Raw genomic sequence first — 103086 nt, forward strand, 5'->3', positions numbered from 1 at the left:
ATCGGCTGAAAGACAGCCGATAAAATTGTCGTGGCGGAAAATAGTATGATTACGCATAGCGGAGTAAATTTTAGCTTCGCTGATTTTGGGGTTATTTTGGCGTACGAATAATGTTCAGATGATATTTCGGTAGCCCCAGCTTCTTGTAAGTTGGGGTTATTTTTTTCTGTTTCCTTTCGGCACACAGCTCGCTATTGCTCCTCAAAAAGCAGAAAAAAATCCTCAAAACCAACTCTCAAAAATTTTCGGACAGGTCGGAAATGCAACAAAAAAACCCACTAAAACTTGCGATTTTAGTGGGTTTTTGACTTAAATAAGCCGTTGGATGGTTGGGCTACCTGGATTCGAACCAGGAATGACAGGACCAGAATCTGTAGTGTTACCATTACACCATAGCCCAATAACAGGTCGTTCCCGTTTTGCGGTTGCAAAGATACAAAGAATTTGATAATCCAAAACAATTTCACGTATTTTTTTCTCTAAATTCTGCTAAGATGCCGTACGCCAAAGAAATATATACCTAAAAAAAATCAAAAATTAAAAGACTTTTCCTCTTTTAGGTGTTTCATACAAGAATTCAGCGTATATTTGTCAACTGTTTAATTTTAATAATAAGTAATGAACGAAACAAAGAAACTCATTCAACAAATAACCGAAGGTATACAAGATAAAAAAGGAAAAAATATAGTTATAGCAGATCTTTCTAAAATTGGCGATACTATCTGCAATTATCTCGTCATTTGCCAGGGAAACTCCCCAAGCCAGGTGACCGCCATTGTAGAATCCGTAAGAGAATTTACACGCAAAGGTGCCAACAGTAAACCATTTGCAATAGACGGGTTGCGCAATGCCGAATGGGTAGCAATGGACTACTCTGACATACTGGTCCACGTTTTCCTGCCTGAAACGAGAGACTTCTACAACCTGGAACATCTCTGGGCCGACGCCAAATTAACCCGAATACCTGATATTGATTAATAAGCCCTATGGACAATAATAATAACGCTAACAAAAAGCCCAATAAGGTCAATATGCCCAAGTTCAACCTGAACTGGCTGTATATGATCATAGCCATGATGCTTCTGGGCTTGTACCTGACCAACGAGAATAGTACAGGTACGAAAAACATATCTTATGACGAATTCCAGCAATATGTACGCAATGGTTACATGAGCAAAATCATCGGTTACGATGATAACTCGGTAGAAGCGTATATTAAGCCTCAATATGTGAAGAATGTATTCCAGGCAGACTCCAGCCGGGTAGGTAGGAATCCTATGATTACTACCGAAGCCCCCTCTCGCGAGAGTCTGGGAGACTTTCTGCAAAAGGAAAGAGACGAACAGCATTTCGACGGTTCCATCAATTACGAAAAGAAGCGGAACTACTTCGGTGTAGTGCTGTGGCAGATTCTGCCTATCGCTTTCCTTATTGGTTTCTGGATTTTCATGTCACGCCGCCTGAGTGGTGGTGGCAGTGGCGGCGGTGGCGGCATATTCAATGTCGGTAAGTCACGCGCCCAACTGTTTGAAAAAGGAACTCCTATAAAAATCACTTTCAAGGATGTAGCAGGACTTGCCGAAGCCAAACAGGAGGTGGAAGAAATTGTAGAATTCCTGAAAGAACCGCAGAAATACACAGACCTGGGTGGTAAGATTCCCAAAGGCGCTCTGCTTGTAGGCCCTCCGGGAACAGGTAAGACCCTGCTTGCCAAAGCTGTGGCAGGTGAAGCCAATGTACCGTTCTTCTCACTGGCCGGTTCCGACTTCGTAGAAATGTTTGTCGGTGTAGGTGCATCCCGTGTGCGCGACCTGTTCCGTCAGGCAAAGGAAAAAGCGCCCTGTATCGTGTTTATCGATGAAATTGATGCCGTAGGACGTGCCCGTGCCAAAGCTGCCGCAATGGGTGGTAACGACGAACGCGAAAACACTTTGAACCAGTTATTAACTGAAATGGACGGTTTCGGTTCCAACAGTGGTGTAATCATCCTGGCTGCTACCAACCGTGTAGACGTACTGGACAAGGCTTTGCTGCGTGCCGGACGTTTTGACCGTCAGATACATGTAGACCTCCCCGACCTCAACGAACGTAAAGAAGTATTCGGTGTACACTTGCGTCCTATCAAAATAGATAATACGGTAGACGTAGACTTGTTGGCACGCCAGACTCCGGGCTTCTCCGGTGCTGATATCGCCAATGTCTGCAACGAAGCAGCACTTATCGCTGCCCGTCATGGCAAGAAATTCGTAGGTAAGCAAGATTTCCTCGATGCCGTAGACCGTATCGTAGGTGGTTTGGAAAAGAAAACGAAAATTACTACTGAGGCAGAACGCCGTTCCATTGCTATCCATGAGGCGGGACACGCTTCCATCTCCTGGTTACTGGAATATGCCAATCCACTGATCAAGGTGACCATCGTTCCGCGTGGCCGTGCACTGGGTGCCGCCTGGTATCTGCCCGAAGAGCGCCAGATCACTACCAAAGAGCAAATGCTTGACGAAATGTGTGCCACACTGGGTGGACGTGCTGCTGAGGACTTATTCCTGGGACGTATCTCAACCGGTGCCATGAACGACTTGGAACGTGTAACGAAGCAGGCTTTCGGTATGATCGCTTACCTCGGTATGAGCGAGAAACTGCCTAACCTCTGTTATTACAATAACGAAGAATATTCTTTCAATCGCCCGTACAGTGAAAAGACTGCCGAACTGATTGACGAGGAAGTTAAGAACATGGTAAACGAACAATACGAACGTGCCAAGAAGATACTCTCCGATCATAAGGACGGACACCAAAGACTGTCACAGTTACTGATAGACAGAGAAGTGATCTTTGCAGAAGATGTAGAAGAAATCTTTGGAAAACGCCCCTGGGCTTCCCGTTCGGAGGAGATCAGTGCCAATAAGATTTCAGAGGATCTGAAGAAAGCGGAAGAAGCAGCTGCAAAAGAAGCTGCGAAGAGCGAAAAAGAAGTAAAAGCGGAAGAGGAAAACAATGTTGAAAGCGGAAATGAAACCGGTAATACAAAGGTTTCCGCAGAAGGAACTAAAGTTTCTGTAGAACGCCCCGAACCCGCAAAAGAATAAAGAACTAAAAAACGGAATTACCGTGAAAAGCAATTTCTTACAACGCGCCATCACAGGTGTGTTATTCGTAGTAGTATTGGTGGGCTGTATCCTATACAGCCCCCTTTCATTCGGTATCCTGTTCACCATTATCGGTGCACTGAGCGTACACGAATTTGGGCACCTGATCAACCAAAGCAGTGAAGTACAAATCAATAAAACGATCACCGCCCTTGGAGGCGCTTATCTCTTCCTGGCCGTAATGGGGTTCTGCCAGTCAACCATCGGAGCACAGGTATTCCTGCCTTATCTGGCTTTACTGCTTTACCTGATGATTACGGAACTTTACCTGAAAAAGAAGAATCCCATCGGCAACTGGGCTTTTTCCATGCTGAGCCAGCTATACGTGGCATTGCCGTTTGCGCTGCTCAATGTATTGGCTTTCCAATATAACCCTACAGAAAGCAGTGTGACCTATAACCCTATCCTGCCGCTTTCCATCTTCGTATTTATATGGTTGAGCGATACAGGTGCTTACTGTGTAGGTTCCCTGATTGGCAAGCATCGCCTATTCGAACGCATTTCCCCTAAGAAATCTTGGGAAGGAAGCATCGGTGGTGGTGTATTCTCTATAGCCTCTTCATTTGTATTTGCACACTACTTCCCATTCATGCCTGTTTGGCAATGGGCAGGACTGGCATTGATCGTTGTTATATTCGGCACATGGGGAGACCTGACGGAATCACTGATGAAACGCCAGTTAGGTATTAAAGACTCGGGACATATCCTGCCCGGGCACGGAGGAATGCTCGACCGCTTCGACAGCGCTTTACTGGCAATCCCCGCGGCAGTGGTCTACCTCTATGTATTGACCTTGTTATAAAATAAAAAAGCCGGAGGAATTCACATTCACCCGGCTTCACACAAAACACTTTACTCTACTTCAATTGCATCTTTGAGAAATCTAAGTTCGAAGCTTCTTCAGCATTACTTGATTGTTTTTCAAATACTATTTCTACTTCTTTATTCACTTCCGAATTAAGTTTCAGCTTGATACCCTTCATCTCAGGAGTCAATACCTCTTTCAGATTGAAAGAAACTAATCCGGCGGCACGGCGTCCACTTACATCACCGTAGTTATTATAACGAAGTTCAAGATGGAGATATCCGTCATCTTCACTCACTGCATCTGCTGTAGCTTCAGCAGGTTGCACCAGACTGATACGATGTTTCGTATCAGGATCCTTCGGCAAGTTCTGCATAAAGACAATATTCATATAACCACCACTGACCGTCAGGTCTCCCTTATAAATCAGTACCGGATCATTACCATATTCTTCCTCATTCTCAGCAGTCAACGGTTCCACTACTTTCGTCAGGGCATGCTCCAGACGTAATATCTTCACAGCATGGTCATATCCTTCATAATTATCGTAAATAGGATTGAACACCGTAACCACACGTTGCCCGTCTACCGGCTGATACCAGCCCATATCCGTATTGATAGGCCAAAGTGTTCCCCAAGTATCACTCTCCATATAGAAAGCATTCCCCTTGACACGTATAGTAGCCCAGTTCGGATAAGAAAAGTCCCCGATTGAGTATCCGCTGTCGAGATCATCGCATGACTGCAAGGCAGGTAGCACCGCCAGGCACATCATCATAAATAACCAATGTAATTTCTTCATAATTAAAGTCCTCTTGTTTGTTACCGTAATAATTGTTAGTTCATAAAATATCGCATGTTCTGACTATAAAATACGAAAGCCGGGCTATTACTGCACCGGCTTTATCACTTTTAACAATTTTATGGTCTTTTGAAACCAAAGAGGTTTCATTATGTAAGAAGAATTACTTTCGTAGTAAGCGTACCATCTTTTTTGCCGCCCGCTTCGGAGCACCTGCATCACCCAAGCGTGCCGCCATGTATTCATAGCCATGAAGCATTCGCTGCCGATAATCTTTATCATATAAAATACGTTCCAGTTCGGCACGTGCTTGTTCAACTGTCATTGTATCAGCTACCAGCTCCTTCACTACTTCACGGTTCGCAATCAGATTTACCAGCGAAATGTACTTCACCGTCAGTATATGGCGGCGCAGGAAAGAGATGACTTTTCCTATCGGCGTATGATAACAAACAGCTTGCGGCACCCGGAATAAAGCAGCCTCCAATGTAGCAGTCCCCGAAGTCACTAACGCCGCCTCAGCTTGTTGTAGCAGGCGGTAGGTCTGACCGAAAAGGATCTTCACCTTCGCATCACCTACATATTCGTGATAATAATCGGGAGAAATACCGGGTGCACCAGCCAGAACCAACTGGTATTCCGGAAAAGCGGAAGCTGCCCGAAGCATATCGGGCAGATTATCCTTTATTTCCTGCTTCCGGCTACCTGCCAGCAAAGCGATGATCGGCTTAGAGTCCAAGTTGTTTTCACGAACAAAGCCGTCAAAGGTTTCAGGGTGCTCTGCACGGAAGAGGGTCACCTCATCTACCGTAGGATTACCTACATAATGTATCGGGTAGTGATGTTTGTCTTCAAAGAATTCCACCTCGAACGGTAGAATAGAAAATAATTCATCCACATCCCGTTTGATATTCTTGATGCGGTATTCTTTCCAAGCCCATATCTTCGGAGAGATATAGTAATAGACAGGGATATGCGTCTTCGCCCGCAAGAACTTGGCTATACTCAGGTTGAAACCGGGGTAATCCACCAATATCACCACATCGGGCTGCCAGGCAACGATATCTTCCTTGCATCGCTTCATATTGGCAAAGATGGTACGCAGGTGCAGCAACACAGGGATAAATCCCATATATGCCAACTCCTTATAATGCTTCACCATCGTTCCGCCAACTGCCGCCATCAAGTCTCCCCCGAAAAAGCGGAATTCCGCCTGTGGGTCTTCTACTTTCAAAGCAGCCATCAGATGAGACGCGTGCAGGTCACCAGAAGCTTCACCGACAATCAAATAATACTTCATATCAATTGTCAATTGTCAATTGAATTAAAACCAAGATTGTAACTCATCAATAAGATTGTAAGCCGTAACATCCACCGTAGTTGGAGTGATGGCTACATAGCCGTTATCGAGTGCCCAATGGTCGTTCTTCTCATTATCAGGGTCCGTATTCTGGAATTCACCAGTCAGCCAATAATAATGAGTATCGCCACGATGTGCAAAGTTTTCCCATTCATTCGTCCATTGTCCTTTGGATTGCTCACACACTTTAACACCTTTCAGCTCTTTTACATTGGGGAAGTTCACATTGAGACAAGTCAACGGTGGCAGTCCTTTTTCCAGAACCTGACGGGCAATCTCGCGGATATAAGGTCCCGAAGGTTCAAAATCAGGGTTCGGATCATGACAGCAAAGAGAGTAACCAATAGAGGGAACTCCTTTGAGGCAACCTTCAATTACCACTCCCATCGTACCGGAATAGTGTACATTCACAGCAGAATTATCTCCATGATTGATACCGCCGACTACCAAATCCGGTTTGCGGTCGAGTACTGTATGGAAGGCAAGCTTCACACAGTCTACCGGAGAACCGGAACATTTGTAAATCGTAAGTCCTACATCTTTACGTACCAACTGATAATGAATAGGTTCGGTCACTGTCAGCGCGCTCGCATTGCCCGAACGCGGTGCATCCGGCGCCATTACTACGATTTCTCCCAACGGACGGAGAAACTTTATCAACTCACTAATACCTTTCGCAATGACTCCATCGTCATTGGATATTAATATCAAAGGTCTCTGATTTTCCATATTTATCCTAATTTTCAGTGCAAAAATAACAAAAGAGAACCGGATATCAAGCTTCGAAGACTTAATATATTAAATCCATACACTTAATCTATTAATTCCTCTTGGATACTTCCTTCATTCATCATGCTACTATGCAGCACTGAAGGCTTAGCAAAAAGGTCCTGTGAGTTATGAAGTAATTAACCCCTAATCATTCTCTTCTTAATGATGTCTGTCATCCCCTCCCGTTGTACTTAACACTATGTTGCGTGCAACATGAGCTTCATTCCCGGCAGCATCCGTACAATAAACCATCAGGTGATAATCTCCCGGAGTAGCATTAGCGGGTATCACGATATCATGGTGATGAATATGCGCCGTTCTTTGTTCCGACACATCATACGACCTGTTAAAAGTGAAATCCACAGTAGTCTCCGTAGCCCGGGTATCGTGCGAATGATGATCGAAATTATTATGAATCTCTATCTTATACGATTTTAGCATAACATCATCCGATAGCTCCATCTCAAAATGCACACCGTGCTCACTACCTATTGCCAGCACCTGACCTTCGGTGGGTGAATTAAGATCAATTACCGGCTTTGTGGTATCACTAAGCGGATTATCACTATCACTACAAGCCGTAAACAACGACATAACCATCACTAAAAGGGAAAAAATCATCGGGAAATAAAATTTTGTTTTCATTTGAATCGTTTTTTAAAAGGTACTTTAATTAATAATTGAAAGTTTCGTCCCGGTTCAGGGATCTCCACTTTGCGGTAAAAACTGAGATGATTGTAATAACGCGTATTGAGTATGTTCCGAACGGTCAGAGTAATCTCCACCTTATTTCCGGCAACAGGTAAATCAAGAGAGCCACCTATATGGAAAAGGTTCGTACCCGGAGTACGATCTTCGTTACGGTCCACCCTATTTTGACGGGCTATGTTTTGCCATTCGGCATACAGCATATAACGTTTCTTCTGCCAAGTCAGCGTATTATGCAAAGTGGCAGGCGGAGAAAAGCTCAAAGGAATATGTTCATCACAATTATAGGTATAGACATACTCACCGGATATGCGATAACTGAAAGCAGAAGAAATACGAACCTCTGCACCTGCCTCCGTTCCTGCAAACAATGCCTCCGTCTGCGTATATCGATAAATTTGTCCTGTATGGGGTAATACGGACCATTCCCCCGTAGGGCGCAGAAAGATATAATTGCTGAACCAGTTGACGAACGGAGAAACATACAGAGACAATCGTCCGTACTTCAACTGATAAGAAGCATCCATTTGCCAGCCTTGCTCGGAAGAAAGTGTGGCATCCCCTTGTTCGTGGCGGAATGTACCATGATGTACCCCATTCGAAGCCAATTCATTCGCACCCGGCAAACGGAAGCTCCGCCCAATGTTTACCTTCAGCTGATGCAGTACAGAAGGTGTCCATACCACTCCCAGCGACAGAGAATAGTCTCCGAAGCTTCTGTTTACACGACGACTGTTCCAACGGTAGGATTCCACCTGTTCATCACTATAGCCCTGCTCTTGCAGATAAGTTGCCAGATATGGATCATCGTGGGCAAAAACATATATACGCCCATAATCATACCGTATACCTCCACTAACAGCAAGTACATTGTCCGGACGATACGTTGTAAGCCAGGATACCCCGGTAGTGAAACGCTCATATTCCGGCAGCAGAAAAGAATAGCCTGAAATTGTGTTTCTCTGAAACTGAGAATCCCATCCCATCCGATGTTCCCAGGAAGAAGAACCGATAAGCCGCCCTTTCGCAGAAAAGCTGAAAGTATTCAGATTAAACCCCAGTTCCTTATCCGGGTTTGTTTGCGGCAAAGGCTGACTGCCGTAATGGGTATGGAATGCACTCCATTCTTCACGATGATTATTCTGATAACCCATATCACCCGACAGGATAAACTTCTCCCAAACATATTGCTGATGAGTAGTCACTTTCAGATGGTTCACTTTACTATAGGGAAGCTCTATGTTCCGGCTATCACCGTCATCTTCCAGACGCGACACATCGGGAATTCCATGTGCACCGGGAAAGAAACCTGTCTTCTGAAATACATTAGACACGGCATAATTCGACTTATACCCTTTCTTTTGGTATTGGGTAAAAAAATTGATATTACGCTCCCACCCTGCCGTATTCTTCAGCCGACGACCACGGACTGGTATCTTCTGAGTCAGATAGATTATCGTATCCGCCGGGATACGGTAATCCCCGAATCGCTGTTCGGAATAACGCAACTTCGTATACCAGGCATTCTTTTTGATGCCCAACATCAGCGAAGCGCCGAAAGTCTCGTTAACAGACTTTCCTAGAAGCGTTACATCACCAAACAACATATTCTCTGCCGGAACCTGTACGGGAGAAATGTCAATCACTCCGCCCATGGCATCGCTGCCATAAAGCAACGAAGCAGGTCCTTTCATCACACTCACGGCATCTACATTGAAAGCATCGAGTTCCAGACCATGATCTGCTCCCCACTGCTGCCCTTCTTGTTTGATACCATTCTCCAATACGGCAACCCGGTTAAAGCCCATTCCCCGGATCATCGGTTTAGAAAAACCCGAGCCGATATCCATAGCTTGCACGCCCGGAATATTCTCCATCGCCTGCATAAAGTTACCTGTAAAATGTTTCCGCAAGAAATCCCGGTCAGCCACTTCAAGGGTAAGTGCAATCTTCTTATTCTGAAGTTGTTGGTAGGTTTCCGCCACCACTACTTCAGGCAAAGCTACATTACGGACTGAATCGGATTCTTGCGCATGGGCGGAAAGAGCTGTACATAACACCCCTAACACGCCCGGAATAAATCCTATACGCATTGATTACAATCTTTTTAGAATAGAACAATGAGGAGGACAAGCTCTCAAAACCTGCCTCCGCATAAATAAAGAACTATGTAATCAAGCAGTGGGAGGACCGCGCAAATAATGTGAATAAGACAGTGCATAGACAATCTTATCCTGATAGACTACTTGCTCAAAAAGGATGGGCGTTAAGATACAATGGAAGTCAACCGACTGTGCTTCCGTGAAAAGAGAAAGAGAGAAGTGACAAATGCCACAATCGTCCGGCGAGTGGCGCGGATGATCGGCATGGGAGCAGGAAGTGGAATGACCTTCCTCATGGTGATGAAAAGCTTTCACCACGAAGAATGGCATGAGCGACAAAATCAGCACCCATGCCACAACGGCTCTCTTCTTCCTACTACTATTCACTTCTCTTACAGATATTTTCTGAATATGCCGCGAAGATATGCATCGCAAACCGAACACGCAAACTACGACACTTAATATGTGTTACCGTTTGTAGTTTTACCAATATGTAGGTATAGCCAGCATTACTTCTTTGCTTGTTTTCTATACGCAACACAAACAGCTGCACACTATGGATGCCTAAAACTCGTCTTCTGCAAAATAAAACACAATGTTCCCGTCATAATCAATGAACCCATCGTATTTCTTCAGTTTCACATGGATGACTTTCTCCGTGCGATGCTTCACATCTATGCTTTCTCCCCAATCAGAGCTAAAGCGAAGCATTTTCCCTATAGGACTCAGCAGGAAAGGCAAAGAGGCTCCCGGGCTACCTGCCCAAGTGGAATAGCCATTGATGAACTCAATAGGTTCACCATTCCGCCTGGTCGGATCCAACATTTTATTTTCCAACTGTGCCCTGACTACATTAAAGTTCTCGTCGACAATATCCATATATCGTCTGTCCTTGAACTGTGCATAGGCATATCCCAAATAGAAGTTGCGAATATCCTCAAATTCCGGGCTTATCACCGTTCCGGTCTTGTCAATCATCACCACTCCGCCCTCTCTCTTTGCAACAGAGGCTTTTCCTTCACGGAACGGATAGGGCTCTTTGCTGAATTTTGCAGGAATCACCATCTTGCCCGATACGTCAATAAATCCCCACCGCCCGCCATTCTCGGTCACTTTCACAGCAGCCAGGCCTTCGCTGAAGTCCTGTACTTTCAGGTAGATGGCCGGACAAATGATTTTGCCAGCCTTATCGAAAAATCCATAACGCCTTTTCTCCATATCATAGAAGGCCGCCAAGCCATTAGAGAAAGGACGCACCTCTTCCGGGCTTTGCGCGCCCACGGTCAACATCATCTGGACAAGCGCCGGGAATACCTCACGGCCTTGCCTGTCAATGTAAGTACACTTGGAGTATCTGTCATTCACCGTCTTTACAATCAAGGCATAACCATCTTTGTTGAAAGGAGCAGAATCTATAATCCTCGCATTGAGTTTTATAGCCCGCCCTTGCTTATTAATGACGTACCAAGTCTCAGTGCGGCCCCACATGTCACGACCGGACTTGCATACCAGGCAAGCTCCACCTCCAAATTGAGGATAACCGAAACTTTTATAATCCCATTGGTAATCAATCACTTTATTCCCCTGCTCGTCTATAAATCCCCACAAACCGGTCTCGTCGTTCTTCACGGCAAGCAAACCATCATGAAAGGCATAGTTGGTGTCATACCTGTTTATTATCACTTTTTTGGCATTCTCCCCTATCTTGATAGGAGTAAACTGGGCAGCAGCAGGCAAAGCTATGCCTACTGCCAAACATATTGTTATCAAATATCTTTTCATCTTCTTATGGCAATCTAAATTTAACAGAAACCGCATATTTCACTCTGACGTTTTTACCCTTCTGCTTTCCCGGTGTCCATCGAGGCATTGACTTAATAACCCGAAGGGCTTCTGTATCCAAATCAGGATCAACGCTTGTCAGCACATATGCATTGATGATACTTCCGTCCGTGTCCACCACAAACTGCACAACAACTTTTCCCTGCGTACCGTTTTCCTGCGCACTCTTAGGATATTTCACATTCTGTGCGATATAGCGCATCAGTGCCACCTGTCCGCCGGGATACTCAGGCATCACCTCTGCATTGTCATATATCTTATTGGGATCTTCAGCCTCCGCTTCCTTTTGCAGTTCAGCCGCCAATTCGGCTTGCAGCCTGGCTCTCTCCGCTTCCTCGCGCTCATTTGCTACTTCAACAGGAATAAACGTCACATCAACAATCTCATTCTCTACTATATCTAACTGTTCGGACGCCTCCGGAGTACTTTCAGCTTCGGATAAGGACTCCGACGCTTCCGAAAGAGATTGCTGCAGAGCTTTCCTATCCGCCAGCCGTTTTTCCAAATCCCTAAAATCCATATACAGATTGTAAGTGCCCCATTTCTCCGTCTCTATCCGCAGGCTTTTGTCGGAAGGCAAGTAATGCAACGTAAGATTTTGCTCATAAGTATGTACGAACGCATCGCAACCCTCTGACTTCATGATGGAGTCCACATACAATGTATAGAGGCAATCATTGGCCATTATCTTAATGATTCCATAAGCTCCTTTAATATCCCGATTATACAAGCCCAACTGCGCATGGGCAAATGCTTTAGCATCTTCCCCCGTCTGCCACTCTCCGACCAATGGGTGCTCCACATCAGTAGAGGGTAAGATGCGGCTTTCCATTTCGTCCAAATAAACATTGACCTGTTTTTTCCCATTAGTCCACTTTCCTGTAAAGAAGTGTTCACCATCATACTCTCCATAATCCATCTTGAATGTTCCGGTATTCTTCCCGTTGACAAACTCATTGACAACGTAATGCAATCCATCCTCTATCTTCCCACTCAACTGAATTTCCTGTTTGTTCCGTTTATAGAAATAGGTGCCATACAAAGAATCGCCTTCCTGCTTTAAACACATTTGCACTTCTGATTTTCCAACCCTTCCCTCATAAAGGGCTTCTTTAATGGCGGGCACATTTACCACTTCCACAGTCTCTCCGCCCTTCAAACAAAAGAACAAAACAGACAGAACCACCAACACTGACACGCCCCCTATTATATAGTATTTCTTGCGTGAGCCAGGCGAAGCAGGGACTTCCACCGTTTTCTGAACCGGTGGGGCTACAGGCTGAGGTTTATCATTAAAAGCATTTGCAGCAGAAGGAGAAACATCCTGTGGAGAGTATTGCTGTTCCTCTATAGACACCAACGATACAGATGAATCCGTTTCCGCATTTTCTGGATTATGATCCACTCTTGCACGTAGTTTGCGGTTCCATTCTTTACGATAAGTAACCAACAACCAAATTTCAACAAATAACACTCCCCAACTTATAATGACGCCGACAGTCTTTAATACCGTATCACCGGCAGAATCAGGAATAAGCTTGGCAGCGACAAGCGACAGAAGCGAAGTGACAAGAATATTAAGTACCGGATGCAGCCCCCAACAAAGAGTTTGCAACGGGTACCATTTATAGAATGAACAAAGATGACCTAAAGCCGCAGCAAAATAGGCCAATGAACAAAAAGTCAATAGATACGGTCCTATTCCTATCATCTGCTTTATTTCATGCCCCCAATAAGACGTCCCAGTGTCTTGGGAGCTAAGAACAACAGTCATAAGAATAAAACCAACACAGAGACCAAGACTATAATAAAAGTCCACGACACTTACAACAAAATGTTGAAAGATTTTAGACAACGTTATCTTCAAGATTCCGATAACCAATATGGCAGCAGCCATCAGAAAAATAAGGAATAAATAAAAGCCACCGGAACCTTTATCTATATTTTCCGCAACAGTGAAAGATTCAACAACTTTCCCATCTATTACGGTTTGAACCAATGGGACATAAAGAAAGACTAAAAAAACAGAAACAGCTATCAGAATATTATAGATACCGGAATTGGTGCCCGATATTTTTACATCAGAATGCATCATATTATATTGGATTATGATACAAAAAAAGGCGGAACCATTCAACCTATCCGGTCCTGAGGTATCGCCAAACACCGCGCCCAAAGAATAAGTGTAAACAGTTCACGCCCATAGAGCGCGAACTTCAACATCTTATATCTCTTGGGCTTTCCAATTGGCGATTTTCAGGACCAAGCAATAAGAGCTAAAGCTCTAATATGTATAGAAAGAACGGAAACGCTTTTCCTTTGTTTGTTATTAATAAATAGAAATCATTAAAAATTACGTAGTCCGGCATTCTGTCGGGCTACTTCCCAAAAAGGATATTTCCTTTTTACATCATAGTTTTGTCATCTTCCATAGGCAATCCGTTTTACTGATCAAACAAGTATTTTTATCGCTTCAAAGTTAGATAATACATATAACATTACAAAATTTCACCCGACATTTATCATCAAAAAGTTTTATTCCTTCTAAAAATCCTATTTTGCTCCTGCTTTCAGTGCCTATTCCTCCCGATAGACAGACATGGAAGTGCGGACAGCCAACAACGGCTGCTATTCCCTGACATATAGCCGGAGACTCTCGGTCTGCAGGTTCTCTTCGGCTTTCACCTCTATTAGGAATAGCACTTCCCTGATATTGCAACAGGAGCTTTTACTAAGATGATGAAAGGTGCAAAATTACTGCCCTATTGGAAAAATATATTTTCCTAACTGGGAAAAAAAAGCATGCAAACTTGCAAGTTTCTTATCGAGGTACATATTTGCCGGTTGAGCCGGATGGGCAACTGTCAGCTACGGCAACGACCCATTATTTCTTTCTCTCCGGATACGAATAGAACACAAATTACGCGAATTACACAAATAAAGGTCTGCACTACAATCAGCTATTACTAAGTTATTTTTCTCCCAGTTGGGAAAATAAAACACCCATTTACGCCAATGTTATTTTTAAAGCGTTACTCAGTACTAAAGTTCTATCCATAATTTACTCTTATATGAGAAAAAAAATAGTTACACATAATACATCCGTCCCACCCTTTACTAAAAGGGCTTCGGATTTTTACTAAATTTACGACTGAAAATTAGTAAAAATCTACCGGAAAATTAGTAAAAATCCGATAAGGTTTTAGTAAACAACAGTCACCCCGTCCAGAAAGGCTTCTGACGGCACTTTTAGTTATACTTAAAAAATAACTTGGTACATAATCTTTCTCAGGAGTTATAGGAGTTAAAGCCAACAGTTCGCATTGTGCTTCCCGCTGTTATAAATAAGAGTATCGGCTTTAACTCCTATAACTCCCCAGAAAAATAAATTATCATTTTTGTACCAACTTATTTTTTAAGCGTTACTATCTTTTAAGTAATCATGCGAATCAGGATTTAAATTATATTCATTTTTGAGCGGTAATGAATGAAGTGATTTGCGGACTATCCGTCATTCTGAGCGTAGTCGAAGAATCTACTCTCTTGGCATAAGGCTGCGCTATACAGTAAGGGAAGAGATCCTTCGACTACGCTCAGGATGACAGATAGTACTGCTTTAGCATTTGCTTCATTACTTTCTTGTTTTTATTCAAACAAAGCCTCTCTATCTTATCCATTACAGACTCTTTCCTCCATTTCTAACCCAAAGAACATTGGTTTACAAATCTTAATCTTCTGCAAGCGAGACAAAAAAGATGTTTCATTTCAAGATAATTACGTATATTTGCGAGCTAAACAAGAGAACGAAAAGCGCCGGAACGAGTCGGAATGAAATAAAACGACCCGGAGTTATTAACAAAATAGGCGACTTATCAACAGATTTTGCAATCTTTCTCTTTTTTAGTAGGCGCAATACGGAATTATCACTTATTTCGCTGCCAATAAACACTAAGATTATGGGAAAAATAATTGCTTTGGCAAATCAAAAAGGTGGTGTAGGAAAGACTACGACTACGATTAATCTCGCAGCTTCACTCGCTACCCTGGAAAAGAAAGTGCTCGTTGTGGACGCAGACCCGCAGGCAAACGCCTCTTCCGGTTTGGGTGTCGACATCAAGCAGGCGGAATGCACTATTTACGAATGCATTATCGACCGGGCCGATGTCCGCGAAGCTATCCACGACACGGAGATTGATACACTGAAAGTGATATCCTCCCACATAAACTTGGTAGGCGCCGAAATAGAGATGCTCAACCTGAAAAACAGGGAAAAGATTTTGAAAGAAGTGCTTGCCCCACTGAAGGAAGAGTTTGATTATATCTTGATAGACTGTTCACCTTCACTGGGACTGATTACCATCAACGCGCTCACCGCAGCCGACTCCGTGATTATCCCCGTACAAGCGGAATACTTTGCACTGGAAGGTATCAGCAAACTGTTGAACACCATCAAGATTATCAAGTCGAAACTGAACCCGGCACTCGAAATCGAAGGTTTCCTGCTGACGATGTACGACTCGCGCCTGCGTCAGGCCAACCAGATTTATGACGAAGTGAAACGCCACTTCCAGGAATTGGTGTTCGACACCGTCATACAGCGCAACGTCAAATTGAGCGAAGCCCCAAGCTACGGTCTGCCCACCATCCTATATGACGCAGACTCCACCGGAGCCAAGAATCACATGGCACTTGCCAAAGAACTGATAAGCCATAACAATTAACCAAAAACGAAGAACCATGGCACAAAAAAGAAATGCATTAGGACGCGGGCTGGACGCTCTGCTCTCAATGGACGAAGTGCAGACCGAAGGCTCTTCTTCCATCAACGAAATAGAGTTGTCGAAGATTGTCGTCAACCCGAACCAGCCGCGTCATGAATTTGACGAGACTGCCCTTCAGGAACTTGCCGATTCAATCTCTGAGATAGGCATCATTCAGCCCATCACCCTACGCAAGCTGTCGGACGATGAATATCAGATCATCGCAGGCGAACGCCGTTTCCGTGCTTCACAACTCGCCGGACTGAAAAGTATTCCCGCCTATATCCGTACTGCCGATGACGAGAACGTCATGGAAATGGCGCTTATCGAGAATATACAACGTGAAGACTTGAACTCTGTGGAAATAGCCCTTGCCTACCAACATCTGTTGGAACAATACGGGCTCACACAAGAACGCCTTAGCGAACGTGTCGGTAAAAAACGTACAACAATTGCCAACTACCTGCGTTTATTGAAACTGCCCGCCCCCATTCAGATGGCGTTGCAGAACAAGCAGATAGACATGGGACATGCCCGTGCGCTTGTAACATTGGGTGATCCGAAGTTGCAAGTGAAGATATTCGAAGAAATCATCGAGCACGGATATTCCGTACGTAAGGTGGAAGAAATAGTAAAATCCCTGAGTGAAGGCGAAGCCGTGAAAAGCGGTGGACGCAAAATCGCTCCCAAACGTGCCAAACTGCCGGAAGAATTCAACATGCTGAAACAACAGCTTTCGGGCTTCTTCAGCACCAAAGTGCAGCTGACCTGTTCGGAAAAAGGAAAAGGTAAAATCAGTATCCCGTTCAATAACGAAGAAGATTTAGAACGTATTATCGGCATACTCGATACTCTTAAAAAATAAATGACGAAAGGAACAAAAACATATCAATGGTGTATCGCCCTGCTGCTTTGCTTCGTGCAGACGGCAGGGATTGCTATGTATGGGCAGAATCGTCCGCGTGCCGCTGCCAAACGGCAGCAATTGGAGCATGCAGACTCACTAAAAAGACTGCCACAAGTAGCTCTGGACAGCCTGAATGCACAAACAGAATCTGCCCTGCAACGGGTTTCGGCTGCTGACAGCATTGCCTTAGCCGACAGCATTGCTGCCGAAAATAAAAAGCGTCTGCTGGAAATGACTTCCAGTACTACCCCACAAGTGTCTCCTACACCAACAGACAGTATAAACGGGGCACTTAACAAGAAAGTATTTATCCCCAACCCGACCAAGGCAACATGGCTCGCCTTGGTTATCCCCGGTGGCGGACAAATCTATAACCGTAAATACTGGAAGTTACCTATTATATATGGTGGATTTGCTGGATGTGCTTATGCGCTAACCTGGAACAACAAGATGTATAAAGACTACATGCAAGCCTATAAAGATGCCGCTCTTGGCAACTGGGAAGCCAACAGTATTCATGATCTTTTGCCACCCGGATATTTGGACAGAACCCCCAAAACGCAGATAACAGAAACCCTCCGAAAGCGAAAGGATACGTACAGGCGCTATCGTGACCTGAGTATTTTTGCTTTCATCGGCGTTTACCTGATATCAGTTATTGATGCCTATGTAGATGCGGAACTGTCTAATTTCGATATAACCCCCGACCTAAGTATGCGGGTAGAACCTGCCGTAATCAACAGCCAATACAGTATAGGCAGCTCCAACAAATCTGTCGGAGTGCAATGTAGTTTCCGTTTTTAATGAATTAAGCTATACCAAAGAATAATCACACATGAAGAATAAATCTGTAAATATGAAGAAGTTTATCGCTACTCCGTTTCTGTTTTGTCTATCACTTTTCGCCTTCCAGGCGCAAGCTCAGGAAAGTGTAGAAGTAGTGATCCGTGACAACGGAACAGAACGTCAGGAAAGCATTGAACTCCCCCAAAGTATGACTTATCCGCTGGACAGCCTGCTCAATGACTGGAAAGCCAAAAATTACATTGATTTAGGTAAAGATTGCAGTACCTCCACAGAGAACCCACTCTTTAGTGACTCTGTTTATATCGACCGCCTCAGCCGCATTCCTGCTGTAATGGAAATGCCTTATAATGAGATTGTACGTAAATTCATCGACATGTACACAGGACGTTTACGTAATAACGTATCATTCATGTTGAGCGCCTGCAACTTTTATATGCCCATCTTCGAAGAAGCACTCGATGCCTATGGATTACCGCTCGAACTCAGATACTTGCCTATCATTGAATCTGCGCTGAACCCTTCTGCCAGATCCCGTGTAGGCGCTTCCGGTTTGTGGCAGTTCATGCTGGCTACCGGAAAGATGTACGGATTGGAAAGCAACAGTCTTATTGACGAACGTTGTGATCCTATCAAGGCCACATGGGCAGCTGCCCGCTACCTGAAAGACCTGTACGCCATTTATCAAGACTGGAATCTGGTGATCGCCGCTTACAATTGCGGACCAGGTACTATAAACAAAGCAATCCGCCGCGCCGGAGGTAAAACCGATTACTGGGAAATCTATAATTTCCTGCCCAAAGAGACCCGCGGGTATGTGCCTGCGTTCATTGCCGCCAATTATGTGATGACTTACTATTGCAAGCACAACATCTGTCCCATGGAAACTAATATCCCCGATGCTACAGATACTATACAAGTAACAAAAAACTTACATTTCGAACAGCTTGCTGATATCTGTGGCGTTAGCATGGAAGAAATCAAAAGCCTTAATCCTCAGTATAAGAAGAATATAATTCCCGGTGAAAGCAAGACACAAACCCTTCGTCTGCCTATGAATTACATCAGTACATTTATCGACAGCCAGGATACTATCTATGCCCACCGTGCGAATGAATTATTCAAAAACCGTAGGACCGTAGCCATCTCCGAGCCCCGTTCTACAGCAAGACGCGCTACAACCGGCAGTGGAAATCTGACTTATCATAAAATACGAAATGGCGAAACATTGGGTACTATTGCACGCCGCTATGGAGTCACCGTAAAACAACTTCAAAGTTGGAATGGATTGCATAACACCAAAATTTCCGCCGGAAAGCAATTGAAGATATATAAATAAGAGCACAAACGCTTGCACGGTGTTGAAATTTGCTTATTTTTGCAGCAATAGAAGAAAGGAGACAGGGATATGGAAGAGAATGTGAACCAGAAAGATAAAGAAAAAGTCGAAGAGGAAATGATTGAACAGGCTTTCCAGCAACTGTTAAACGACTATTTGGCAACCAAGCACCGTAAACGCATTGAAATTATAACAAAGGCATTCAATTTTGCCAACCAGGCACATAAGGGCATCAAACGCCGCTCAGGCGAGCCCTACATTATGCATCCCTTGGCTGTGGCACAGATTGTTTGCACCGAAATAGGTCTGGGGTCTACATCCATTTGTGCTGCATTACTACACGATGTGGTAGAAGATACAGACTATACTGTAGAGGACATAGAGAATATATTCGGTCCGAAAATCGCCCAGATTGTAGACGGACTGACCAAAATATCCGGTGGTATCTTCGGTGACCGGGCTTCGGCACAGGCAGAGAACTTCAAAAAGTTGCTGTTGACGATGTCCGATGATATACGTGTGATCCTTATTAAAATAGCGGACCGCCTGCATAATATGCGTACGCTGGGTTCCATGCTTCCAAATAAGCAATTCAAAATTGCAGGTGAAACTTTATATATATATGCTCCCCTCGCCAACCGTTTAGGACTTTATAAGATAAAGACCGAACTGGAAAACCTGAGTTTCAGGTACGAACACCCTGAGGAATATCAAGAAATAGAAAACAAGCTGGCAGCTACGGCTACCGAGCGTGACAAAGTATTCAAAGAATTCACAGCTCCGATACGCGCACAGATGGACAAGATGGGACTGAAATATCGCATCCTGGCACGCGTCAAATCCATTTATTCCATATGGAACAAAATGCAGACCAAGCATGTACCATTCGAAGAAATCTATGACTTGCTTGCCGTACGCATTATTTTTGAACCGCGTAACGCGGACGAAGAGTTGAATGACTGTTTCGATATCTACGTCTCTATTTCTAAAATATACAAGCCCCACCCCGACCGTCTGCGCGACTGGGTAAGTCACCCCAAAGCAAACGGCTATCAAGCTTTACACGTTACCCTCATGGGTAATAATGGACAGTGGATAGAAGTACAAATCCGTAGCGAGCGCATGAATGACGTAGCCGAACAGGGTTTTGCCGCACATTGGAAATACAAAGAAGGTGGTGGTAGCGAGGATGAGGGCGAGCTGGATAAATGGCTACGTACCATCAAGGAAATTCTTGATGATCCGCAGCCGGATGCCATTGATTTCCTCGACACTATCAAATTGAACCTGTTTGCATCGGAAATCTTTGTATTCACCCCGAAAGGTGAGATTAAGACTATGCCACAGAATTCTACAGCATTGGACTTTGCATTTTCCTTACATACAGATATAGGCAGTCATTGTATCGGCGCGAAAGTAAACCATAAACTTGTCCCACTCAGCCATAAATTGCAAAGTGGCGATCAAGTGGAAGTGCTGACATCCAAATCACAACGGGTACAGCCAGAATGGGAAGTATTTGCCACTACAGCCCGTGCCCGCGCAAAGATAGCTGCCATCCTGCGCAAAGAGCAAAGGAGCTGCCAAAAAGAAGGTGAAACCCTTCTGAATGAATTCTTCAAAAAAGAAGAGCTACGACTGGACGACCTGTTGATAGACAAGTTGGTGAAAGTCCATAATATGAAGAACCGGGACGAATTTCTTATAGCCATCGGCAACAAAAAGATCGTATTGGGCGACCTGGATAAAAATGCCCTGAAAGAGAAACAGGGAACCAACTGGAAAAAGTTCCTCACCTTCTCGTTCGGCGGTAACAAGGACAACAAAGAGCCGATTGAAGAAAAACCACTGCAAGAAAAGGAGAAAATCAATACAAAGCAAATCCTGAAACTGACGGAAGAGAATATCCAGAAGAATTATATCATGGCAGAATGTTGCCACCCCATTCCGGGTGACGATGTACTGGGATATATGGACGAAAACGACCGTATCATTATCCACAAACGCCAGTGCCCCGTCGCCGCACGTTTGAAGAGTAGTTACGGAAACCGTATTCTGGCCACAGAGTGGGATACCCATAAGGAACTCTCTTTCCTGGTGAATATATATATAAAAGGTATAGACGCCATGGGATTACTGAACGAAGTAACACAGGTTATCTCGCGTCAGCTGAATGTAAATATCCGCAAGTTGTCCATTGAAACAACAGACGGCATTTTTGAAGGAAACATCCAATTGTACGTACATGATGTGGATGATGTGAAAACCATCTGCAATAATCTGAAACAGATACAGAACATCAAGCAAGTAACCCGTGTAGAAGGATAAAAACTATAAAAGCACACTAGTATGTTTAACTCAAAAAAAGGAATAGAAGACAAGGTAAGCAATAAATTAACCACGCTTTCCAGTCAAAGTTTAATTAAAGGTGATTGTTCCATTGATGGAGATATGCGTATCGACGGAACTGTAGAAGGAAATATCCGGTGTACCGGGAAAATAGTTATTGGTCCGGAAGGAAAAATACACGGCAACCTGTCTTGTACACACGCTTGCCTTCACGGAACTATCATCGGTGATGCATACGTGAAGGAAGAACTCACCCTGAAAGCCAACTGTGTGATGCAAGGCAATATCTATACCACAAAATTGGAAATAGAATCACAAGCTAAATTCAATGGAACCTGTAACACGAATGATGCCAATCATGAGATAAAATTGTTGGAAGCTGTAACTGAATAGTTTTACTCATCTCCTTCCCTTGAAGCTCTTTTAAGTTCGTCTACTTGCTCATAAGTAAATCCGTCAAGAGCTTTCTTCATGCTAAGAAGCTCTTCACGGATCGTCTTCAAGCGGTCTACAATTTCAAAGTTACGAAGAGTGGTTTCTTTATTGTCCTTCATTCGCTGGCGGGCACCGGGTAATGTCATTCCCCGTTCCTTCACCAGATGATAGATCAGCTTCACAGTTTCAATATCCTCTTTGCGATATTGCCGCACTCCACGGCTTCCCTTCTTCGGAGAGAGTTGTGGAAACTCTTTCTCCCAGAAACGAAGCAAGGACTCGTTCACATCGAACATCTGGGCTACCTCACTGATGGAATAATATAATTTCAGGTCTTTATCCATAGCAGCTTAATCGAGGACTTTACCATGGTTGGCAGCAATCTGTATCATCCGGTCGTAATCCTCAGCACTCAAGTCCATAAAGTAATAGTTGACAGGGTTAACTACCTGCCCTTTTACATGAACTTCATAATGCAAGTGAGGCCCTGTACTCTTTCCCGTACTGCCTACCCCACCAATGACTTCACCGCGTACCACCTTCTTTCCGACCTTAGTACGGAAATCACGCAAATGCGCGTATACAGTCTGATAACCAAATCCATGGTCTACCACAATCCGGTTACCATACCCGGTTTGCCATCCCATCTGTATCACCGTACCATCTCCTGTGGCATAAACATCCGTACCCAAAGGTGCCGAGAAATCCATACCTGCATGGAATTTTGTAGTCCCGTAGATAGGATCGATACGCGTTCCGTAGCCGGAAGCTGTTTTGCGAAGATCTTTATTGGAAACAGGCTGGATGGCGGGGATACAACGCAACATTTCGTCATGGCTCTTACACATATCCACCACATCATCGAAGGAACGCGACTGGATATAAAGTTGCTTGCTGAGCATATCCATCTTCTGAGTTGTATTCACTACCAGATCGGAGTTTGCCATATCCATCAAGTGTTCATAACGGTTAGTGCCGCCATACCCAGCCTGGCGGATAGCCGAAGGTATGGGGTCAGCTGCAAATATAACCCGATACAGGTTATCATCACGCTGCTGCACATCCTGTAACACTCCCATTGCCTCATCCAGACGACGGGAAAGCACATTATACTGCGCTAAAAGTTGGCTATTTTCCTTCCTCAACTCTTTCTCCGAAGGTGAACCGAAAATAATCAGCAGAATTATAAAACTACCTGCCCCAAAGCCCATGCCGATAAACAAACGGCGCAGGAGACTCACCATCCGTTGCCGGACAGTAGGGTAAATACGGTCATAAGTCTGCGTCTGTGGATTATAAATGTAGTAAACTTTGCGCATCTTTTGGAAATATTTCGCTCATTAATACGGCAAAAGTAATAAAAACAAGCTATCTTTGCACAGTTTTTTCAAGAATATTAATACTAAGTAGCAAGTAGTTAGTAGATAATAGCGAACAGAAGATAGTAACAGATTAAGATAAATAAAAGAATATGTTGACTGCAAATGAAATCCGTAACTCATTCAAGAGTTTCTTCGAGAGCAAAGGCCACCAGATAGTGCCCTCGGCTCCGATGGTAATTAAAGATGACCCGACACTGATGTTTACCAATGCGGGGATGAACCAGTTTAAAGATATTATTTTGGGCAACCACCCTGCGAAATATAAAAGAGTCGCGGACTCGCAGAAATGTCTGCGCGTTAGCGGAAAACATAATGACCTGGAGGAAGTGGGACACGACACGTACCACCACACCATGTTCGAGATGCTGGGTAACTGGTCGTTCGGCGACTACTTTAAGAAAGAGGCTATCGACTGGGCATGGGAATATCTGGTAGATGTTCTGAAGATAGATCCGAAGAACCTTTATGCCACCGTATTCGAAGGCAGCCCTGAAGAAGGATTGGAACGGGACAATGAAGCTGCCGCCTTTTGGGAACAACACCTTCCGAAAGATCATATCCTCAACGGTAACAAGCATGATAACTTCTGGGAGATGGGCGATACAGGTCCGTGTGGTCCGTGTTCCGAGATACATATAGACTCACGTCCGGAAGAAGAGAAAGCCAAAGTTCCGGGTAGCCAATTGGTGAACAAGGATCATCCGCAGGTTATTGAAATCTGGAACCTCGTGTTCATGCAATTCAACCGTAAAGCCGATGGAAGTCTGGAAGGACTTCCCGCTAAAGTTATCGACACGGGTATGGGCTTTGAACGCTTGGTACGCACGTTACAAGGCAAGACTTCAAACTATGATACGGACGTATTCCAGCCGATATTGAAAGCCATCGCTGATATGGCAGGCACTGCCTATGGCAAAGACAACCAACAAGACATCGCCATGCGTGTGATTGCCGACCATATCCGTACAATCGCTTTCTCTATTACAGACGGGCAGTTGCCCTCGAATGCAAAGGCAGGTTATGTAATCCGCCGTATCCTGCGCCGCGCAGTTCGTTACGGTTATACATTCCTGGGACAGAGACAGGCATTCATGTATAAACTGCTCCCGGTTCTGATTGAAAACATGGGTGAGGCTTATCCGGAACTGGAAGCACAGAGAGAACTGATCAGCAAAGTTATTAAAGAAGAAGAAGACTCCTTCCTCCGCACATTGGAAACCGGTATCCGCTTGCTGGACAAGACGATGGCTGACGCCAAAGCTGCCGGAAAGACAGAAATCAGCGGTAAGGATGCCTTTACCTTATATGATACTTTCGGTTTCCCGCTCGACCTGACGGAACTGATTCTTCGTGAAAACGGTATGACTGCCGACATCAAGGAGTTCGACACCGAGATGCAACAGCAGAAGCAACGTGCCCGCAATGCCGCTGCCATAGAAACCGGTGACTGGATTACACTGAAAGAAGGAACTACTGAATTTGTAGGTTACGACTATACGGAATATGAAACAAGTATCCTTCGTTACCGTCAAGTAAAACAGAAAAACCAGACACTGTATCAGATTGTACTGGACTATACCCCGTTCTATGCCGAAAGCGGTGGCCAGGTAGGTGATACTGGTGTATTAGTCAGCGAATTCGAAACGATTGAAGTAATTGATACAAAGAAGGAAAATAACCTTCCGATACATATCACTAAGAAATTGCCCGCACATCCGGAAGCTCCGATGATGGCTTGCGTAGATACCGACAAACGTGCTGCCTGTGCAGCCAATCACTCGGCTACCCACTTGCTGGACTCTGCACTCCGCGAAGTACTGGGCGAGCATGTAGAGCAAAAGGGTTCTTTAGTAAGCCCCGACTCACTGCGTTTCGACTTCTCTCACTTCCAGAAAGTGACAGACGAAGAAATCCGCCAGGTAGAGCATCTGGTGAATGCAAAAATCCGTGCCAACATACCTTTGAAGGAATACCGCAATATTCCTATTGAAGATGCCAAGGAACTGGGTGCTATTGCCTTGTTCGGTGAAAAGTACGGCGACCATGTACGTGTTATTCAGTTTGGTTCATCCGTTGAGTTCTGTGGAGGTACACACGTTGCCGCTACCGGAAACATCGGCATGATAAAGATTGTATCTGAAAGCTCTGTTGCCGCCGGCGTACGCCGTATCGAAGCTTACACAGGTGCACGCGTAGAGGAATTGATGGACACCATCGAAGATACAATACGCGACTTGAAAGCCCTCTTCAACAATGCACCCGACTTGGCCGGAACCATCCGCAAGTACATTGAAGAGAATGCCGGATTAAAAAAACAGATGGAAGACTTCATGAGGGAGAAAGAGGCACAGATAAAGGAAAGACTGCTGAAAAACATGCAAGAAATCCACGGCATAAAAGTAATTAAGATTTGTGCTCCGATACCTGCAGAAAGTATTAAGAATATTGCATTCCAACTACGTGGCGAGATTACAGAAAACCTGTGTTTCGTTGCCGGAACGATCAATGAAGGAAAACCTATGCTGACAGTAATGTTGAGTGACAACCTCGTAGCTGGCGGATTGAAAGCCGGAAACTTGGTGAAAGAAGCTGCCAAGCTGATACAAGGCGGCGGCGGTGGCCAACCTCACTTTGCAACAGCAGGTGGAAAGAATGTTGACGGACTGAATGCAGCAATAGAAAAGGTGCTGGAACTTGCCGGAATTTAATAATTGACTTATGAAGGCAGGCGAATTATTATTTGCCTGTGCAAGTAAATAACTGGCAAAAGACTTGACTTTAACATCTTGATGTCGTATCTTTGTCAATGCAATCCTGATTTAGTTTCGGGAAGATATATAGTAAAGAGGAGAAGCGAATGTTTCTCCTCTTTTTTGTATCTATAGAAGTGAAATGACTTAAGATAGTATGTTTTACATGATAACATACTATATAATGAACTAAAACAAACGATGTAATCCCCCCAAATAAACCATCTGTTTGGAGAAAACACATCATCCGTTTAAGGGTAACACACCATCTGGTTGCAGAAAATAGAAACGGGAAAGCCGAAGCCCTCCCGTCCCGTTAAACAAACATAAATTCTCTCTTGACAAAAAAGGTTAGATTAGTATATCTTTTTCAATTATTTATACTCTGATTGTATGGGCTCAAACGTTCCACATGGTAAACTTTACATCCTACCGGAACTTCTACCGGACAGACTTCAGTAACGTCTTCCCAAAAGTCCATATATTCCATTACAGACATTCTGGTCAAATCAGGACCATTGAAAGTATAAAAATGCTCTTCATCATTGTACTTAAATAACAGGCCTAAACGTTCCACTTCACCGTCAACAACCGGCCCTCTTTCGTATCGCCCTATCATAGGAGCAATAGCAGAATCATCCGGACGAACACGTAAAGTTCCTTTTTCCCACATTTCAGATTCATTATCCGGTATCATCTCATAACGTCCTCCCACCTTTACGGTAAAGAAGTCAGTGAATGCATCCGCAATATTCTTCTTTTGTTCTTCTGTAGCTTCTCCGGTAACCACGATACCGTCTTTCTTTTTAGACCAAATCAATTTCAGACATTCATCTACTTTCACTCTCAGTAAAGTTGAAGAACCACTACCATCTCTTACCGTAATTCCCGTCTCACCTTCGGCTTTAGGAATAATCTGTATACGCTGGTACCCACTTTCACTTTTTACAAAAGCAGCAGTTACTATGGCATCGTCACCGTTCACTATGGAATAGTTAGCGTCTCCACCATCCACACCAACAATAATGCCTTCCGGCTTACTCAAATAGAGATTTACGGAACCGATCAGGTTATCACAAGTCCCAATCTGGTAAATAGGCGCATCTCCCGTAAAAAATACCATATCACGATAATCATCCTCGCATGCAGTACCCACAAACAAGAGTGAAATCAACATTAGAATAGAATAGATGTGTTTCATTGTTTTAGTCTTTTTATATCGGATTCGTATAATGAAAATGCAGTAAATAGTTAATTACTGCATGCGAACAGATATTTTTTTAATCCCAGCTATTTATACGATTTGTTCTTTCGGGTAATTCACTAGATACAAAGTACCTGTAGCACGGGTAAAAGCTGTATATAACCAGCGGAAATAATCCGGTGTCAGATACTCATCCGTCATATATCCCTGATCGAGAAATACATTCTTCCATTGCCCACCCTGCGCTTTGTGGCAAGTAACGGCATAGGCATACTTCACTTGCAAGGCATTATAATGCGGGTCCGCCTTCATCTTTTTCATCCTATCGCGCTTCATGGAAATATCAGCGTAATCTTCAAGTACGGCATAGAAAAGCCGATCATTGTCTGCCTTTGGCAAGGCTGGCGCATCAGTATGCAAGGTATCCAGCAGCAGATTAACTTCCAGTTCAAAGTCCCCGTAATCAGGAAAAGAGAGTAGGACTTCCGCAAAACGGAAACCATATAATTCACGTGTACGGCGTAGGCGGCGAAGAACAGCTATTTCACCATTGGCTATGAAATCCATTTCTTTACTTTTCTCCGTCCAGTAGTAATTATTCTTTGCCACCATCAGCAAGTCACCTGTATTCAATTCATCCTCCCGCCAAAGGATTTGCGCACGTATACCATTATTGTAGATATTCGCCCGCTTATTGGAACGGCATACGACAATGGTCTCATCCATCCCGTCACGGTCGTAACAAGTACTCAGCGTATCTATCAGTTCGTCGCCCGGAACTACTTTTATATCAGCAAACCCCGACACCTTTATCTTTGGCAAACTTTCACAGGCATCTTCGGCTATAAGTTGGCGCAACCGGGTAGCATTCCACAAAATACCGGAGTCCTGCACCTGACGCACTACTTGCGTCAAATCGACCTCTATCACTTCCAGTCCATATCCTTTCAGTGCCTCGGCAAATAAGGCAGGGCTCTGCTCCTCACCCACCGGAGGAAGCTGCGCTGTATCGCCCATCAACACCAGACGGCATCCTGTACCGGAGTAAACAAACTGTATCAGATCGTCCAGCAAACGCCCTGTACCGAACACAGCACCGGATAAGCCCTCGTTCGAAATCATCGAAGCCTCATCCACTATATATAAGGTATGTGTAGTCAAATTATCATTCACCGAGAAGTTACTCACCTCGTTGGAGAAAGATTGCTGACGGTAAATCTTTTTGTGAATAGTAAACGCCGGATGCCCCGCATAAGCAGAAAAGACTTTCGCCGCCCGCCCTGTAGGAGCCAGCAGAATTGACTTCTGTTGCAACTTATCCAATGTCCGTACCAATGCTCCAACCAGTGAAGTTTTTCCCGTACCAGCGTATCCACGCAGTACAAAAACCGCATCGTTACGGGGAGATAGCAAGAAGGTAGCCAATGATTTTAGTACTATTTCTTGCTCAAAAGTTGGTTCATAAGGAAAATTTTCCTTAATTTGCGTTTCTAAATAGTTATTTATCATTTTTGTAATAGAAAAAAGTTACAGGAACTATCGCCATTAGAATTATTTATTTTATTTTTGCGGTACGAATATAACAACTAAAAAACATATTTATCATGAAAACAGTATTTAATGTCATTTTAGGCTTGTGTGCAGTGGTACTGATCTACATCTGCTATACCAGCATTATGGGTCCTATTAATTTCGAAAAGGCAAAAAAGCACAGAGAGAAGGCAGTTATTGCCCGTTTAATGGACATCCGTAAAGCACAGCAGGAGTACCGTAACTTGAACCACCAACAGTACACGGCAAGTTTCGACACTTTGATCAACTTTGTTAAAAACCAGAAGTTGCCTTTCATCTACAAAGAAGGTGAATTGAATGATAAGCAGTTGGAAGACGGTATGACAGAAAAGAAAGCTATTGCTATCATCAACAAAGCAAAGAAAACAGGAAAATATGATGAAGTAAAGAAGGCAGGTCTGGAAAACTTCAAACGTGATACTTTGTGGGTTGCTGTACTTGATACTATATTCCCAAAAGGTTTCAATGCTGACTCTATGAGATATGTTCCTTACGGTGGTGGTGCACAGTTCGAAATGGCTATCAGAAATGATACTGCTAAATCCGGTGCTCCTTTCTGTCTGCTCGAAGTTAAGACTCCGTATGAAACTTACTTGGGTGGTCTGGACAAGCAAGAAATTGCTAACATGAAGGACGTACAAACCAAGTTGGGTAAATATTGCGGTCTGATGATCGGTAGCTTGGAAACTGCTAACAATAACGCAGGTAACTGGGAATAATTCCTATCCTCAACTCTGTATGATAGAAACGATTGACTTTAGTAAATCGGAACAATATACGTTATCCATCCGCCTCAGTGCGGATGGATTTTCTTTTTCTGTATTCAACCCTCTCAATGAAAATGAGCTCTTTTTCTTTGACCGTAAAGTAGAAGAATCACTCTCCCTCACAGCCAACCTGAAACAGACTTTCCGCGAAGTGGAATGGTTAAAACATCCTTACCGCCGGGTAAATATACTCATGGCAGGTAAACGCTTTACCCTTGTACCGTTGGAGTTTTTCGAGGATGAACAAACAGAAATGCTCTTTTATCATAACCATCCTAAACGGGAGAACGAAGTTATACAATACAACATTCTACGGAAAAATAATACCGTAGTACTGTTCAGCATGGACAAAAGTGCCCGTTCGTTTCTTTGCGAACAATATCCTAATGTGAGGTTTTATTCACAAGCAAGTTCATTCATTGAACACTTCTCCAGTAAAAGCCGCTTGGGAAACAATCGGAAAATGTATGTGCACCTGCGGAAAGATGCTGCCGAACTATATTGCTACGACCGCAATCACCTGCTCCTTGCCAACTCTTTTGAGTGCAAACAGACAGCAGACCGTATCTATTACCTATTATATATATGGAAACAGCTCGGTTTCGAACAAGAACGCGACGAACTACATCTTACCGGTGAGTTGTTCGACAAAGAAACTTTGCTCAGTGAACTACGAAAATTCATCCGGCAGGTATTCGTCATGAACCCTGCCACTAACCTCGACCTACAAGCCATAACCCTATGCGAGTAATCAGCGGAATATATAAAAGAAGAAGATTTGACGTACCTCGTACCTTCAAGGCACGTCCCACAACAGACTTTGCCAAAGAGAATCTATTTAATGTACTTGCCAACTATCTGGATTTTGAAGATGGTGTATCTGCCCTCGACCTCTTTGCAGGCACAGGCAGCATCAGTATAGAACTGGTATCACGCGGTTGCAATCGTGTAATCAGCGTTGAAAAAGACCGGGATCACCACGCTTTCATTTGCAAAATCATGCAGGAAGTGAAGGATGATACTTGTATCCCCATCCGTGGCGATGTATTCAAGTTCATCAAAGGGGGACGCGAGCAGTTCGATTTCATCTTTGCCGATCCTCCGTATGAATTGCAAGGACTGGAAACCCTTCCCAATCTTATTTTTGAAAATAATCTGCTGAAAGAAGGAGGTCTGTTTGTATTGGAACACGGCAAGAAAAACAACTTTGAGAATCATCCGAACTTTGTGGAACGGCGGGTATACGGAAGTGTAAACTTCTCGATATTTAAATGAAGAACGAAAAATGAAGAATTAGCTGCGCAATGATGCCGCATGGTAATTCTTCATTTTTCGTTCTTCATTCTTCATTATAAAAGCGGTGCCATCAAGCGCACCACACTCTCGGCAGCTTTCCGCCACCAAGGACGCTTCACCCAGTTTTTAAGGAAGACTTGTACACAGTCGCGCTGATCCTGAAGAAAGATCTCCCGCATTTGCAATGCCGTTTCCGTATCATAAATGAAAGCATTCACTTCAAAATTATGCTCAAAGCTACGAAAGTCCACATTGGTAGAACCAACAGTGGAAAGCTCATCATCTGATACCATCAGCTTGGAATGCAAGAAGCCTTTTTTATAGAAATAGATTTTTACACCCGCTTGCAATATATCTGCCAGATACGAACAGGAACCCAAATGCGTCAGACGATTATCCGCACGCATTGGCAACATCAGACGTACATCCACTCCTGCCAATGCCGCAGTTTGCATAGCGGCCAAAATCTGTTCCGTAGGCAGAAAATAAGGAGTCTGTATATAGAAGTATTTCTTTGCACCGGAAATTGCCATACTCAATCCTTGCATAATCTCTTTCCAGGGACCAATGGGGTCACTCGTCACAATCTGCACCAAAGAAGTGCCGGTCGCTTCCATCTTCGGAAAGTAACGGGAAGCACTGATCAAAGTACGGTCAACAAAATACCAGTCGAGCAGGAAAGCAGTCTGCAGACCATGCACGGCTTTACCTTCCAGTAAAAGATGGGTATCACGCCAGATACCCCATGAGAAACCACGCATATAGCGTTCTGCCAGATTCATTCCGCCTATAAATCCCACACGCCCGTCAATCACCACAATCTTACGGTGATTACGGTAGTTCACCTTACTAGTGAACAGCGGGAAACGTACTTTCAGGAAACTACGCACTTCAATGCCTGCCGAAAGCATCTCATCATAGAACCGGTTGGGCACATGCCAGCATCCTACATCGTCATAGATAAGACGCACTTCAACGCCTGCCCGCGCTTTCTCCACCAATACATCGCGTACCATACGTCCGATAGCATCATCTTCAAAGATATAAAATTCAATATGGATATGTTGCCGGGCATTCTGCAGTTCCCTCAACAAGGATTGCAGCATAGAGCCGCCATTGGTATAGATTTCGATACGGTTACCGTCGAAAGGGAATGCCTGGGTCGTGTTGCGGAACAGGGAAATAAGCCGACTGTAAGCCATTGGCAAAGTAGTGGCATCCTGCGCCAGATACTCCACCATCGGTTTATTCAGCAGACGGTTATAAATCTTCTGCCCTATGATGCGCTCCCGCCTGCGGCTTCGTCCGAAAAAGAAATAGAAGACTAACCCCACAACAGGCAGGAACATCAATACCAGTATCCATGCAAGCGTCTTCACCGGATTACGATTGTCGAGGATAATGACAACAATTGTTCCGATGATAGCGCCAAAGTAAATAATATCAAAGGCGACGGTAGCTACTTGGTTGAGTATATAGTTCCAGTCAATCACAAAAGCAAATATAGAGAAAATAAAAGAATTCCTGTTTTTTTATAAGAAAAAAGAGATTGAATTTAAAGTATTTACATATATTTGCATAATTACACACTAATACTATGAAATATGAAAAAGCAGCTTTTAATCGCCCTCTTATTGGGTTTGTCAACTACTATCTGTCATTCGCAAGTAAAAATCAACATACAAGGCGGCACTGGGTTGACCGGCATCACCAAGAATGAAAATTACAATGCTAACTTTGGATATCGTTTCGGAGTAGGTGTTGAGCTACCTATTGACAAGACTTGGTCCATGCAAACAGGGCTACAGTTCCTGAACAGAAGCTACTCTGTTGACGAAGGAATAACAGCCCTTGGCACTAATGAGGAAGGCAAACAAACCTACATGGTATTGGGGATTGATTCTAAAATAAACGGAATCTATTTACAAGTTCCCATCAAAGTTGCCGCATATCTGCCTTTGAATAACAACTGCGGATTTCAATTCAGCGGAGGTCCATACATCGCTTATGGAATTGGCGGAAAAAGCAAAGTGAACTGGATACTTGCCAGCCAGGAAAAAATCGACTCCGACGACCTCACATCTGGTGGAGATAACAGATTGATGGAAGGTAAAACAACGCATAAGACATTCGATAAAAACGATGGACTGAAACGCCTGGACATCGGTTTAAGTCTTGGAGCAGATTTCAAATACAAACAACTTTTTGCCGGTATCGGTGCCGAATACGGTTTTCTTCCCATTGATAAAGAATTTCCTAAAGACATTTTCAAATATTCCATCCAGGAAAACCAGACACTTGTCTCCCCTCGCAACATAGGAATCGAATTTCATGTAGGCTTTTGTTTCAGTGTAGGGAAACGCTAAAAAACAGAATCCCCTTCCATCTCTTTCAGCGAAAGCGAATGGAAGGGGAAACTTATCCCAAAAACTGGTTAGGAAACTTTAGAAACGACGTCCGCCACCAAAACCACCGGGACGACCACCAGGTCCGCCGGGACCTCCATGACCACCGAATCCACCTCTACCCTGCATCTTTTCACGGGCAGCCTTGCTACCGAAGATATTCAGACGATAGATGAAGTGTACCATGCAATAACTATTGATACCATTATATTCGGAAACCGAACGGCCATCTGCTGTCAATGAACGGCTAATGTTACTTTGCTGTTTCAAAATGTCATAGAGTTCAAGGCTGATAGTAGCCGCGCCTTTCAGGAAGGTTTGCGAAAGCTGTGCATTCCAGATCAATTCATTACGGTTCATACTGGCATCTGTATAACCACGACGGCTCTGATTAGCAATATTAGTAGTGAAAGTCATGTTCCAGGGAGCCATCAACTGAGTATTGGCACCATAAGAGAACGTGTAAGGTTCCTGATTATTCTCTGGACGCAGTTTACTACGCTCAGCAGTATAAGAGATAGAACCATTCAGGCCGAATTCGAACCAATCGTTACGGTAAGCACCATTCAAGCGCTCACTCAACGTCAACCCTGTTGTCTTATTCTTATCATCCACTTTGGTATCCTGATTATATAAAAATGCCACATTATTCTGGTAATTGACATTGGTGAATGAGTTGATAGTGTACTTCTTATTCTTCAATGCGGTATTGAAACCAAACATACCGAAAGCACTCCAGTTACCATTGATATTCTTCGGTGTAGTAGTACGCGCACCGGTTTGATCATCGTATTCGGTACTGTTACTGATGCTGTTCTGCGTAGCCGAGAAGCTGGCATGAGTCATGATACCCCGCTGGAGTTCTGCATTATACGTATTGTAGAACAAACGCATAGAGTGCGTGAACGAAGGTTTCAAACCCGGATTACCGACACGGATATTCAGCGGATTAGAGTTGTCTACAATCGGCAACAAGTTCTCCATGCTGGGCTGGCCGGTACGTCCACGATAGTTGAAGCGCAACTGGCTTACTTTCGAGAAACGGTAACGGAAATCGATATTCGGAGCAAAGTTGAATACCGAACGCGTCGTATCAATCATATAGTCTCCTTTCTTATAAGACAGTTTTGAGTTCTGCGGTTGGAAAGAAACACCGGTACTCAACTGGTACTTCTCACGGATGAAACGCAAGGATACAGAAGCATCATGGTTGTAGTATCTGTACTCGGCATACTTACCTAAACTATCTACCGCATGATTCTGATAGCCCACTGGCAACGGGTCGCCAATTCCCCACTCCGGATTGATCTTGTATAAGTCGAAAGTCGTCTTGTCACTCTCACTGTACTTATACTGGAACTGATAACTGAATTGCAGGAAAGTAGCCCGTGCAATCGGTTCACTATACGTAACCTGTGCACTATAACTATAATTATTCGTCGGCGTAGTGATGTACTGGTTACGGATCAACGTAGAGTCCGGGTTCGTAGGAATCTGATAATAACGTGTCATCGACTCCGTATACTGGTTATTGTCATTATCTCCATAACCGAAGCGTCCGCGGAATGTAACATTACGTCCCTTATCATTCAGTTTGCGATTGATCTGCAACGTAGCATCCGTTGAAACGGTCTTGCTATCGGAAAGTGAACCCGTGTTTGTAGCATTCACACGAATATCCTTCAACGGGTCTTCATTATTTATCACATCAAAATCAAGATAGTCATTCGGGTTAGTAACCAGACTGTAAGGATCCACATTGAAGGTTCCCGACAAGGAACTGGAAGAATTATCCGTCTTCCCATAAGAGAAGTTCGGACGGAAGATGATATTCGTCATTGAATCCGGCTTCCACTCCAAACGGAAATCAGCATTAAATGTCGAATTCTTGTTCCTGTTGAGAGAGTTTGAATTGGAATATGAATTGCCATTCTGTAAAAAACGCTCGGATGAGTTGACATTGGCAATGTCAGCATCATTGTAGTTGTAACGGGCACTACCGCCTAACTCCAATTTGGCAGTTTCGGTAGCAAAGTTAAGTCCCAGTTCCTTAGGAGCATTCAAACCATTATTACGACGCCAACGCGGGCCACCGCCACCACCGGAAAATCCTTGATTATTCACATTGTTGGCAGAGGCAATAAGAGAAACTTGTGTATTATCCACAAAGCGGTTCAACATCAAACGTCCTGCATAACGATCTTCAGTACCTACGGCGGCATCGGCATTACCGAACCAACCCTGATTCATACCTTTCTTAACAGTCAGGTCGAGCACGGTTTCTTCTTCACCGTCATCAATACCTGTGATACGTGCCAGGTCCGATTTCTTATCATAAGTCTTCAACCGGTCAATCATGTCCACCGGCAAGTTCTTCAAACCCGTCTTCACGTCTCCGCCGAAGAATTCCTTTCCGTCTACCATGATCTTCTTCAGGTCCTTACCATTGATTTTCACGTTACCATCGTCATCAATCTCGGCACCGGGAAGTTTCTTCACCAATTCTTCCAGCATGGCTCCTTCGGGGGTACGATAAGCTGACGAATTATACATTAATGTATCTTCACTGACAGTGACTTGTGGAGCTTCTGCGGTAACCACCGCTTCTGCCAGCATCACGGCATCTGTCTTCAGAGCCAGCGTACCTACATTCTTATTGGGGTTTTGAGCCGACAGTTGCAAAGGAAGCATTGTCGGTTGGAAGCCGATATAGGAAACTTTCAATACATACTTCCCAGCCTTTACTTTGGGCAGGGTAAAATATCCCTGTGCTGTAGTGGCGATACCCGCCGCAAATGCACTGTCAGGTAACGAAAGTAACTGTACTGTGGCTTGTACTGCGGGCTCTTTCGTGTCATCCTCGATGACACGCCCCGCTACGGTAATGTTCTTAGTCTGTGAGAAAACGGAAAGTGTGGTTGTCAGCAATAACACTGTTCCGATGATTACTTTTTTCATGCGCCTGTTTTTTATGAAACAAAATGTCTGTTTTTACACTGTTTCATTTGACAAGCTTTCAATGGAAAAGTTTAATGAGGATTAAATAAAATATCCTAATTATCGACGATCTCGCTTAAATAACCGATCAACCGTCGCTTTTTTTATACCAAATTCCAAGCAAAGAATATTCAGTATAAGGAAGATCAAAAAGGAGGAAGTATCCACACTCATGATGTCACCTTTCCATACCCGGTAGAGCATACCGCCAAAGATAAATAACACCGTCAGGAATATGGCATTACGGGTAGCCTTATTGCGTATCTGTTCGGTTTCCTTGCTTTCATTCTTTGTAAAAGCAAACAGAATCATCATCGCGCCCAGCATCATCAGTAGCTTGGAGCACTCTTTATAAAACAAAAGGTTACCATCCGTCATTTTCCCTATCATCAACATCAGGAAAGGGAGAAACAATGCCAATGCTATCACAAAATATCCTAACGGACGGCAATATACCGGTAATAATGCTTTCATTTTTTTATAAATTATAAGTTATGAAGTCTGAAATATTTATCCAAGTGATGTAAGTTTTATGATTTGCAAAGATACTTCTTTCGCAGAGAAATCCTATCTTTAAAGAAGATAAGCTGCATCTCAGCATAACTTTTTCATGTCGGTATGGAAGTTCTGCACTTGATTTGCATTATCTTTGCAGAGCAAAAAAAGACAAATACATCATGAGTAAACAAGAAGTAATCCTCTGCGAAGAACTGGAAAGCAGCTTAACAACTGCCATTGGGAACTGCCCCCATGACAAGCTCTTTATCCTGACTGACGAGCATACACATCGCCTTTGCTTGCCACAACTCAGCAACATTCCGACATTGAAAGAAGCAACGGAAATCATTATCGGTGCCGAAGATATACACAAGAACCTCGAAACCCTGGCTTCCGTCTGGCAAGCCCTGAGTGAAAAAGGAGCAACGCGCCATTCATTGCTTATCAATCTGGGAGGTGGCATGGTGACCGACCTGGGTGGTTTCGCCGCCTCTACATTTAAGCGGGGCATTGCTTATATCAATATCCCTACTACCCTGCTGGCTATGGTAGATGCTTCCGTAGGAGGCAAGACAGGTATCAACTTCAACGGGCTGAAGAATGAAATCGGCGTCTTCGCTCCTGCCGCCAGCGTACTCCTTGAAACAGAATTTCTGCGCAGCCTCGATGCCCATAACTTCTTCTCCGGTTATGCCGAAATGTTGAAGCACGGACTGATCAGCACTCCGGAACATCTGGCGGAATTATTGGCTTTTGATACGGACAAGATAGATTACGCAGCCCTGAAGTCAATGGTAGGTCGCTCCGTACAAGTAAAAGAAAACATCGTGGAACAAGATCCGCTGGAACACGGCATCCGCAAGGCCCTGAACCTGGGACATACCGTAGGGCATGCTTTCGAAAGCCTTGCCCTTGCCGAAGGACGCCCTGTGCTGCATGGCTATGCCGTTGCCTGGGGAATTGTTTGCGAACTGTACCTTTCTTATATAAAAGTAGGCTTTCCAAAAGACAAAATGCGCCAAACCATTCAGTTCGTAAAAGAGAACTACGGTGGTTTTGCCTTTAACTGTAAGCAGTACGACCAACTTTATGAACTGATGAAGCACGATAAGAAGAATACCTCCGGTGTCATTAACTTTACGCTATTGAAAGAAGTCGGAGACATTTGTCTGAACCAGACGGCTGATAAAGATACGATATTCGAAATGTTCGATTTCTATAGAGAGTGCATGTAACGACTTTTACCTCAGCATATAAAAAAAATGTCTTGAAGGATAAAAGGTGTTGTCTTGAAGGATAAGGGAGTCGTCTTGAAGGATAAAAGGTGTTGTCTTAAGGAGCAATATCTTTTCAAAGAATGTCTTTCAGCATCCCCCTCAAGCATAATACACCGAAGGAATATCAGTGATTAAGATTCCGTATTGCATTGAAAAATTTTGCAGACATTCTTAAACACGTCTATTAGGGACAAACCCATTATAACAAATAAGGTAGGACAACTATTGCCCTAGCCATGTTTTAAGTGCCCTGTTAAAAACCTTATTCTTGTTTTTATAATATCATACCAAGAACTATTTTCAAAACACAGCAGCTAATTTCTTTATATTGTTTAGCTTTTCACCCAAAGAGTCATTCTTTCGTGCTACCTGTATATTGTAATCCGTCTGCATTCTTACAAGCAAATCAGCATTGATACTCAAAGCTGCCTCTAAAAGCAAGGCAAATTCTGTTGTTATGTAAATTATTTGCTGCTATACCCATAGTTCCTCCTATTTATAATGATTTGTAATATCCACCAAAGAGCATATCTCTATGACTGCTTGATTACCCGCATTAGCTATTTCCCGAAATTCAAGCTTATATTGGCCGTTGATACGTAAAAAAGAAAGTCCTTTTTTATCACCTTTCATCGGTTTTTCCTTTTTCATAAAGTTCTGCCAAATACTCCTTTTCAAATTCTACATCCATATAACTACTCTTCGGTGATGCAAATTTAGATATAAATGCGAATCAGTAGTTGAATTATAAATCAAGATTTATATGCCAGTGTTATAAGAAAACAGCTAACGAAGCTGTTTTATCCTATTTAGAGTTTAATCTAAGCAGCACTTCACAACACGATTATATAACACTGATAACAAATAAGATACAGTACAAACAGAGATATTTATATATATTTTATCAACGATTTATTTGCAGATTAAAAATAAAGCACTACTTTTGCATCCGCAATTCGGGATGTAGCTCAGCCCGGTAGAGTACGCGTCTGGGGGGCGTGTGGTCGCAAGTTCGAATCTTGTCATCCCGACTACCGATAAAGCATTGATAATCGAAAGATTATCGATGCTTTTTCTTTTATGGGGTTATACTTAGCGGGACGGTTGAATTATTTTCCAGAAAATGCCCTCCGTATAAACAGATGTTTTTATTTCCTCGGTAGGAGAAATGTTTTTTCCCAATAGGAGAAAAACAGTTCAGTAATAGCCGGCAATAAAATGGGGAATAAATTATCATTGATATCCCAAGCTTTTTCTTTTTTACAGACTAATACCTATCTTTGCATAAAAACACATTTAATATACTTATGAAGAAACTTATTGCTTACATTGCCCTTAGTTTCGCGGCAATAACCAGCTATGCAACCACTCCCCTCTGGATGCGTGACGTACAAATCTCACCTGATGGGACAGAAATCGTATTTTGTTATAAGGGAGACCTCTACAAAGTGCCTGCCAAAGGCGGAACTGCTACACAACTCACTACGCAAGACTCTTACGAATGTACTCCGATATGGTCGCCGGATGGCAAACAGATAGCCTTTGCCAGTGATAGAAACGGGAATTTCGATATCTTCATCATGTCGGCAAATGGCGGAACAGCCCAGCGACTGACTACTCATTCAGCCACTGAGCTACCCTCCACTTTTACCCCGGACGGCAAATATATTTTATTCTCAGCATCTATTCAGGATCCGGCAAGCAGTGCCCTCTTTCCTTCAGCCGCCATGACTGAACTCTACAAAGTTCCTTCAGTCGGCGGACGCACCGAACAAGTACTGGCCACCCCTGCCGAAGCGGTATGTTTCGATAAGTCTGGCAATCGCTTTTTCTATCAGGACCGCAAGGGAGGTGAAAACGAATGGAGAAAGCACCATACTTCTTCCATCACCCGTGACGTATGGATGTACGATGCCAAAACAGGTTCACATACCAACCTTACCCAGCACGCAGGCGAAGACCGCAATCCGATTGTATCACCGGATGGACAAACCGTCTACTTCCTGAGCGAACGTAATGGCGGCTCATTCAACGTATATTCTTTCCCGGTTTCGCAACCCCAATCGATAAAAACAATTACCAGCTTTAAAACCCATCCCGTGCGTTTCCTTTCAATGAGTAACAACGGCACCTTGTGCTATGGATACGATGGTGAGATCTATACCCAGCAGGAAAGCTCGAATCCCCGGAAGATAAATGTAGAAATCATTCGCGACGACCAGCCACAAATAGCTTATCTGAAATATCCGGATAGAGCAACCTCTGCTACAGTTTCACCGGACGGCAAGCAAATTGCTTTCACTGTACGCGGTGAAGTATTCGTTACATCGACAGACTATACCACCACCAAACAGATTACACATACGGCAGCAGAGGAAGATGGTCTCTCGTTTGCCCCGGACAACCGGACGCTGGCCTATGCCAGTGAACGCAGTGGTAACTGGCAGATTTATCTAGCCAAGATAGTTCGGGAGGAAGATCCGAATTTTCCGAATGCAACTTTAATAAAAGAAGAAGTATTATTGCCTTCTACTACCGTAGAACGTTCGCATCCGCAATTCTCACCCGATGGTAAGGAGTTAGCCTTCATTGAAGACCGCAATCGTCTGATGGTACTCAATCTGGAAACCAAGAAAGTACGCCGGATCACCGATGGTTCTACCTGGTACAGCACAAGCGGAGGGTTCGACTATGCTTGGTCTCCGGACAGCAAGTGGTTCACATTGGAATTTATCGGAAACAAGCACGACCCATATTCGGATATAGGTCTGGTCAGCGCACAAGGCAATGGCGAGATTATCAACCTGACCAATAGTGGATACAGCAGCGGTTCACCCAGTTTTGCGCTCGATGGCAATGCCATTCTTTTCACTACCGAACGCTACGGTATGCGCGCACATGCTTCATGGGGTTCGCTAGACGATGCTATGTTGGTATTCCTGAATCAGGATGCATACGACAAATTCAGCCTGAGCAAAGAAGACTACGAACTATACAAAGAAGCAAACTCTGACCGGAAAAAGGTTGCCGCAAAAGACAGTAGTAAGGTAAAGGATGTCGTAGTGGAATTGAAAAACATAGAAGACCGCATCGTACGCTTGACACCAAACTCGTCTAATATGGGAAGTACCCTCATCTCCAAAGACGGAAAAGCCCTCTATTATCTGGCCAGTACCGAAAGCGGCCGTAACTTATGGAAAATGGACCTGAACAAGAAAGAGACCAAGTTGCTCCATAAAGTAGATGCCGGCTGGACCTCCCTGGAAATGGATAAAGAAGGGAAGACTCTCTTCATCCTGAACGGTAAGAATATGCAAAAGATGAACTTGGCTTCCGATGACTTGAAGCCCATTAAATATCTTGCCCAAGTGAAACTGGATCTGAGCGCCGAACGCGAATACATGTTCGACCATGTATACAAACAACAACAGAAGCGTTTCTATAACACCAACATGCATGGGGTCAACTGGGACGCCATGACAGCTGCTTATCGGAAGTTCCTGCCACACATCGATAATAACTATGACTTCGCCGAACTATTGAGTGAATGGCTGGGCGAGTTGAATGTCTCCCATACCGGAGGCCGTTTCTATCCGGACGGACAAAGCGAACCGACAGCCAGCCTGGGACTACTTTTTGACTGGAATTATCAGGATAAAGGAATGCTCATTGCTGAAGTGATAGAAAAGGGTCCGTTCGACAAAGCCACTACAAAGGTGAAAGCCGGTGTCGTTATTGAAAAGATCGACGGTAAAGAGATCACTCCCGAAACCGATTATTATGTGCTTCTCAATGACAAGGTAAAAAAGAAAACACTTGTTTCATTGTATGATCCCAAGACGAAAGAACGCTGGGAAGAGGTAGTAATTCCTATCAGAGACAGCGAACTCAGTGCATTACTTTACGAACGTTGGGTTAAGCAACGTGCAGCAGACGTTGAGAAATGGTCGAACGGTAAACTGGGATATGTGCACATCAAATCAATGGGTGATGACAGCTTCCGTTCCATCTACTCGGACATTTTAGGAAAATACAACAATTGTGAAGGTATTGTCATCGACACCCGTTTCAACGGAGGCGGTCGTCTACATGAAGATATAGAAATACTGTTCAGTGGCAAGAAATACTTCACACAGGTAGTTCGCGGCCGTGAAGCCTGCGATATGCCGAGCCGCCGCTGGAACAAGCCTTCCATCATGCTGACGTGCGAAGCCAATTATTCCAATGCACACGGTACACCGTGGGTATACAGTCATCAGAAACTGGGTAAACTGGTAGGTATGCCTGTGCCGGGCACTATGACCAGTGTATCATGGGAGCGCCTGCAAGATCCTACACTGGTATTCGGTATTCCTGTGATTGGTTACCGTTTGCCCGATGGCAGTTATCTGGAAAATACGCAGTTGGAACCGGATGTAAAAGTAGCCAATTCGCCCGAAACAATCGTGAGAGGCGAAGATACACAATTGAAAGTAGCAGTAGAAGAATTATTGAAAACTAACAAATAATCTAAATTCATGTTTGCTGACTTACTCAATTCCTCCTATTTCGCCCTCTTCCTCATTGTTGCATTGGGCTTCATGTTGGGGAGAATCAAAATTAAAGGATTATCTCTGGACGTTTCCGCAGTCATTTTCATTGCTCTTCTCTTTGGACACTTCGGTGTAGTCATTCCTAAAGAATTAGGAAACTTCGGATTGGTACTTTTCATCTTTACTATCGGCATTCAGGCCGGTCCCGGTTTCTTCGACTCGTTCCGAAGTAAAGGTAAGACCCTGATCATAATCACCATGCTGATTATTTGCTCGGCTTCTCTGACGGCTATCGGGCTCAAATATCTTTTCGACATCGATACCCCCAGTGTAGTAGGCTTAATAGCCGGAGCACTGACCAGTACACCAGGACTTGCCGTAGCCATCGACAGTACAAATTCTCCGTTGGCATCCATCTCCTACGGCATCGCTTATCCGTTTGGAGTTATCGGTGTAATACTGTTTGTAAAGCTGCTTCCCCGCATTATGCGCATTGATCTGGATAAGGAAGCCCGCCGACTGGAAAAAGAACGTCGCGGACAGTTTCCGGAATTGACTACCTGTATTTATCGCGTCACAAATCCTGCCGTATTCAACCGCAGCTTAATGCAAATCAATGCACGGGCTATGACAGGGGCTGTTATTTCACGCCATAAACACGATGAAGTTATTTCCATCCCTACAGCTCACACGGTGTTACATGAAGACGATTACATACAGGCAGTAGGCAGTGAAGAAGCTCTGAACCAACTTTCGGTCTTAGTCGGAGAACGCGAAGAAGGTGAACTACCTTTGGTAGACACACAGGAAATCGAATCCTTATTACTGACCAAAAAGGATATGATCAATAAACAATTGGGGGATTTGAACCTGATGAAAAACTTCGGATGTACGATAACACGTGTCCGCCGAAGCGGTATTGATCTGTCTCCGTCACCGGATTTAACTCTGAAATTCGGCGATAAACTGATGGTGGTAGGAGAAAAAGAAGGACTTAAAGGATTGGCCCGCTTACTGGGAAACAATGCTAAAAAGCTATCTGATACAGACTTTTTCCCTATTGCAATGGGTATTGTTTTGGGAGTACTGTTCGGCAAACTGAATATTACTTTCCCCGGTGGTTTATCTTTCTCTCCGGGATTGACGGGCGGTATTTTGATTGTGGCTCTGTTCTTAAGTGCAATTGGTAAGACAGGACCTATTCTGTGGTCTATGTCCGGACCTGCTAACCAATTATTGCGTCAGTTGGGATTGTTGCTTTTCCTTGCCGAAGTCGGAACCTCGGCTGGTACCAATCTGGTGGCAACTTTCCAGGAAAGTGGCTGGCTGCTATTCGGAGTAGGTGCTGCTATTACGCTGGTACCTATGTTAGTAGCTGTGTTCGTCGGGCTGTTTGTCTTCAAAATCAGTATACTCGACTTACTGGGAACCATCACCGGTGGTATGACCAGTACTCCGGGACTTGCAGCAGCGGATTCTATGACTGACAGTAACATTCCGAGTGTAGCTTATGCTACGGTTTATCCTATTGCAATGGTATTCCTTATACTGTTTATCCAGATTATTGCAACTATGGTTTAAGCCAAACAAATATATGCTTGATTAAATGATTTCATTTCAGTATAAAAAATGGAATTATTTTTTATTTTTATGCCAATTACTTGTCTTGATTTATCAACGTCAAAAGAGTTTTTTGCAACTAATTGGTTATCAATAAAGTTATAATAGCCTTATCTCAATATAGGACTGAGGTACCCTAAGTATACGACTGAGATGCCCTAACTATACGACTGAAGTACCCTCAATATATGACTATGCCCCGAATATTAAATTATTGTAAGGAATTAGTATTATATCAAGCATTTATATACTAAAACTATAACCCGAGTTGAATACACAAAAAAATAGGTTTCTGTCATTCATCAAGTCCGGACAGAAACCTATTTACTTCAACTAAAGGAACTTCTTTAAAAGTCTTTTATTCCATATAGACCATATCGTCCTTTCTCTCACCTTTATACCAATCAGTATATGACTTACATCCACTATCAACCCACTTCGTATACATAGGATAAGCCTCATCAATCCGGATATTTTCCAAGCACCATTTGAAATCAACTGATGGAATCTCAAGTACATTCGGGAAATCAGCACTATGTACATTATAAGAATTAAGATCAAAGGTAGCCTTTCCGTTATTCAGCATCGGAATGTATTCACTAGCTTTTGGCAAGGTTATCTGAATGACCTCAGTTTCCACCCTTGAAGTACCTTTACGTACATTCATATAACCGGTCAGATTCTCAACATAGATCTTAGCATTGATTCCAAAACTATTATTGAAATTTGCTCCTGTTGCCATAACCTGAATATAGGCCAACACCTCATTCTTAATATTGGCGGACTCCTCAATACGGAACCTCACTACAACATCGTTAAAGTCATAGTCTCCCTGGCTGGGATAGTTGTCCTCAAACAACCACATTCCTTGCCATACAATCTTAGACGGATCCAGTTCCGGAACCGGAATTTCAATTTCAGGTTTCAAAGTCGGAGTCGATTCGATCAGACACAGCAGGTCGTTGTAATCCTGATCAAACCATCCACTTGGAATTTGATCTTCCATACCCAATGTCTGATACTCCTTACCGCCAAACACCAGTGTTCTGATAACTCCTGACGTCAACAATATGTCGTTATGCCCCAGATTAAATCTCGGAGTTGAATACCGATAAAGACCTGACGAATACGAGCATGCAAAGCCTATCTTACAATCGGTAAATTTACCAAGCGCTATCTTTGAACCAATCGTCTGGGTTCCATCGAATACAAGTTTCATATCCAAATCTCGATAGTCATTGACATCATCCGTATAGGTATAATAGTACAAACTGTTATTGAGATGAGCACCACCATTACCCACATAAGTAATCCAGACTTCAGTCTCCTCGCTTCCAACTATCAAATCGGAACACTCAGTATAACAATCACTTGGCGTATTCCTAATCCCTTCCGGATAAAAATTATTGATAGCTGTAATCAACGCATCACTCAGTTCGCTCTCTGCTCTCGTAACACCTTTATTTACAACAATATCCCCCTTCGAATAGGTATACATCTGACCATTCATCAACAGATATAACTTATCTGTAGCTTTAGGAATTCTGACAGTTTCCGTAAACGGAGCATAGCCAATCAAAATTGGTTCACCTACCAGATGACCATCCACATAAGGGTCACCGACATAGAGCAGGCAACGAGTATTTTCTGTAGTATTAACACTCACGCTAATTTCATCAACCAAAGAGAAGTCTTTGCCAGTCTCCGGTTCCTGATAAGAATTTTTCACCTCGCATGAAAGCAATGCAGAAATACACACAAATAACAATAATAACTTCTTCATACTTTATTTATAAAAAGAACATATTTAGCACATTATCTCTACGCAAACATACAGCATTTACAACTAATAAGCAAATTAAAGACCAATAAAATCAAATAAATAAAATCATTCTAAAAACACCTCATATAATTCAAAGCTTACACAAAACAGAAATATATCAACATTAACTATCTATTACTTTTATGATAAATAAAGCAAAACCACCCACTACTTTTAGCAAGTACTTGCTATTTTCAATAAAATTCCCCTAAATTTGCATACGATATAAATACCAACTAAATATGAAAACATTGAGAGTCCAAAACATCATAAGCCTGACAACTTGCTTTTTCCTGATTCTGGCAGTAACTATTTGTAAGGGAAACAAGTTCGGAAGCATTCTCTCCGATAAGGAAAATGCAACAGAAAACCCTATAGGAACTTCCGATATATTACGGCATACGGATGAAGGAGTACAGATAATATCAACCCGGCAAATAACGAAAGATATCAACGGATATGGAGGAAATGTCCCTCTTGAAATCTATATGCAGGATAACCGCATTACAAAAGTAGTGGCATTGGAAAACTCTGAAACACCCAGCTACTTTGCCAAGGTACGAAGCAGTGACCTGCTGCAACAATGGAATAATCTATCACCGGAAGAAGCAATCAATAAAGAAGTAGACGGAATATCCGGAGCTACAGAGTCTTCGGTAGCTATTATCCAGTCCATCCACAGGGCAATGGAATATGCAAAGAAACATCCGGCCGACAAGCCTGCAACTGCTTTCAGTTTTGACTGGATACTTTTCCTGGGTTTACTGGCAGGCATTGCACTGTGCACCTTGATTATTGTATATTTCTCCAGAAAACCTAAAGGGCAAATGACACAATATGTACTGAACACTTTCAGTCTTGCCTTGGTTATAGTAGTAACTGCATTATCTATTCAACCGAGACCAAATCAACCTAATAAGATGGAGGAACCTATTATGAAACAAGATGATAAACTTTCCGTTCTTGAAGCCATACATGCAAGAACCAGTATCCGCTCTTATCAGCCACAAGAAGTAGAGGATGAAAAAATAGAGCAGCTGTTAAGAGCTGCTATGGCTGCTCCCACAGCAACCAATAAACAACCTTGGGCTTTCATTGTCATTAGGGATAAAGAGATTCTAAACGAATTGAGTTCTACCCTTCCTTATACCAAAATGGCAAAGGATGCTCCACTGGCCATCGTAGTATGTGGAGATTTAAATAAAGCTATCAGTGGTGCAGGTATGGAGTACTGGGTACAAGATGCTTCGGCTGCAACAGAAAACCTACTGCTGGCTGCACAAGGTTTAGGATTAGGGGCCGTATGGTCAGGAGTTTATCCTATGGAAGAACGGATAAAAGAAGTACAGAAAATACTCCAACTGCCCAAAGACATTATTCCCCTGAACGTAATTCCAATCGGTTATCCGGCTGAGAATCCACTTCCGAAAGATAAATGGAAACCGGAAAATATTCATTTTAACCGCTGGACAAAGGACAAATAAGAAGTGGCTTTCCTATTCATCCATATCATCCAGATGTATTTCCAATGCCTTCACCGAAATATAAATCTCGTATACAGAAATAGCCAGAGAAATAATCAATAACACCATTGCCAATCCAAAAATATAGATGGATACAAGATAGAGCTGTATATAAATAAAGAACATACTTACAACACACAGCAACAGACTGCCTGTTCCTGTCACCTGCATGGCACGCGTCAGATACAAGCGTTTTCGAAGATTGGCAATCTGCGCTGCAGTCACTGATGAATGGTTCGCACGATACTGTTCCTTCAATGCACGTACCAATTGGGCATACGACATGAACCGATTGGTATATGCCAGCATAATCAATGAAATCGCTGAAAACAGTAGAGCCGGAGTAGTTAGATCTATTTCCATATATCTTATGCATTAGAAAGTTATCACATTATTTCAAAGGATTACTTTTCACCCCTTCAAAAGTTATCTTAACCGGATTGATATATCCATGCTTATCAAAAGTCATTTCATCGATGCAGGTTGCACGATGGTTCCCGTCTGTCTCAGTTAACGGACGACGATGATAAATGATATAATACTTATCAGATTTTGGTTCATGAATCACAGAGTGATGTCCAGCTCCGGTAGCAATCTCCGGATCTTGCTGTAGTATTTTGCCAATACGCTTAAACGGACCAAAGGGATTATCTGCAATGGCATAAGCCACTGAGTAGTCAGGACCACCCCAACCTCCTTCCGACCACATAAAATAGTATTTCCCATCGCGAATGAACATGAAAGGACCTTCCGTATAATTTTCCGGTGTAACCTCCCTGTAGTAAGTTCCGTCTTCAAAAGGTAAAAGTCCCGTAAAGTCATCGTTCAGCTTAACAACGTTACATCTTCCCCAACCTCCATAATACATATAATATGAACCATCTTTATCCTGAAATACAAACTGGTCAATCGGTTGAGCACGATTATATATCTTATCTATGAGTGGCCGACCTAAATAATCCTGATATGGTCCCTCCGGTCTGTCTGCCACACCGACACCGATACCACCGTACTCATTATCATTCTGAATATCATTACCTCCAAAGAACAGGAAATACTTATTATCCTTCTTAACAATAGCGGGAGCCCACATAGCACGCCATACCCATTTCACAGCCTTATTGTCAATGATACGTTCATGCTTAGTCCAATTTACCAAGTCTGTTGAAGAAAAAGCATCCATGAATATTTGTTTCTCATATTTATCAGAATAAGTGGGAAATATCCAATATTCATCGTTCAGGATAATACCTTCGGGATCGGCATACCATCCTTCAAAAAGAGGATTACCTGACATTTGGACTGGTTGCTTTACACCACAGGACTGAAGTGTTAACATCACAAAAATGAGTAATAAATAATAAGTCTTCATATATCTGATGTTTTAAAAGGATAAAATATACATTCTATTGTCTCACATATTTTCCACAAAATAAAAGAAAAAAAACGGAAGAATATAATTTCCCTTTATAAAAAGCACAATGCCTAAAGCTGAACTTCACTTGTAACCACAAATTGAAGTTTTACTTTAGGCATAAAAGGACTCTCCAAAATGAGAAATCAGGAATTACGTCCTAATCTACTTCTTATCATAAATTCCATTAGAGAATTTTCCATAAGCCATCACCTGGTTCGTATCAGGAAAGTGTACAATCTCCGGGAGATTATTCGTGTCGAAATCAATATAAACCAGCTTTTCCGTATCCGATCCGTTGCGAATAACATGCGCACCTTCCGGCCCCGCAGGAAAAGTAATTGCATCACCGGCTTTCACTGTAACATCCCCATTGATGGTACGAACGATACCTGTACCGCTGATAATATAGAATACCTCTTCATCCGTTTCATGATAATGGTATCCATAGGCAAAACTACCCGGTTCCACTTCTACAAAGTTCACACGGCACTGGTTCACATCCGCCTGCGCAACAATCGGTTTCACTGTAAATTCATTACCATCCTGGCTAATTTTCTGACCTTCTGCGGTCCTGTAATTCTTTACTGCAAGTTCTTTCATTGTCTTTTTGTTTTTAAATTGTTTATAAGATAGTTGCATTCATCAGTTTTTTCACTAACTTCGCAAATGTAGTCAGTGACTTTCCGACAGTGCAAAGCTATTCACTATTTTACTTATAAACAAGAAGTTACAAATAAGTAAGATAGTTACCTAAAGGTTACTTTTGCTGAAAAGCAAGAGTTTAAAAATGAAGAAAAAGAGAAAATAATTAATTATAACCTAATCACATGAGTATGAAAACAAGAATTACCTCTAATCGTATCACAGAACTACGCCCGGACGAGATATTTGTTTTCGGTAGTAACCTGGAAGGCGCACATGGTGGCGGAGCCGCTTATCTGGCATGGAAAAAATGGGGAGCCATCTGGGGACAAGGAACCGGATTGCAAGGACAAACCTATGGTATTCCGACTATGCACGGAGGGCCGGGAGCCATCAAACCTTATGTAGATGAATTTATCCGCTTTGCTAAAGAACACTCACAATACACTTTCCTTGTTACAGAAATAGGATGCGGCATTGCCGGTTTTGCCCCGAAAGAAATTGCTCCTCTATTTAAAGAAGCTGCAAACGTGCCCAATATCCACCTGCCTCAGCGTTTCTGGGATGTACTGAATGCAAAATAAAGTCTTGCCCGCCTTCTGCCCAAAGCCAGTAAAATACTGGAAAGGGAACAAAGAGAGCAGATGACAAATATTACCCCCTTGGAAACCAGAATGTTTCCAATACCTACTAAAGGAGAGACAATGCCACCAAACGAAAAGCAGACAGCCCCAAACAATGCCGAGGCTGTCCCGGCATTGTCGCGCTCACACTCCATAGCCAACGCAGTAGATGTAGTGAACGTCATTCCCATCATAAAGAGAACTGTCAGCAACAGGAGTTCATAAATCCAGAAACTGTAACCTAAAGCCAATGCGGCACATTTGAGCAAAGAGACCTACCTATTTTATTCAAAGCTATCCAATATAAGAACAAAAAAATCTCAACTTAGCCTGTGGCTTCCAATTTCTTGTCCATACGCAACTCATGCTTCACAAAACGGCGAATAGAGCGATAAGTAGGATGCAGTACTTTATACGGCCGAATGTCACTCTCGTAAACCAAGAACACCAACAGACAAAACAAAGCTAACAGAATAAGCCAGCCGTACAGCTCTTTCATTGAAACCATCAGGGCCTGTTGTTGTACAACACCATATAGTTCTCCTGCAGATATCCGGCTGACAAAAGGGTTCACATGATCTAACCCAGCACCCAGCAGCATTGCATTCTTCTTCATAGCCCCATTCAGAGCATGTCCTAAAATGGCCGTGCCCAGAGCTCCACCAAATCCGGCACTGACAAACGACTGCACAGACACCGCCTGGAAGAAATGCTGGAAGGGAACACGAGACAGCACTGTAAGGAAGCAAATAGCTATCATCACATACCCGAAGCTACGTAGAAACAGCGGTATAAACAATGTTTCCTTCGGCAAAGCATACTCAATGCCGAAATAGAAATACATCAGATATCCGGTAATGGAAGAAAATGCAATCACCGTCATTGTCTTATAACGCCATTTGCGACGGGAGAAAGTGAAGAAGGTAAAGCCTGCTCCCACAACAATCCCCAGCAGTACCACCCAGTTGAGTGAAATTACATTCAAGGCATCATACCCCAATATCCCTTCCATATAAACATGTTCAAACGGATGTGATGGTGCCAGCAGAATATCTATTACTATATATAGTATAAAGGGAAGCCAAACAGAGCGATACGTCCACGTCTTCAAAGCAATAAACGGATGGCGGATGAAAGATGCACGCCACAGGTTCAATACAAGAATCAGCGTACCGATGATAGTTGCCACCCGTATCTGGAAAGATTGATACCAGTCATAATGTTCCCCATACACACAGACAAAAAGGATACACAACAGCACAAGCCCCCACATCAAAGCCCCCAACCAATCGATACCGAACAACGGTAATTTCGGCAAGGAGCGATAACTACGGAATAACCACAATGTAACCAGCATCACCAATAGCAATAAACCAATAATCAACCAGTGCATATACTCCCACTTCGCCCAGAAGGCCGTATAGATTGTTACCAATCCCGATAGCTGAATACAACTCTGCACCAGCAAGTAGATAAAACAGAAGAATACCGATAAATCCCGTTTGGGAGTAAGCCATAATTGAATGGTAGAATTACATTCGAACGTGGCCCACATGCGGAAGATACCTGCAAAGAAACAGGTGATTACCAGCACGGGAATACTATGTGTATGCATATATATCAGATTAGAAATAATCAGGGCAATGCTGCACGTCATCAACGAAGCCTTCGAAGTAAAACGGAACTTCAGGCGGAACATGATGGCAAATGTCAACCCCATGCCCACCATAGAAGCATAACCTGCCATCATAATGTCCTCCTGCATTAATGCCGTAGAGCCAACCATCTCATTGACTGCCGCCAAATAGAGACCACCGGAGAACTGGAAGACTATGACAAAGGCAATGATAATCCAGGGGCGCAGTTTAGAAGGTACAAAATCACGGATAGCCGGAATGGAAAAAGGTCCTGTTTCGTGCATAATATCAATAGTTTACTACACACTCCACATTCATACCGGCACGCAGGCGCTCCATATCTTCCGGACGGTTCCCGGTAGAGAACTCAATGCGGATAGGAACACGTTGTTCCACCTTTACGAAGTTCCCTGCGGAATTGTCCTGCGGTAGAAGAGAAAAACTGGCACCCGTAGCACGGGAAATAGATTTCACAATACCCTTAAAAATAATTCCGGGCACGGCATCCACTTCTATTTCTACCGGCTGACCTTCCCGGATATAGGTAGTCTGAGTTTCTTTGTAATTGGCTACTACCCATCTTTCATTTTCGTCAACAATGTCAACTAAAGTCTGCCCGGGTTGTATCAACTGCCCTTCCTGAATATCTTTCCGTCCGGTAGTTCCGTCGCAGGGAGCAAGGATAACGGTATAAGAAAGATTCAGACGCGCCAATTCCAAAGCAGCCTGTGCCAGTTTGATACCTGCATCTGTTTGTTCCAGACGATGGGTCTGTTCCTGCTTTACTAAAGTTGTAGATTGGCGCTGACGAAGCAGAAGTTCATAACGTGCCTTGGATGCTTCGTAATCTGTCTGCACAGCATCGTACTGTTGTTTGGTGACAGCATCCTGTGCCAGAAGGTTTTTATATCGGTGGTATTCACGCTCGGCATTGTCCAGGCGAACTTTAGCTTCCTGTAAACCTGCATCGGATACGGCAATATTATTCTGAGTGGTATGTACCGTGGTGGCCACTGCATTCTTTCCCGAAATAGCATTCTGAAAATCAGCCTCAGCCTGTGCCAGACGGAAACGGAACTCGGAATCTTCAATCAATGCTAAGGTGTCACCTTTACGCACTTCCTGGTATTCATCGAAATAGATCTTCTTGATAAAGCCTTGCACGCGGCTGTTGACGGGGACAATCAGCTGTTTTACCTGTGCATTGTCAGTATAAGCTACACTGCCGAGGTGGACGAAATGAGAGCATACCCACACCAGCCCGGCAATAAGTAAGAGACTAACCACTACGTTATAAATCAGTTTTTTCTTTTTGCGTTCCATATCTTATTTAATTCATTAGTTTTCATTCATATATAATTGCCGACAATTTACAGACATCCCGCTGTCTTCTTCAGCTTATAGAGGTTGAAAAGTATATTAATCTGTGCATTCACCAATTGCAACTCCGCATTCAACTTAGAATTACTGGCATCCAGCATATCAGTAATCAATGCCAGATCATTCAAGTAGCGGTTATTCACCACACTGTAATTTTGTGCCGCCAGTTCCAGACTCTTCTTTTGCGTATCACAAATGGTAAAAGCCTCATAAAAACGGATGTATGCCGCCTTCACTTCTGTCCGTACATTCTCCTGTAACAACAAATCATTCTCCTGTGCACGCCGGGTGGACAGGCGTGCCAGACGGATTTTCTTCCCGGACTTAAAGGTGGAAGCTATATCGAACTTCAACCCTATGCCGACATACCAGTAATTCAGATTCTTGTTAATAGGCGGTACTTCAATCGTAATAGGCCCGTCCAGTTTATCACCGGCAAAGAGAGCTACGGATGGTAAGCGTTCCGCCTTCGCAATCCGTTCATTATATTCTGACTGCTTGATATTCAGTTTCATCTGTTGCAGCACAGGAGAGCTCAATACTGCCGTCTCCTGCCAATGTGCCTCTTCCGAAGGTTTGGGAAGTCTCCCCAGCAAAGTAGTATCCACACCAATCACCGTTTCTTCGGGTAAGCCGAGTACGGTGGTCAACTGATTATTTAAAATGAGGATACTATTCTCAATCTGCGTCAATGCCAGTTCCAGGGATTTCAATTGTAATTCATAACGAGTGATATCATTTTTCAAAGCCAATCCCTGCGACTGCTTGGCATTGATATCTTCCACCAGTTTCCGGGTTTGCTCTATATTCTTCCGATATACTTCTGCCTGGTTCTGTAGTTTGTACATCTCCAGATAATTTCCTACCAGTAGGAAGCGGATATCCTGCCTGTTCTTCTCTTTATCCAATTCTGCCAGTTGCTGCTGCAATTTAGCAATGGCAATCCGGCTTGTGATGGCTCCACCTGCATAGATGACCTGCGAAGCCTCTATTGCAAAGTTATTGCCGAAGTGCGGCATAGCAGCATTCTCACCGTTTGTAAAATCACGGTCTGCCAACCAGACATCGCCCAGATAGCTTGCCGAAACGGATATATCAATCGAAGGAAGTTGCGCATTTTTAGCCACCTTCACCGCCTGCCCGGCTTCCTCTTCTGCTAAACGGAATGTACGGATACTGCGGCTATTGGCATCCGCCATCTCAAACATCTCTTCAATTGTCATCTTCTGAAAGGTTTGTGCAGATACAACAGAGATGTTCAGCGCCCAAACAAAGACAAATAATTCTTTTAATCTTTTCATAATGCCTATTAAATTGTTACCTCAAAAACGGCTGCAAAGGTCGGATTAATTCTTTGCTAAGAGAAATCCGAAATTTGGCAAAGTTGGTTTAATTTGGAGATTTCAAAGGTTTCCGCTACCTTTGTGCTGCAATAAAATCACCTCCAATGACCTCTTCCATACGTATAAAAAACATCTGTGAACTCCCTATCATCAGTGGTAGCAGGAATGATACACGAAAGAAAATCAGTTGTATCACCATTGACCAACGGGAAGCAGAAGAACAATTTTCATCAGACATTCACTTGGATGCCTTTATTATCTTATTGGTTTTATCCGGAAAAGGACGTACGGTAATCAACTACAAGACGTATGATATTCAAGCGGATACCCTCCTACTGCTGTCTTCTGCCCATTTGTTCCATTTTGGAGAATGCAGTGATGATTTCCAGTGCCAGTGCCTCTTTATCAGCAAAGCTTTTACAGATGAGATGGATTCCACCGATATGATTTACCGACGGACTAAATATGGCGTACGATTATACAACGAACCGGTAGTTCCTCTGGAGCACTCACATGCCGGCTTATTAGCCGAAAGGCTGATCAGCATCAATAAAAACATAGACCGGACAGAGCATTTCTATCACAAAGAAGTTATCCTGAACCGCCTGTTCGCCTTTTATCTCGATTTAAGCGATATCCTTGAACGAACTAATCTGCCACATACGGATGGTTGCTTGACCCGTTATGAAAGTATCATCAAATCATTCATCGAGTTACTGGCAACTCATTATCGCAAAGAACATAAAGTGAATTTTTACGCCGCCCAACTGAACTTATCCGCCCATCACCTGACACAGATTGTGAAACTCGTAACAGGGCAAAGTGTAAGTGACTTTATTTTTGAAATGTTATTCAGCGAAGCCCGTAACTTGTTGACTCACTCCAAACTTTCCGTACAGGAAATCGCTACCACCCTCAACTTCTCCGACCAGTCTTCTTTTGGGAAGTTCTTTAAACGGAAAGCAGGTATATCGCCAGTTGATTTCAGGAAAGATGTACTGTCTGTTGAAGAGGGATGAATTGGCAAAGCGAGAAGAAAGGAATGAAGTTACGAGCTACAAGTAGCTGCACTATATATCACAGGTTGTTATCCTGCTATCACTTGATCACTCTACCACCTTATCACATTTTGTTCATAACCGTTCAGAAAGAAGAGAATTTCAGTGCAGTTATCCTGAAAATTTAGTGCGGTTACCCTGAAGTCATATTCTTTATTCAGATATTTATCGTACTTTTGTAACCTGTAAACCAGCTATTACGTTTAAGAAGGAATACAACTATGCGCTATAAACTTTCGGCACCTGCCACCTTGCATACCACTGTCCAGCTCCCAGCTTCCAAAAGTATCAGCAACCGGGCTTTGATATTACACGCTTTAGCACAAGGGCATATCACGCCTACCAATCTGAGTGATTGCGACGATACCTGCGTCATGATAAAAGCCTTGGACGGAAATCCCGAACATATCGATATACTTGCTGCCGGAACCGCCATGCGTTTTCTCACGGCTTATCTGAGTGTAACACCCGGCACACGCATCATCACAGGTACCGAACGGATGCAACAACGCCCCATACGTATCCTGGTGGACGCCTTGCGCGAGTTGGGAGCACAAATAGAATATGCCGGAAACGAAGGTTTCCCTCCCTTACGTATCACAGGTACAATATTGACAGGCGAAGAAATCAGCCTTGCCGGAAATGTAAGTTCACAATACATATCCGCTTTACTGATGATCGGCCCTATCCTGAAAAACGGATTAAGGCTGAACCTGACAGGAGAAATCATTTCACGTCCTTATATCAATCTGACTCTGCAATTGATGAAAGAATTCGGTGCAGACGCTGCATGGAGTTCCGAAAGCAGCATTAGCGTCCATCCGGGCCAGTACGAAGACATACCTTTCACGGTAGAAAGTGACTGGAGCGGTGCTTCCTACTGGTATCAAATGGTTGCCTTGAGCCAGGACAGCAAAGAAGAACCTGCAAAAACAGAAGTAGAACTGCTGGGACTTTTCCCACGCAGTTATCAGGGTGACAGCCGGGGAACAGAGATATTCGCCAAACTTGGCGTACGGACTACATATACTGACCGGGGAGTGGTATTAACCAAGACAGGAACTCCCGTTGCCTGTTTAGAGGAAGATTTAGTGGACATACCCGATCTGGCACAAACTTTCGTTGTGACTTGTTGTTTAATGAACATACCTTTCCGCTTCAGCGGATTACAAAGTTTGAAGATAAAGGAGACTGACCGTATCCAGGCACTTATCACAGAATTACATAAGTTGGGATATGTGGTGAAGTCGGAACAGGACAGTATATTAATATGGAACGGCGAGCGTTGCGAACCGGAAGCCAGTCCCGTGATTGCAACTTACGAAGACCACCGGATGGCGATGGCTTTTGCCCCTGCCGCCCTATTGGTACCATCGGTACAGATTGCTGAGCCACAAGTGGTTTCCAAGTCTTATCCGGGATATTGGAAAGATTTGAAACAAGCAGGGTTCGGAATTGAGATAATTAAATGAAGAACAATTTAAATGAGGAATGAAGAATTTGGCTGCGCTACGCAAGCATACCACTAAGTAATTCTTCATTCTTAATTAAAAAACTATGTTAATACTAATTATAAGCCTTATTGTACTGGTCTGTATCGCCCTTATGGCAGGATACATCCGTAACCAGCGTCTGCAAAAAAAGATAGAACGCGGAGAACTGGATGCCATGCCCGAAGTGAAAGAGGTTGATGCGGAATGTTGTGGACAGCATGAAGTATGCGAACGGGACAGTCTGTTGGCTGCCGTCAGCAAAAAGATAGAGTACTATGATGATGAAGAATTAGACAAGTACATTGGCATTGCTCCCGAAGACTACACTCTCGAACAGGAAGATGAGTTCAGGGACGTATTCTATACAATGCAGGATACCGACGTTGCCGGGTGGGTGCGCAGCCTGCAATTACGGGGAATAGCACTGCCGGACAATATCAAGGATGAAATATTTCTGATTATAGGAGAAAGGAGATCTTAAAGTGGAGCTACTGCAATACACCTTCTTTCAACATGCCCTCATTGGCAGTCTGCTGGCAAGCATCGTCTGCGGGCTTATCGGTACGTATATCGTGACGAGACGGCTGGTATTCATCAGTGGCGGACTGACGCATGCTTCTTTCGGAGGCATCGGTCTGGGATTATATACAGGCGTCTCTCCCATACTGGCTGCCGGTGTGTTTGCTGTGCTGTCGGCTTTTGGAGTGGAATGGCTTAGCAAACGTAATGACATGCGCGAAGATTCGGCTATCGCTGTATTCTGGACGCTGGGTATGGCACTGGGTATCATGTTTACTTTCCTTTCACCCGGGTTTGCACCCGATCTTTCGGCTTATTTATTTGGCAATATACTGACGATTACATTAGGAGACATCGCCCTGCTGGCAGGACTTGCAGTAATATTAGCCATCTTCTTTGTCCTATATTTGCGCCCGATCATCTATGTTGCCTTCGACCGGGAGTTTGCCCGTTCACAAGGTATTCCCGTACAGATATTCGAATATGTACTGATGATGTTCATTGCATTGACCATTGTTGCATGCCTGCGCATGGTAGGCATCGTGCTGGTTATTTCCCTGCTCACCATCCCGCAAATGACGGCGAATCTGTTTACGCATCGTTTCCACCGTATTATCTGGTTGTCTATTGGCATCGGTTATCTCAGTTGCCTGGGCGGATTAATGATATCTTATTATCTGAACGTTCCTTCCGGGGCGGCTATCATCTTCTTTTCCATCATTATATATGTAGTATGTAAGCTGGGAAAGAGTTTTTATTTATCTTTACGGCAGAAAATGCAAAACCCGTAAAACCTACTGGTATAGTTGAAACACAAAGCAATCCTCCTCGTTGGCATCTTAGTTACTTTGATGCTTGTTACCGGATGTTCCACCCGAAAGAACACAGCCGGTACACGCTTCTACCATGCCCTGACCACCCGTTATAACGTATACTTCAACGGAAACGAAGCTTATAAAGCCGGATTGCAGGCACAGCAACAAGGGAACAAAGATAACTACATGGAGATGCTCCCCCTCTATCCCATAGGCAATAAAGAAACTACAGGCATCGGCACTTCTGACTATGAGCGTGCCATTGAAAAAGCACAAAAAGCCATTCGCCAGCATTCCATCAAACGGCGCCCTATCCGTAAACCGGGACGGGCTTATACGGATGAATACAAGAAGTGGCTGGCACGCCGGGAGTTCAATCCTTTCATTAATCGTGCCTGGATGCTATTGGGCAAAGCTCAATATCAGAAGGGAGACTTCCCGGAAGCGGCCGCAACCTTCTCTTATATTGCACGACTCTATGACGGACAGACGAATATCACTTCCGAAGCTTTAATCTGGTTGTCCCGTTGCTACTCTGCGCTGGGGTGGCAATATGATGCGGAAGATGCTTTAAGCAGGGTGAATAATGACAGTTTGCCACCGGCGCTGGCTGTTCCATATGCTTCGGCCACAGGCAATTTCCTATTAGGTAGCCAACGATACAGAGAAGCAATCCCCCATCTCGAAAAGACAGCCAGGAAAGAAAAGAACAAGCAACAGAAAGCACGATGTTACTATCTTCTGGGGCAGACTTATCAAACGCTGCAACAACCGGAACAGGCCTATCAGGCGTACAGCAAGGTAATCCGCCTCAATCCACCATACGAACTGGCGTTAAGTGCCCGCATCCGTCAGACGGAAGTGATGCCCACCGCCAATAGTCGTAAGATTACCGGAAAGTTATTACGCCTCAGCAAGGATGAGAAAAACAAAGAATACCTCGATCAGATTTATTATGCATTGGGCAATGTATACCTTGCCGAAAAAGATACGGTACAAGCTCTTGCCGCCTATCACAAAGGAATAGAGAAGAGTACTCGGAACGGTGTGGAGAAAGGAGTTCTTCAACTTACACTGGGCAATTTGTACTGGCAGCAAGCGCGTTATGCCGAAGTACAAAAAGCCTATGCCGAAGCGATAGGATTGATAGACAAAGCCCATCGGGAATATGCCACTATCACCAATCGTTCAGAGATTCTGGACGAACTGGTACCACATACCAATGCCATACAGCTACAGGATAGCTTGCAACATCTTGCCAGACTGCCGGAAGCAGAGCGAATGGCAGCCATAGAGAAAATCATAGCACAAGTGATAGCCCGGGAAGAAGCAGAACGCAAAGCTGCAGAAGAAGCAGAACGGGAAGCAAACCGACAGAAGATGAGGGAAGAAGCGGAAAGTCAATTACCCGCCACTTCAATTATCAGCAGACCGGGACAGGAAAATGCAGTCACTACCCCACAGACCCTCCAACCTACAATAGGAGGAAAGCAAGACTGGTATTTCTATAACCCTCAATTGGTAGAGCAAGGAAAAGCTGAATTCCAACGCTTGTGGGGACGCAGAAAGCTGGAAGATAACTGGCGAAGGAAAAATAAAACAGTAGTTGCACTGGATGATTTTGAAGCGATAGATTACAGTGAACCGGAGGAAGGTGTTGCTAAAGGAGACACAATCCATGGCAATCGGGAAAATGAAACTATGGATTCTTCCATTCCCCGGAAAGAAGAAAACGAAAAGAACACTGCCGACAGCATTGCCGGTGATACTCACCGCCCGGAATACTACCTGGCACAAATTCCGTTGACAGAAGAAGCTATGCAAGCCTCAAACACACTGTTATCAGAAGCCTTATATGGTGCCGGAATGATTTTCAAGGATCGTATGCAGGATTTCAAACGGGCAGAAGCTGCGTTTGAACGACTGGTACGCCAGTTCCCTGACTTTACACAAGCGGATGAAGCATATTATCAGTTATTCCTGACCGAACTGGCTCTAAATTATTATGGAGAACTTCCTGCCCTGCAACGTGCAGAGAAATATAAGGCCGAACTTATCGCCCGGTTCCCCAAAAGCCGCTATGCCAAGACACTGGCCGACCCGGATTTTGCAGAAAATGCCGTATATGGCAAACAACGTGAGGACTCTCTCTATGCCCGTGCTTACAAACATTTCCAACTAGGCGATACAACCACCGTTCGCGCAGCCGAACATCTTTCTGCCGAGATATACCCTCTGGGGCAGCATCGTCCCAAATTCATGTTCCTCAACGCCGTCACCCGACTACAGGGAGGGGAAACTGATCAATTCCTTGCTATCCTGAAGGAACTTGTACAGCAATATCCACAAAATGAAATCACTGATCTGGCTGCCCATATTCTGAAAGGGGTACAGGAAGGACGTCTGCTGGCTCGCGACAGTCATACATTTGGCTCCATCTGGCAACGGCGGAATGCTGAGCTTGCCGAGGCTGGCAAGTTAATAAGCGACAGTCTGAGTGGTAGCGCTATTCTTCCTCCGGACAGCGCATTCAGTACAGAGCGCAACACACCGTTCCTTTTTATTCTGGCTTACGAAGAAGGAAAGGTAAATGAGAACATGCTACTGTTTGAAGTGGCACGCTATAACTTCTCCACCTTCCTGGTAAAAAACTTCGACCTTGCGTTTGCTCACGAACGGGGCATCGGCATGCTGCAAATCCGACCATTCAGTAACTACGATGAGGCGCAGCAATACTTCCGCCGTCTTTATGCCAATCCCGAAATGGCTACACGACTCAGTGGTATGCGTGCCATACTCATATCGGAAGCCAACTACGAACAACTGATTAAACAGTATAGTTTCGACGATTACGATACCTTCTACCGTGCACACTTCTCTTCCATACCGGAACCTGAGTTAAAAGGTTACACGCTGGATGAGCCACTACTGAACCTGCCAACAGAGGAAGAAGAACGACAGAAAGAAGAAAATCTGCCTACGGAAGAGGATGACCCGGAAAATGGTGTTATCTTTGAGGACTGAAAAGTGAGTAGTGTTATGAAGAAAGATAAACTCCTTTGGGTAGACGATGAGATCAGCTTGCTGCGACCGCACATCCTGTTTCTGGAAGGCAAAGGTTACGAAGTAGACACCGTAACCAACGGACAGGATGCACTGGACCGTTGCCGTGCTACAACCTATGACCTGATCTTTCTGGATGAAAATATGCCTGGACTGAGCGGCCTGCAAACCCTGGCTTTGATAAAAGATATCTGCCCCACCGTCCCCGTGGTCATGATCACCAAGAGTGAAGAGGAAAATATCATGGACATGGCTATCGGCCAAAAAATTGCAGATTACCTGATCAAGCCCGTCAATCCCAATCAAATATTATTATCGCTAAAGAAGAACCTGCATCGCCGGGATATTGTCAGCGAAGCCGCACAAACCGGTTATCAGCAGAGCTTTGGTAAGATAGGCATGCAGATTAATGACTCACTAACGGCAACCGACTGGATGGAATTATATCGCCGCCTTGTTTATTGGGAACTGGAACTGGAAGCTACAGACAGCCCCATGAGCGAAATGCTTGCCATGCAGAAAACAGAGGCCAACAGTGCTTTTGCGAAATTCATTAAAAGGAACTATGCAGATTGGGTATCAGCTAAAGATGCACCTGCCGATCGTCCTCTGATGAGTCCAGATCTCTTCAAGCGTATTCTTTTCCCGGCATTGGACAAAGGCGAGAAGGTTTTCTTCATCGTGCTCGATAATTTCCGTTACGACCAGTGGCGCGTACTTGCCGACGAATTATCCGGTCTGTTCAATATAGACGAGCAACTCTATTTCAGCATTCTGCCCACTGCCACACAATATGCCCGTAACGCTATTTTTTCCGGTTTGATGCCTGACCAAATAGCTAAATTGTTTCCGGAACTGTGGGTAGATGAAGACGAAGAAGAAAACAAAAACCTGAACGAGGCTCCACTGATACGTACAATCATTGAGCGTTATCGCCGCAACGATACATTCTCTTATCATAAAATCAATGATGCAGCCGGTGCAGAACGCTTACTGGCACAACTCCCTGCCCTGGCACAGAATGACTTAAACGTTGCCGTATTCAATTTCATCGATATGTTGAGCCATAGTCGTACAGAGAGTAAAATGATACGTGAACTCGCTTCTACTGAAGCTGCCTATCGCAGCATTACCCTTTCATGGTTCCGCCATTCACCCTTGAGCGATCTGCTGAAAGCACTTGCATCCCGTCAATATCGTGTCATTATCACGACCGACCACGGCAGTATCCGCGTAGATAACCCTGTAAAAGTACAGAGCAACAGTAAGGAAATCAATGCCAACCTGCGCTATAAGCTATCACGCAATATGGCATACAACCCCAAACAGGTATTTGAAATCACCCGCCCGACCGAGATACACCTTCCCTCACCCAATGTGAGTACGCGCTATATCTTTGCCACAGGGCGCGATTTCTTTGCCTACCCCAATAATTACAACCATTATGTCAGTTACTACACCGATACCTTCCAGCACGGAGGTATTTCGATGGAGGAAATGATAATCCCGCTCATCACACTGAGCGGACGAAGCTGAAAGTAAATTGTAAATTCAATCTAATATGGAAATTAAAATTCAATCTCTGGACCATATCCATGAAGCCGCCCGCGAGTTTATCGCTGCTATGGGCGACAACACTGTTTTTGCTCTCTATGGAAAGATGGGAGCCGGTAAAACTACTTTTGTCAAAGCACTTTGTCAGGAACTGGGTGTTGAAGATGTCGTTACATCACCCACCTTTGCCGTTATCAACGAGTATCGTTCGGACATAGCGGGAGAACTCATTTACCATTTCGACTTCTATCGTATCAAGAAGCTGGAAGAAGTATATGATATGGGTTATGAGGATTATTTCTACAGTGGGGCACTCTGTTTCATTGAATGGCCGGAGTTGGTAGAAGAACTGTTGCCGGGCAATACAGTGAAAGTAACCATCGAAGAACTGGAAGATGGTTCACGCAAGTTGACAATGGAAAACTTAGGTTAATATCTTATGAGTCAATACATCGTACAAGGCATCTTTGCAGTAGCCGGCATTATTTCATTACTGGCAGCAATATTTGACTGGGAGTGGTTCTTCACTGCCCGAAATACACAATTCGCCGTAAAAAGTGTGGGAAGAAAACGTGCCCGGTTATTCTATGGTGTACTGGGAGTTATTCTTATCGGAATGTCGGTGTTCTTCTTTCTGAATACACCTACGGTATAATTTTTTAGACGCAGAAACTGCAACACCTGCATTATCTGCGTCTAAAAACTCAAGGATTCTATTGCCATCCTCCGCCAAGTGCTTTATACAACCGCACCAACGTTATCTGCTTATCCCGTATCGCATTGCTTAAACCTATCTGTGCATCGAAATATCCACGTTGTGCATCCAGCACGTCCAGATATCCGATTACGCCATTGATATACTGTAGCTGCGCCAACTCCACATTACTCCGTGCCGCTTGTTCCAGTTGTAGACGCGATTCATAAATCTCTTTGATTTTACTGAAATCCACAATGGCATTCCGCGCATCCTTAAATGCTGTCAATACTGATTTCTCATAAGAATACACCTCTTGTTCATAAGCCGCTTTCTTTGCTTTTAACATTGCGCGGTTCTTTCCCATAGCAAACAAGGGTGTCAGTAATGATCCGCTCAAAAAATGATATGGTGATTTCAGGAAATCCGAGAACTCAGCACTCTCCAAACCATAATGCGCTGTCAAAGCCAAACGAGGAAACATATTAGTATATGCAAGCCCCACTGATGCATTGGCTGCAATCAACTTCTGTTCCGCCTGACGTACGTCCGGACGACGCTCCAATAATGTGGAAGGAAGTCCAACAGGAAGGCTTTCCGGTAATTTCACTTCTTCCGGCAATACAGAACGTGCAATCTTCTGCGGATAATCACCAGCCAGAAACGCAATATCATTCTCTTTTATGGAAATCTTTCGCTCCAGATCCGGCACCAAGGTTGCAGTACGTGCCAATTCCACCTGTGCCTGTTGATAAGAAGTCTCCGAAGTCAGTCCGCCTTCAAAACGAAGCTTTGCCAAACGAACTCCCTCTTTACGGGCATTCAGTGTCTGCCGCACAATAGCCAATTCGTTATCCAAGGCTACCAATTCAAAATACGCCTGAGCCACTTCTGCCACCAGACTCATTTTCAGTGCCCGTTGTGCTTCTATCGAACCCAGGAAATCTGCCATACTCTTATCTTTTGCCCAACGCAGGTTTCCCCAAAGGTCCACTTCCCATGAGACTATTGCTTTGGCTTCATAACTCCGGTCCGAATCGTAATTATCTCCGCCATAGTTTTCCGCCTCCTTGTCTGCATACAGCTTTCCACTGACTTGTGGAAAAAGATTAGCAAAGTCAATGCGTTTCATTGCTGCCAACTCCTTTACCCGTGCAGCAGCAATTTTCATATCTTTATTATATTCAAGAGTACGCTCAATAAGTGCTTGCAGCGTGGTATCAGTATAGAGTTCCCACCATTGCCGGTCAGCAATAGAAAGTGTGTCCTGTTCTGTAGAGTCAAGTTGCTGCGGCAAATTCAACTCCGGACGTGCATAGTGTTTACCCAACTGGCAGGAACTGAACGCCAGTACCATCAGCACCATCATACCATATATTGTATATTTTCTTTTCATAACTTATCGTTTAAATCGCTTCGTAACTTTCTTAATATTCGCGCTTTTCGCTTTTGCCTTCGCCTTATAAATCAGTACGAAGAAGAACGGCACTAAAAGAATACCTACCGTTACAGCCAGAATCATTCCGAAGAATACACCTGTACCAATAGCCTGACGGCTTGCAGAACCCGGTCCACTGGCAATCACCATCGGCAGCATACCAAGGATAAATGCCAAAGATGTCATCAAGATAGGACGGAAACGCAACTGTGATGCATGCAAAGCTGCTTTAACTACATTCGCACCACGATCTACCTGTTCCTTAGCAAATTCTACAATCAAGATTGCATTCTTTGCCGCCAGTCCGACCAACATAACCAGCCCGATCTGGAAGTAGACGTCATTCTCCAAACCGCAAGCCCATACTCCGAGATAAGCTCCCAATGCAGCAATCGGCAATGAAAGTAATACCGCAATCGGTACTGTCCAACTCTCGTAAAGGGCAGCCAGGAAGAGGAATACAAACAGGAATACCAGTGCCAACACCATTGCCGTCTGTCCGCCGGCCTGCTTCTCCTGATATGAAAGTCCGCTCCATTCCACACCTATGTTCTCCGGCAAATGCTCACGGGCAATCTGCTCAATAATCTCCATTGCCTGACCGGAACTATAGCCGTCGGCTGCTCCACCACGGATCACAGCACTGTTGAACATATTGAAACGCTTGATACTACCCGGCCCCGTGGTATATGAGGTAGTTCCGAGGGAAGTTAGCGGTATCATCACATTATCCGCCCCACGTACAAAGAACAGGTTGATATTTTCCTTATGTTCCCTGTAAGGTGCTTCTGCCTGGATATATACACGATAGATACGGTTAAACATATTGAAGTCGTTTACATATACCGAACCAGTATAAGCTTTCATGGTTGAAAATACATCCGCCAGCGGCACACCTGCCAGTTTCACCTTATCACGGTCTACATCGAAATAGAGCTGCGGAATATCTGCCTGCAAAGATGATGATAACCCGGATAATTCCTTACGTTGTGAAGCGTAATACATCAACGTGTCTGTCGCTTGTACCAGGTTATCAAAAGTAGCGTCTCCACGTGCTTCGAGTTGCATTTCGAAACCACCCGAACTTCCCAGTCCCGGGATAACCGGCGGTGTGGAAAGATATACCTTACACTCGGGATACTCCTGCAAATCCTTTTTCACCTGAGCCATTACCTCATCGATAGTCTGTCCGTCACGTGCACCCCACGGTTTCAGAATAACAGTCAATTCACTGCGTGCCTGGCTGCTACCCACACGGGGGCTACTACCTACTACACTCTGAACATACTCTACAGCCGGATTCAGCATCAGATATTCTACAGCACGTTCCGATACGATTCGCGTACGCTCCAGTGTCGCACCTTCAGGCAATTCCAATTCCACTTTAAAGTATCCTTGATCTTCTACAGGCAAAAAGCTGGTCGGTATCAGGCGGTTTATCAACAAAATAGCTACCAGTATCACACCAAATGCACTCAATACCCTGCGGGGATTACCTATCACACGTGAAATCTGGCGAACATACTTACGGTTGCCCGTATTCAGTGCGTAGTTGATATAGCGGAATACAATATTCTTCCGTTTATGAGATTCCGGTTTCAATATCAATGAACACATCACCGGACTCAGAGTCAGCGCAACAACTGTAGAAAGCAATACGGAAACCACAATTGTCACCGTAAACTGACGATAAAGCTGCCCTGTGATACCACCGAGGAAACTAACCGGTACAAACACAGCTGCCAATACCAGAGACGTAGCAATAATCGCTCCCGTCAATCCTTCCATCGCTTTCTTTGTAGCCTCGTAAGGTGGCAGTTTCTCTTCGTGCATGATGCGCTCCACATTCTCTACCACCACAATGGCATCATCCACCACAATACCAATGGCAAGTACTAATCCAAGTAAGGTAAGTATATTGAGAGAGAAACCGAATATCAGCATGAAACCAAACGTACCAATCAGAGAGATAGGTACCGCCACAATCGGAATAAGGGTAGCACGCCAACTTTGCAATGATAAGAATACTACGATAATCACCAGTATCAATGCTTCAAACAAAGTCTTGTATACTTCGTGAATAGACTCTGAAATGTAAGTAGTCATATCAAATGGAATCTCGTAACTCAATCCGTCAGGAAAGTTATTACTGATTTCATCCATTGCCTTTTTCACATTCTCCGCCACTTCCATAGCATTGGCGCCCGGAAGCATATAGATACCTAACACAGCCGCATTCTCACCATTGATACTACTCTCCGTATTGTACGAAGAAGCCTCCAATGAGATACGTGCCACGTCACGCAAACGGATAATGGAACCATCCGCATTAGCGCGAATTACGATTTCCTCAAACTGTCCTACTGTAGAGAGACGTCCCTGCGTTGTAATAGGAATGGTAATATCCAGTCCTGCCACAGGTTGTTGTCCCAATACACCGGCTGCTGATTCACGATTCTGATCTTTCAGAGCGTTCTGCAAATCGGCTACGGTCAGTCCAAAGTTTGCCAACTTATCTGGTTGCACCCAAATCTGCATAGCATAGTAACGGCTACCAATATTCGACACACGACCTACACCGGGAATACGGCGAAGTAAATCGAGCACATTCAATGTAGCAAAGTTACTCAGATAAATTTCATCAAACTTCGGATCAGAAGACCTCAGACAGATAGTCATTAACTGGCTGGCTGCCTGTTTTTCTACGGATATACCGTTTTGTACCACCTCTGCCGGAAGACGGGATTCCGCCAACTTCAAGCGGTTTTGTATTTCAACCGCTGCCAAGTCAGGATCAGCAGAAATATCAAATGTAACTGTAGCTGAGAAACCACCGGAGTTTGAGCTATTGGACTCCATGTAGAGCATTCCCGGCGTTCCGTTCAACTCTTGCTCAATAGGTGTAGCTACCGCTTGGGATACCGTCAGCGCACTGGCACCGGGATACGAAGCACTAATCTTCACCACCGGCGGTGTAATCTGCGGATATTGGTCAATGGGAAGCATCGTCAGTCCGATGATACCCACAATGACAATCAGTATAGAGATGACAGCCGAAAAGACCGGTCTGTCTATAAAGAAACTTACTTTCATACGCTCTCCCCTCCCTCTTCATCTTCTTTCTTCAACAGGGCATTGTTAACTTTAACTTTCATCCCCGGACTCAGTTTATGGTATCCTTCTACCACTATTGTTTCACCCGGCACCAAACCTCTCTCCACCACTACTTGATTCTGGAACTCCGGTCCTAACTCTATAAAACGACGTTCTACAGTAGAATCACGACGCATAACAAATACATAGGCACCACCTTTTTCTATAATAACAGACTTCAGGGGAACCACTGTTGCATTCTCCCGCACATCCAGCAATAGCTTCACTTTAGTAAACTGGCCCGGAAGTAATACGTGTTTCGGATTAGGCATTTCGGCACGAACAGAGAAAGTACCGGTACGTGGATCAACCTGCGGTTCGGCAAAGTCGACCAAGCCTTTGAAAGGATAGACTGTATTATCGGCAAGTGTAATAGAAATATTCGGCTGCCAGGAACGGGTAGAATCTTTCTGTCCCAGATTTACGTTACGTTCCTTGGTTTTCAGATAGTCTAATGCTGTCATACTGAAATCTACCAGTACCGTATCGCTTTTCACGATATTGGCAAGCAATGACTTGCCGCCCGTACCGACCAATGTACCAAGGTCTACATACCGTTCACTGATGTGTCCGGCCAGCGGAGAGCGAACCACTGTATATCCAAGTTCCAGTTCTGCCTGGTCAAGATCGGCCTGACTCATAGCAACACTAGCCACTGCCGTTTCATAAGCTGCCACCGCGTTATCCAAATCTAATTGACTGGCAGCATTTTGTTCATACAAGGGGCGAATGCGCTCCAGGTCACGTTGTGCTTTTTTAGCTTGTGCTTCATCTTTTTTCAGCTGTGCACGAGCCTTATCCGCCTTAGCGCGATACTGATCCTGATTGATAACAAACAATACTTGATTCTTCGTCACATAAGTACCTTCTTCGAAAAGCATATTTTCCAGATACCCTTCTACACGGGCACGAACTTCCACAAACTGTTGAGCGCGAACACGTCCCACGTATTCACCATAGATTTCGACATCATCTTGTGTCACCGGTTCCACAGCTACTACCGAAAGATCCGGTGCAGGTGCCGGACGATGAGTAATAAACCAGTAAATCGCTACTAACAGTACTATACCAATTGCGGCAATCACTGCCTGTTTTTTCGTTATTCTGAATTCTCTCTTCTTAAAAAACGGTTTCATAAGCTCTCTGTTTATGTTAATGTTAAAAACCCTATAAATAAAAACACAACCGGCATGCCAAAGTTCGATGGCTATACCTTTATTATTCATAGTCAAACCATTAAAGTTTTAACAAAGGATTATGAGAGTGGGGAATTCACTCTACAAGTGGGGAATTATTCCACAAAAAAAGTCCGAACAAGCTGTCCGGACTTCTCTTTTACTTAACTGAAACTTTTTATTCTTCATCATCATCCAATGACTCCGTATATTCCAGTTCTCCTTGAACTACAAACAGGATTTCTTCCGGATCATACTCACCCATCTCATCTTTGTGGGCTTCTTTGATGATGTAATCTACGATTTGCCCCAGGTCGACTTCGATGCATCCATCTTCATCCGGCTTTGCATCCAGGATGCCGCTTTCAGAATAATACTCGTCAATCAAATCGAGAAAATAATAGAATTCATCATCGGAGTACTTCTCTTTTAACTCCTGCGGCAAATAATTCTTGATGTATTCGATGGTTTTTTCGTCATCGAGATCATCCTTTAAGAAATCGTCTTCCAGTCCCATAACAGTTAGTTTTTTAAGGGTTAATACCTTATTATATTATACTCCTATAAGAGCATCTTTTTTATCTTGTCATCAAAAGCTGATTTGCCAGCAGAACCTACCTGCTTGTCAACCAACTCACCGTTTTTAAAGAACAATACGGTAGGAATGTTACGGATACCATATTCAGCAGCCACATCACCATTCTCATCTACATCACACTTACCGATGAGAACTTGTCCTTCATACACTTCTGCCAATTCTTCTATGATAGGACCTACCATCTTACAAGGACCACACCACGGGGCCCAAAAGTCAATCACTACAGGTTTACCTTCTGCAAGGATTTCCTTATAGTTGCTGTCTGTAATTTCTAAAGCCATTGCGTTAATGATTAATTATTTAATGTTTAATGATTACTGTCAAATTATTTACGGAAGCAAAGATAACTAATTTATCCGGAATTCCAGTTCGGGGCGATCATTTAAATAAGAGATTAACTCACGTCCTACTGAAAGCTTCACAGGTCGGGAAATCATGTCTACTACCGTCTTACTATCAGGATCACTCACCTTAAAATAGAGTTCCGTTGTACCCGGATTCCCTTTCATTAGTGCAGCAAGCTCCGTAACCAAAGCCTGGTTCAACACAGAAAGCGGTATCAGGATAGTAATTTTAGAAATCAGTTTCTCTTTCACATCCGGAAGCAATTCCATAGAAGTAATCTTAACTTCCAACTCATCCTGCTTCCACTGTTTAGGTTGGCAACGAGCCTTAATGAAAAGGAAGGTACGTTCACCCAAATATCCCTGATAGGTTACCCAGTCATTACCAAAGAACGGAAGTTCAGCCGAACCGGAATAGTCTTCAATCTTCGCAATGCCATAAGGATTACCATTTTTACTGATTCCCCGACGCACAGAAGTCACAATGCCTCCCATCGTTATCTCTCGTCCGGCAAGTGCCGTTTTATCCTCCAACTCAGCCATACGCGTATTACATACGTGCTGCAATACTACGGAATATTCATCCAGCGGATGGGCAGATAGATAAATACCTACCAGATCACGTTCTTTATTCAACCGGTCCAGATCACTCCAGCGTTCAGCTTCAGGTATTTCGGGAGTGGCAATGTCCACTACATTATCTCCACCAAACAACGAGTTGGCAGCCGCCGCCTGGTCTGCCTGATAACGGTTACCATAACGTACCAAAGTTTCCAGAAAAACCTCATTTTTGGAATTCACGGCAAAGTATTGTTCACGTCTCAATTCCGGGAATTCATCAAAACCACCTGCCAAAGCCAAGCATTCCAGATTCTTCTTATTACAAGCTGTCAGGTTGACGCGTTGCACAAAGTCGAATATACCTTTGAAAGGGCCATTCTTCGCACGCTCTTCCATGATATTCAACACGGCACCTTCACCCACACCTTTCACTGCACCAAGGCCGAAACGGATATTTCCTTCCGGGTTAACAGTAAACTTCAGATTACTCTCATTCACATCCGGGCCAAGAACCTTGATGCCCATCGATTTACATTCATCCATCAATTTGGTGATGTCAGTAATGTTCGACAAGCTTCGGCTCATCACAGCTGCCATATATTCTGCCGGATAGTTCGCTTTCAGATACGCGGTCTGATAAGCTACCCATGAATAGCAAGTGGCATGAGATTTATTGAAAGCGTATGATGCAAACTTCTCCCAGTCTCCCCAAATTTTTTCAAGCACCTTCGGATCATGCCCATTCTTACGTCCGCCCTCGACAAATTTAGGTTTCATATGATCCAGTTTGTCACGCAGCTTCTTACCCATCGCTTTACGCAGGGCATCGGACTCACCGCGGGTAAAGTCCGCCAACAAACGTGACAAAAGCATCACCTGTTCCTGATACACCGTAATACCATATGTATCCTTCAGATACTTCTCCATGACAGGAATATCATACTCAATCGGCTTCCGTCCATGTTTACGGTCGATAAAGTCCGGAATATAATCCATAGGTCCCGGACGATAGAGGGCATTCATCGCAATCAAATCTTCGAAAGTAGATGGCTGCAACTCACGCAAATATTTCTGCATACCTGCAGATTCAAACTGGAATGTACCGATAGTACGCCCGTCACTATATAATTTATAAGTAGCAGGGTCGTCAATAGGCACCTTATCTATATTCAACGCCAGTCCACGATGCAAGCGCACATTTTCCACGGCCTCCTTGATGATTGATAATGTTTTCAATCCCAGAAAGTCCATCTTGATCAAACCTGTATCTTCAATAACCGAACCTTCATATTGGGTAACAAGCATCTTCTCACCCGTTTCCTTATCATCGGCAGTGCTTACAGGTACCCAGTCAGTAATGTCATCACGGCAGATAATCGTACCACAGGCATGCACTCCCGTACCACGCACATTGCCTTCCAGCATCTTGGCATATTTCAGCGTATCGCGCACCAAAGGATCGGAAGAAGCTTCTGCTGCTTGCAGTTCAGGAACATAATCAATGGCATTCCGTAGATTCAACTTCTTATCAGGTATTTTATCAGGAACCAATTTAGCTAGACGGTCAGACTCAGAAAGAGGAAGTTTCTGCACACGGGCAACGTCTTTAATAGCAAGTTTGGTAGCCATTGTACCATAGGTAATGATATGCGCTACTTTTTCCTGACCATACTTTTGCGTCACCCAACGAAGCACTTCTCCACGTCCGTCATCATCAAAGTCGATATCGATATCAGGCAATGATATACGGTCGGGATTCAGGAAACGCTCAAACAGCAAGTCATATTTAATGGGGTCGATTTTCGTAATCTGCAAACAATATGCTACCGCTGAACCGGCCGCCGATCCACGACCCGGACCTATCGAAACTCCCATATTACGCCCGGCAGCAATGAAGTCCTGTACAATGAGGAAGTACCCCGGAAAACCCATTGTCTTCATAATATGAAGTTCAAACTTCAAACGCTCCATCACTTCCTCAGACAGAGGATCTCCATAAAATATCTTAGCACCATCAAAAGTCAATTTAGCCAGATAATCCGCTTCCAGTTTGATACGATATAATTTTTCATATCCGCCCAGACGTTTGATTTTCGCTTTGGCATCCTCCTCACTCAACACCACATTACCATTTTCATCCTGAGTGAATTCATCAAATAAGTCCTTCTCGGTATATTTCTGCCGATACCCTTCTTCTGTTCCAAAGTCTTCGGGAATAGCAAAAGTAGGCATGATAGGTGCATGGTCAATGGAATAGTATTCTACTTTATCCAGAATTTCAAGAGTATTGGACAAAGCCTCAGGAACATCAGCAAAGAGCTCGTTCATCTCTGCCTTCGTCTTCATCCATTCCTGCTTGGTATAAAGCATACGATTCGGATCATCCAGATCTTTACCGGTACTCAAACAAATCAGCCGGTCATGCGCCTCAGCATGTTCCTCATTCACGAAATGAACGTCATTGGAACAAATGAGTTTAATATTATATTTTTTTGCAAACTCTATTAATTTGGCATTCGCCTTCTGCTGCAACGGATAAGCTTCATGATTGGCACGCGGTATAGTAGCCCGATGCCGTTGTAACTCCAGATAATAATCTTCACCGAAAAGATTTTTATACCAGCGTATGGCTTCTTCCGCATCTTCCAGCTGGTCATTGATAATCTTCTTAGGCACTTCACCACCAATACAAGCCGAACATACGATCAAACCTTCGTGATACTTCTCCAACTCATTACGGTCAGTACGCGGACGCATATAATAACCTTGGGTCCAAGCCCTGGATACCAGCTTAATCAGATTATGATAGCCTTTCTCGTTTTTCGCCAATACAATTAAGTGCCAACCGCTTTGGTCGGGCTTACCTTCTTTTTTATCCATGGTACGGCGAGCCACATACATCTCACAACCAATGATTGGTTTGAACAGCTTATTTTCAGCTTCCGCAATCTTCGCACGACAGTCAGCAAGTTCCGCTTCCTTATCATCGCAAGCAATCTCGCCGCTTTCAATGCCGGCCATCCGTTTTTTAAGATCTTTGATCTCACCCTTCGGTCCGCTATTCTTTTTGTTAACGTAGTTAGTGAATTCCTTAATGCCGAACATATTCCCGTGGTCAGTCACGGCTATTCCCTTCATTCCATCTTTCATAGCCTTGTCCACCAACGCACTTACGCTGGCCTGACCATCGAGTAAGGAATACTGGGTATGAACGTGCAAATGAACAAAATCCTGCATAAATATCTCCTTTCAATTAAGAGCATAAAAGTACAACCTATATAAGACCTAACAAAAATATTTCCCTAAAAGTTATCAACAGATGCATTTCTCCCTCCAAATGCTTGTTAGATTTTCAAAATAAGCCTATTTTTGCCGATAATTTGTATTCAAGAGAATAAAACAACTTAGATGAGTCGACTAAAAAAGCTAAAAAAGATACGAATTCACCGCGAAGGGACACATACACTGGCCGGTAGCTTACTATTGCTATTGGTTGTCAATTCAGCACTTTATTTTGGGCTGGAATGCAAATTACCGTTCTATATCGTAGCTGTGGTCAGTATCGTCCTGTATGGAATGCTGGTGAATTTCTTCCGATGCCCTATCCGCCTATTTGGCCAGGAAGACACCGAAAAGATTGTGGTGGCACCTGCCGATGGCAAAATAGTAGTCATAGAAGAAGTAGATGAAAACGAATACTTCCACGACCGCCGTCTTATGATTTCTATTTTTATGAGTGTCATCAATGTACATGCCAACTGGTATCCGGTAGACGGAACCGTAAAGAAAGTGGCACACCATAATGGTAAGTTCATGAAAGCTTGGCTGCCGAAAGCCAGTACCGACAACGAACGCTCTACAGTGGTGATTGAAACTCCCGAAGGTGTAGAAGTAATGGCTCGGCAGATTGCCGGAGCTATGGCACGACGTATCGTCACTTATGCCGAACCCGGCGAAGACTGTTATATCGATGAACACATGGGCTTTATCAAGTTCGGGTCTCGTGTAGATGTTTATCTCCCATTGGGCACAGAAGTGTTCGTGAAAATGGGACAAACCACCACAGGAAACCAGACCGTGATAGCCAAATTAAAATAACTAAACAATGGCTAACCGTATTACTCGCCATATCCCCAATACACTGACATGCCTGAATCTGTTCTCCGGCTGTATTGCATGTGTTATGGCATTTGAGTTCAAGTATGACTGGGCTCTGACTTTTATCATTATCAGTGCTGTGTTCGACTTCCTCGATGGAATGTCGGCGCGGGTATTGCATGCCCCTTCTCCCATTGGAAAAGAATTGGACTCCCTGGCAGACGATATCAGTTTCGGATTAGTACCTTCAGTTATCATATTCTCCTTATTGCGTGAGATGACTTATCCCGATTGGATGAGCAGCTTTCAGGAATATGTTCCCTATTTTGCTTTTCTCATTGCCATATTTTCAGCACTGCGTCTGGCAAAATTCAATATTGACGAACGCCAAACCAGCTCATTCATCGGACTAAATACACCAGCCAACACATTGTTTTGGGCGGCAGCCGCTGCGCAATACCATGACTGGCTGATACAAGGTGGGGTAGTTCTGTATGGATTACTAGTCTGTATTGTACTATTCTCCCTGCTGCTGGTTTCCGAGTTTCCAATGTTTGCTTTCAAATTAAAGAACCTCTCTTGGGAAGAAAATAAAATCCGTTATTTATTTTTGATAGTCAGTATTCCTCTACTTATTTTCGTAGGACTTGCTGCTGTCATAGGCTGGTACATCATTCTATGCTGGTTTGTTAGAAAGAGACTCTAAACAAATCTTTTGGCACAGTTGTTGTACTATCGTTCGTAAGACGAACAATATATAAAACGATTAGCCCATGTTTCATATCTTAGGATTTCTATTTGTCATCATAGTCGTTATTCTGGTCATCGGACTCAGTATCATCGGCACCGTTCTCCGGACTATCTTCGGACTGGGAGGAAAGCGTCGTTCTTCCTCCGGCAGTTATCAATCTGGTCAAGGTTATTCTTACTCAGGCGGTCAACAACCAAACTCTTCTTCACAAACCGATGAAGGAACCACTTCTGAAGGAAATAATATTCATAGAAAACACAAAAAACTCTTCTCTAAAGATGAAGGAGAGTATGTGGATTTTGAAGAAATTAAAGAATAATCAGACACGCCGTTTTGCAGCAAAGAAATCTTTCATTAAGGCAGCACAATCATCAGCAAGAATCCCTTTCACAACCACCGTTTTCGGATGTAACGCCTGTGGTGCATAACGCTGATATCCGCGCTTTTCATCTTCAGCACCAAACACAAGCCGCCCCATCTGCGCCCAGGCTATGGCACCGGCACACATGACACAAGGTTCAACCGTAACATAAAGAGTACATTCATTCAGATATTTTCCACCAAGGGTAGAAGCAGCAGCAGTAATTGCTTGCATTTCAGCATGAGCTGTCACGTCTGTCAATGTTTCTGTCAGGTTATGGGCACGTGCTATAATACGCTCTTTGCAAACAACAATCGCACCAACAGGCACCTCTCCTCTTTCTGCTGCCTTACGTGCTTCTACAAGCGCTTGCTTCATATAAAAGTTATCGTCCACCACCCTTTTACCTTTAATTTTTAATTCTCAATTTATCTTCGCATATCATGTTCTCCAAAAAGAGTCGGATAGTCCTCTTCCATATTTTTATGGATAAACATGAGAATAGTCTCCCGAAGCCAGCGTGATTTATTCGTTATCTTATACTTCTCCAGATAACGGTCTACAATCCGCAGCTCTTCTTCGCTCATCAGACATACGATGCGCTGTTCACGTTTCGGCTCTTCGGGTGTTGCTTTCGCACACGTTTTATCTCTCTTTCTCATATTTACTGCAAAATTAGTTTTACTTCTGTAAATACAAAGCAGAAAAAACGTATTTTTGCATAGAAACAGCTAAAATAGGGATAAATACAGGTATGGCAGCACACAATACCCTTGGAAAAGACGGAGAAGACGCCGCAGTAGCGTATCTGGAACGCAACGGATATATCATTCGCCACCGTAATTGGCGCAAAAACCATCTGGAACTGGACATTGTGGCAGTCAAAGATGAATTGTTGATTGTAGTGGAAGTGAAGACACGAAGCAATACGGAATACATCGAACCGCAAGATGCCGTTAATTGGCAGAAAATACGCCACATTGTAGTGGCTGCCGATGCATATATCAAGCATTTCAGTATAGACATTCCTGTTCGTTTTGATATTATCACCGCGGTCGGCGAAGCTGGAGCATTTGAAATAGAACATATTAAGGATGCATTTTATCCGCCAATGTTCTGAATTATAAATTGCAGTAAAATGAATATAAACGAACTCATAGCCCAACCGGAAGGACGACGTCTGGAATTCAAAGGCGAACTTCCTACAAATGTCGGTGATAATGTCGGTGATGTCAGCAATATTGATAACAATATCAGCTATAATGAATTGAAAATCACACAACTGATCTTGCATAATCCGAATATTACAACCAAGGAAATAGCTGAAACCTTAGGGATTAGCACACGCCAGTGTGAACGCATTATCGCAAAACTTAGACAATCCGGAAAATTATTACGCAAAGGTTCTGCAAGAACCGGTTACTGGGAGATTAATAACTATTAAAAATATCTGGAAATTATTATGGATATAGAAACTGCCCGCGAATACTGCCTAGCCAAGAAAGCAGTCACAGAATGCCTTCCATTCGATGAGTATTCACTCGTGATGAAAGTTATGGATAAAATGTTCGTATTGATTGACCTAGAATACTCCAACAAGATTTGTATGAAGTGCGATCCTGAGTATGCCATAGAGTTGCGCGAACGTTACTCAGCCATCGAAGGCGCCTATCATTTTAATAAGAAATACTGGAATCAGGTTTTCCTCAACGGTGATGCAGACGATAAGTTGATAAAAAGTCTCATTGATCATGCTTATGAGGAAGTCTTAAAGAAGTTCACCAAAAAAATGCGTACCGAATATGAAGCCTTACCCTGACATGAATAAAGAGTCCAACGAGCATCTCCCCTCTGCGAAATTTCCTGTTCCCCTGCTCGTATTAATGGAAACAGACTCCACCAATCGGCATTTAACACAACTTTGCGATGAACAAGGAACCGATATTCCGGAATTTATGACAGTAATTGCTGAACGCCAGACCGCCGGAAAAGGGCAACGTGGCAACAGTTGGGAATCGGAAGATTGCAAGAACATTACATTCAGCTTCGTACTTTATCCTACCTTCATTGAGGCACGTCAACAATTTATCCTTTCTCAGATCATCTCTCTCTCCATCAAAGAAGAATTAGATGAATGGGCAGAAGGTATCTCCATAAAATGGCCGAATGACATTTATTGGAATGAGAAAAAGATTTGCGGCATACTGATAGAGAATGATCTCTCAGGACATCATATCGGACGCAGCATTTCCGGTATCGGAGTGAACATCAATCAGGAAGTCTTCCGAAGCGATGCCCCCAACCCGGTATCCCTAAAACAGATTACAGGAGAAGATCATGATCGATATCTGATACTTGCCAATATTATGAAACGGATAAAAGAGTACTATACCCTTTTACGAACAGACTGTTCAGGTAAAACAGCAGACTTGATTAACACCCGTTATGCTCATTCCCTATTCCGTCGGAATGGCTTTCACCGCTATGCAGATGCGGACGGCGAATTTCTTGCCTGCTTACTACGCGTAGAACCGGACGGGCGATTTATTCTTGAAGACCAAGAAGGAAAAGAGCGCGGATATTTGTTTAAGGAAGTACAATACATTCTTTAAATTCAGGTAGGGCTTCTTGAACTCAGAGGCTACATAGAGTTTATGTTCACTTTTACCTGCACGCTTGCACTAAGCGTGATAAACAACTGATAAACAGCCCAAATTCAGTGGTGGCAGCAACATTTAGTCAAGTGCAAGCAAATTTGCTTGCACCTTTGTATTATCATCAATTCCTGCTTCTGCTTCCCGAAATGCTTAAGAACTTTCATATTCCCCCTAATATTTATCAGACTGACAACCAACGTTTTCGCATAAAGGAAGCACTGTAAATGATTGACCACAACTGTGGTTCACCAGCTTCACGTTTATGAAGCACTTGCTCTACGATTGTGAACCAAGTTAACCACTACTGTAGTCATAGCAAAATAAGCATTGCTTTAGCAAGAAACATACATACTTTTAGTAACAAGCATACATTGTTTCGAGAAAGAACAATAAGGGAAAACATATTGCCTCATGGCCACAATTTCCCCCACCTGATACAAATAATTCAGACTAAAAAAGAGATATTTGAATGAATTCGGGTACTTGATTTCTACTTCTAATTTCTTATTTTATCCAAAGTATTACCTGCCTTACCCTTTACTAGTAACCCCGCATCGTTCATACGGTTCGGTTGGTTCCGTTGTTTATGAGTTGTAGCTTTGACCGTATATTTTTCCTGCTGTCCGACAAATTCTTTGCTAAAATCATCCGCCATATAATTAATCTTTGTAACTTTAGCCATTGAGAACATAGTGATAATCGTTTAAATGTCATATTCAGCACTACAAATTTAAGACTTTCATCGCTATATCCTTAGTATTCAAAAGAATAGCTTAATGTTTATATCAAACTCACGTTAAAACCAGTTCGAAAGATTAAACATAGCCAACCTTTAATACCAATTATATGAAGAAACTATTACTCTTCCTTATTATGCCATTTTTTACTGCATGCACACCTTCTGCACCAAAAATGCAAACTGTATATGAGATAAATATAGATTCCATATCGGAAGCACTACCTGAATTAGCTCAAATAAAATATGTTCCATTAGAAACAACCGATAGTTCATTGATAGGTAATATAGACAAGATATTGTATCAAAATAACAAATACTATATATTGGACAAAGTTGAAAAAAAGATACTAGTTTTTGATAGAAAGGGAAAAGCCATGCAAATTATCCATAAAGTGGGTCAAGGTCCTGGTGAATATCTTGAACCATCTGACATAGATATTGACAAGGAAGGTAATATTTACGTATACGACTGGGCTACCCAAAGTATAATAACATACAAAAATGGGAAACCGGAAAATTATGAAATATTAAAGATCGGACAATATTTCCTGGATTTTGCTATGACAGATAAATACATTTTTCTAAGCAATATACTGCAAGAGAATAGTTTCAAAATAAGTTTAGCACTCTGGGATAAAAAAAAGAATGAGATGAGAATTCTGAAAAACAATGAGCGCATTGAAGGCAACAAGCTGGCCTATAGAGCAAACCATTACTTCTATCGTTCAGCAAATATCGTAACTTATTATGAACGATTTTACCCATATATCTATCAGATAGACAATGACTCTATAAAATACTTCACAAACTTACTTACAAAGAAAATCCCGACAAAAGATGAAGTGGAACAATGGAGCCAAGGTACACCTAGTGAGCAATTTATGAAATCCATGCAATATGTAGGTGATATATCCGCATGTTATGAAACAGAGAAATACATATTTATAACAATCCAAGGCATGCCTCCCGGATATGGAATAATCAATAAAGAAAACAATCAAACGTATTATATGCCTACTCATAAATACAAAAACATGCCTAATGGTGGTGCCATTGCCACTACCGGAAAAGAATTCATCTCATATATGATACCGACAGAAGATAATATCCAACAGATTTTATCATCTGTCACAGATACCGAAAAGCAGTTACAAATAAAGAGTCTGGACGAAGAAAGCAATCCAATATTAGTTTTATTCAGCTATAAATAGAGGAAATAAGTTTATAAGAAATTATAGTCTCATATTATTAATATTATGTAATGCATTACTTTTTTTATTAAATAAAGAAAGCGAAATCATACTGATAGGCAATCCTAACAACAGCCATAAAATCAGAGAATTATACTTAGAGACAATCAAACAAGAAATTATTCCTCTCATTTGATTTCCACTTCTAACTTCTTAATCTTTTCCAAAGTATTTCCTGCCTCCGTCGAAGGAAACAACTGCAACACCCGCTGCAAATAATCTTTTGCCTTGGCATAACCGTTAGAATAGACATCAGAAAGTCCATTACGATAACGGGCATATTGCATTCGTGTAGGAGAAGTTATCTTCTTATAATCATCTTCCAACTTTTTCTTTTCACGTTCTGCCTGTAAATAGAAATAATTTCCCAGAAAAATATTAGCTTGCAAATTATTGGCATCAAGTATCAATACCTTCTCATAAGTTTTTACAGCATCTTTTTCTTTACCCCGCATCATCTCCATTTCGGCACACGATACAAGAGCAGGAACATCGTCTGAATGATACTGCAGAAATTCTCTATAAAACAAATAAGCTTTGTCATAATTCCGCTTATGTTTGTAATAGGTTGCCAACTCATTTACCAAACGCGGAGCTACAGCGCTGTTTTTTTCCACCTGAGTCCAATAAAACATCTCAGTCTGATCTGCCCCAGCCTTTACCGACTGGCGAAACAGACTCACCGCATAGTCATCCTGCCCCTCAGATAAGGCAGCAGACACCTTTTGAAGCAACTCCCCGGCTGATTGTGCTGAGAGCACAAAAGGGAAAGCAACCATGAATGAAAATAGTAAAGTTAAGGTTCTCATCGCTTATTAATATTACCTAGTTCTTGTTTCCGCAAATATACTCATTTTTAAAATATTATGTATTATAAAAATTGTTATTATCAAATGCCTTTTTACCATTTACGGCAAAAAGAGTACCTTTGTCGATAAATAGAACAAATCAGTGCTTTAAAATGATTGCTCAAACTCCGAATATTATCAATAAAAGAATACTTCAGATAGCTGTACCTTCGATCATTTCGAATATCACAGTCCCACTATTGGGACTGATTGATGTGACAATCGTAGGCCATCTGGGATCTGCAGCGTATATCGGAGCTATTGCCGTGGGCGGAATGCTATTCAACATCATCTACTGGATCTTTGGATTCTTAAGAATGGGAACCAGCGGAATGACGTCACAAGCATACGGCAAACACGATATGGACGAAGTTATCCGACTTTTGTTACGATCCGTTGGAGTAGGATTGCTCATTGCCATTATTCTGGTGGCTTTACAATATCCCATCCGTAAACTGGCATTTACTTTTATACAAACTACAGAGGAAGTAGACCTGTTGGCTACACTCTATTTCCAAATTTGTATTTGGGGAGCTCCTGCCATGCTGGGACTTTACGGTTTTGCCGGTTGGTTCATTGGCATGCAGAATTCGCGTTTCCCGATGTACATTGCCATTACACAAAACATTGTGAACATCGCTGCAAGCCTTTGCTTTGTCTATTTGTTCCACATGAAAGTTGCCGGGGTAGCCCTGGGGACACTTACAGCCCAGTATGCAGGATTCTTTATGGCATTATTATTATGGAGGCGATATTATGGCAAATTGAAAGAACGTATTGCCTGGCAGGAAATATTGAAAAAAGAAGCTATGCTACGTTTCTTTCAGGTGAACCGGGACATTTTCCTACGAACCCTCTGCCTGGTTATTGTCACTCTGTTCTTTACCTCCGCCGGAGCAGCACAGGGAGAGGTTGTATTGGCAGTCAACACTTTGCTAATGCAGCTATTTACTCTTTTTTCTTATATAATGGATGGCTTTGCTTATTCAGGTGAAGCGTTGGTTGGTAAATATATCGGTGCGGACAACCGCCCGGCATTGCATCGTACCGTTTGCCAGCTCTTTATCTGGGGAATCGGACTTTCTACAGGCTTCACATTACTTTATTTCTTTGGCGGCAAGGCATTCCTAAGTTTGCTTACTAATGAAGTTTCTGTTATCCGGGAAGCTGGAAATTACTTTTATTGGGTATTGGCTATCCCATTTGCAGGCTTTGCCGCTTTCCTATGGGACGGAATATTTATCGGAGCCACTGCCACTCGGCAAATGTTTTATGCAATGCTGGCAGCCTCAGCCGGTTTCTTCCTCGTTTATTACTCCTTACACGAGTGGATGGGAAATCATGCCCTTTGGCTGGCTTTCATCGTCTACTTATCTCTGCGCGGCATCGTACAGGCAGTTTTAAGTAGAAAAATTTTGTACCAAAGTTAATCATTACAGACAGAAAGCGTATATTTGCAGAAACTAAATGTAATATCATAATGGCAAAGTATAAAAGAGTTCTGTTAAAGCTCAGTGGTGAGAGCCTGATGGGCGAAAAACAATATGGCATTGACGAAAAGCGCCTTGCCGAATATGCAGCACAAATCAAGGAAATCCATGAGTTGGGCGTCCAGATAGGTATCGTCATTGGTGGTGGTAATATCTTCCGCGGATTGAGTGGCGCAAACAAAGGTTTCGACCGCGTGAAAGGAGATCAGATGGGAATGCTCGCTACGGTAATCAACAGCCTGGCATTAAGCTCTGCCCTGGTAGCTGCCGGTGTAAAGACGCGTGTACTGACAGCCGTACGCATGGAACCTATCGGTGAGTTTTACAATAAATGGAAAGCTATCGAATCTATGGAAGCAGGCGAAGTGGTTATCATGTCTGCCGGAACAGGCAATCCGTTCTTTACTACCGACACAGGCTCTTCCCTACGTGGCATTGAAATTGAAGCCGACGTTATGCTGAAAGGCACACGCGTAGATGGCATCTATACTGCTGATCCGGAGAAGGATCCTACTGCCACTAAATTTGACGAGATCACTTACGATGAAGTTCTGAAACGTGGCCTGAAAGTTATGGACCTCACTGCCACCTGCATGTGTAAAGAAAACAATCTGCCAATCATTGTATTTGACATGGACACAGTAGGCAATTTGAAGAAAGTAATGCAAGGAGAAGAGATCGGAACACTGGTACACAACTAATTTTCTCTGAAAAAACTCTGTATATCAGTGTGCTCTGTGGTGAAAATAATTATATTTGCAAAGTTTCAATTAAAGTACAATTCCAAAAACCGAAGAATATGAGAGACGTAAAAGACATCTTAGATGAAGCGCAAGAGAAAATGGATATGGCCGTTATGTATCTGGAGGAAGCATTGGCTCACATCCGCGCCGGAAAGGCAGACGTTCGTTTGCTGGACGGTATCCGTGTGGATTCTTACGGAAGCATGGTTCCTATCAACAATGTAGCTGCCGTAAATACTCCGGATGCCCGTAGTATCGCCATTAAACCGTGGGACAAAAGCATGTTCCGGGTAATTGAGAAAGCAATCATTGACTCCAGTCTCGGCATTATGCCCGAAAATAACGGTGAGATTATCCGTATCGGTATTCCACCGCTTACAGAAGAACGCCGTAAACAGCTCGCCAAACAATGTAAGGGTGAAGGTGAAACTGCTAAAGTGAGTGTGCGTAATGCTCGCCGTGATGCTATCGATGCTTTGAAGAAATCCGTTAAAGACGGTCTGGCAGAAGATGCACAAAAGGGTGGTGAAGAAAAATTGCAAAAGATTCACGATAAGTATATCAAACAGATCGATGATATGCTGATTGCAAAGGATAAAGAAATTATGACCGTATAAAAACCAATTGACAATTGACAATTGAGAATTGACAAGTACCGAAAGGAACTGTAACTGAGGTATGTTGCCAAGCAATAATTGTCAATTGTCAATTTTCAATTGACAATTAAATTGAGGGGACTGGTAATAAAAAATACAGGTAGTTGGTATTTGGTAAAGACCGACGAGGGGAAATGTGTGGAGTGTAAAATCAAAGGTAACTTCCGTCTCAAAGGCATACGCAGTACCAATCCGGTAGCTGTGGGAGATTATGTGCAAATTATCTTGAATCCGGAAGGAACTGCTTTCATCAAGGAAATAGAAGACCGGAAAAACTACATTATCCGAAGAGCTTCCAATCTTTCTAAACAATCGCATATCCTTGCTGCCAACCTTGACCAAAGCATGCTTATTGTTACGGTCAATTATCCGGAAACCTCCACTACTTTCATCGACCGCTTTCTGGCTTCTGCTGAGGCATACCGCGTACCCGTTAAGATAATCTTTAATAAAACAGATGCTTATGATGAGGATGAGCTTCACTATCTGGACGGACTTATCAATCTCTATACTACCATCGGCTATCCCTGTTTTAAAGTTTCGGCCAAAACAGGTGAGGGTATAGAAGAAATTCAGGAAGAATTGAAAGGTCGGGTAACACTTTTCTCCGGACATTCCGGTGTAGGAAAGTCAACCCTTATCAATGCGATACTGCCTGACCAAGAGGTAAAAACTGGTGAAATTTCCATCTATCATAATAAAGGTATGCACACCACCACCTTCTCTGAAATGTTTCCCGTTCCGGGAGACGGATATATTATCGATACACCGGGAATCAAAGGTTTTGGCACATTCGATATGGAAGAGGAAGAGATAGGGCACTATTTCCCAGAGATATTCAAATTCTCTGCAGACTGCCGTTATGGCAACTGCACTCACCGTCAGGAACCAGGCTGCGCCGTACGGGAAGCTGTAAAAGAACATTATATCAGCGAGTCACGCTATAGCTCTTACCTCAACATGCTGGAAGACAAGGAGGAAGGAAAATACAGGGCAGCATATTAAAATCATCATCACTTTATCACTTTTTTTAACGCTTCTCGTATTAAACCTTCCTGTTCTCAAGATGTCCAAATTCATGCTGACATAATCTGACGTAATACTAATACTGATACATGAATAAGAAAGTTAAATGGGGCATCATCATTTTTATTGGTGCCGGACTAATAGGCGGGGGTATTTATTCTCAACTCCCTAAGGAGAACAAAGAATTGGCGGCTGCAGACAAAGTGATGAGCACTAACCGCAATAATAAGAGAATACTGAATGTAAATGCAAAGATCATAAAACCTCAACTGCTGAAAGATGAAATAAAAATCAGTGGTAGCTTATTGCCTGATGAAGAGGTAGATCTTTCTTTCGAAACTTCCGGTAAAATTATTGAAATTAATTTCGAGGAGGGAAGCCAGGTAAAAAAAGGACAATTACTGGCTAAAGTAAACGACCGTCCTTTGCAAGCACAGTTGCAACGTCTTGTAGCCCAACTGAAATTAGCAGAAGACCGTGTATTCCGCCAAAATGCTCTGTTGGAAAGAGATGCAGTCAGTAAAGAAGCCTATGAACAGGTAAAAACTGAACTGGCAACCCTGAATGCAGACATAGATCTGATAGAGGCAAACATTGCACAAACCGAGCTTCGTGCACCATTCGACGGTGTGATTGGTTTGCGCCAAGTCAGTGTAGGAACTTATGCCTCTCCTACTACTATTGTAGCCAAACTAACCAAAATATCTCCACTGAAGGTAGAATTCTCCGTCCCCGAACGTTACGCCAACGATGTAAAAATCGGTGCAGGAGTGAATTTCGGACTTGAAGGTAAGCTCGAGACTTTCCACGCAAAAGTTTATGCCCGGGAATCCAGAATGGATCAAAACACCCATACGTTGACTTTACGTGCCCTCTATCCAAATGCCAACGGTTATGTGATGCCGGGACGCTATGCAGACATCCGTTTAAGCAAAAACGAGATTCAGGATGCCCTTGCCGTTCCATCCGAAGCGATTGTTCCGGAGATGGGTAAGGATAAGATATTTCTTTACAAATCGGGGAAAGCCCAGCCTGTAGAAATACAAACCGGCATACGCACGGAAGCCGAGACTCAAGTATTACAAGGTTTGCAGGAAGGGGATACTATTATAATCTCAGGAACCTTGCAACTCCGTACCGGATTACCTGTAACTTTGGATAACATTTATTAAACCGGATGCCTTATGAATATATCTGAACTCAGTATACGGCGCCCGGTACTTTCCACAGTGCTCACCCTTATTATCCTGCTTTTCGGGATTATCGGGTACAGCTACCTCGGCGTCCGAGAATATCCGTCCGTGGACAATCCTATCATTTCGGTATCTTGCTCCTACCCGGGTGCAAATGCCGATGTTATTGAAAACCAGATTACCGAACCACTGGAACAAAATATCAATGGTATTCCGGGTATCCGTTCCTTGTCCAGCGTCAGCCAGCAGGGTTCATCCCGTATTACGGTAGAATTCGAACTTTCCGTCGACTTGGAAACTGCTGCAAACGACGTGCGTGATAAAGTTTCACGTGCTCAACGCTACCTGCCCCGTGACTGTGACCCGCCTACGGTATCAAAAGCAGATGCAGATGCCATGCCTATCCTGATGGTGGCATTACAAAGTGATAAACGTTCTCTGTTGGAATTGAGTGAAATTGCCGACCTCACCGTAAAAGAACAATTGCAGACTATTGCAGACGTCAGTAGCGTTAGTATTTGGGGAGAAAAGCGTTATTCCATGCGTTTGTGGTTAGATCCGATCAAGATGTCAGGTTATGGCATTACCCCTATCGACGTTAAAAATGCAGTAGATAAAGAAAATGTAGAACTCCCGTCCGGAAGTATTGAAGGTAATACAGTGGAACTTACCATCCGTACATTGGGATTGATGCATACGGCAGAGGAGTTTAACAACCTGATCCTGCGGGAAGATAATAACCGCATTGTTCGTTTCAGTGATATCGGACGGGCAGAATTAGGTCCGGCGGATATAAAAAGCTACATGAAGATGAACGGAGTGCCTATGGTGGGTATCGTTGTGATTCCGCAACCGGGTGCCAATCATATAAAAATTGCCGACGCCGTCTACGAACGCATGAAACAGATGAAGAAAGACCTTCCTGAAGACGTGCAATATTCTTACGGTTTTGACAACACCAAGTTTATCCGTGCTTCCATTGACGAAGTAAAGGAAACCGTATATGTGGCATTTATCCTCGTTATCATTATTATTTTCCTCTTCCTGCGTGACTGGCGCGTAACATTAGTACCTTGTATCGTAATTCCGGTTTCGCTTATCGGTGCATTCTTCGTGATGTACCTGGCAGGATTCTCCATCAATGTGCTTTCCATGTTGGCAGTAGTATTAGCAGTGGGGCTTGTAGTGGATGATGCTATCGTTATGACGGAGAATATCTATGTCCGCATTGAACGTGGAATGCCCCCAAAAGAAGCCGGTATCGAAGGTGCTAAGGAAATTTTCTTCGCCGTAATCTCTACCACCATCACATTGGTGGCCGTATTCTTCCCCATTGTATTTATGGATGGTATGACAGGACGGCTTTTTCGTGAATTCAGTATCGTGGTATCCGGTTCGGTAATCATCTCTTCGTTTGCCGCACTGACCTTCACACCTATGCTTGCTACCAAATTGCTGGTAAAACAAGAAAAGAAAAACTGGTTCTATATAAAAACCGAACCGTTCTTTGAAGGAATGAACCGCATATATAGCCGGTCACTGGAAATCTTCTTACGCAAACGCTGGCTGGCTATGCCTCTTGTATTAGGTACTTTATTTATCATTGTATTCCTTTGGAATGCTATCCCTGCTGAAATGGCCCCCCTTGAAGACCGTTCGCAAATCAGCATTAACACCCGTGGAGCTGAGGGTGTGACGTATGAATATATACGGGATTACACAGAAGACATCAATCAACTGGTAGACTCCATACTTCCGGATGCAGAGTCTGTTACCGCGCGTGTATCAAGCGGTAGCGGTAATGTGCGTATCACATTGAAAGATATGAAGGATCGTGATTACACACAGATGGAAGTAGCGGAACAGATTTCCCGGGCGGTTCAAAAGAAAACAAAGGCACGGTCTTTTGTACAACAATCTTCTTCATTCGGCGGACGTCGTGGTGGCATGCCTGTACAATATGTACTACAGGCCACCAATATCGAAAAGTTGCAAGAGGTATTACCCAAATTCATGGCAAAAGTTTATGAAAATCCGGTATTCCAGATGGCTGATGTAAACCTGAAATTCAGCAAACCCGAAGCACGTATCAACATCAACCGTGATAAAGCAAGTATCATGGGAGTAAGTACACGCAACATTGCACAAACCTTACAATACGGATTGAGCGGCCAGCGTATGGGTTACTTCTATATGAACGGAAAACAATATGAGATATTAGGAGAGATCAACCGTCAGCAGCGTAATAAACCTGCCGACCTGAAAGGTATCTATATCCGTAGTGACAAAGGAGAGATGGTGCAGTTGGACAATTTGATTGAACTGACTAGTGGTATTGCCCCACCGCAGTTATACCGTTACAATCGTTTCGTTTCCGCCACCATTTCTGCCGGACTTGCCGATGGAAAGACTATCGGACAGGGATTGGATGAAATGGATAAAATAGCCAAGGAAACACTGGACGATACATTCCGTACCGCATTGACCGGAGACTCAAAAGAATACCGGGAAAGTTCTTCCAGTCTGATGTTTGCCTTCGTACTGGCCATCTTGCTGATTTACCTGATTCTGGCAGCTCAGTTCGAAAGTTTCAAGGACCCGCTGATTATCATGCTTACCGTACCTCTGGCCATTGCAGGTGCCCTGGTATTCATGTATTTCGGCGATATTACGATGAATATCTTCAGCCAGATCGGCATCATTATGCTGATTGGTCTGGTAGCGAAAAACGGTATCCTCATTGTAGAATTTGCCAATCAGAAGCAAGAAGCCGGAGAAGACAAGATGGAAGCCATCAAAGATGCATCACTACAACGTCTACGCCCTATTCTAATGACCAGTGCCTCTACCATTCTGGGACTGATACCGCTGGCATTCGCTTCGGGGGAAGGTTGTAATCAGCGTATTGCCATGGGTACGGCCGTAGTGGGAGGTATGTTGGTATCCACATTCCTGACCATGTACATCGTACCTGCCATATATAGCTATATATCCACTAACCGCAGTAAGTTAAAGAAATCATGAAACGTACGATTTTATCCCTCATAACGATTTGTTGCACCTCGCTTGCTTTGCAGGCGCAGATGCCTCAATCTTATACACTGAAATCCTGTCTGGAATACGGACTTCAAAACAATTATTCGTTGCGCATTACCCGTAATGAAGAACAAGTCTCCAAGAACAATGCAACATTGGGCAACGCCGGCTACCTGCCAACACTTGACCTGTCAGCAAGTTATAAAGGAACTGTTGATAACACTGACAGTAAAGTGCGTGCCACCGGAGAACACCTCAAAGAGAATGGTGTATTCGACCAGGCCATGAATGTAGGCCTCAATCTGAATTGGACTATCTTTGACGGTTTCAACATCACCGCCAACTACCAACGGTTGAAGGAACTGGAACGACAAGGTGAAACAAATACCCGTATTGCTGTAGAAGATTTGATAGCCAATATTGCAGCGGAATATTACAACTACCTGCAACATAAAATCCGCCTGAATAATTTCCGCTACGCCGTATCTCTATCCAAAGAACGTTTACGCATCGTAGAGGAGCGTTATCACATTGGTAACTTCTCCCGTCTGGATTACCAACAGGCAAAAGTGGACTTCAATGCCGACAGTGCTCAGTATATGAAGCAGCAAGAGTTATTGCATACCTCCCGTATCCAACTGAACGAACTGATGGCAAATGAAGATGTGGACCAACCGATTGTTGTCCAGGATAGCCTTATCAACGTAGACGGCAGTCTGAACTTCGAAGAGCTTTGGAATGCTACCCTGCAAGCGAATGCCTCCCTGCTGAGAGCCCATCAAAACAATACACTAGCACAACTGGATTACAAGAAGGTTTGCTCCCGCGACTACCCTTATCTGAAGCTGAACGGGGGCTATGGCTATACTTTCAATAAATATGATGTTGCCACCAATATCCAGCGTGGTAATCTCGGAGCAAACTTTGGTCTGACTATCGGCTTCAACCTGTTCGATGGGAACCGCCGTCGGGAACGTAACAATGCGCGTATTGCCATTCAGAATGCCCGACTGGAACGGGAGCAACTGGAACAGGCATTGCGTGCCGACCTGAGTAATTTGTGGCAAGCCTACCAGAATAACCTGCAAATGCTAAACCTGGAACGTCAGAATCTTGTAGCCGCAAAGGAGAATCATGAGATCGCCATGGAGCGCTATATGTTGGGAAACCTTTCCGGTATCGAAATGCGTGAAGCACAAAAGAGCCTTCTGGATGCGGAGGAAAGAATCCTTTCTGCGGAATATAATACGAAAGTTTGTGAGATTTCCTTGTTGCAAATCAGTGGAAAGGTAACAAAATACCTAGAATAGAACAATTATTCCCCATCAGGCAAGTTTTTTTCCTCTATTTTTGCCGTCATAGAACTATAAAAACAATGATCATGAAAAAGATTTGCCTGTGTTGCCTGGCTCTAATCTGCCTGACAAACCTATTTGCACAAGAAACCGTAAACTACAAAGAAAAGATGCCGTACAAGACTTGGGTAAAGATGGCCCCCAAGCTCAACGACGAATTTTTTAAAACCGACGAAGCCATCCGCATTGGCGACAACGTCTTACTTTACCAGCAAACTACCGGAGGTTGGCCCAAAAACATTTATATGCCTGCCGAACTGACTCAACAGGAGTTAGAAGATGTACTTGCCTCTAAAGACGAAGTAAACGAAAGTACAATAGACAATGGTGCTACCAGCACAGAGATACAATATCTCTCACGCTTGTACCTGGCCACCCATATTGAGAAATACAAAGACGGGGCACTGGATGGTATTCGCTACATTCTCAAAGCACAATATCCCAATGGTGGTTGGCCTCAATTCTGGCCCCGTCCTAAAGGTTACTATACACATATCACCTACAATGACAACGCAATGGTAAATGTCATGGAATTGCTGCGTGAAGTATATGAAAAGAAAGAGCCCTACACCTATGTTCCCGACAGTATCTGTGACCGTGCCCGTGCCGCTTTCGACAAAGGTATAGAATGTATTTTAAAAACTCAGGTAGTACTGAATGGAAAACCGACTGTATGGTGTGCACAGCATGATGAACACACCCTTGCCCCCGCCAAAGCACGTGCTTATGAACTTCCCTCACTGAGTGGTGCCGAATCGGACAACATCGTCATTCTGTTAATGTCTCTGCCTGATCCTTCAAAAGAGATTATCGAATGTATAGAGAACGCTATCGAATGGTTCAAAGCATCAAAGATTGAGGGAATGAAGAAAGAGTTCTTCACGAATGATGAAGGCAAAAAAGACTTCCGTATGGTTCCATGCACAGATTGTCCTCCCCTGTGGGCACGCTTCTATACTTTAGAAGACAACCGTCCGTTCGTTAGCGATCGTGATGGGGTGAAGAAGTTCGACATTTCCGAAATCGGATATGAGCGCCGTAACGGATACAGTTGGTATAATAGTGACGGGCTGAAAGTATTCAAGAAATACGAGCAGTGGAAAAAGAAACACAATAAATGATAGTTTCGGACAGGTGCTCGCATCTTCTTTTTCTCACTTAATAGAGAATAGATACTCACCAAGATGAGAATAAACAGAGAAAGCTGCCCCAAGGAGTTAATAAACTTCTTCGGGACAGCTTTTACTTAATCTATAGAAAGAGAATGCTTACTTACTACAATTCCATGGTTTCAGTTGCTTAAAGAAATCATTGCCTTTATCATCTACCAGGATAAATGCCGGGAAGTCTTCTACTTCAATCTTCCAGATAGCTTCCATACCGAGTTCGGGATATTCCACACATTCGATACTCTTGATATTGTTCTGTGCCAGGATAGCAGCAGGACCACCGATAGAGCCGAGATAGAAACCACCGTATTTCTTGCAAGCATCCGTCACCTGCTGGCTACGGTTACCCTTAGCAAGCATAACCATACTGCCACCATGACTCTGGAACAACTCTACATATGAGTCCATACGTCCCGCAGTAGTAGGACCCATAGAGCCACAAGACATTCCGGCGGGAGTTTTAGCAGGACCGGCATAATAAATAGGATGATCCTTGATGTATTGTGGCAGGTCTTCACCACGATCCAGACGTTCTTTCAGCTTAGCATGAGCAATATCACGTCCCACGATAATCGTACCGTTCAGTGACAAGCGGGTGGCTACCGGATATTTAGTCAGTTCTTTCAGAATATCTGCCATCGGTTGGTTTAGGTTTATCTTAACGACGGCACCTTCACCTGCATGACGCATTTCTTCCGGAATGAGTTCACCCGGATTGCTGTCAAGCTTTTCAATCCAGATGCCATCCTTATTGATTTTACACTTGATATTGCGGTCGGCAGAGCAGGAAACGCCCAATCCTACCGGACAAGAAGCACCATGACGAGGCAAACGAATGATACGTACATCGTGAGCCAGATATTTACCGCCAAACTGTGCACCGAGACCAATCTTGTGAGCTTCCTTCAATACTTCTTTTTCAAGTTCTACATCGCGGAAAGCACGACCGTATTCATTACCGGTAGTTGGTAATTCATCGTAGTAATGAGTAGATGCCAACTTCACAGTCAACAGGTTCTTCTCTGCAGAAGTACCACCGATGACGAAAGCAATATGATAAGGAGGACAAGCAGCTGTACCCAGGGTTTTCATCTTCTCAACAAGGAAAGGAACCAATGTACCGGGATTCAGGATTGCCTTTGTTTCCTGATAGAGATAAGTCTTATTTGCAGATCCCCCCCCTTTAGTTACACAAAGGAATTTATATTCCATACCTTCGGTAGCTTCGATATCAATCTGTGCAGGCAGGTTACATTTTGTATTCACCTCGTCGTACATATTCAACGGAGCATTCTGAGAGTAGCGCAGGTTTTCTTCAGTATATGTTTTGTAGACGCCCAATGAAAGTGCTTCTTCATCGCAATATCCGGTCCATACCTGTTGTCCCTTTTCACCATGAACGATAGCCGTACCGGTATCCTGGCAGAAAGGAAGCACGCCTTTAGAGGCTACTTCTGCATTACGCAGGAAAGTTAGTGCTACATATTTATCATTATCACTTGCTTCCGGATCGCGCAGAATCTTAGCAACTTGCTCATTGTGCGAACGGCGCAACATGAATGACACATCGCGGAAAGCCGTATTAGCCATTGCTGTGAGACCTTCTTTTTCAATCTTCAGCATAGGTTTCCCTTCAAACTCGCTTACGGATACATAATCTTTTGTAAGCAGATAATACTCTGTCTTATCTTCTCCATGCTCAAACATAGGTTGATAATGGAACGGAGGTGTTGTTGCCATAATTACTCGTAAATTAAATTAATGAATCGTAGCACAAAGGTAAGAACTATTATTGAAATATTTCTTTAATTAGCGTAAAATGATGCTATCCGCTGCATACGACTTATCAGTTCGTCACCCAATGCTGTCTTATCTTCAATATGTTTCAGCACAGCAGTGACAAAAGGATTACTTTCGAAATCTCCACGCACCTGTTCAAAGTCCATTTCTTTCTCTGCACGCGAACCATCGGCACCAAAGCCCGTCATGGAGGCCAGTGAGAATTCTTTCTTAGCGTCATCGTACACCATACGGTCCAGCCCAACTACAGCTTCTTTCCACTTTTCTACAATACGGATGATATCTGCCGTCGTAATATTCTCAGGCTTGATACCATAAAACTCTTCTAACTTCTCATAAGCCCAGGTCCATTCGTAAGTATAGTAGTTCTGATGCATCTTCTCGAATTCCGCATTAATAGACTTCAGACGATCCACTTTACCACACTCTATATCATTGATTAAAGCATCTATCTCGCTCTTCGGAGCTATCAATCCGGAAATATCCACCCACTCACCACTACCTATCACCGTATCAGGTTTCAGACGGGCACGTATTTCTTCGTTACTCTTAAAATCAATACCTTCCAGACGCTTGATTACAGAGTTCCCAAGGAATTTATGAATAGCTATCTCATAGAACTTTATCCCCTTCACTAACGCTGAATTACGGATTTTAGCACTATGGAAAGAATAAATATCAGAAAGTTCTCCGGAAGCATGGCGCAGATTCTGCAAAGTCTCTCGCCCCTTAAACATCTTTTGTACAGTATAAGGACTGAGCAAGTTGTAATTGATGAAATCCAACTTATTGGTATCAGTACGTCCGTCACGCTTCGGCCATTTCTGCGCATCACGGATGGTTCCGACACTCCTCAAGTTAACGCCCGGCACAAGATAAGTGGTATTATTCTGTTCTATCAGATAGGAAAAAGGCAGATTGGATGTATCGGAATGATTGACGTGACGCCCCATCACCAACGAAAAGGCTCCCACACGGGCAGGCCATAGAATATAAGAGTCGGAAGTAGTCTTAGCACCGCGTTCCAAAGTACCTTGGTGAATAGGACCTAACTTATACATATGGTTACTTTGGTTAGATCCGGAACCGGCATTCATAAATGAGAACATACCGGCAATCAATAAGGTGGATTTATGATGCGTCACCGTGAAAGGTCCGGCAAAAATAGCACATGCTTCACCATTTTCTCCTTGACAATTGCTAAAAAAGAGTGAATCGGATGCTGAATAGTTATGCCCCAGACGACAAGCCTGCCCTATGAAACAGCGGCTTAACATCGCCCCATCATCTATATGCGAACCGGACGAGATGATAAAATCATCACAGATCACCCCATGACCAAGATGTACCGGTGCCTCTTCATTACTATTGATGCTTCCATTATAAAGACGACACGTCCCACAAATGTGGCAATAATCTCCAATACGTACGTTCTTGATAGATCCAGTATTGAGTATCATGACATGGTTGCCAATGCTACCTATTGCAGAAGCATGCTTATTGGAATAAAAATCAGTGATAGCCTTCATCCGGCAAATCAGCTCCGGACGGTGACGGTAAAGTGCCAGGATATAGGCTTGATGCGCAGAAAGTTTATCATTGATTAGTACCTCACGCCCACCTGTTTCATTCAACACGGATACCTCTACCCCATTACCAAATTTACTCAAACCATCTACCAGGATAATATCCACATTCTCAATAAATGTATCATGCCCGATTTCATAATTAGCAATGTAATTCTGGATATTCTCTATGCAACAGTTATCTCCTACAGAAACATTGTGTAGCGTCACATGGCGCAGACCGGAGTGTTTCTTGATTCCTCCCGGTAGTGTGAATTCTGATTGAAACACACCTAAACGTACATTTCCCGAAAACCGGGTATGATGCACAAATTCGGTAACAAAGTCTTCCGCTACCGTTACTTTCCCCCAATCATCTGCCAGACACGACTGGCTTTTCAACCGAAGTATCTCGTCTTCGGTTAAATGTCTGTAATCCATAATAAGTAAATTAAGAATGAAGAATTAAGAATGAAGAATTACTATGCAGCACAAGAGCACGCAGCCCAATTCTTCATTCTTCATTCTTAATTCTTCATTGATTAGACCTCTTCTTCTTCGTAGGTCTGATAAAGAAAATCGTTATAAGGGTACTTCTGTACATGCAATTCTTTTACACGCGCATAAACTACACTCTTCAGTTCCTCTAAATTGATCTTCTCGCGGGCAGAGATAAAGAGGCAATTATCCTCCATCTTTGCCATCCAAGTCTTCATCAGTTCCTCGAGTGTCAAGTTTTCCTTTGTTCTGGGGGTAAGGTCGTCAGCCGCTTTCTCCACATAGGTGTAAGCGTCTATTTTATTAAAAACAAGTATCATAGGCTTACCGGATGCACCGATATCTGCCAGAGTTTTATTGACTACTTCTATTTGTTCTTCAAAGTCAGGATGTGAAATATCCACAATGTGCAACAGCAAATCCGCCTCGCGCACTTCGTCCAGAGTTGATTTAAAAGAATCGACCAAGTCTGTCGGCAACTTACGGATGAAACCAACCGTATCTGAAAGCAAGAACGGCAGATTATCAATAATCACCTTGCGCACTGTAGTATCCAATGTCGCAAACAGCTTGTTTTCTGCAAAGACTTCACTCTTCGCCAGCAGATTCATCAATGTAGATTTACCCACATTGGTATATCCCACTAGTGCCGCACGGATCATGCGCCCGCGGTTCTTCCGCTGAGTTGCCTTTTGTTTATCAATCTCTGCCAAACGCTCTTTCAGCAATGACATACGGTTCAAGATGATACGACGGTCCATTTCCAACTGCGTTTCACCCGGACCACGAAGTCCCACGGAACCTTTACCGCCACCGGCGCCGGAACCACCACCTTGGCGTTCCAAGTGAGTCCACAAACGTTGCAAGCGGGGAAGCATGTATTTATACTGTGCCAGTTCCACCTGCGTCTTTGCATTGGCTGTCTGTGCGCGCATAGCAAATATGTCGAGAATAAGCGAAGTACGATCTAATATCTTGATCTTCAACTCCGCTTCAATATTACGTATTTGTTTCGCGGAGAGTTCGTCATCGAAAATCACCATACCGATTTCCCGTTCGGCTTCCTCTTCGCTCCGGATATATTCTTTTATTTCTTCCAGTTTACCCTTGCCGACGTAGGTCACAGAATGTGCCTGATCCAGCTTCTGAGTAAATCGTTTCACTACTTCCGCCCCGGCTGTCTCAGCCAAGAATTCCAGTTCATCGAGGTATTCGTTTGTCTTACGCTCATCCTGCATTTTCGTAATGAGACCAACTAATACCGCCGTTTCTGCCTGTACTTCGGAGATTACAAATTCTTTCATTTACTATACCTATTTATTAAATATTGGGCGACAAATATAATTATTTTTGCAGAATTCCTTCTGCTATTTTCTCATTTAATTCTGGAACAATGTCTTTATAATCAGCACGACGACCACATGCATGTATTTCCAATAAAGGATATTTATCAAGAATATGTGACATCAAATCGTCCATGGAAGGTGCTGTGGGCAACTGGCTATACTCTTCATATGTATAGGTAAGAAAAGCCACATTAGGACCTATTCCTTTATTATCCAACAAGTAGCCTTTATTCAAAACAGTAGGTAGACGCAATCCATTACCCATTTTCAGATCCCCGGGTGCGGGATAGGATAAGATACGCGTACGAGCCTCATCCATTATCACCGGTACCTGATGTGAATAATCAGCCTTTGTCTTATAGACATAGACTATTGGTGAAGTAGAGGCTGGACTCCCCCCTGTCAGTTGTGGAATAATCGCCACAGAATTCATTTCTATCTTTTGCATGTCCGATGTAACCGTTGTTTCTTTTTTCGCAGAGCGACAACCTACCAATAGTACAAGTAAGGTCGCTATTACAACATTAATTTCCTTTTTCATTTTAAAAACTTACATTGTTGACTTCCCTTATCTGTTATAACCTGCAATATATATACTCCCGCAGGATATTCCCGACAAGAGAAAATTATAGTATCTTTTCCTTCAGACAATATTTGTCTCAATAAACACCCATTTACATCATATACATTCAACGTATGGGAATTCTCCGGCAAATGGGCAATCACAGTTCCTTGTTGCTTATCACAATGAACAGTAAACCGGGTTTCTTGTTCGGTCTCGATTATTGGGGTAGGATCAGTTTTAACGATAATCTCATTCGTAGTATCAGGACCACCACGAACTATTTTCCAATCAGCATCATTTGTTCCTTTGTAAACTGCAACAATACGATCACCGGGCTGTGGAGACAATGAGATTTTACAAGGGAACGTAAAAGCCATACCACCATACGTATTCATGCTTGGAATAGATGAAGTACCTGATATAAGTTCTCTAACATTCTGATTCTTATCAACTATGGCTAAAGCTACTTTCCCAGAAAACGGAATTAATCCAAGATTCCAGAAGAAGCCGCATTTCACTGTAAAATTAGTATTTACATTAAACTGTGTTTCAGAAGTCATCAAACCGGAATAAGATTCTCCACTGCCAGTTTTTCCGGCAAGCATCCCCAGCAAAGTCTGATAGTTTGAATTTCCTTTTGCCGGCTTTAGCCCAAACAAAGCATCTTGGTTCGCAATGAAACCACCACCTGTACTACCGCCTGCCCCCTGATCATCCGGATTTAAAGCGGAAATCAGAAAGAAACCATTACTATGCCCGCTCCATCCCCAATTTACTCTGAAATAATTTTCTGTTGTATATCCATCCAGTATAAACTGATGCCCTTCATTGCTAAGAGTAGCTCCACCATAAAGCACAGGGCCTACTGTCATTATTTCATTTTCCAGCATTTGTATCCACTCTGTATCCGAGTACCATTCGCGACGCAGGCACAACATGCTTTTATCATACTTCATATACTCAGCCAATCCACGAACTGCTGTCAATGTAGCAGCACCGGTACCACCGGCAGAAGCTATATTGAACTCAGCCTGAGCCATAACACCACAATCGTACATCAAAGTTGCAACTTCATTTTCGGTGACTTCTGAAGAACTCCAATCATATTCAAGTGGCATATTACTCCACGCATAAGTATTACCTAATGTCCTTTCCGGCACTGTCTGGGAAATTTCTCTTCCATTTATATTTACTGTATAACTGTAAGCCGGAAGAGTTCCCGTACCCACATCCGGCCATTGATAATATCTCATAAGTATAGCTACAGCCGTTGCAACACAACCTGTTACAGTTCGAATGCGATTAATTTCAGGACAAAGGAGGTTATAGGGACTTAATTGATCCCACTTTGCCGTTTCATATTGTTTCACCACGTCTCCCGTAGTCATGTCCGACAATCCTCTCCATGCTTTGGATACAACGTCGGAAGCATTCAGCCCTGTCTCTCTAGCTCTATTAATCTGCTCTTTCAACCCATTCATCCAACTTTTCAGATTAGAAGGCATCCCATCTACCACAAAGTTATCCGTAAAAGAATACCCCAATACGGGCATAGCCACATCATCTCCGGCAATAATAACAAAACCTTTCCGGTCGGTATTATTAAAAACATAGAAAGCCGGAAGATTCCCTGTACTACGAGTACTCAAATCTTCTCCGTCCCAAACTAATTGCAACTGTGGTGATGTAGAAGTGTTACGGGTTTGAACATTCGTTTTAAAGAAATCAGCAGCTAAAGCATGAGCCTGCTCTGCTGTTACATTATCAGCAAGAAGCCGACTTGTAAGAAGAATAAATAGAAAGAGTAGTGTACACCTCATATAATTAGGGGTTAGTTGTTTTAGTAGCACCTCAACGAATGACACAAATCACTATCTTGTTGTTCATTAGAAAGACAAAATTACTGAAATATATGGTTCGTCAGATGATTTTGAATACTTTTTTTTGATGATCCTATCGCAAATGAACGTTTTAGAGTGAAAATCGTTCATTAGAATATAAAAAAACAAGGCCATCCCAAGTTAATAGAATAGCCTCGCCCTTCATACTATAAATATATAGTCTAACGTTTCATAAACTTGCTCTTGTATACCTTACCATCAGCCGACTGTAATACTACAATATAGTAACCTGCGGTCAACCCTCTTACTGGTATGGAATATTCTTTTTTATCTCCGGACTCTTTTTGCTGTATCATCTGTTGCCCGGACAGATTATAGACAGAGATCATTTGGACAGCATTAGAAGTACGGATATTAAGAATATCGTCTACTGGTTGTTGACAGACAACTAACTCGTCTTTATCAGTCACTTCATCTTCAATACCGGTAGCTGGTCCTACAGAGAAAGAAAGATAACGAACTGGCGTAGGGTTCCCACTTGCATCAGGTTTAAACAAACCAACCGTATGATCCCCTACACCTACATTCAAAGGAATTTCCATAACAAGATTAACTGCCTGCCCTGCTTCCACAAATACATTTTGATAGTGCACACTGGACGCATACTGATCATCATACTGAAAAATGGCCACTGTTAATGTCCCAGCATATACATTTCCATTGCCAGATAATGAAAGATCAGCCAACAGTTTTAGATTCTCCCCCACTTGAAGCTGCGTTTTCTCCAGACGGGGTTGACTGACTTTTAAATCGGCAGCTCCATAGGCTTCCTTTATGGTTACCGGAGTTAACTCACCGATGGCATACGTAGCTCCTCCCCAATCCATGCAGGGACAAATATAATAATCTCCGGCAGGAATATTGGTAGTCACGCCGTTCTCTGTAACAGCCAAATCTCCGGATACAGCCAATTCTCTATTCACCGTGCCCGGCTTTATTTCAACCTGTACATCTCCGACTATCGCTACAAAGTTCTGTTCTTTATCAGCTTTAAAAAGTGCAACACCCACTAAACCATAATATTCATCCGATGCACTTTTATTAGAAACCAACATTTTGAAATCTCCCTTGAGACCACTATACAAATTATGTACTAATTCCACATTTACTTCTATGTCTTCTCTATAACTAAGATTACCACTAAACGGAGTCAAAGTACATTTATTACCAGCCACAACAAGAATGAGTTGTGCTTCAGAACCTACGTAACCACGCACACGGCTCCATGTTGCTTCGCGCTCATCTTTGGTAGCTGCATATACAGAATAAGTTCCATCAACAAAATCATTGGGTATTTTCAGATTAGAAAGAACAAGAGTATTATATCCTTCATACGTATTTATCATCGTAGCCAAAGCAATCTGCCCTAATATTGACTGCTTACCATCTTTTTCTGCTATCACTGCCAATTTACTATTCTTGCATGCCATACTCATATTGAATATCTTAGTAATCGTCAGTTTAAACACGTCTCCCTTATCAATTTCTTCTTTATTTACTTCCAACTCCGTCATATAAAAATGAGAAGTAAAGTTTGAAGAAGAAGTAGGTGGCTGTATCCCCAGATACATTCCTTGGCCTCTCGTAAATCCTCCTCCTAGATTACTTCCACCACCAATACCGGGAGAATCAGGATTCAAAGAAGAAACCTCAAAGTAGCCATTATTCATTCCACTCCATCCCCAATTGACATGAACCATATCCTGAGTATCATAACCATCAAAGACAAACGCATGTCCTCCATCATCCGATGAGCCAAAATAGTAGATAGGACGTTTCTCGTTTATTTCTGATTTAATCAGATTCATCCATTCGGCAGAAGTAAAATATTGACGATATACCAATCCCAAATTACCATCATACCCAAAGTCGTCAATTAATGCTTGGCCTACCTGATATGAATAAGCTCCTGAACTATAAGGTGAATACTGCATATCAACCGCTACACCGCAGGCCGACATTAATTGAGCAACAGCGTCAGCCTGTTCGGCAGTATAAGTTCCAGAATATTGCGGAAGCATATTATTCCAGTCAAAAGTAGTATTTCCATAATCAAAAGAACATTCAATTCCATTAGGAGCTTTATAAGAATGAGTGCCTTTTCCTTTTACTGGGTATTCATGATATTTCAAAATCATAGCCATTGCCGTAGCTACACATCCCGTCACACAGCGTTCTCCCTGATAAAGGGGACAGGTATTATTGTACGGTGCACTTTGATCCCAACATATACTTCCCAGCAAAGGAGATACAGATGCCGGAAAACTTGTTTTAGTAAGTAATTTAGGTTCAGTAACTGCTTTTTCGCCATTACCCAGTTCAGCATAGGCAGCATTATATAATTCCAACCACCCAAGTATATTTACCGGTAAGTTTTCAGTTATGAAACTCCCATTATCCGAATAACCCAACACAGGTTTCATGCGGTCATCACCGGATACTATGACATAGGCAGACTGCTCATAGTTATAAATATAAAAAGCTGTTCCTTCCACGCTACGGGTAGATACAGATTTTAGCAAATCATTGGAAACTGTCACCAACTGAATATCACCAGCACTACGGGTTACATCCCCGGATGACTGCATAAAGAAAGAACGGGCAATAGAAAGAGCTTCTTCCGGAGAACGCTGGGCTGTCCATGCTGTTAAGCTACACAGAAGAACCAAAAACAGGAGTAGTAATTTCTTCATAGGCATCATTTATGTAACCATTCTATTTTCCGCCTTGACATAAGTTGTTAGCTGCCATATCTTT

82 protein-coding genes, 2 tRNA genes and 2 pseudogenes are annotated in these 103086 nt (G+C 43.3%); 44 read left to right on the forward strand and 42 right to left on the reverse strand.

Features of this window, described 5'->3' with window-relative positions; genetic code table 11:
- Positions 1 to 326 precede the first annotated feature (326 nt).
- Positions 327 to 400, reverse strand: a tRNA-Gln gene (locus tag DW182_RS19025).
- Positions 401 to 618: 218 nt separating this feature from the next.
- On the opposite strand from DW182_RS19025, the gene rsfS reads away from it, so the two are divergent.
- Genes rsfS through DW182_RS19040 form a run of 3 tightly spaced genes read left to right on the forward strand, consistent with a single transcriptional unit; the run spans position 619 to position 3948 of the window.
- On the forward strand, positions 619 to 978 hold the full coding sequence (gene rsfS / locus DW182_RS19030; protein WP_007667073.1) for a ribosome silencing factor: 360 nt from the start codon (positions 619 to 621) through the stop codon (positions 976 to 978).
- Positions 979 to 986: 8 nt separating this feature from the next.
- Entirely contained in the window at positions 987 to 3086 is a 2100-nt protein-coding gene (gene ftsH, locus DW182_RS19035; protein ID WP_115501927.1) for an ATP-dependent zinc metalloprotease FtsH, read from the forward strand.
- 22 nt (positions 3087 to 3108) lie between these two features.
- On the forward strand, positions 3109 to 3948 hold the full coding sequence (locus DW182_RS19040) for a phosphatidate cytidylyltransferase (RefSeq protein ID WP_021968021.1): 840 nt from the start codon (positions 3109 to 3111) through the stop codon (positions 3946 to 3948).
- Positions 3949 to 4003: 55 nt separating this feature from the next.
- On the opposite strand, the gene DW182_RS19045 is transcribed toward DW182_RS19040, so the two are convergent.
- From DW182_RS19045 to DW182_RS22810, 8 genes and pseudogenes are all read right to left on the reverse strand, one after another.
- Positions 4004 to 4753, reverse strand: coding sequence for a NigD-like protein (locus DW182_RS19045; protein WP_021968022.1), 750 nt, complete (start codon positions 4751 to 4753; stop codon positions 4004 to 4006).
- A 163-nt stretch (positions 4754 to 4916) separates the two neighbouring features.
- Positions 4917 to 6053: a lipid-A-disaccharide synthase gene (gene lpxB / locus DW182_RS19050; protein ID WP_118217076.1), complete on the reverse strand. Its 1137-nt coding sequence runs from the start codon at positions 6051 to 6053 to the stop codon at positions 4917 to 4919.
- A 24-nt stretch (positions 6054 to 6077) separates the two neighbouring features.
- Positions 6078 to 6842, reverse strand: a complete 765-nt coding sequence (gene surE, locus DW182_RS19055; protein ID WP_007667080.1) for a 5'/3'-nucleotidase SurE — start codon at positions 6840 to 6842, stop codon at positions 6078 to 6080.
- 201 nt (positions 6843 to 7043) lie between these two features.
- On the reverse strand, positions 7044 to 7529 hold the full coding sequence (locus tag DW182_RS19060; protein WP_118296502.1) for a DUF4625 domain-containing protein: 486 nt from the start codon (positions 7527 to 7529) through the stop codon (positions 7044 to 7046).
- The gene (locus DW182_RS19065) at positions 7526 to 9685 is read right to left on the reverse strand and encodes a TonB-dependent receptor (RefSeq protein WP_118296503.1); all 2160 of its coding nucleotides are present in this window, start codon (positions 9683 to 9685) and stop codon (positions 7526 to 7528) included. Before DW182_RS19065 ends, DW182_RS19060 begins: the two co-directional genes overlap by 4 nt.
- A gap of 81 nt (positions 9686 to 9766) precedes the next feature.
- Complete coding sequence (locus tag DW182_RS19070; protein WP_181996170.1) at positions 9767 to 10081, reverse strand: hypothetical protein; 315 nt, start codon at positions 10079 to 10081, stop codon at positions 9767 to 9769.
- Positions 10082 to 10258: 177 nt separating this feature from the next.
- Positions 10259 to 11476 carry a WG repeat-containing protein gene (locus DW182_RS19075; protein WP_158580820.1) on the reverse strand — a complete coding sequence of 406 codons (1218 nt, stop codon included), beginning with the start codon at positions 11474 to 11476 and terminating at the stop codon, positions 10259 to 10261.
- A gap of 4 nt (positions 11477 to 11480) precedes the next feature.
- A pseudogene (locus DW182_RS22810) lies at positions 11481 to 11777 on the reverse strand (energy transducer TonB); the annotation flags it as partial.
- A gap of 3715 nt (positions 11778 to 15492) precedes the next feature.
- On the opposite strand from DW182_RS22810, the gene DW182_RS19085 reads away from it, so the two are divergent.
- The 6 genes from DW182_RS19085 (at position 15493) to DW182_RS19110 (ending at position 22088) form a co-directional block, all read left to right on the forward strand.
- The gene (locus DW182_RS19085) at positions 15493 to 16257 is read left to right on the forward strand and encodes a ParA family protein (RefSeq protein WP_021968027.1); all 765 of its coding nucleotides are present in this window, start codon (positions 15493 to 15495) and stop codon (positions 16255 to 16257) included.
- 16 nt (positions 16258 to 16273) lie between these two features.
- Positions 16274 to 17161: a ParB/RepB/Spo0J family partition protein gene (locus DW182_RS19090; protein ID WP_115501935.1), complete on the forward strand. Its 888-nt coding sequence runs from the start codon at positions 16274 to 16276 to the stop codon at positions 17159 to 17161.
- The gene (locus tag DW182_RS19095) at positions 17162 to 18007 is read left to right on the forward strand and encodes a DUF5683 domain-containing protein (RefSeq protein ID WP_117693191.1); all 846 of its coding nucleotides are present in this window, start codon (positions 17162 to 17164) and stop codon (positions 18005 to 18007) included.
- A 31-nt stretch (positions 18008 to 18038) separates the two neighbouring features.
- Complete coding sequence (locus tag DW182_RS19100; RefSeq protein ID WP_118296505.1) at positions 18039 to 19346, forward strand: lytic transglycosylase domain-containing protein; 1308 nt, start codon at positions 18039 to 18041, stop codon at positions 19344 to 19346.
- A 69-nt stretch (positions 19347 to 19415) separates the two neighbouring features.
- Positions 19416 to 21674 carry a bifunctional (p)ppGpp synthetase/guanosine-3',5'-bis(diphosphate) 3'-pyrophosphohydrolase gene (locus DW182_RS19105; protein WP_118296506.1) on the forward strand — a complete coding sequence of 753 codons (2259 nt, stop codon included), beginning with the start codon at positions 19416 to 19418 and terminating at the stop codon, positions 21672 to 21674.
- Between the two features lie 21 nt (positions 21675 to 21695).
- The gene (locus tag DW182_RS19110) at positions 21696 to 22088 is read left to right on the forward strand and encodes a polymer-forming cytoskeletal protein (RefSeq protein ID WP_044534592.1); all 393 of its coding nucleotides are present in this window, start codon (positions 21696 to 21698) and stop codon (positions 22086 to 22088) included.
- Positions 22089 to 22090: 2 nt separating this feature from the next.
- Here the strand turns inward: DW182_RS19110 and DW182_RS19115 are convergent, their stop codons facing one another.
- Positions 22091 to 22474, reverse strand: a complete 384-nt coding sequence (locus DW182_RS19115; RefSeq protein WP_117693185.1) for a MerR family transcriptional regulator — start codon at positions 22472 to 22474, stop codon at positions 22091 to 22093.
- Positions 22475 to 22480: 6 nt separating this feature from the next.
- Positions 22481 to 23449 carry a M23 family metallopeptidase gene (locus DW182_RS19120; protein WP_044155152.1) on the reverse strand — a complete coding sequence of 323 codons (969 nt, stop codon included), beginning with the start codon at positions 23447 to 23449 and terminating at the stop codon, positions 22481 to 22483.
- Positions 23450 to 23601: 152 nt separating this feature from the next.
- Here DW182_RS19120 and alaS point away from each other — a divergent pair, with 152 nt between their 5' ends.
- Positions 23602 to 26220, forward strand: coding sequence for an alanine--tRNA ligase (alaS, locus tag DW182_RS19125; protein ID WP_118296507.1), 2619 nt, complete (start codon positions 23602 to 23604; stop codon positions 26218 to 26220).
- Between the two features lie 412 nt (positions 26221 to 26632).
- Here the strand turns inward: alaS and DW182_RS19130 are convergent, their stop codons facing one another.
- Complete coding sequence (locus DW182_RS19130; protein WP_118296508.1) at positions 26633 to 27463, reverse strand: hypothetical protein; 831 nt, start codon at positions 27461 to 27463, stop codon at positions 26633 to 26635.
- 93 nt (positions 27464 to 27556) lie between these two features.
- Positions 27557 to 28975, reverse strand: coding sequence for an ATP-dependent RecD-like DNA helicase (locus DW182_RS19135; protein WP_118296509.1), 1419 nt, complete (start codon positions 28973 to 28975; stop codon positions 27557 to 27559).
- 95 nt (positions 28976 to 29070) lie between these two features.
- Between DW182_RS19135 and DW182_RS19140 the strand changes: the two genes are divergently transcribed.
- The 3 genes from DW182_RS19140 to DW182_RS19150 are packed head-to-tail and all read left to right on the forward strand — an operon-like array spanning position 29071 to position 31080.
- Positions 29071 to 29757, forward strand: coding sequence for a hypothetical protein (locus tag DW182_RS19140; protein WP_021967463.1), 687 nt, complete (start codon positions 29071 to 29073; stop codon positions 29755 to 29757).
- A gap of 19 nt (positions 29758 to 29776) precedes the next feature.
- Complete coding sequence (locus DW182_RS19145) at positions 29777 to 30556, forward strand: DUF3822 family protein (RefSeq protein WP_021967464.1); 780 nt, start codon at positions 29777 to 29779, stop codon at positions 30554 to 30556.
- Positions 30547 to 31080 carry an RsmD family RNA methyltransferase gene (locus DW182_RS19150; RefSeq protein WP_044532650.1) on the forward strand — a complete coding sequence of 178 codons (534 nt, stop codon included), beginning with the start codon at positions 30547 to 30549 and terminating at the stop codon, positions 31078 to 31080. The genes DW182_RS19145 and DW182_RS19150 overlap by 10 nt, the downstream gene beginning before the upstream one ends.
- Before the next feature lie 74 nt (positions 31081 to 31154).
- Here DW182_RS19150 and cls read toward each other — a convergent pair whose 3' ends face one another.
- Positions 31155 to 32594, reverse strand: a complete 1440-nt coding sequence (gene cls, locus DW182_RS19155; RefSeq protein WP_117693178.1) for a cardiolipin synthase — start codon at positions 32592 to 32594, stop codon at positions 31155 to 31157.
- Positions 32595 to 32705: 111 nt separating this feature from the next.
- Here cls and DW182_RS19160 point away from each other — a divergent pair, with 111 nt between their 5' ends.
- Positions 32706 to 33467, forward strand: a complete 762-nt coding sequence (locus DW182_RS19160; RefSeq protein ID WP_118296510.1) for a porin family protein — start codon at positions 32706 to 32708, stop codon at positions 33465 to 33467.
- Positions 33468 to 33545: 78 nt separating this feature from the next.
- Here the strand turns inward: DW182_RS19160 and DW182_RS19165 are convergent, their stop codons facing one another.
- Together DW182_RS19165 and DW182_RS19170 are read right to left on the reverse strand one after the other, a co-directional pair.
- Positions 33546 to 36464, reverse strand: a complete 2919-nt coding sequence (locus DW182_RS19165; RefSeq protein WP_118296511.1) for a TonB-dependent receptor — start codon at positions 36462 to 36464, stop codon at positions 33546 to 33548.
- A gap of 99 nt (positions 36465 to 36563) precedes the next feature.
- The gene (locus tag DW182_RS19170; protein ID WP_007667155.1) at positions 36564 to 36977 is read right to left on the reverse strand and encodes a hypothetical protein; all 414 of its coding nucleotides are present in this window, start codon (positions 36975 to 36977) and stop codon (positions 36564 to 36566) included.
- 203 nt (positions 36978 to 37180) lie between these two features.
- Between DW182_RS19170 and aroB the strand changes: the two genes are divergently transcribed.
- Positions 37181 to 38236, forward strand: coding sequence for a 3-dehydroquinate synthase (aroB, locus tag DW182_RS19175; protein WP_115501944.1), 1056 nt, complete (start codon positions 37181 to 37183; stop codon positions 38234 to 38236).
- 342 nt (positions 38237 to 38578) lie between these two features.
- On the opposite strand, the pseudogene DW182_RS22815 reads toward aroB, so the two are convergent.
- Together DW182_RS22815 and DW182_RS19185 are read right to left on the reverse strand one after the other, a co-directional pair.
- A pseudogene (locus tag DW182_RS22815) lies at positions 38579 to 38737 on the reverse strand (addiction module antidote protein, HigA family); the annotation flags it as partial.
- 33 nt (positions 38738 to 38770) lie between these two features.
- Positions 38771 to 38929: a hypothetical protein gene (locus DW182_RS19185; protein WP_007667160.1), complete on the reverse strand. Its 159-nt coding sequence runs from the start codon at positions 38927 to 38929 to the stop codon at positions 38771 to 38773.
- A gap of 306 nt (positions 38930 to 39235) precedes the next feature.
- Between DW182_RS19185 and DW182_RS19190 the strand changes: the two genes are divergently transcribed.
- From DW182_RS19190 to DW182_RS19200, 3 genes are all read left to right on the forward strand, one after another.
- Positions 39236 to 39309 (forward strand) — tRNA-Pro (locus DW182_RS19190).
- 276 nt (positions 39310 to 39585) lie between these two features.
- Positions 39586 to 42786 (forward strand): S41 family peptidase, encoded by a 3201-nt coding sequence (locus tag DW182_RS19195; RefSeq protein WP_118296512.1) that lies wholly within the window; start codon positions 39586 to 39588, stop codon positions 42784 to 42786.
- A 9-nt stretch (positions 42787 to 42795) separates the two neighbouring features.
- Entirely contained in the window at positions 42796 to 44391 is a 1596-nt protein-coding gene (locus DW182_RS19200) for an aspartate:alanine exchanger family transporter (protein WP_115501946.1), read from the forward strand.
- 397 nt (positions 44392 to 44788) lie between these two features.
- Here DW182_RS19200 and DW182_RS19205 read toward each other — a convergent pair whose 3' ends face one another.
- Positions 44789 to 46213 carry an LruC domain-containing protein gene (locus DW182_RS19205; RefSeq protein WP_118296513.1) on the reverse strand — a complete coding sequence of 475 codons (1425 nt, stop codon included), beginning with the start codon at positions 46211 to 46213 and terminating at the stop codon, positions 44789 to 44791.
- A 281-nt stretch (positions 46214 to 46494) separates the two neighbouring features.
- On the opposite strand from DW182_RS19205, the gene DW182_RS19210 reads away from it, so the two are divergent.
- The gene (locus tag DW182_RS19210) at positions 46495 to 47736 is read left to right on the forward strand and encodes a nitroreductase family protein (protein WP_007667181.1); all 1242 of its coding nucleotides are present in this window, start codon (positions 46495 to 46497) and stop codon (positions 47734 to 47736) included.
- A gap of 12 nt (positions 47737 to 47748) precedes the next feature.
- On the opposite strand, the gene DW182_RS19215 is transcribed toward DW182_RS19210, so the two are convergent.
- The 3 genes from DW182_RS19215 to DW182_RS19225 form a co-directional block, all read right to left on the reverse strand.
- Entirely contained in the window at positions 47749 to 48138 is a 390-nt protein-coding gene (locus tag DW182_RS19215; protein WP_007667184.1) for a DUF2721 domain-containing protein, read from the reverse strand.
- A gap of 28 nt (positions 48139 to 48166) precedes the next feature.
- Entirely contained in the window at positions 48167 to 49114 is a 948-nt protein-coding gene (locus tag DW182_RS19220) for a glycoside hydrolase family 43 protein (protein ID WP_370449834.1), read from the reverse strand.
- Positions 49115 to 49354: 240 nt separating this feature from the next.
- Positions 49355 to 49792, reverse strand: a complete 438-nt coding sequence (locus DW182_RS19225; protein WP_021967320.1) for a cupin domain-containing protein — start codon at positions 49790 to 49792, stop codon at positions 49355 to 49357.
- 233 nt (positions 49793 to 50025) lie between these two features.
- Here DW182_RS19225 and DW182_RS19230 point away from each other — a divergent pair, with 233 nt between their 5' ends.
- Positions 50026 to 50418, forward strand: coding sequence for a hypothetical protein (locus tag DW182_RS19230; protein ID WP_118216982.1), 393 nt, complete (start codon positions 50026 to 50028; stop codon positions 50416 to 50418).
- On the opposite strand, the gene DW182_RS19235 is transcribed toward DW182_RS19230, so the two are convergent.
- The 4 genes from DW182_RS19235 to DW182_RS19250 are packed head-to-tail and all read right to left on the reverse strand — an operon-like array spanning position 50385 to position 54775.
- A complete protein-coding gene (locus DW182_RS19235; RefSeq protein ID WP_370449833.1) occupies positions 50385 to 50726 on the reverse strand; it encodes a hypothetical protein in 342 nt (113 codons plus the stop codon). The two genes, DW182_RS19230 and DW182_RS19235, sit on opposite strands and share 34 nt — an antisense overlap.
- Positions 50727 to 50782: 56 nt before the next feature.
- Complete coding sequence (locus DW182_RS19240) at positions 50783 to 52378, reverse strand: hypothetical protein (RefSeq protein ID WP_118296515.1); 1596 nt, start codon at positions 52376 to 52378, stop codon at positions 50783 to 50785.
- Positions 52379 to 52382: 4 nt separating this feature from the next.
- The gene (locus DW182_RS19245; RefSeq protein ID WP_044533180.1) at positions 52383 to 53417 is read right to left on the reverse strand and encodes an HlyD family secretion protein; all 1035 of its coding nucleotides are present in this window, start codon (positions 53415 to 53417) and stop codon (positions 52383 to 52385) included.
- A 47-nt stretch (positions 53418 to 53464) separates the two neighbouring features.
- Entirely contained in the window at positions 53465 to 54775 is a 1311-nt protein-coding gene (locus DW182_RS19250) for a TolC family protein (protein ID WP_117707505.1), read from the reverse strand.
- Between the two features lie 146 nt (positions 54776 to 54921).
- On the opposite strand from DW182_RS19250, the gene DW182_RS19255 reads away from it, so the two are divergent.
- The 8 genes from DW182_RS19255 to DW182_RS19290 all read left to right on the forward strand — a co-directional run bounded on the left by DW182_RS19255 (position 54922) and on the right by DW182_RS19290 (position 63974).
- The gene (locus DW182_RS19255; protein WP_117707506.1) at positions 54922 to 55836 is read left to right on the forward strand and encodes an AraC family transcriptional regulator; all 915 of its coding nucleotides are present in this window, start codon (positions 54922 to 54924) and stop codon (positions 55834 to 55836) included.
- Positions 55837 to 56096: 260 nt separating this feature from the next.
- Positions 56097 to 57347: a 3-phosphoshikimate 1-carboxyvinyltransferase gene (locus DW182_RS19260; RefSeq protein WP_118296516.1), complete on the forward strand. Its 1251-nt coding sequence runs from the start codon at positions 56097 to 56099 to the stop codon at positions 57345 to 57347.
- A gap of 85 nt (positions 57348 to 57432) precedes the next feature.
- A complete protein-coding gene (locus tag DW182_RS19265) occupies positions 57433 to 57849 on the forward strand; it encodes a hypothetical protein (RefSeq protein WP_007667220.1) in 417 nt (138 codons plus the stop codon).
- Position 57850: 1 nt separating this feature from the next.
- Positions 57851 to 58678 carry a metal ABC transporter permease gene (locus DW182_RS19270; RefSeq protein ID WP_044532898.1) on the forward strand — a complete coding sequence of 276 codons (828 nt, stop codon included), beginning with the start codon at positions 57851 to 57853 and terminating at the stop codon, positions 58676 to 58678.
- A 60-nt stretch (positions 58679 to 58738) separates the two neighbouring features.
- A complete protein-coding gene (locus tag DW182_RS19275; RefSeq protein WP_118296524.1) occupies positions 58739 to 61726 on the forward strand; it encodes a tetratricopeptide repeat protein in 2988 nt (995 codons plus the stop codon).
- A 15-nt stretch (positions 61727 to 61741) separates the two neighbouring features.
- Complete coding sequence (locus DW182_RS19280) at positions 61742 to 63301, forward strand: bifunctional response regulator/alkaline phosphatase family protein (protein WP_044532053.1); 1560 nt, start codon at positions 61742 to 61744, stop codon at positions 63299 to 63301.
- Positions 63302 to 63326: 25 nt separating this feature from the next.
- On the forward strand, positions 63327 to 63752 hold the full coding sequence (gene tsaE, locus DW182_RS19285; protein WP_021967083.1) for a tRNA (adenosine(37)-N6)-threonylcarbamoyltransferase complex ATPase subunit type 1 TsaE: 426 nt from the start codon (positions 63327 to 63329) through the stop codon (positions 63750 to 63752).
- 6 nt (positions 63753 to 63758) lie between these two features.
- Positions 63759 to 63974: an immunity 17 family protein gene (locus tag DW182_RS19290; protein WP_044532054.1), complete on the forward strand. Its 216-nt coding sequence runs from the start codon at positions 63759 to 63761 to the stop codon at positions 63972 to 63974.
- A gap of 58 nt (positions 63975 to 64032) precedes the next feature.
- Here the strand turns inward: DW182_RS19290 and DW182_RS19295 are convergent, their stop codons facing one another.
- The 6 genes from DW182_RS19295 to dnaE form a co-directional block, all read right to left on the reverse strand.
- Positions 64033 to 65409, reverse strand: a complete 1377-nt coding sequence (locus tag DW182_RS19295) for an efflux transporter outer membrane subunit (RefSeq protein WP_044532055.1) — start codon at positions 65407 to 65409, stop codon at positions 64033 to 64035.
- Between the two features lie 3 nt (positions 65410 to 65412).
- The gene (locus tag DW182_RS19300) at positions 65413 to 68544 is read right to left on the reverse strand and encodes an efflux RND transporter permease subunit (RefSeq protein ID WP_115501958.1); all 3132 of its coding nucleotides are present in this window, start codon (positions 68542 to 68544) and stop codon (positions 65413 to 65415) included.
- Positions 68541 to 69740 carry an efflux RND transporter periplasmic adaptor subunit gene (locus tag DW182_RS19305; protein WP_115502307.1) on the reverse strand — a complete coding sequence of 400 codons (1200 nt, stop codon included), beginning with the start codon at positions 69738 to 69740 and terminating at the stop codon, positions 68541 to 68543. Before DW182_RS19305 ends, DW182_RS19300 begins: the two co-directional genes overlap by 4 nt.
- Positions 69741 to 69957: 217 nt before the next feature.
- Positions 69958 to 70296 carry a hypothetical protein gene (locus DW182_RS19310; RefSeq protein ID WP_007667246.1) on the reverse strand — a complete coding sequence of 113 codons (339 nt, stop codon included), beginning with the start codon at positions 70294 to 70296 and terminating at the stop codon, positions 69958 to 69960.
- 44 nt (positions 70297 to 70340) lie between these two features.
- The gene (gene trxA / locus DW182_RS19315; RefSeq protein WP_007667249.1) at positions 70341 to 70658 is read right to left on the reverse strand and encodes a thioredoxin; all 318 of its coding nucleotides are present in this window, start codon (positions 70656 to 70658) and stop codon (positions 70341 to 70343) included.
- A gap of 66 nt (positions 70659 to 70724) precedes the next feature.
- Positions 70725 to 74519 (reverse strand): DNA polymerase III subunit alpha, encoded by a 3795-nt coding sequence (gene dnaE, locus DW182_RS19320; protein WP_118296517.1) that lies wholly within the window; start codon positions 74517 to 74519, stop codon positions 70725 to 70727.
- 171 nt (positions 74520 to 74690) lie between these two features.
- On the opposite strand from dnaE, the gene DW182_RS19325 reads away from it, so the two are divergent.
- The 3 genes from DW182_RS19325 to DW182_RS19335 all read left to right on the forward strand — a co-directional run bounded on the left by DW182_RS19325 (position 74691) and on the right by DW182_RS19335 (position 76450).
- Positions 74691 to 75380, forward strand: a complete 690-nt coding sequence (locus DW182_RS19325) for a phosphatidylserine decarboxylase family protein (protein ID WP_007667255.1) — start codon at positions 74691 to 74693, stop codon at positions 75378 to 75380.
- A 7-nt stretch (positions 75381 to 75387) separates the two neighbouring features.
- A complete protein-coding gene (locus DW182_RS19330; RefSeq protein WP_167507370.1) occupies positions 75388 to 76086 on the forward strand; it encodes a phosphatidylcholine/phosphatidylserine synthase in 699 nt (232 codons plus the stop codon).
- Positions 76087 to 76153: 67 nt separating this feature from the next.
- The gene (locus DW182_RS19335) at positions 76154 to 76450 is read left to right on the forward strand and encodes a DUF4834 family protein (protein WP_007667261.1); all 297 of its coding nucleotides are present in this window, start codon (positions 76154 to 76156) and stop codon (positions 76448 to 76450) included.
- On the opposite strand, the gene DW182_RS19340 is transcribed toward DW182_RS19335, so the two are convergent.
- A complete protein-coding gene (locus DW182_RS19340) occupies positions 76451 to 76888 on the reverse strand; it encodes a nucleoside deaminase (protein WP_021967088.1) in 438 nt (145 codons plus the stop codon).
- Positions 76889 to 76920: 32 nt separating this feature from the next.
- Positions 76921 to 77154 carry a hypothetical protein gene (locus DW182_RS19345; RefSeq protein WP_007212260.1) on the reverse strand — a complete coding sequence of 78 codons (234 nt, stop codon included), beginning with the start codon at positions 77152 to 77154 and terminating at the stop codon, positions 76921 to 76923.
- Between the two features lie 92 nt (positions 77155 to 77246).
- On the opposite strand from DW182_RS19345, the gene DW182_RS19350 reads away from it, so the two are divergent.
- The 4 genes from DW182_RS19350 to DW182_RS19365 are packed head-to-tail and all read left to right on the forward strand — an operon-like array spanning position 77247 to position 79104.
- Positions 77247 to 77612 carry a YraN family protein gene (locus tag DW182_RS19350; RefSeq protein ID WP_007667278.1) on the forward strand — a complete coding sequence of 122 codons (366 nt, stop codon included), beginning with the start codon at positions 77247 to 77249 and terminating at the stop codon, positions 77610 to 77612.
- 18 nt (positions 77613 to 77630) lie between these two features.
- Entirely contained in the window at positions 77631 to 77936 is a 306-nt protein-coding gene (locus tag DW182_RS19355; protein WP_007667281.1) for a winged helix-turn-helix transcriptional regulator, read from the forward strand.
- An 18-nt stretch (positions 77937 to 77954) separates the two neighbouring features.
- Positions 77955 to 78311 carry an MmcQ/YjbR family DNA-binding protein gene (locus tag DW182_RS19360; protein ID WP_007667283.1) on the forward strand — a complete coding sequence of 119 codons (357 nt, stop codon included), beginning with the start codon at positions 77955 to 77957 and terminating at the stop codon, positions 78309 to 78311.
- Positions 78295 to 79104, forward strand: coding sequence for a biotin--[acetyl-CoA-carboxylase] ligase (locus DW182_RS19365; protein ID WP_118296518.1), 810 nt, complete (start codon positions 78295 to 78297; stop codon positions 79102 to 79104). The genes DW182_RS19360 and DW182_RS19365 overlap by 17 nt, the downstream gene beginning before the upstream one ends.
- A 541-nt stretch (positions 79105 to 79645) precedes the next feature.
- On the opposite strand, the gene DW182_RS19370 is transcribed toward DW182_RS19365, so the two are convergent.
- Positions 79646 to 79831, reverse strand: coding sequence for a hypothetical protein (locus DW182_RS19370; RefSeq protein WP_007667292.1), 186 nt, complete (start codon positions 79829 to 79831; stop codon positions 79646 to 79648).
- Between the two features lie 164 nt (positions 79832 to 79995).
- Between DW182_RS19370 and DW182_RS19375 the strand changes: the two genes are divergently transcribed.
- Positions 79996 to 81099 (forward strand): 6-bladed beta-propeller, encoded by a 1104-nt coding sequence (locus DW182_RS19375; protein ID WP_007667295.1) that lies wholly within the window; start codon positions 79996 to 79998, stop codon positions 81097 to 81099.
- Positions 81100 to 81266: 167 nt separating this feature from the next.
- Here the strand turns inward: DW182_RS19375 and DW182_RS19380 are convergent, their stop codons facing one another.
- Positions 81267 to 81947 carry a lipopolysaccharide assembly protein LapB gene (locus tag DW182_RS19380; RefSeq protein WP_021967091.1) on the reverse strand — a complete coding sequence of 227 codons (681 nt, stop codon included), beginning with the start codon at positions 81945 to 81947 and terminating at the stop codon, positions 81267 to 81269.
- A gap of 152 nt (positions 81948 to 82099) precedes the next feature.
- Here DW182_RS19380 and DW182_RS19385 point away from each other — a divergent pair, with 152 nt between their 5' ends.
- The 8 genes from DW182_RS19385 to pelA all read left to right on the forward strand — a co-directional run bounded on the left by DW182_RS19385 (position 82100) and on the right by pelA (position 92606).
- Positions 82100 to 83416, forward strand: a complete 1317-nt coding sequence (locus DW182_RS19385; RefSeq protein WP_118296519.1) for an MATE family efflux transporter — start codon at positions 82100 to 82102, stop codon at positions 83414 to 83416.
- Positions 83417 to 83466: 50 nt separating this feature from the next.
- Positions 83467 to 84177 (forward strand): UMP kinase, encoded by a 711-nt coding sequence (gene pyrH, locus DW182_RS19390; protein ID WP_007667302.1) that lies wholly within the window; start codon positions 83467 to 83469, stop codon positions 84175 to 84177.
- A 98-nt stretch (positions 84178 to 84275) separates the two neighbouring features.
- Positions 84276 to 84836, forward strand: coding sequence for a ribosome recycling factor (frr, locus tag DW182_RS19395; protein ID WP_117693976.1), 561 nt, complete (start codon positions 84276 to 84278; stop codon positions 84834 to 84836).
- Positions 84837 to 84947: 111 nt separating this feature from the next.
- The gene (gene rsgA / locus DW182_RS19400) at positions 84948 to 85880 is read left to right on the forward strand and encodes a ribosome small subunit-dependent GTPase A (protein WP_118296520.1); all 933 of its coding nucleotides are present in this window, start codon (positions 84948 to 84950) and stop codon (positions 85878 to 85880) included.
- 110 nt (positions 85881 to 85990) lie between these two features.
- Positions 85991 to 87073: an efflux RND transporter periplasmic adaptor subunit gene (locus DW182_RS19405; protein ID WP_007667308.1), complete on the forward strand. Its 1083-nt coding sequence runs from the start codon at positions 85991 to 85993 to the stop codon at positions 87071 to 87073.
- A gap of 12 nt (positions 87074 to 87085) precedes the next feature.
- Positions 87086 to 90118 carry an efflux RND transporter permease subunit gene (locus DW182_RS19410; protein WP_007667309.1) on the forward strand — a complete coding sequence of 1011 codons (3033 nt, stop codon included), beginning with the start codon at positions 87086 to 87088 and terminating at the stop codon, positions 90116 to 90118.
- Positions 90115 to 91440 carry a TolC family protein gene (locus tag DW182_RS19415; RefSeq protein WP_118296521.1) on the forward strand — a complete coding sequence of 442 codons (1326 nt, stop codon included), beginning with the start codon at positions 90115 to 90117 and terminating at the stop codon, positions 91438 to 91440. The genes DW182_RS19410 and DW182_RS19415 overlap by 4 nt, the downstream gene beginning before the upstream one ends.
- 71 nt (positions 91441 to 91511) lie before the next feature.
- Positions 91512 to 92606: a pectate lyase gene (gene pelA, locus DW182_RS19420; RefSeq protein WP_044534371.1), complete on the forward strand. Its 1095-nt coding sequence runs from the start codon at positions 91512 to 91514 to the stop codon at positions 92604 to 92606.
- 147 nt (positions 92607 to 92753) lie between these two features.
- Here pelA and DW182_RS19425 read toward each other — a convergent pair whose 3' ends face one another.
- The 6 genes from DW182_RS19425 to DW182_RS19450 all read right to left on the reverse strand — a co-directional run bounded on the left by DW182_RS19425 (position 92754) and on the right by DW182_RS19450 (position 103022).
- Positions 92754 to 94394 (reverse strand): fumarate hydratase, encoded by a 1641-nt coding sequence (locus DW182_RS19425; RefSeq protein ID WP_007667312.1) that lies wholly within the window; start codon positions 94392 to 94394, stop codon positions 92754 to 92756.
- Positions 94395 to 94459: 65 nt separating this feature from the next.
- Positions 94460 to 96460: a DUF4954 family protein gene (locus DW182_RS19430; protein WP_021967098.1), complete on the reverse strand. Its 2001-nt coding sequence runs from the start codon at positions 96458 to 96460 to the stop codon at positions 94460 to 94462.
- Between the two features lie 101 nt (positions 96461 to 96561).
- Positions 96562 to 97821 (reverse strand): GTPase HflX, encoded by a 1260-nt coding sequence (gene hflX, locus DW182_RS19435; protein WP_007667314.1) that lies wholly within the window; start codon positions 97819 to 97821, stop codon positions 96562 to 96564.
- Between the two features lie 40 nt (positions 97822 to 97861).
- On the reverse strand, positions 97862 to 98404 hold the full coding sequence (locus tag DW182_RS19440; RefSeq protein WP_007667315.1) for a hypothetical protein: 543 nt from the start codon (positions 98402 to 98404) through the stop codon (positions 97862 to 97864).
- Complete coding sequence (locus DW182_RS19445) at positions 98401 to 100248, reverse strand: thiol protease/hemagglutinin PrtT (RefSeq protein ID WP_007667316.1); 1848 nt, start codon at positions 100246 to 100248, stop codon at positions 98401 to 98403. Before DW182_RS19445 ends, DW182_RS19440 begins: the two co-directional genes overlap by 4 nt.
- 242 nt (positions 100249 to 100490) lie before the next feature.
- Complete coding sequence (locus DW182_RS19450) at positions 100491 to 103022, reverse strand: C10 family peptidase (protein WP_233564192.1); 2532 nt, start codon at positions 103020 to 103022, stop codon at positions 100491 to 100493.
- Between the last annotated feature and the right edge of the window lie 64 nt (positions 103023 to 103086).

The sequence above is a fragment of the Bacteroides sp. AM16-24 genome (genome assembly GCF_003471885.1).
GTDB lineage: Bacteria > Bacteroidota > Bacteroidia > Bacteroidales > Bacteroidaceae > Bacteroides.

What these genes read in the sequence shown, in the direction of transcription:
- rsfS (WP_007667073.1), top strand. Translation starts at nt 619, where the DNA reads ATGAACGAAACAAAGAAACTCATTCAACAAATAACCGAAGGTATACAA.
- ftsH (WP_115501927.1), top strand. Translation starts at nt 987, where the DNA reads ATGGACAATAATAATAACGCTAACAAAAAGCCCAATAAGGTCAATATG.
- DW182_RS19045 (WP_021968022.1), bottom strand. Translation starts at nt 4,753, where the DNA reads ATGAAGAAATTACATTGGTTATTTATGATGATGTGCCTGGCGGTGCTA.
- lpxB (WP_118217076.1), bottom strand. Translation starts at nt 6,053, where the DNA reads ATGAAGTATTATTTGATTGTCGGTGAAGCTTCTGGTGACCTGCACGCG.
- surE (WP_007667080.1), bottom strand. Translation starts at nt 6,842, where the DNA reads ATGGAAAATCAGAGACCTTTGATATTAATATCCAATGACGATGGAGTC.
- DW182_RS19060 (WP_118296502.1), bottom strand. Translation starts at nt 7,529, where the DNA reads ATGAAAACAAAATTTTATTTCCCGATGATTTTTTCCCTTTTAGTGATG.
- DW182_RS19065 (WP_118296503.1), bottom strand. Translation starts at nt 9,685, where the DNA reads ATGCGTATAGGATTTATTCCGGGCGTGTTAGGGGTGTTATGTACAGCT.
- DW182_RS19075 (WP_158580820.1), bottom strand. Translation starts at nt 11,476, where the DNA reads ATGAAAAGATATTTGATAACAATATGTTTGGCAGTAGGCATAGCTTTG.
- DW182_RS19085 (WP_021968027.1), top strand. Translation starts at nt 15,493, where the DNA reads ATGGGAAAAATAATTGCTTTGGCAAATCAAAAAGGTGGTGTAGGAAAG.
- DW182_RS19090 (WP_115501935.1), top strand. Translation starts at nt 16,274, where the DNA reads ATGGCACAAAAAAGAAATGCATTAGGACGCGGGCTGGACGCTCTGCTC.
- DW182_RS19095 (WP_117693191.1), top strand. Translation starts at nt 17,162, where the DNA reads ATGACGAAAGGAACAAAAACATATCAATGGTGTATCGCCCTGCTGCTT.
- DW182_RS19100 (WP_118296505.1), top strand. Translation starts at nt 18,039, where the DNA reads ATGAAGAATAAATCTGTAAATATGAAGAAGTTTATCGCTACTCCGTTT.
- DW182_RS19105 (WP_118296506.1), top strand. Translation starts at nt 19,416, where the DNA reads ATGGAAGAGAATGTGAACCAGAAAGATAAAGAAAAAGTCGAAGAGGAA.
- DW182_RS19110 (WP_044534592.1), top strand. Translation starts at nt 21,696, where the DNA reads ATGTTTAACTCAAAAAAAGGAATAGAAGACAAGGTAAGCAATAAATTA.
- DW182_RS19115 (WP_117693185.1), bottom strand. Translation starts at nt 22,474, where the DNA reads ATGGATAAAGACCTGAAATTATATTATTCCATCAGTGAGGTAGCCCAG.
- DW182_RS19120 (WP_044155152.1), bottom strand. Translation starts at nt 23,449, where the DNA reads ATGCGCAAAGTTTACTACATTTATAATCCACAGACGCAGACTTATGAC.
- alaS (WP_118296507.1), top strand. Translation starts at nt 23,602, where the DNA reads ATGTTGACTGCAAATGAAATCCGTAACTCATTCAAGAGTTTCTTCGAG.
- DW182_RS19130 (WP_118296508.1), bottom strand. Translation starts at nt 27,463, where the DNA reads ATGAAACACATCTATTCTATTCTAATGTTGATTTCACTCTTGTTTGTG.
- DW182_RS19135 (WP_118296509.1), bottom strand. Translation starts at nt 28,975, where the DNA reads ATGATAAATAACTATTTAGAAACGCAAATTAAGGAAAATTTTCCTTAT.
- DW182_RS19140 (WP_021967463.1), top strand. Translation starts at nt 29,071, where the DNA reads ATGAAAACAGTATTTAATGTCATTTTAGGCTTGTGTGCAGTGGTACTG.
- DW182_RS19145 (WP_021967464.1), top strand. Translation starts at nt 29,777, where the DNA reads ATGATAGAAACGATTGACTTTAGTAAATCGGAACAATATACGTTATCC.
- DW182_RS19150 (WP_044532650.1), top strand. Translation starts at nt 30,547, where the DNA reads ATGCGAGTAATCAGCGGAATATATAAAAGAAGAAGATTTGACGTACCT.
- DW182_RS19160 (WP_118296510.1), top strand. Translation starts at nt 32,706, where the DNA reads ATGAAAAAGCAGCTTTTAATCGCCCTCTTATTGGGTTTGTCAACTACT.
- DW182_RS19165 (WP_118296511.1), bottom strand. Translation starts at nt 36,464, where the DNA reads ATGAAAAAAGTAATCATCGGAACAGTGTTATTGCTGACAACCACACTT.
- DW182_RS19170 (WP_007667155.1), bottom strand. Translation starts at nt 36,977, where the DNA reads ATGAAAGCATTATTACCGGTATATTGCCGTCCGTTAGGATATTTTGTG.
- aroB (WP_115501944.1), top strand. Translation starts at nt 37,181, where the DNA reads ATGAGTAAACAAGAAGTAATCCTCTGCGAAGAACTGGAAAGCAGCTTA.
- DW182_RS19185 (WP_007667160.1), bottom strand. Translation starts at nt 38,929, where the DNA reads ATGAAAAAGGAAAAACCGATGAAAGGTGATAAAAAAGGACTTTCTTTT.
- DW182_RS19195 (WP_118296512.1), top strand. Translation starts at nt 39,586, where the DNA reads ATGAAGAAACTTATTGCTTACATTGCCCTTAGTTTCGCGGCAATAACC.
- DW182_RS19200 (WP_115501946.1), top strand. Translation starts at nt 42,796, where the DNA reads ATGTTTGCTGACTTACTCAATTCCTCCTATTTCGCCCTCTTCCTCATT.
- DW182_RS19205 (WP_118296513.1), bottom strand. Translation starts at nt 46,213, where the DNA reads ATGAAGAAGTTATTATTGTTATTTGTGTGTATTTCTGCATTGCTTTCA.
- DW182_RS19210 (WP_007667181.1), top strand. Translation starts at nt 46,495, where the DNA reads ATGAAAACATTGAGAGTCCAAAACATCATAAGCCTGACAACTTGCTTT.
- DW182_RS19215 (WP_007667184.1), bottom strand. Translation starts at nt 48,138, where the DNA reads ATGGAAATAGATCTAACTACTCCGGCTCTACTGTTTTCAGCGATTTCA.
- DW182_RS19220 (WP_370449834.1), bottom strand. Translation starts at nt 49,114, where the DNA reads ATGTTAACACTTCAGTCCTGTGGTGTAAAGCAACCAGTCCAAATGTCA.
- DW182_RS19225 (WP_021967320.1), bottom strand. Translation starts at nt 49,792, where the DNA reads ATGAAAGAACTTGCAGTAAAGAATTACAGGACCGCAGAAGGTCAGAAA.
- DW182_RS19230 (WP_118216982.1), top strand. Translation starts at nt 50,026, where the DNA reads ATGAAAACAAGAATTACCTCTAATCGTATCACAGAACTACGCCCGGAC.
- DW182_RS19240 (WP_118296515.1), bottom strand. Translation starts at nt 52,378, where the DNA reads ATGCACGAAACAGGACCTTTTTCCATTCCGGCTATCCGTGATTTTGTA.
- DW182_RS19245 (WP_044533180.1), bottom strand. Translation starts at nt 53,417, where the DNA reads ATGGAACGCAAAAAGAAAAAACTGATTTATAACGTAGTGGTTAGTCTC.
- DW182_RS19250 (WP_117707505.1), bottom strand. Translation starts at nt 54,775, where the DNA reads ATGAAAAGATTAAAAGAATTATTTGTCTTTGTTTGGGCGCTGAACATC.
- DW182_RS19255 (WP_117707506.1), top strand. Translation starts at nt 54,922, where the DNA reads ATGACCTCTTCCATACGTATAAAAAACATCTGTGAACTCCCTATCATC.
- DW182_RS19260 (WP_118296516.1), top strand. Translation starts at nt 56,097, where the DNA reads ATGCGCTATAAACTTTCGGCACCTGCCACCTTGCATACCACTGTCCAG.
- DW182_RS19265 (WP_007667220.1), top strand. Translation starts at nt 57,433, where the DNA reads ATGTTAATACTAATTATAAGCCTTATTGTACTGGTCTGTATCGCCCTT.
- DW182_RS19275 (WP_118296524.1), top strand. Translation starts at nt 58,739, where the DNA reads ATGCTTGTTACCGGATGTTCCACCCGAAAGAACACAGCCGGTACACGC.
- DW182_RS19280 (WP_044532053.1), top strand. Translation starts at nt 61,742, where the DNA reads ATGAAGAAAGATAAACTCCTTTGGGTAGACGATGAGATCAGCTTGCTG.
- tsaE (WP_021967083.1), top strand. Translation starts at nt 63,327, where the DNA reads ATGGAAATTAAAATTCAATCTCTGGACCATATCCATGAAGCCGCCCGC.
- DW182_RS19290 (WP_044532054.1), top strand. Translation starts at nt 63,759, where the DNA reads ATGAGTCAATACATCGTACAAGGCATCTTTGCAGTAGCCGGCATTATT.
- DW182_RS19295 (WP_044532055.1), bottom strand. Translation starts at nt 65,409, where the DNA reads ATGAAAAGAAAATATACAATATATGGTATGATGGTGCTGATGGTACTG.
- DW182_RS19300 (WP_115501958.1), bottom strand. Translation starts at nt 68,544, where the DNA reads ATGAAAGTAAGTTTCTTTATAGACAGACCGGTCTTTTCGGCTGTCATC.
- DW182_RS19305 (WP_115502307.1), bottom strand. Translation starts at nt 69,740, where the DNA reads ATGAAACCGTTTTTTAAGAAGAGAGAATTCAGAATAACGAAAAAACAG.
- DW182_RS19310 (WP_007667246.1), bottom strand. Translation starts at nt 70,296, where the DNA reads ATGGGACTGGAAGACGATTTCTTAAAGGATGATCTCGATGACGAAAAA.
- trxA (WP_007667249.1), bottom strand. Translation starts at nt 70,658, where the DNA reads ATGGCTTTAGAAATTACAGACAGCAACTATAAGGAAATCCTTGCAGAA.
- dnaE (WP_118296517.1), bottom strand. Translation starts at nt 74,519, where the DNA reads ATGCAGGATTTTGTTCATTTGCACGTTCATACCCAGTATTCCTTACTC.
- DW182_RS19325 (WP_007667255.1), top strand. Translation starts at nt 74,691, where the DNA reads ATGAGTCGACTAAAAAAGCTAAAAAAGATACGAATTCACCGCGAAGGG.
- DW182_RS19330 (WP_167507370.1), top strand. Translation starts at nt 75,388, where the DNA reads ATGGCTAACCGTATTACTCGCCATATCCCCAATACACTGACATGCCTG.
- DW182_RS19335 (WP_007667261.1), top strand. Translation starts at nt 76,154, where the DNA reads ATGTTTCATATCTTAGGATTTCTATTTGTCATCATAGTCGTTATTCTG.
- DW182_RS19345 (WP_007212260.1), bottom strand. Translation starts at nt 77,154, where the DNA reads ATGAGAAAGAGAGATAAAACGTGTGCGAAAGCAACACCCGAAGAGCCG.
- DW182_RS19350 (WP_007667278.1), top strand. Translation starts at nt 77,247, where the DNA reads ATGGCAGCACACAATACCCTTGGAAAAGACGGAGAAGACGCCGCAGTA.
- DW182_RS19355 (WP_007667281.1), top strand. Translation starts at nt 77,631, where the DNA reads ATGAATATAAACGAACTCATAGCCCAACCGGAAGGACGACGTCTGGAA.
- DW182_RS19360 (WP_007667283.1), top strand. Translation starts at nt 77,955, where the DNA reads ATGGATATAGAAACTGCCCGCGAATACTGCCTAGCCAAGAAAGCAGTC.
- DW182_RS19365 (WP_118296518.1), top strand. Translation starts at nt 78,295, where the DNA reads ATGAAGCCTTACCCTGACATGAATAAAGAGTCCAACGAGCATCTCCCC.
- DW182_RS19370 (WP_007667292.1), bottom strand. Translation starts at nt 79,831, where the DNA reads ATGGCTAAAGTTACAAAGATTAATTATATGGCGGATGATTTTAGCAAA.
- DW182_RS19375 (WP_007667295.1), top strand. Translation starts at nt 79,996, where the DNA reads ATGAAGAAACTATTACTCTTCCTTATTATGCCATTTTTTACTGCATGC.
- DW182_RS19380 (WP_021967091.1), bottom strand. Translation starts at nt 81,947, where the DNA reads ATGAGAACCTTAACTTTACTATTTTCATTCATGGTTGCTTTCCCTTTT.
- DW182_RS19385 (WP_118296519.1), top strand. Translation starts at nt 82,100, where the DNA reads ATGATTGCTCAAACTCCGAATATTATCAATAAAAGAATACTTCAGATA.
- pyrH (WP_007667302.1), top strand. Translation starts at nt 83,467, where the DNA reads ATGGCAAAGTATAAAAGAGTTCTGTTAAAGCTCAGTGGTGAGAGCCTG.
- frr (WP_117693976.1), top strand. Translation starts at nt 84,276, where the DNA reads ATGAGAGACGTAAAAGACATCTTAGATGAAGCGCAAGAGAAAATGGAT.
- DW182_RS19405 (WP_007667308.1), top strand. Translation starts at nt 85,991, where the DNA reads ATGAATAAGAAAGTTAAATGGGGCATCATCATTTTTATTGGTGCCGGA.
- DW182_RS19410 (WP_007667309.1), top strand. Translation starts at nt 87,086, where the DNA reads ATGAATATATCTGAACTCAGTATACGGCGCCCGGTACTTTCCACAGTG.
- DW182_RS19415 (WP_118296521.1), top strand. Translation starts at nt 90,115, where the DNA reads ATGAAACGTACGATTTTATCCCTCATAACGATTTGTTGCACCTCGCTT.
- pelA (WP_044534371.1), top strand. Translation starts at nt 91,512, where the DNA reads ATGAAAAAGATTTGCCTGTGTTGCCTGGCTCTAATCTGCCTGACAAAC.
- DW182_RS19425 (WP_007667312.1), bottom strand. Translation starts at nt 94,394, where the DNA reads ATGGCAACAACACCTCCGTTCCATTATCAACCTATGTTTGAGCATGGA.
- DW182_RS19430 (WP_021967098.1), bottom strand. Translation starts at nt 96,460, where the DNA reads ATGGATTACAGACATTTAACCGAAGACGAGATACTTCGGTTGAAAAGC.
- hflX (WP_007667314.1), bottom strand. Translation starts at nt 97,821, where the DNA reads ATGAAAGAATTTGTAATCTCCGAAGTACAGGCAGAAACGGCGGTATTA.
- DW182_RS19440 (WP_007667315.1), bottom strand. Translation starts at nt 98,404, where the DNA reads ATGAAAAAGGAAATTAATGTTGTAATAGCGACCTTACTTGTACTATTG.
- DW182_RS19445 (WP_007667316.1), bottom strand. Translation starts at nt 100,248, where the DNA reads ATGAGGTGTACACTACTCTTTCTATTTATTCTTCTTACAAGTCGGCTT.
- DW182_RS19450 (WP_233564192.1), bottom strand. Translation starts at nt 103,022, where the DNA reads ATGAAGAAATTACTACTCCTGTTTTTGGTTCTTCTGTGTAGCTTAACA.